Below are 115343 nucleotides of genomic sequence, written 5' to 3' on the forward strand. Positions count from 1 at the left end.
CTTGCTGGTGTTGAGCCAGGACGGGCGCGTATTGCGCAGGCTGACGGCCGACGCCAGCTCGATCGAACAGGAATTTTTAGTGGAAGTGCGCGGCGAGCTGCGCCCGTATGGCATGGCGCGTCTGGCGCACGGTCTGGTATATCAGCAGCGCAGCCTGCCGTCGTGCAAGGTAAGCTGGCAGAACGAAGAGCGGCTGCGCTTTGCGATCAAGCATGTGCAGCCAGGCCAACTGCGCTACATGTGCGGCGAGGTGGGGCTGGACGTGGTGAGCATCCGCCGGCTGCGCGTGGGCCGCGTGTCGCTGGGCAAGCTGGCCATCGGCCAGTGGCGTTATCTGCCGTCGGGCGAACGTTTCTAAGAGACGTATTGGTCAGTGCGCATAAGGTGTCTGCACGCAGCGCACTTGACCACGGTGGCCGCATCGACACAGCGATGCGTTTCGGCAAACGCGGATTGCTGTAAGGCAACCAAGCGTCTTTGCTGCGGCCTCCGCGATGTCGACATCTGAAATCATGAGGCGTGTACCAAGCACGCGCCGACTCACGTCGGCCGACGCCCGATCGGCCGCATCGCACGGAGCGATGCGCACCGCGCAATGACGTCGCAGACGGACGCCCGATTCGCTTACTTCTTGTTGCGCCTTTTCTTGGCGCGGGTCACCAGCCAGAACACGACGGCGATGATCCCAATGACCAAGATGGCGAATGCCGGTGTCAGAAACGCGTTGTCGCCCATGAAAATCTCCTGAAAGTCATTGCAGCGAAGCGCTGCACTGGCGTTAGCCTAGCGAGCGGTCTGCGTGATCGCGTGAAATGCGCATGCTTGCTTGCTTGCAAGCACGCATCAATGCAAGCACGCATGCATCGACGCATGCGTATCTATCTCGAAGGCCGGGAGCACTGTCGTGCGGCTCGGAATGCATTGCTGCAGCGGAGGCGCTTGCTCTGCGGCGTTTGGTGCAACTAGCACGGAGGCCACGCGCGCAGTCAGAGCCATCGCAGGTCAACCAACTTCAGACAGACGTGTCAGCAACTGCGCTATTGCGACCAGCAGCCAGCGACATTTGAACCGTGCGACGCAGGCGCGAGCAGGGTGCGTACTGCGCCAATGAGATCGGCCAGCAGACGAGATCGATTGGATCAGTCAGCAGACCAGCGATGGTTGCCACGTGTGTCGACTGCAGCAATGATGCGTTCGCATCGCTGGACGCGCTTCGCGACATCCAGTGGAGTGTACGTCTCCATTAGCAGACGCAACTGTTGGCACACGGAAACGACGCGCGCAGGCAAACAGATGAAAAGCCGACGGAGCGCGCTCATTGCGTCGCAACGGTCTGACGAACGCGTTGGCCGATGCAAGACAGCACTGCGCCACGGCAGGTCTGCATCAATCATGTCCGGCAGGGGCGTGCTCAGCACCTCGCGAGTTGAGCGGCCCAACAGGCCTCGCGTCCGGTGGTTGCAGTTTAAATGAGACGCGCATCACGTAAATCGGGGGCGCGCCCACAGGCTGTCGGGGTGTTCCCGACAACCATGCTGGTGCGACTGCGCTCGCAGCGGAGCGCAGTCGCCGGAGGTCACTGAAAGGCGGGCGTGCAGCGGAAGCCGGCGCAATCGATCTGCACCGTGCTGCCACTCTGGCAGGTCGCAGTGAAGCGGGTGGGGCCAGCCGCCTGCACCGGGCCGCAGTTCAAACCGCTGCTGATGCTTTGGGCGCGTGCCATGGACGATTCGCTCGACATCGCCGGGCCTGCAGGCGTCGTCGAAGCCGCAGCGACGCCGGGCGATGCCGCAACGCGGGCAGGCGCGACGGTGGGGGCATCGCTTGCCAGCGGCGTTGTCACCGCTTCGTTGTGCGTGCGGCCGCTTGCCGCCACCACACCGCCTTGCGCGGTCTCGCCTTGCAGTGGCTGCCCACGTTCCTCGCGACGGCGGTCGAAGCTCAGCGTCTGCCCGAACACCAGCTGGATCCAGCTCGGGTAGGTGTAGCCGGTGCCCTTGTTGTGGTCGACGATGGCGCCGATTGCGCCGCCGATCAGGATGTTGCCCCAGATGCCCATGTTGGCACGCGAGATGGAGCGGCCCGCCGCATCGCGCTGACCGGGCAGCACGCAGGTGACCTCCAGATCGTGCGCGGACCGGCGCACCTGTGCGGTCTGGCCGGACTTCAGGGTGACGCGCCCCTTGTCGTTGCCGATGGCGCAGTCGGCGCCGGTGACGGTTTGGCCGTCGGCGGTCTTGGTATCGACGCGTATCGGCTGGGTCGCGTCGTTCATCACCGTTGCGCAACCACTCAACGCAGCCATGGCAATGGCTGCGGTTACTAGCTGTTTCATGTTGTCCCCTGGCGTAAAGCACAGCGGCACCAGGCGGGCATTGCACCGCGGCCTTGGCACAGCTATGTCGTGATCAATCCCCGTTGCCGCCGCATCGCGCGACGGCTGGCATTTCATACCGGGATTGTGGGCCGCCGTCCAGCTGCGGCCGTCTGCGTTACACGCTTGGGGTGGCGAGTACGCGGCGTTTCGCCATCACGCTGCGGATCGCGGTGAGCAGTTGTTCGGGGGTGTAGGGCTTTTCCAGGAAGGCCACGCCGTCAGGCAGGATCTCTTCCACGTACTCCACCGCCAGACCGGAGGTCAGCAGCACGGGCAGGTTGTATGGCGCATACGCGGTCTTCAACGCAAGATCCACGCCGGTCAGGCCGCCGGGGAAATGGATATCGGAAAACAACACATCGACGCGCGGGTCGCTGTCGATCAGGGTCAGGGCTTCTTCGACCGATCCGGCGCTGCGGCAGGTAAAGCCGTAACTTTCCAGGACAAGGCAGCTGAGTTGTCGGGTGCCGTCGCCGTCTTCAACGACGAATACAACTGGCCGTTCCTTGTTCTGTGACATGAGCACGTCTCGTAAGGCAAGCCACATTTTCAGCGATGCGGCAGTGAACCCCCCGTCAACGCAGACGGAGCCGTATGGTTACCAGCCGAACGGGCCCGGGCCATAACCGCCGGGTGCGTAGCGTGGGCCGAACACCGGGCCTTCGCCGCGGCCGACGCTGATGCTGACGCCGATCTGATGCGCCTTGCCGTCGTCGTCGTAATAGGTCTTGCAGGAATTCAAATTGACCGCCTGCCAGTTGCTGTTGCCGCCGCGGTTGGAATAGCCCATACCGGTCTCGACCGCACCATGCAGCTTGCCCTGGCATTGCTCGGCGCGTTCGGCCGCGATCGATGCGGCGCTGGGGCGTGCCAGCGCCGGGCGGGGGCCGCTCTTGTCGCCGTAAAACGTGCCGGGCGGGTCGGTGCTGTACTCCGGGTCGGAGCGGTATTGGAGAGGTGCCTGGGGGACGCTCAGGTCCAGCGAGCGGGCGGTGGCCGGTTCGGCGCTGACATCGCCGGTCTGGGCGAGCGCGCCACCGGCGGCAAATAGAGTGGCCAGGAGAAGCAGGCTGCGTTTCATCGGTTCGACTCTATAGGAATGACTGGCAGCGCGTGCCAGCTCGCCTTGTGAAACTAGCAACGGCTGATTGAATGCGCGCTGTCGATTCGGCCGATTGTTGTGTCGCGACAGGCATGGCGCTGACACACGCTGTTGCATCAGCCTTGCTCGCGCACGATCTCGATCAGCTGCGCACCATAGCGGGCCAGTTTGCCGCCACCGATGCCGCCAACCCGGGATAACGCATCGATGCTGGTGGGCCGTTGCTCGGCGATATTGCGCAGCGTGCTGTCGTGGAAGATCACGAAGGCCGGCACGTTCTGTTCCTTGGCCAGTTCCGCGCGCAAACCGCGCAGCGCGTTGAACAACACCAGATCCTGCGGCTGCACCGGCAGGCCGGTGCGCTGCGCGCCGCGATCCCGTCCGGCGGCCGGGTTCTCGCGGCGCATCATCACCTGACGCTCGCCCTTGAGCACCTGGCGGCTGGCGTCGGTCAGGCGCAGGCCGCCGTGGCCCTCGCTGTCGACTTCCAGCAGGCTGGCCGCCACCAGCTGGCGGAACACGCCGCGCCAGGTGCGCTCGTCCAGGTCGCGGCCGATGCCGTAGGTGCTCAGTTGATCGTGACCAAGCTGTTTGATGCGCTCGTTCTCGCTGCCGCGCAGGATGTCGAGCAGGTGACCGACACCGAAGCGCTGCCCGCTGCGGTACACGCAGCTCAGCGCTTTCTGCGAGGCCACCGTGGCATCCCACGCCGCTGCCGGGGTCAGGCAGTTGTCGCAGTTGCCACAGGGTTTGGGATAGGTCTCGCCGAAGCCTGCCAGCAGTACCTGACGGCGGCACTGCATGGATTCGCAGTAGCCGAGCAGGTGATCGAGCTTGGCGCGTTCCAGGCGCTTGCGCTCTTCGGCCGCCTCGCCCTGTTCGATCATCTGCTTGAGCAGCACCACATCGCCCAGGCCGTAGCAGAGCCAGGCTTCGGCCGGGTCGCCATCGCGGCCGGCGCGGCCGGTTTCCTGGTAGTAGCCCTCCAGCGATTTGGGCAGGTCCACATGCGCCACGAAGCGCACGTCCGGCTTGTCGATCCCCATGCCAAAGGCAATCGTGGCGGTCATGATGATGCCGTCCTCACGCAGGAAGCGGCGCTGATTCTGCGCACGCACTTCGGCGGGCAGGCCAGCGTGATAGGGCAGGGCGTTGAAGCCTTGCGCGCACAGCTGCTGGGCGGTTTCTTCGACCTTGCGCCGCGACATTGCATAGACGATGCCGGCCGAGCCGCGATGGCGGGTGAGGAACTCCTGCAGCTGTTTGCGCGCGTTGTCCTTCTGCACCACGGTGTAGCGGATGTTGGGGCGGTCAAAGGAGCTGACGAAGTGGCGTGCGTCCACCAGATCCAGACGCTCGGCGATCTCGCGCTGGGTGGGCGGGTCGGCGGTGGCGGTCAAGGCCATGCGCGGGATGTGCGGCCAGCGCTCGTGCAGCACGGTGAGCTGGCGATATTCGGGGCGGAAGTCGTGGCCCCATTGCGACACGCAATGCGCTTCGTCGATGGCGAACAGCGCGATGCGGCTGCGTTCCAGCAACGACAGGAAGCGCTGGGTCAACAGGCGCTCCGGTGCGACGTAGAGCAGATCCAGATCGCCTGACAGCAGGGCGCGTTCGACCCGTTGCGCGTTTTCCGCATCCAGCGTGGAGTTGAGGAATTCGGCGCGCACGCCCAGCTGGCGCAGGGCTTCGACCTGGTCCTGCATCAGCGCGATCAATGGCGACACCACGATGCCGATGCCGTCGCGCAACAGCGCTGGCACCTGATAGCACAGCGACTTGCCGCCGCCGGTGGGCATCAGTACCAGGGCGTCGTTGCCGGCAGCGACGTGTTCGACAATGGCTTGTTGCGGGCCGCGGAAGTCGTCGTAACCGAAGACGCGGCTGAGCAGTTCGTGGGCGGGGGAAGACATCCGCTTAGGATACCGTGCGGGTCAAGCCCTGGTCGGTGTCATGCCGGCAGTGTTGCGTACTGGCTGGTCGGGGAACGCCGCGAGGTGAGGGCGGTTGATCAGCGGTGTGTGAGGTCTTGTGAGGTTGAGCTGGATGAAGCTTCGCACCGTACCCTCACCCCAACCCCTCTCCCGGAGGGAGAGGGGCTCAACAACTGACAGCACACAGAGCCCCTTGAGTCAGGGGGCTCGCCGAAGGCGCGGGGTGTGGCAGGCAGTGAGCAGGCGCCCAAGGTTTCGGCGCGGCGAAACCTTGGGCAAACCCGCAGGGGCGAAGCCCAAGGGGTTACTGCAGCAGCGAGCGCAGCATCCAGGCGTACTTTTCGTGGGTCTGCAGACGCTGGGTCAGCAGGTCCACGGTCGGGTCGTCGCCGGCGTCGTCGGCGGTGCCCAGCACCTTGCGCGCGGTGCGGCAGAGCGCTTCGTTGCCGCTGACCAGCTGGCGCACCATCTCCCGCCAGTCGGCGCTGTCGCTCAGGCCCGGCTCTTCCGGAATCGAGGTCAATGCGACGAACTCGCTGTAGGAGCCCGGTGCGTTATAGCCCAGGGCGCGGATGCGCTCGGCCACTTCGTCCAGCGCGGCCCACTGCTCGGTGTATTGGGTTTCGAACATGGTGTGCAGCGAGTTGAACATCGACCCGGTGACGTTCCAATGGAAGTTGTGGGTCTTCAGATACAACGTGAAGGCGTCAGCCATGTAGCGGGCCAGGCCGTCGGAGATCTTCTTGCGATCGCCGTCCTTGATCCCGATATCGATATGCGGCGCCGACGCGGCAGCGACCGGCAGGGCATCGTTGATCACGACGGGCTTGTTGGCGTTCTTTTTCTTGGACATGGGATGGCCCTTCTGAGGAAGTGGATGTCTGATGGAACAGATATGGCGTCACAATAGACAGGCTAAAGGATCAAACGTCATTCAATCTTTCACATTTTTCCATCAATGAGCGCTATCGACACCGACCTTGCCACGCTGCTGCGTGAGCGTCGCCACGCCGTGGATGGCGCAATGAGCCGAGACCGGGGCCGCCTGCTTGGCCTATGGTCGCGCTGGCAGGGCAAGCCCGGCAACCCGCAGCTGCGCGACGCGTTCGAGCAGGCGTTGGCGGCGTCGCTGACGCAGCGGCAGGCGCGTGCCGAGCAACAGCCGGCAATCACGCTCGACACGCAACTGCCGATCGCACGCGAAGCCGAGCACATCATCGGGTTGATCCGCGACCATCAGGTGGTGGTCATCGCTGGCGAAACCGGCTCCGGCAAGACCACCCAGTTGCCCAAGCTGTGTCTGGCCGCCGGGCGCGGTGCCGCAGGCATGATCGGTTGCACCCAGCCGCGCCGGATCGCCGCGCGTGCGGTGGCCGCGCGGGTGGCCGACGAGCTGAAGACGCCGTTGGGCACCGTGGTGGGCTTCCAGGTGCGCTTCACCGACCGGGTGAGCGAGCAGTCGCGCATCAAGTTCATGACCGACGGCATCCTGCTGGCGGAGATCGCCAGCGACCGCTGGTTGTCGGCCTACGACACCATCATCGTGGATGAGGCGCACGAGCGCAGCCTCAACATCGACTTCCTGCTCGGCTATCTCAAGCAGCTGCTGAAAAAACGCCCTGATCTCAAGTTGATCGTGACTTCGGCCACCATCGATACCGAGCGCTTTGCGCAGCATTTCGACAATGCGCCGGTGATCAATGTGGAAGGGCGGACCTTTCCGGTCGAAGTGCGCTATCGCCCGCTCGAAGGCGAAAGCGGCGGCGACGATGCGCAGGATGCCGGCCGCGACGGCGAGCGCAGCGTCAACGATGCGATCGTGGCGGCAATCGACGAGATCACCCGCATCGATCCACGTGGCGATGTGCTGATGTTCCTGCCGGGCGAGCGCGAGATTCGCGATGCGCATCATTCGCTGGAACGGCGCAAATACCGCGAGACCGAAGTGGTGCCGCTGTATGCGCGGCTGTCGGCGGCCGACCAGGACCGCGTGTTCAATCCAGGCCCGCGCCGGCGTCTGGTGCTGGCCACCAACGTGGCCGAAACCTCATTGACGGTGCCACGCATCCGCTATGTGGTGGACCCGGGCTTTGCGCGCGTCAAGCGCTACAGCCCGCGGCAGAAGCTGGACCGCCTGCATATCGAGCCGATCTCGCAGGCCAGCGCCAATCAGCGCATGGGCCGTTGCGGGCGGATCGCCGAAGGGATTTGTTACCGGCTGTATGCCGAAGCGGACTTCGCCGCGCGGCCGGCGTTTACCGATCCGGAAATCCGGCGCGCGTCGTTGTCGGGCGTGATCCTACGCATGTTGCAACTCGGGCTGGGGCGGATCGAAGACTTCCCGTTTCTGGAAGCGCCCGACGAGCGCGCGGTGGCCGATGGGTGGCAGCAGCTGCTGGAGCTGGGGGCGATCGACGCCGAGCGCCGTCTGACCGCCATCGGTCGGCAGATGGCGCGCCTGCCGGTGGACGTCAAGCTGGCGCGCATGCTGGTGGCCGCGCAGCAGCACGGCTGCCTGCGCGAGATGATCATCATCGCCGCGTTCCTGGGCATCCAGGACCCGCGCGAACGCCCGCCGGAAGCGCGCGAGGCGGCCGACAATGCGCATGCATTGTTTGCCGATGCGCGCTCGGAATTCGTCGGCATCCTGCGCCTGTGGGACGCGTACCGGCAGGTGCACGAAGACCTCACCCAGTCCAAGTTGCGCGATTGGTGCAACCGGCATTTTCTGGGCTTTTTGCGCATGCGCGAGTGGCGCGAGCTGCATCGGCAGTTGCGCCTGTTGTGCGAAGAACTCGGCTGGAGCGAAGAGCCGGCCAACGTGATGCTGGCGCCGCTGCTGGCGGGCGCCAGTGCGCCTGCGCGCGAGGATGGTCACAATGCCAACCGGCCGACGCGCGGGCAGCTGCATCGCGCCGCGCGTCTTGCGCGCGAAGGCAAACCCGATCCGACTGCGCCACCGACGCAATCCGCTGCGGCGGCATCGAACAAACAGGCCGAGGCCGCTGAAGGCTCGGCGCGTGCCAGCGAGCGCGAACGCGCTGCCGCGTACCAATCGCTGCACCGCGCGCTGCTGGCGGGCCTGCCCACGCAGATCGGCCATCGCACCGAAAAGGGCGACTTCCTGGCGGCGCGGCAACGCCGGTTCGTGCCGTTCCCGGGTTCGGCATTGGCGCGCAAGCCACCGCCGTGGATTCTTGCGGCGACCTTGCTGGACACGCAAAAAGTGTGGGGCATGACCAACGCCGCGATCGAGCCGGATTGGGCCATCGCCGAGTTGCCGCACCTGCTGGCACGCAAGCATTTCGACCCGCATTGGTCGCGCGCCCAAGGGCAGGTGGTGGCCTCGGAGCAGATCAGCCTGTTCGGGCTGGTGCTGGCGCCGAAGAAGCCGGTGCATTTCGGCAAGATCGACCCGGCTGCCGCGCACGATCTGTTCGTGCGGCAAGCCCTGGTGACCGGCGAAATCAATACGCGCGCGGCGTTTGTGGCCGACAACCTCAAGGTGCTGGAACAGGCGCGCGAGGAAGAGGCAAAGCTGCGCCGGGCCGGTATCGTGGCCGACGAAGGCTGGCAGGCGCGCTGGTACCTGGACCGCATTCCGGCCGAGCTGCATTCGGCCAGCGGCCTGGATGCATGGTGGAAAACCTTGCCGCCAGACAAGCGCCGCGGCCTGCACTGGACCTTGAACGATCTGCTGCCCGGCGAAGGCAGCGAAGCCGATCGCTTTCCGAAGTATTTCCCGCTGGGCGATGCGCGGCTGCCGTTGCAGTACCGCTTCGAGCCGGGTGCGATCGATGACGGCGTCACCCTGGACGTGCCGCTGCACCTGCTCAATGCGCTGGACCCGGCGCGCCTGTCATGGCTGGCGCCTGGCTTTGTCGCCGACAAGGCATCGGCGCTGATCCGCAGCCTGCCCAAGGTGCAGCGGCGCAATTTTGTGCCGGCGCCGGATTTCGGGCGTGCGTTCTGCGAGGCCTACAGCCTGCCGTCGGCCGACGATATCCGTGGCGAGCTGGCGCGCTTTCTGTCCAAGGCCACCGGTGTGCAGGTCGCCGCGCTGGATTTCGATGAAGAATCGCTGGACACGCATCTGCTGATGAACCTGCGTCTGCGCGACGACGACGGCAAGGTGCTGGCCGAATCGCGCGATCTGGACGGGCTGCGTGCGCGCTTCGGCGAACGCGCCGGGCAGGCGTTTGCTGCGCGTGCCGGGCGCGCGTTGGCTGCGGAAGGGCTGCGCGATTTCCCCGCCACGCCGATTCCCGAACAGGTCGCCGGCGAGGCTGGCGTGCCGGCGTACCCGGCCCTGGTGGATCAGGGCGACGATGCTGCCTTACGCATCTTTGCTGACCGCAACGACGCCGCGCAGGCGCATCCACGCGGCGTGCGTCGCCTGCTGGAAATCGCGTTGGCCGACAAGATCAAACACGCGCGCAAACAGTTGCCGGTCTCGCCCAAAACCGGTCTGCTGTATGCAGCGATCGAATCGCAAGAGCGGCTGCGTGGCGATCTGGTCGATGCCGCGCTCAATGCGGTGCTGGCCGACGGGCTGGGCGCGATCCGCGACCCGGGTGCGTTTGCGCAACGTCGCGACGATGCGACCAAGCGTCTGTTCGGCGAAGCGATGGAGCGGCTCAAATTAGCCGAGAGCATCCTGGGCGCCGTGGCCGAGCTCAAACCGTTGCTGGAAGCGCCACTGATGGGCTGGGCACGCGGCAATCTGGACGATATGGAGCAGCAGTTGCGCGCGCTGGTGCATGCCGGCTTCCTGCGCGACACACCTGCCGAGGCGCTGGCCAATTATCCGCGCTATCTCAAGGCGATGATCCTGCGGACCGAGCGTGCCAAGCGCGACCCGGCGCGCGATCAGTCGCGCATGCTCGAGCTCAAGCCGTTCGTGGATGCGTTGGGCGATGCGGCTGCGCGTGGCTTGCAGCAGCGTGCCGACTGGCAGGCGCTGCGCTGGGATCTGGAAGAGTTGCGGGTGTCGGTGTTCGCGCAGGAGCTCGGTGCCAGGTCCGGCGTGTCGGCAAAGAAATTGTCGCAGCGGGTGGCGGCGTTGCGCTGATGAGTTGTCGGCGGATTGCGTGCGGTTGCTTGCAGCTCGCTGTAGCGTGAGCCGTTCGCGCTTACCTGGCGAGTGATGGGCCAGGTGTTTGGCCGCCGCAATGGCATGTCGGTCGCTTGCCGTGCCGTGCGCGACGTGACGTGACGTATAGATCATGTTGCGTGGACGAGCCATGCGTGGCGTCCGCCACGTATGGCCAAGCGGTATTGGTCGATGCAGGCTTCCAACGCACCCCGCGCGTGCGGCCACATGGCAGTGGCCGCACCCACGAAGACGCCAGCGTCAGAACGTCGCAGCCTCAGAACTTCACGTGCAGGCTCGCCATATAGCGCCGCCCGCTTTTGTAGCGGCCGGCCAGATGATCCTTGTCACCGAGATACTGCAGATATTCTTCATCCAGCAGGTTCTGCCCATCGATCTGCAGCGACCAGTTCGGGCTGAATGCATAGCCGATGCTGGCGCCGAGTTCGGCGTAGTCGTCCACGCTGGCCGGTGCCGCACCGGCCACATAGCCGCCGGCGAGATAGCTATCGCGCCAGTTGTAGGTCAGTCGCGCGTTGAGCGGGCCTTTCTCAAAGTACGGGCTGAAGGCCACGCTGTTGCGTGACTGATACGGCAGCGCATCGCCGGTGTTGTTTTCGCCGTTGGCGTAGGTGTAGTTGGCGGTCAGGCCAAAGCCGCTGTCGCCGAAGGGTTGCTGGAACGAGAGATTGAAGCCCTTGACCTTGCCGTCGCCGGCATTGCGCGGCCGCTGCACGCTGTAGTCGCAGTAGCCGTCGGCGGTACAGCCGTTGCTGCCGAGCAATTGCGCCCAACTCTGCGGTGCGCTATCGCGCAGCGCGTTGTACTGATGCTCCACGCTGGCGCTGGTGTCGATGTAGTTGTCGATCTTTTTGTAGAACACCGACCACGCCACCACCGATTGCTGTGCGAAGTAATACTCTGCCGAGAGATTGAAATTCCACGATTCGTACGGTGACAACTCGGCGTTGCCGCCGCTGCCGGTCAGCGTGGTGTCGTTGAGGAAGGTGTTGTTGACCATCTGGTTGTAGGGCGCCCAGGCGATCACCTTGGCCGCGGCAAAGCGGAACACCCAGTCCTCGCTGGCGTCGTAGGACACGGTCAGCGACGGCAGCAGAAAGTCCTCTTTGCGGGTACGCGTCTGCCACAGGCTGTCGGCGTTGGCCAACGACGGTGTGCCGCTGTAGACAAAGCCGCTGCCTTCGGTCTTGGAGTCCACATAGCGCACGCCCAGATTGCCGCGCAGACCGCCGCCGGAGAAATTCAACTGCGCGTAGGCCGCGTTATTGGTCTGCTCCAGCGCCCAGCTGTTGTTGAGATAACTGGCCGGATCCGGCGCGTTGTAATCGACCGGGCTGTTGCGGATCCAGTTCAGCACATTGTTGCGCCCGGCCTGCACGTGCTGGCCGTGGTCGGGATAGAAATCCTGCAGGTCGGTCAGACCGATCGTGCCAACATCGGCCAATGTGCCAGGGGTCACTCCGCCGTAGACGTTGAGCTCGAAACGTTCCTCGTGTTTTCCGTGACGTACACCCAGCAGTAACTGGTTGAACATGCCATCGAACTGCACATCCAGATCCAGTTGGCCGTAGGTGTCCTTGCTCTCGGTGGAGAAGATGCCGTTGTTGCCGAACCAGCCGCCGGCCGAGCCCCAATTGACTGGGTCGCGTGCGCGCGCAGGGTCGTCGAACTGGATGCCGCGGCGCGTGTCCCAACGGAAGCCGCCGTTGTAGAACGGCTCGATGAAGTATTGCGACAGATCCTTGTTTTCGGATTTGCTCTGTCCCACCTGTCCCTTCACACCCCAGCCATCGCCGCGGAACGCGCCGCGCAGATCCAGGCCTTTGGTGGTGACTTCCGACTCGCGCACGTTGTTGTCGTAGATCACCGTGCCGCCAAGCGGATCGGCATTGGCGCTGGAATGGCCGCTGGTCACCACGCCGTTGCGCACATCGCCGAGCTGGTCCACCGCGGCCACCGTGCCGGCATTCCAGGTCAAAAAGCTGTACATCGACTGGTTGTAGTTGTCGAACTTCTCGTTGATGTACACGCCGCTCAGATTGAATTCCAACGCATCGCTGGGTTTGAGTTGCAGGTTGACCACTGCGCTGTCGCGCTCGCGGTCTTGCTGAAACCAGGCGGCATTGATCGAGTTGGGCACATCTGCATCGGTCGGAACCGTGCCTGCGGCGTTGGCGAAGGTGCTGGCAGGCGCATAGCCGAATACTTCCATGCCGCGGCGGTCCACGCGTTCTTCGTAGTGCTGCGCGGACACGGCAATGCCGAAGGTGTCTGCGGGATTTTTCCAGCTATAGAGCAGGGCCGCATTGGGATTGCCCTTGCTGGCCTGGTCGCTGTAGCTGTAGCCGATGGAGCCGGCGATCTCGTTGGCTTTCAGATCCAGCGGTTGGCGCGTGTGCATCAGCACCGTGCCGCCGAGGCTGCCTTCGGTCAGTCGCGCTTCGGAAGACTTGAGGATCTCCACGCGGCCCAGGATCTGCGGCGACAGCAAGGTGTAGTCGAATCCGCGGCTGGGCTGTTCGCCGTACAACCAGATCGCCTGCGCCACCGGGTGGCCATCCAGGAACGACAGATTCAAGCTGGGGTCGGTGCCGTCGATGCTGACGCGCTCGCCTTGGCCGAAGCGTCGGTCCAGGGTGACGCCGGGAATCTGCGATAGCGCTTCGGCCACATTGGTGCTGGGAAACTTGCCGATGTCCTCGGCAGTGATCGCTTCGGAAATGCCGGTGTTGTTACGTTTGGTATCCAGCGATTTTTCCAGGCTGGCACGGATGCCGACCACCTGAACGGCGTCCAGCTCGGTGGCTTGCTGGCCAGGGCTGTCCTGGGCTTGCGCGGTGACCGCCAACGACAACGCAATCGCACTGCACAGCAGGGTGGTGCTGTATTTCATGATGTCTCTCCTCATCACGCACAGGGATGGATGGCGGGCCGTGGCTCGCCGGATGCGGGGGCTGAAAGTAGCTAGCAAAACTACTGTGCTCACCGCCAGGCGGGCGCGGCCGGTGCTCGGAATCGGCATGTACCCCTCGTACACTCCGGTTCTGAGCGCGCCGTCCACACCCACCTGACGACTGCTCGCTACGTTTTGTTAGCCACTTTTAGTAACCGCACGTTCGGGGGAACGCGCGGTGAAACGCTTACGACACGTCAGCGTGGTGTTGCAGATACCAATTGGCCGCACCGAGCACGCCCAGCTGCCCGTGCTCGACCAGCTTGACCGGGATGCGTTCGAGCACCGCGCGCATGTTGCCCTTGTCCAGAAAACGCGCGCCGAACGTACTGGATGCCAGAAAGTGTCCGATGGTCGGCAGGATGCCGCCGGCCAGATAGATGCCGCCGGCAGCGCCGTAGGCCAGCGCCATGTCACCGACGGCGTGGCCGAGCAGGGCGCAGAACACGTGCAGGGTTTCGCGCGCCATTGCGTCGTCTTCATGCAATGCCGCATGCGTGATTGCCGCAGGCTGCTGATGACGTTGCGGCGAACCGTGCAGCGCACACACCGCGGCATACAGCCGCAACAGTCCAGGGCCGGACAACACGTGCTCGAGCGGCAGATAGTGTTGGTCGCGCAGCAGGATGCGCAGCAACTGCTGTTCGTGCGCGTGCGTGCTGGCCAGCGCGACCTGGCCTGCTTCGGTCGCCAGCACGATGGGGCGCGGCTTGGCATCGATCCACACCGCAGCGCCTAACCCGGTACCGGGGCCGACCACCAGGATCGGCCCGGCGCTGCGTGCATGCCGCGGCGTGGGGCCGCTCAGTTGCAGCACCGCACGCGCTTCCATCTGCGGCGCTGCATAGGCGACCGCTTCGAAGTCGTTGACCAGATGCACGTTGCGCAGGTCCAACGCGGCGCGCAGGCGGTTGGGCGAGATGCTCCATGGCAGGTTGTTGCTGATGAAGCTGCCGTCGTCCAGCGCAACGCCAGCGCTGGCGATCACGACCGTCTCGACACGGCTCACCTGCGGCAGGAAGTCGGCCAGGATGGCGTCAAGGCTGGCGTAGTCGCCGCAGCGATAGGTGCGGTAATGGGCAAGCGCAATCGCTGCGCCCTCTGCCTGCAGCACGTGGCCAAGACGCACATGCGTGCCGCCGACATCGGCCGCGATAAAGCCGGTGGCCGCAGGAGCAGCAGGCGTGGCAGAAGCGTGAGCAGAACGCGAAGTCGCAGCCACATGCAGTCCTTAGTCCGTCTGATCAGCCGATGCCATCAGCGCGTAGCGGCTTGTTTAGAAGTTGGTGACAACGATGTCAATGGTCCAGTCGGGTTGGATCGATCTTGTTGGCAGGCTCAAGTGCAAAAACCGCCCTATGGACCGGTTCTATGCGGACTTCATTGCGCAAAGTGGACAAGACGATGCAGTCGGTACGTTTGCAGTTGGCGCGGTGCCGGTGTGCAAGCGTGCTCAGCTCGTGCGCATGCACACGGTGCCAGTGACGTGCGAGTCCACCGACCATCTGTCTTTATTTGGGAGCGCTACGCGACATCGCGACCTACTGTCTCGTGAAGCCGAAGCCATTGGCAGGCCCAGCGTCACGCAGCGTCACTGCCTTTTGCGGATCGAGGTTGGCTATGCAAGATGCCGAACGGCGAGCCGCGCGATGCGTTGCCCGCGCTCCCTGCAACAGCAATCACCGTTCAACCCGCAGCAGCGCGACTCGCAATGCCGGGCAACGTGCTGCACGCGGCATTGTCGGTGGGCGGTGCTGTAGAGGGATATTGCTGCTTGCCAAGCACGTAGGTCTGGCTGGTGGCGACGAATCCATCCGCATAGGTGGCTTCGACGAAATAAGCGCTCCAACCGGCATCTGGAATCTGCACCGGCACCGAGACGGTGTTGCCGCGTGCAAGCGCAATCGGGGTGGTGTGGTAGCGGATGCCGCAGGCATAGCGGAAGTCGCGCGCCTGCGGATTGGTGGCCGCCCATAGCCGCACTTGCGTCGGTCGTTCCGACGAGCGGAAGCGAATGTGCGGTGCGTCGCCTGCGCGCAACGTGTCGCTCACATTGGGGAGCGAGCGCTGCTGCTGCAGCCGCACAATAAACGGCACCAAGCTATCGACGATCGATGTGCGGATGCCGTTGTGCGCGCTGTTGGGCACCATGCGCAAGGCCTTGCTGCCAGGCAGCGCGTCATAGAAAAACTGCGTGTTGTCTGGCAGAAAAAAATCATCGCCGCTGGCGTTGACGATGTACTTGGGCACCCTCAAGCGCTTGCGGTAGGGCGTGTGCAGATAACTCAGCGGGTCCTGCAGTTGCACCAGTTGCGCGAACGCCGGGGTCTGCAATTGCGCGGTAATTCCCTGTTTGGCATACGCGTTGAATGCAATCGGCCAGTTGCCACCGTATGCCCGATACATGTGGTCCAGCACGGCCGGCATGTTGAGGATGTCGATCACGAACGGCACCACAGCGTCCACGCGTGGGTCGGCGATGGTGGCGTGCCAGCTGGCCCAGCCGCGCTTGGACGCGCCAGCAAGAATGAAGCGATGGATCTGCAGCGGCGCCAACTCGCGCTCGGCCAGAGTCATGGTGCGCGCGATCGCCGCGGCCATCGGTACATGCAGCGGCATGGTCTTGCGCTGCTGCGGCGATTGCAGAAACAGCGACCAACTGTAGGCGACGCTGTCGTCCTCGCGGCGCGGGGCGGCATCGCCCTGATACTGCAGTGCCTGATTGGGGATGTCGCTCAGCGCGATGACCACGGTGCGGCTGCGTTGCGCCAGCGCCGCCAGCGCTTCCGGCGGCAACTCGCTGGCCGGCTGTACCGCACTGCCTGCGACCGGATGACGCGTGCCATTGGTGGAGATCAATAACGCGCGCGTCGGCAGCGCATCGTCGGGCACATACATCGCCACGTCATGCTGCCAGGTGGCCGGGGTGACGAGCCCTTCAGGCGACCATGTCTGCGAGGTCAACAGGTACTCGCGCCGCTCGACACCGGCGATGCGGCTGGTGGCCCCTCGCGTGTAGACCAGCGGCTGCTGTTCTACTGCATCGCGATAGCAGATCAGAGCTTGATCAAACCCGACCTGGGGCGCGGTGGCGCAGCGTTCGGTAGCAGTGGACGCCAGTGCTGGCCCTGCGATCAAGGCCAGCAATGCAATCCCGCAGCGTGTCATCAGGCGCATCGGCATTCTCCGTCAGCGGCGCTGGGAGCCAGCGCGATCAAGGGCCCGGCCCGCGCCAGATGCGCAGATCAAGCCTGTTGTCGGTGGCCAGTCTGGCACGTAGGACGCATCCATCCTTTGCAGTGCCCACACCAGATGCCGGCGAAAACGAAGTCAAGCTTGTCGGCGAACAGAGGCCGCTGCATTGACTCGTTAACTTTCCGCAGAAGCGCGCTTGCATGCGATTGGGCAGTGCCGGCCGGTCTCCATCGCACATCCGCACGCGCCGGCGAGGGGGCTGCGTTTCTCTGCTTCTGCAGCAGCTTTGCGCCGTCCGCACTGCTTATACGGGCTAACACTTGGAGGGGGCTAAAAAAAGCAGCGAGCGGTCGTCAGGGATGCATTGACGGCGTACTCAGCACCGAAGCGTACGACTGGCCCATGCCGCACCGAGCACCGGCTACGCCCGCCTGACGGCAGGCGCAGTCGTTTTGTTGGCCGCGCTTACTTGATCCGCCGCACCTTGGCCGGGGTGTTGTACCCCTCGATCTGCAGATACCACACGCCGACCAGGCCGGGCTTGATCTTGACCTTGGGAGCCTCCTTGCGCACGCCGGAGAGGCTGGCCACATCGGTCTGTTCCCATTCCTGACCATTGGCCAGCGTATAGACGCGGCCTTTGGAGAAGCCCTTGAACTCGCCGACGATGTTGCTCTCGATCGGCTCCTTGCTGCCGAAGTCGAAGAAACCACGGTTCTTGACGATGATTTCCTGGCGGCCGGCTTCCTTGGCCTGTTCGACCACGACGGCGGCTTCCTTGGCGACCTTGCCCTGCAGCCAGTCGTTGAGCGCGGCCAGTTCGCTGGCATCGAGCTTGTCCAGGCCAGCAGCCTTGAACTGTTCGGCGCTCATCTGCGACTGCAGATCGCCGTGGACTGCGCGCTGCGCGAGGGCCGGGGTGGCGGTCAATGCAAGAGACAGGCAGACCAGCAGGGGAATGCGGCGCACGAGCGACATGGAAGCCATCCGACAGGGAAGAGGTGGCTAGTGTAGACGCTGTGCCGTGCCAGCCGACGCCGGTCAGTCCACGCGGTCGGCAGTGGCCGATGACGCCTGCGCGGAGCGGGCGGGGCGGCGATAGATGAATTCCGGCGGCGACGCAGCCGCCTCGGTGTCGGCAATCGCGCGCACCTGCGCATGGTCGGGCGAGCGTTCGCAGACCGGGTCCAGCGTGGCGGCATCGCCGCTGAGCGCCAGCGCCTGGCAGCGGCAACCGCCCCAATCGATCTCGCGTTTGGGACACTCCTGGCAGACCTCGGGCATCCAGGCGGTGCCGCGAAACCGCACGAACGCCTCGCCGTTGTTCCAGATATCGGCCAGCGAGCGCTCGCGCAGGTTGTCGAAGCGCATGCCGTCGATGGTTTCGGCCGCGTGGCAGGGCAGTACGTCGCCGCGCGGAGAAATATTGACGAAGCGCTGGCCCCAGCCCCCCATGCAGGGCTTTGGCAGGCGCGCGTAATAGTCGGGGGTGACGAAGTCGATCGCCAGACGGTCGCCGAGCTCGCGCCGCGCGGTTTCCACCGCGGTAATGGTCGCCATCAGTTGCTCGCGGCTGGGCATCAGCGCAGCACGATTGCGCAGGCCCCAGCCGTAGTACTGGGTGTGCGCCACTTCGATGCGCTCGGCCTGCCATTCCAGTGCCAGCGCAATCATGCCGGGCACGCGCTCTGCGTTGTGCCGGTGCAGCACCGCGTTGATCGTTAATGGCAGGCCGCGTGCGCGTACGGCGGCGGCGAAATCGCGCTTCTTCGACAGGCTATTGCGATACCCGGCGATGCGGTCGGCGCCGGCCGGGTCGACGTCTTGCACGCTCAGCTGCACATGCTCCAGTCCGGCGGCTTGCAGTTGGTCCAGCATCGGTTCGCCGCCGGCCACGCCGGAGGTGATCAGGTTGCTGTACAGCCCGAGCTCACGCGCATGCGCCACCAGCTCTGGCAGATCCTTGCGCAACATTGGTTCGCCGCCGGAAAAATGCGCCTGCAGCACCCCCATCTCGGCGGCCTGCTGCAGCAGCGAGCGCCAGCCGGCGGTATCCATTTCCTCGCGCAGCGCCGCCAATGCAATCGGGTTGGAGCAATACGGGCATGCCAGCGGGCAGCGATGGGTCAGCTCCAGCAGGACCGACAGCGGTGGCGGTGCAGTGTTCATAGCCGCAACAGACGTTTCTGGTGCAGGGTGGTGGTGAGTTCGATCACATCCACTTCGATCTCGGCGGCGTCGGCATCGAACTCTGCCGCCAATTCCTGCGCAATTTGCGCCAGCGAACGCGCGCCATCGAAGCGCTGCGCCACCACCTGGGCGATCTCGTCGAGTTCGACCACGCGTTCGGGCGCAAGCAGCACCCACTGGTCGCGTGTGCGGTCGTGCTGCAGACGCACGCCTGCGCGCAGTGCCGGCTGACTCTCGCGGGTAATGTCGCTCACGCAGCGGCCCGGCGGGCGTCGCGGTCGGGCACGAACGCGTCCGGCCACACGATGCCCGGCGTGACATAGGCCACGTGCAAGGCATCCAGCTGCGCCCACAACACCGAACATTTGAAATGCAGCGCGGCCTTGACCAGCTGCTGTTTTTCGACCGTATCGGCGTGCTGCTTGACGTAATCGAGCGCGAAATCCGAATCGCGCGGCGCCTCGGTCAGGCGATGCTCGAAGTACGCCAGCGCCTCGGACGAGACGAAGTCGTAGTGCTTGAGCATGCCGGCCACGCGCTGGCCGATAATGTTGGGCGCGAACAGTTCGGTGAGCGAGGAGGCAATCGCCTCGAGCAGGCTTTTTTCGCGGACGAAGTGCAAATACGCCTGCACCGCAAACCGCGTGCCGGGCAGCAAGGCGCGCCCGGATTCGACCAGGCCGCGATCCAGGCCCAGCGCGTCGGTCAGGTGCAGCCAACGTGCGATGCCGCCATCGGTGGCGCTATTGCCGTCGTGGTCGAGGATGCGCTGGCGCCAGATTCGCCGCAGCGCCGGGTCTTCCATGCGCGCCAGGATCGCCGCATCTTTCAGCGGAATGCAGCGCTGGTATTCGAAGCGATTCAGCGCCCAGGCCTGCACCTGGCCGCGATCGAGCTTGCCGTCGTGCAGCAGCGCATGAAATGGGTGCTGGTCGTGATACAGGCGTGCGCCGATCGCGCGCAGATCTGCTTCCAGTTGTTCGGGAGTGAGCAGGGCGGTCACAGCGTGATCTCCAGGCCGTCGTGGGCAACGTCCCAGCCGCTGGCACGCGCACTGGCGTACTCCGGCGAGTGGATGTCGAGCACGGGATTGGTGGTGTTGAGATGGATGAAAATCTTGCGCGCTACATTTAACGGGGCGAACGCAGCGATGGTGCCGTCGGCGCCATCGATACTCATGTGGCCCATGCGCTGGCCGGTCTTTTGGCTGATGCCGAGTTGCACCATCTCGTCGTCTCGCCACAGTGTTCCGTCGAAAAAGACCAATTCGGTTCCTCGCAGGCGCGCGCGCAGTGCATCGGTCATCGCCGCGCAGCCGGGAATGTAGTGCACGCGGTGCTGGCCATCGTCGATGGTGAGCCCGAGGGTTTCTTCGTTGGAGCCGGCCAGATCGCCGCCGCTGCGCGATTCCATGAACAGCGGCACCTTGCCTGGCACCGAGAATGGCGTCAGCTGCAGGCCGAGCAGCGACACCGGCGTGTCCAGCGCAAATGGCTGGCGCGTCACGTAGTTTGGATTCACCGCGTCGAAGATGGGGTTTTGCGCCAGCAGGTCCAGCACGCGACTGCTGGCATGCAGCGAGAAGGCCTGGCTTTCGCGCATCGACAACAATCCGGCGATATGGTCGATCTCGCCACTGGTCAGCAGCACCGCTTCGATCGGCGAATGGCGCAGCCCGTGCTGCGGCCATAACGCGGGTGTGGCGAGAATCTGCTGACGGAGATCGGGGGACGCATTGATCAGAACCCAGCGCTCGCCATCGGCACTGACCGCGATGCTGGCTTGGGTACGACGTTGGGCACCGTCTGCTTGTTGCCAGGCCCGCTGACTTGCGGGTGTATGGCAATTCCACTGCGGGTGCCCACCGCCGGCCGCCGATCCCAAAACGATGATGCGCATGGAAACTGTTACCTACTCTGCCGGCAGTTGCCGGTCATGCATCAAAAGGAAGGGCGGCTGGTGCGATTGAGACGTGCCGGATCAAAACTCGCCAGAGACGTAGCAGTTGATTTCGGCGCCACAGTTGACTTCACGAACGACAGGCTTCTTCCAGGTCTTCATCGGCTACCTCGCAGTGGGTGGAAAAACGCCGTCGCGGCGCAATGCGGCGATGACGTGAGCCGAGCATAGGCAGGCGGTTTATTCCAATTGTAAAGAGCTTGTAAAAAGCCGGCATTGCGTCGCAATTGGCACGCCGCGCGAACGCGTATCCATCGCTGAGCGGTTGCGAATCAAGACCTTGGCGGGTGAACCGACCATAAGCGCAAACATGCTGCCGGCCGGCATTTGCGCCGAAATTGCGCGTTGTAGAGAAGGTGACGCGCACGTTACCGTAGCTGTCAGACCCCAGTGATCGCCGGCCGCCGTGTCCACCGTTGTGACCAGTTCCTCATTCGAACGCCTGCATGCCTTGCTGCAGCGCCCGGCCGTTGCGTCGATCGCACCGGCATTACGCGATGCATTGGCGCAGGCCTGGCAGGATGCGCCGCCCGCGCAGTCCGATAGCGTGCCGTGGGCGCTGCTGGCCGACACGCTGGACGTGCTGGCTTCGCTGGCAGCCGACGAGGCCACAGTGATTGCGGCCTTGCTGTTCGATCTGCCGGCATTACGCGGTGCGGTGGCTGGCTTGCCCTGGCAACCGGCGGAGCGGCGCGTGGCAGTGGAAGGATTGCTGGATGGCCTGGATGCGGCCGATCAGGTCTGGGCGCTGCATGCCGGACGCGAGGCCGGGCGCAACAGCGAGGGCTTGCGGCGCCTGCTGTTGTCCATCATCCACGACCTGCGCGTGGTGCCAATCCTGCTGGCGCGGCAGCTGACGCGCATGCGCGTGGGCGACCGCCTCAGCGAGGAGCAGCGCCGCGCGCTGGCCCAGCTCACCCGCGACATCCATGCGCCGCTGGCCAACCGGCTGGGTATCTGGCAGGTGAAGTGGGAGCTGGAAGACCTGGCCTTCCGGCACCTGGAACCTGATACCTATCGCCGCATCGCGCGCGAAGTGGACGAAACCCGGGTGGCGCGCGAGCGTTACATCGAGGCGGTCAAGCGCACCTTGTCGAGCGCATTGGCGGGGCAGGGCCTGCGCGCAGAGGTGAGCGGGCGGCCGAAGCACATCTACAGCATCTGGCGGAAGATGCAGAAAAAGCGGCTGTCGTTCGACCAGCTCTACGACGTGCGCGCGGTGCGCGTCATGGTCGACGACGTGGCGGCCTGCTACGCGGCGTTGGGCGCGGTGCATTCGCTGTGGGCGCCTGTGCCCAGCGAGTTCGACGATTACATCGCCCGGCCCAAGGCCAACGACTACCGCTCGCTGCATACCGCGGTGGTCGGGCCGGAAGGGCGCACGATCGAGATCCAGATCCGCACCCACGAGATGCATGCCCAGGCCGAGCTCGGCGTGGCCGCGCACTGGAAGTACAAGGAAGGCGGCAAGGGCGCCGAAAAAGCCTTCGACCGCAAGATCCTGTGGATGCGCCAGTTGCTGGAACAGGTGCAGGAAGGCGAGCACGGCGAGTTGGCCGGCGCGCTGGATGCCGAGCTGATCGAAGACCGCGTGTATGCGCTGACGCCCAAGGGCGAGGTCATCGATCTGCCGCAAGGCGCCACCCCGCTGGATTTTGCGTACCACGTGCACACCATGGTGGGGCACCGCTGCCGTGGCGCGCGGGTCAACGACCGCATCGTGCCGCTGACCTATCGGCTGCGCAGCGGCGACCGCGTGGAGATCATGACCGCCAAGGAAGCCGACCCGCGTCGCGACTGGCTGCTGGCGTCCAACGGCTTTCTGGCCAGCGGGCGTTCGCGCGACAAGGTGCGCGCCTGGTTCCACAAGCTCGACCGCGCGCGCAATGTGCAGGCGGGCAAGGAGTTGCTCGATCGCGAGCTCAAGCGTCTGGGTCTGCAGCATGCCGATCTGAGCGTGGCGACGCGCAAGTTCCATGCTGAAAACGTCGACGATCTGTACATTCAGGTGGCGCTGGGCGATACCGGGCCGAACCAGGTCAGCCGTGCGCTGCTGGAAGCCGAGCGCGCCGCCTCGCAACCTGCGGTGCCGGCGCCACCGCGACCGACTGCGCGCCGCGACGGCCTGGGGAAATCCAAATTCACCGTGCAGGGCGTGGGGAATCTGCTGGTGCAACTGGCGCGGTGCTGCCAACCGGTGGCCGGCGAACCGATTGCCGGGTATCTCACCCGCGGCCGCGGCATCACCGTGCACCGCACCGACTGCGCGGCACTGGCACGCCTGGCGGCCGCCCATCCGCAACGCGTGTTGCCGGTGGAGTGGGGCAAGGCCGGCAGCGGGTATGAAGTGGATGTGCAGGTGCGCGCGGTGGACCGCCGCTGGCTGCTCAAGGACATCACCAACCTGATCGCGCAGGAAGATGCCCACGTGCTGGAAATCAACAGCGACAACGTGCGCGACACCGGCAGGGCGCAGTTGCGGTTGCGGCTCAAGGTGAGCGACTACGACCAGCTGTCCGCGCTGCTTGGCAAACTGGATGCCTTGCCCGGCGTGAACGAGGTGCGGCGACTGGGCTGAGCGCGATCAAGCGGCGTTGCGTGTTTGTGGTGAATGCTGCTGGTGGTTGGGGTGGCGCAGATCATCTTGGGATGGCGCAGATCACCGGCTGACTCTCGGTGTGCTGCGCTTCGGGAGTTGCTTGCGCGGTCGCTGTGCTGCGGCACCCACGTGTCGGCCACCCCAGACGTCGTGCAACTGCCACGACGATGCATCGATGCACCAGAGCGGTCTGGACAGCGCACCCGCAGCGCTTGCCTTGACCAATTCCGAATCCGCCAATCCCGCCCCTACACCGTCTTCGCAACACGGCCAGCTACCATACGCACGTGAACGCGCCCCCGTCAGGTCGCGCCAAGGATGGACGCTACCGTATGTTCCCGCTGCCGCGCTGGGTCAGGTCGCCGCGCCTCTGGGCGCCGTTGCGCAGCCGTGCACTGTGGCGCGTAGTGCTGGCGCTGGCCGCCTGTTTGCTGTTAAGCGTCATCGCGCTGCGCAAGCCGCTGGGCGATGTGCTGTGGCCGGATACACGGATCCAGCAACTGCTGCAACGTGGCGATGTTGCGCTGTCGCGCGGCAAGCTCAGTGCCGCCGACGGCAGCGGTGCGCGCGAGCTGTTCACCGCGGCGCTTGCATTGGACAACGATCGTAGCGAGGCTCGGGTCGGGTTGGCCCGGACCGGCGTGGCTGCCGTGGTGCAGGCGCGCGCTGCCATCGCGGCCGGCGATGCGGACGCCGCGCAGCGCACGCTGGCATTGGCAACTGCACTGGAGGTGCCGCAGGCACAGGTGGCGCCGGTTGCGCTGCGGCTGCGTCAACTGCAGGCGCGCCGCGCCGGGCTGGATGCCTTGCTGGCGCAGGCCGTTGCCGCTCAGCAGCAAGGTCGCCTGGATGGCACGCCCGACAGCGCGCTGCCGCTGTATCAGCGCATTTTGACCCTGGCGCCCGACCGCACCGACGCACTGGAAGGGCGCGAAGATGCCTTGACTGATCTCTTGGCGCAGGCGCGTCACGCGCTGGCGCGCGACGCACTCGGCGAGGCAGCGCGCCTGCTGGCAGCGGCCAAACGTTACGACGCCGGGCATGCCGACGTGCCGTCGACCGAAGGGCACTATCACCGTGTGCTGGATCAGCGCCGGCAACGTGCCGAGGCATTGCTGCGACGTGGTCGCTTGGCCCCCGCTGCACGCGATTTCAACGCCGTGCTGGCGGCCGAGCCGGCCGATGTCGGCGCGCAGCGCGGGCTGGAACGGGTGGCCAGCGAATACGCCGCGCAAGCAGGCAGGCAGGCCGCGGACTTTCAGTTCGACGCGGCGATGCAGTCGTTGCAACAGGCGCAGTCGCTGGTGCCGGTCGCCGCATCCATCGCCCAGGCCGAGCAGGCCATCGCCCGCGCCCGCGACGCCCAGCGCAGCCCGGAAACCGGGCTGTCGCGCGGCATGCGCGAGCGCCGTTTGCGGCTGCTGTTGCAACGCGTCGCCGATGCCGAAGCGCGGCAGCAATGGATGACGCCGCCCGGCGCCAGTGCATACGACGCGGTGCGCGCGGCGCAAGCGCTGGCACCGCGCGATCCACGCGTGCTGCAGGCCGCCGCACGCGTGGTGCCGGCCAGCCAGCGCTGTTTCGAAGACGAGCTGCGCAACAACCGGCTGCGTGCCGCGCGCGGCTGCCTGGATGCCTGGCAGGCGCTGACGCCGAATGGCGATGCGTTGCCCGGCGCGCGTCGACGCTTGGCCCAGCGCTGGGTCGCAGTCGGCAGCGAGCGCCTGGGCCAGGAGGATGCGGCGTTCGCGCGCCGGGCCCAGGACGAAGCGCAGCAACTGGATCCTGGTTTGCCGGAGCTGGCCGAATTCACGCGCCGGGTCAGGGCGGTGGCAGAGCAGCGCTGAGGCGTGCGCTGTTTTTGTCGGCGTTTGGCCTGTACATGCCGGTAGTGGATGGTGATCAGACCGGAGACATCCAGTAGCGCTTCGACGTCATCTTCGCTGCAGGCACTGACCGACCAGCTTGGGCGCATCAGGCAATTGCTCAGGGAGAGATAACCATGGCGGCTGGCTGCACCCTCAGCACTGCCCCTGTCGCGCAGAAGATGACCTCAGAGCGGCTAGCAAGACGTAGTGCGCAGTCATCAAGTGGGTATGGACGGCGCGCTCAGAACCGGAGCGTGTGCGCGGTACATGAGTATTTCGAGTACCGGACGCGCCCGCCTGGCGCAGCAAAGTAGTTTTGTTAGTTGCTCGCAGTCCGTACCGGTTGTTGCTCCCTTCCCCCATCGGGAGAAGGTGCCCGAAGAGCGGATGAGGGGACGAGCGAAGCGTCGCGATGCATGTGCGCGTTCGTCGTCGCGGTGAGCAAACTCTGCGAAGTCTCGCGTCCTGCGCGCCAAGACATCGATGCAGCCCGCAATGATCTGCGTGGCACGACGACAACTGCCCGATCCGCAACGCACCCGTAAGTCACCAGGGGCGCCACCTTAGTCCGCGATAAACAGCTCGCGGACCGTCGCGCGCGCTGCGTCCAGCGAGAAGTGCTCGGCTACGTTGCGCAGCCCGTTGTCGGCCAGCTTCTGCCATAGCGCTGCATCCTGATACAGCCGCACGATGGCGCTGGCAAAGGCATCGGCTTCGTCGGCCACGCAGACATCGTCGCCATCGCGCAGATGCATGCCTTCCACCGCGCAGGTGGTGCCGACCACCGGTTGACCATGCGCCATGCTCAGATTGATCTTGCCTTTGACGCCGGCGCCGAAGCGCAGCGGGGCGACCGCAATGCGGGCGCTGTCCATGAACGGCACCAAATCCGGCACATGGCCATGCAGTCGCACACCGGGGCATTCGTCTGCAAGCAGCTTCAGCGCCGCCGGCAGATCCGCACCGATGCAATGAAACTCCACGTCGGGCAGTTGCGCGCGCACCTGCGGAAAGATCGCGCTGATGAACCACTGCACCGCATCCACATTGGGCGGATGGCGGAAGCCGCCCACGAACACCAGGTCGCGGCGTTGCACAAAGCTGTGCCCGCTGCCGGCGACCTCGTGCAGGTTGGAGAGCAGGGCAGTGCGGATCTGCGGCGCATCCGCGCGCAATTGCGCCTGTTCGGCGGCAGACACCAGCAGGGTGACGTCGGTGGCCGCCATGATTTCCAGTTCGCGTACGCGGGTGCGTTCGGCGCTGCGCAGCAGATTGGCATCGCCGGCAAGCTCGGCGCCGCGGCGTTCGCGCAGGTAATGCAGGTCGACGGTGTCGAACAAGGTGCGTGCCTGCGGCGCGTACTGTTTCAACAATGGCAGGCAGGCGTGGGCAACGTGGTGCCGCACCAGCAGCACCACCGCAAAGCGCGGGCCGTGCGCGCGCAACCAACTGCCGATGCCGTCCAGGAACGGCGCATACCAGACCTCCACGCCCAGTTGCTGCAGCGCCTGGGTGTGGCGTCCGGCATGTTCGCGCCGGGTCGGCACGAACACCACATGGGCGCCTTCTTCGCGCAATAGCCGGATCAGATTGAACTGCCGCAACGAGCCGGAATCGCGATCCGGGTGCGGCACGCCTTCGTCCAGGATCAGCACCTGGCGTTGCCCGCGATGCAGTTGCGCCGGACCGGGCACCGTGCCGACCGGCAACTGCGTCGCCAGCGCCTGCTGCCACTTCTCCGCGAAAACGGCTTGATTGCGCACCTGATAGGCCTTTACTCCGGTGCGCGTGTCGGTGCCGTTGCTGGTGCCTTCGTCATGCACCACCACACTGGCCGGCTGCACCAGAACCTGATGCCCGGCGGCGCGCACTGCAAAGGCCAGGTCGGTATCTTCGTAATAGGCCGGCATGTAGCGGCGATCCAGCCCGCCCAAGGTCTGCAGCAACAGCGCCCGTGGCAGCGCGATCGCCGCGCCCGAGCAGTAGTCCATCGCGCGCACATAGGCATAGCGCGGGTCGTCGGCCGACTCGAAGCGGCCGTAGCTCCAGGCGCTGCCGTCGCCGAAGACCACACCGCCGGACTCCTGCAGGCGCCCGTCCGGATACACCAATTGCGCGCCGACCAGGCCGGCGTTCGGGTGCGCGGTGAAGGTGCCGATCAGTCGATCCAGCCAGCCGGGCTGCGGGATGGTGTCGTTGTTGAGTAGCACCACGTATTCGCCACGCGCCAGCGCGATCCCGTCGTTGCAGGCAGCAATGAAGCCGCCGTTGCTGGCGCGCAGGTGGTAGTGCAGGCCGGCAATCTGCGGCAGCTGCACGCTGGTGGCATCGCTGCTGCCGTCGTCCACCACGACGATCTCCACCTCCAGCGTTGGTGGATGCGCAGCCAGCGCACGCAGACAGGCCAGCGTATGGGCGATGTGGTTGTAGACCGGGATCACCACCGTCACGCGCGGCGCGGCGCTGTGCGGTACTGCGAATGCAGCAAATGGCGCGGCATCGGGCAGCCATAGCGGTGTGCCGAGCGCCACCGGCGGTGCCTGCGTGTGTACGCGAATGCGCTGCCAGGTGGCCCGCCACCCGCGTGTGCGCATGCTGGCCACGCTGCGGTGGATCAGGCCGAGCACGCGATTGAACAGATAGCGCGCATCGGCCAGGGACATCGACATTGCGTTGAAACTCCAGCGGAGAGACGGGTGAATGGAGTCAGCAGGGAGTGCGATGGCGCAGCCGGCAGACAACCGCCGCCAGTGTACCGATGAGCACAGGCCGCGCCGAGCACAGGCTGCAGCGGCGGCGCGGTGAGCACGGCGGTTTGTTAGCCGCGCTTAAGTCGGCGGGGCCAGCGGGCCGCAACCATGACAGCGCTGCGCTAGACTCGCCCGACTCTACATTCTCGCATCCCTGTGCCCCGACGCTACGACCACGACGATTCCGACGACTTTCAGGACGACTCCAACGCGCAAGGCCCCCGCTGGCAACGCAGACTGATTGTCTGGGGATTTGCCGCGATCGCGCTGGCGCTCGGTTTCCTGATTCCTTACACGGTGTATCTGAACAAGCAGGTCACGCAACGCTTCGGCGAGCTGCGTTGGCAGATCCCGACCCGTGTGTACGGGCGCCCGTTGGTGCTGGTGCCCGGCAAAGCGTTGGATGCGGCCACGCTGAAGACCGAGCTCGATGCGGCGTCCTACCGCGACGACGGTCAGGCCAAGCTGGCCGGCACCTATCAGCAGGATGGCAGCCGCTTCACCATCGCCAGCCGCGGCTATAACGATGTGGACGGGCGCGTGCCTGCCCGACGTATCGAGGTCAGCCTGGCTGGCGGCCGCGTGGCGAGCCTACGCGATGCTGCTGACCGCAAGACGCTCAAGAGCGCGCGCCTGGATCCGGCGCGTATCGCCACGCTCTACGGCCAGAAGCAGGAAGAGCGCCGACTGGTGCGCATGGAAGAAGTGCCGGAACTGCTGGTGACCGGCTTGCAGGCCGTAGAAGACCGCGATTTCAATAGCCACCACGGCATCGATCTGAGCGGCATGGTGCGTGCGGCGTGGATCATGGTGCGTTCCGGCGGCCAGGTCCGTCAGGGCGCCAGCACCTTGACCCAGCAGCTGGCGCGCAGCGGGCTACTCGGCATCGGCAAGGAACAGACGGTCACGCGCAAATTCAACGAAATTCTGTACGCGGTGATCATGGAGGCGCGTTACGACAAGCGCACCATCCTGGAGGCCTACCTCAACCAGGTCTATCTGGGTCAGCGCGGCGGGCAGGCCATCCACGGCGTGTCATCGGGTGCGGAGCTGTGGTTCGGTCGCGAGCTCAATTCGATGACCACCGAGCAGATCGCACTGCTGATCGGGTTGGTCAAGGGGCCGTCGTATTACGACCCGCGGCGCAATCCGGAGCGTGCGCTGGATCGACGCAACTTTGTGCTGGGCAAGCTGCACGAGAACCAGCTGATCGACGATGCCGAATACAAGCGCGCGCTGGCTGCGCCGCTGGGCGTGCCTACCGAGCCGGGTCTGGTCGCGGCCAACCGTTTCCCGGCCTATGTGGATCTGGTGCGCCGGCAGCTGGCCCACGATTACCCCGAAGGCGTGCTGCAAGGCGCCGGCATGAGCGTGCTCACCGGCATGTCGCCGTCCGCGCAGGCCTATGCCGAAGGCGCGGTGACCGGCACCATCAAGCGGCTGGACAACAAAAAGCGCCCGCCGCTGCAGGCGGGCCTGGTGATGACCGACGTGCACAACGGCGATGTGCTGGCAGTAGTCGGCAGCCGCGATGTGGCCAAGCCGGGCTTCAATCGCGCAGTCGAAGCGCAGCGGCAGGTGGGCTCATTGCTCAAGCCGTTCGTCTATCTGCTGGCGCTGGCCTCGCCGGATCGCTGGGCGTTGTCCAGCTGGGTCGACGATTCACCGGTGACGGTGCAGCTCAGTCGCGGCAAGACCTGGTCGCCGGGCAATTCCGACAACCGCAGCCACGGCACGGTGCGCCTGATCGATGCGCTGGCGCATTCCTACAACCAGGCCACGGTGCGGGTGGGCATGCAGGTCGGCGCCGACCGCGTGGCGCAATTGATCCAGGTGCTGGCCGGCATCAAGGCCGACCCGAACCCATCGCTGATCCTGGGCGCCACCGATCAGAGCCCGTACGGCATGGCGCAGCTGTACCAGTTCCTGGCCGCCGGTGGCGAGATCCAGCCACTGCATGCGGTGCGTGGCGTGCTCGACCCGCAGGGCAAGTTGCTCAAGCGCTACGACAAGACCCCGGCGCCGGCGCAGGAAGGCGATTCGGTGGCGGCCAACCTGATCAGCGTCGCTCTGCAGCAGGTGGTCAGTGGCGGTACTGCGCGGCAGTTGCTGGGCGATGGCCTCGGGCGCCTGTCGCCGGCCGGCAAGACCGGCACTTCCAACGACGGCCGCGACAGCTGGTATGCCGGCTACACCGGCGACCATTTGGCGGTGATCTGGATGGGTAACGATCAGAACGAGCAGACCGGCCTGTACGGCGCGACCGGCGCGATGCGGGTGTGGTCGAGCATCTTCGCGCGCCTGCCCAGCGCACCGTTGAAGGTCAGTGGCAAGGGCCTGGACTGGCAGTCGGTAGACGCGGCCGGCACCGGCGTCACCGATGCTGGCTGCCCGGGCGCACGCCAGTTCCCGTTCGTGGTCGGCTTCACGCCGGCCTATGCGCCGTGTGCCGGTAATGCACCCTCCATCGAAGACGTGCCGGACGATGGATCCGCACCCGCCGAGCAATCCAGCGGTGGCGGCTGGCGGCGTTTCTTCGGATTGGAAAAGAAGCCGGAAGAACCCGCACCGGCGCCTGCGTCGGCGCCCCCTGCACATTGAGTGGAGTGACCCCATGATCCGATTGCACCGCCTTGTTGTCCTGATCGGCGTGCTCGCCGCAGTCACTGCCTGCGTCAGTGCGCCGCCCGCGCTGCCGCCGACCCCGGTGGACCCGACCACGCCCACACAACGGCTGTTGCTGATCGAGCGCGAAGCCGGCGTGGACGACACCGAGTTGTCGGTGCAGCCGCTGCGCGACCCGCAGGTGGACGATCTGCGTGAGAGCGCCAAGGCCAAGCGCCAGGCCGGCGACCTGCCCGGCGCTGCGGCGGCGCTGGATCAGGCGCTGGGGCTGGTGTCCGGCGACCCGGCGATCCTGCAGGAGCGTGCTGAAGTGGCCGTGCTGCAGGCCGATTGGCCGGCAGCCGAACGCTTTGCCAACCAGGCGGTGGAGCTTGGCTCCAAGACCGGCCCGCTGTGCCGTCGCCATTGGGCCACCATCGAACAATCGCGGCTGGCGCGCGGCGAAAAGGAGAATGCTGCATCGGCCAAGTCGCAGATCGCCGGCTGCACCGTGCCGGGCGTGAAGCGGTACTGAGTGCGGGTGGCACCGGTTGCGCTGCCAGCAGCGCGACCGGTTTGGCTGGCTGCGTCATGCGCGGTTGAGCGAGTAGCGTGCCTCTCATAGGTCACTCGATAACAGCACCCGCCGCCTCGTTCGCAGCAGGTCTGGTGTTCGAGTGCTATGCGTTCGTGGTTGCGTGCCTTTGGCCGCTTCTGGGTGATGTGTGACCACGCGCGTGTCACGGGCAATCTGCCTTGTTGTCTGCAAGTCGCGGATGCATGCCAACCAAGCCGCTGGGTGACGACGTTTACATCGCCGATCGGGATGCAATCTGTGTCCGGATGGAGCAGGGCATCTGTAGCGACAAGAACGCAACAGCGCATTTGGCCGCACGGATGACGCAGCGAATAGCGCGCGCCAACTGCATCGAAGGTGCTTGATCCTCGCTGGCAATCGGCATCAGCCGCGCATGGCACAACGCAGCCGTAGAATCGACGCATCCCCCTCTCACGTCTGCCGCAGTCGCCTTACCGCGATGAAGTGTTTACCGACTGCTGCAGACCCGATCCAGGCAGCATCACCGCGCACGCGCTAGGCTGTCGTGCTTCTTCTTCCGCATCCGTCGGTCTCATGTCCCAACTTGCCACTGCCAGCATCGACGCGCTCAGCGAGGGCGGGGCGCTTGCGCGTCAGCTCGATGCGTTTGCGCCGCGCGATGCGCAGTTGCGCCTGACCGGCGCCATCGCCGAGGCATTCGAACAGCGCGACGTGCTGCTGGCCGAGGCCGGCACCGGCACCGGCAAGACCTATGCGTATCTGGTGCCGGCATTGCTGTCCGGGCTCAAGACCATCGTCTCGACCGGCACCCGTGCGCTGCAGGATCAGCTATTCCATCGCGATCTGCCGCGCGTGCGCGCCGCGTTGGGCATCGGGTTGCGCAGTGCGCTGTTGAAAGGCCGCGCCAATTACCTGTGCAAATACCGCACCCAGCAGGCGCGTGGCGAGCCGCGCTTTGCCACGCCCGAGCAAGTGTCGCAATTCCAGCGCATCGTGGCCTGGAGCGGACGCACCCAGTACGGCGACATGGCCGAGATGGAAGCCTTGCCGGACGATTCGCCGCTGCTGCCGATGGTGACCTCCACCGTCGACAACTGCCTCGGCACCGAGTGCCCGTTCTACAGCGAGTGCTTCGTGGTGCAGGCGCGCCAGCGTGCGCAGGCCGCCGATCTGGTGGTGGTCAATCACCATCTGCTGCTGGCCGATCTGGCGCTCAAGCAGGAAGGCTTCGGCGAGATCCTGCCGGGCGCGCAGGCCTTTGTCATCGACGAAGCGCACCAGCTGCCGGAGCTGGCGGCCAATTTCTTCGGCGAAAGTTTCGGCATGCGGCCGTGGCAGGAGCTGGCGCGCGATTGCATGGTCGAAGCGCGTCTGGTCGCCGGTGCGCAGGCCAGTCTGCAAGAGCCGATCCTCGCCCTGGACGAGGCCTTGCGCGGCCTGCGCGCCGGCATGGAAGGCCTGCCGCCGCGCGGTACGCAATGGCGTGCACTGGCCAAACCGCAGGTGCGCGAAGGGTTCGATGCGGTGCTGTCGGCATTGGCGCGTTTGGGCGAATCGCTGCTGCCGTTGCGCGAGGCCTCACCGGGATTCGATGGCTGCACCGCACGTGCGCAGGAAGCGCTGAACCGCTTGTCGCGCTGGCTGGGCGAAGACGTGCCGGTGGCGGATTTTGCCCAGGATCTGCCGGAACAGGCCGTCGACAACGATGTGCTCTGGTATGAGCTCAGTCCGCGTGGATTCCGCTGCCAGCGCACGCCGCTGGACGTGTCCGGGCCGCTGCGCGAGCACCGCGAAAAATCGCAGGCAGCCTGGGTGTTCACCTCGGCCACCCTGGCGGTGGGCGGCGAGTTCGACCACATCGCGCTGCGATTGGGCTTGAGCGACCCGGTGACCTTGCTGCAGCCCAGTCCCTTCGACTGGGAACGTCAGGCGTTGTGCTACCTGCCACCGAATCTGCCCGATCCGGCCGCGCGCGGTTTCGGTACCGCCTTGATCGCCGCGTTGACCCCGGTGCTGGACGCCTCCAACGGCCGCGCGTTCTTGTTGTTCGCCTCGCACCGCGCGCTGCGCGAAGCGGCCGAAGCATTGCGTGGTGCGCCGTGGCCGTTGTTCGTACAGGGCGAAGCGCCGCGCGCCACGCTGCTGCAGCGCTTTCGCGATTCCGGCAACGGCGTGCTGCTGGGGTCGGCCAGTTTCCGCGAGGGCGTAGACGTGGTCGGCGATGCATTGAGCGTGGTGGTGATCGACAAACTGCCGTTTGCCGCGCCCGACGACCCCGTGTTCGAAGCGCGCCTGGATGCGATTCGCCGCGAGGGCGGCAACCCGTTTCGCGACGAGCAATTGCCGCAGGCGGTCATCGCGCTCAAGCAGGGTGTTGGGCGGCTGATTCGCAGTGAGACCGACCGCGGTGTGCTGGTGCTGTGCGACCCGCGATTGGTGAACAAGAGCTACGGACGCACTTTCATGAAGTCGCTGCCTCCGTTTGCACGCACGCGCGAGATTGCCGATGTGCGGGCGTTTTTTGGCGTCTCCGCGCCGCTGGGCGACAATGGCGTGCCGACGTTGCCGTTCGGCGACGGCTGATCTTTCTCCTTACTTCCTGCTGCGGTCCTGCCATGAACGTTCTCGCATTCGAAACCTCTACCGAAGCCTGTTCCGTCGCGCTGTCCGTAGACGGGCGCGTCATCGAGCGTTTCGAACTGGCGCCACGTCGCCATGCGGAACTGGCGTTGCCGTGGGCCGAGCAGTTGCTGGCCGAAGCCGGCATCACGCGGCGTCAGCTCGATGCGATTGTGGTCAGTCGTGGGCCTGGTGCGTTTACCGGCGTGCGCCTGGGCATCGGCATCGCGCAGGGCATTGCATTGGGTCTGGATCGACCGGTGCTTGCGGTCTCCACGCTGCAGGTACTGGCGCTGCGTGCGCCTGCCGATGCCACGCATGTGCTGGCCTGCATCGATGCGCGCATGGGCGAGGTGTATGCCGGCGTCTTCGCGCGTCATGGCAATGGGTTTTTGGAGCTGGCGCCGGAAGTGGTTTGCACGCCCGATACGCTGGTCGTGCCCGAAACACTGCACCGCTTCGCCGGAGTGGGCACCGGGTTCGCTGCCGCCGATGGTCTGCTGCAGCGGCGTTTCGCAACGCAGTTGAGCAGCGTCGATGCCAGCGCCTTGCCGCACGCCGCCGACCTGCTCACGCTGGCGGTACCGGCGTTGCAGCGCGGCGAAGGCGTGGCGCCGGAACGCGTGGAACCGGCCTATCTGCGCGATAACGTCGCACTGACGCTGGTCGAGCAACAGGCCGCACGTGCAGCGAAGGCAGCCGCAGCGTCAGCCGCGCCATGACACGCGGCGATCTCGAGCGCGCGCGGTTTCGCGGCTGTCTGCTGGGTCTGGCGGTCGGCGATGCGCTTGGCACCACGCTGGAATTTTGCGCGCCCGGCAGCTTTACCCCGATCGACGACATGCGCGGCGGTGGCCCGTTCGCGCTGCGTGCCGGGCAATGGACCGATGACACCTCGATGGCCCTATGCCTGGCGCACAGCCTGCTGTATCGGCAAGGATTCGATGCCGCCGATCAGATGAATCGCTACTGCAACTGGTACCAGCACGGTTACCTCAGCAGCACCGGCACCTGTTTCGATATTGGCGGCACCGTGCGGCAGGCGCTGGAGCGGTATCTGGATGGCGGCCCGGCCTTCAGCGGCAGCGAGGATCCGCGCACGGCCGGTAACGGCGCGTTGATGCGGCTGGCGCCGGTGCCGATGTATTACGCGCATCGCCCCGACGAATTGGGCGCGCGTGCCGCCGACAGCTCGCGCACCACGCATGCCGCCGCCGAAGCGCTGGATGCCTGCCGATTGTTCGCGTTGCAGCTGCGTGCTGCGCTGCTCGGTGGCGATCGTAAGACAGTGCTGCAGACGCAGTGCGACACCCTGGTGACGCCGGCAGTGCGCGCATTGGCCGCGCGCGACCACGCGTCCGTGCCCGCGGCGCAGATCCGTGGCACCGGCTATGTGGTCGATTCGCTGTCGGCCGCGCTCTGGTGCTTCGCCACCACCGAGACGTTCGCCGATGCGGTGCTACGCGCAGCCAATCTGGGCGACGATGCCGACACCACCGCTGCGATCTGCGGCCAGCTGGCCGGCGCGTTCTACGGCGTCGACGGCATTCCGGCGGCCTGGCGCGAGCGGGTACAGGATGCTGCCGAGATTGTGGCATTGGCCGACCAGTTGCATGCCGCGGCGCAGGTGGCCTGACTTACGCGGGCGACCCCTTGGCTGAACACGCTTGCGGCCGCAGCCGGCTGCGATCGTTGTCAATGCTCCGCTCCATCAACGCGGGCAAGGCGAGCGCGCCGGCCTGCAGGTCGCACCCGCCTGGAGATACGCTGCACCAGCCCAAGGGTAAAATCCGCGTCTTGCCCGAACCGCAACACCTCGCATGGCCCGCGCAGATCGGTCGCGCCCCACCGCACTTTCAGCGGTCGTCGTGCAGCTCGCCGCCGGGCAGGAACAACCAGGTGCGCGTGACTTCCAGAATGTCCACGTCGTCCTTGGTCCTGGGCAGGGGTGGGAAGGGTTGGGCCAGCTGCACCACGCGCAGCGCGGCATCGTCCAGCGCCGGCACGCCGCTGGAGATCAGGACGCGGCTGCTTTCCACGCTGCCGTCGCGGCGTACGCCCACGCTGATGACCACCTTGCCGCCCAGTCGGCGCCGACGCGCCTCGTCCGGATAATTCAGATTGCCCACGCGCTCGGCGCGATCCACCCAGGCGCGTAGATAATTGGCGTAAGCGTATTCGCGGGTGCTGGCTGACACGAACTTGCGGTTCGGGCGCTTGGCGTATTGCTCCGAGCGCAGATGCACTTCCGCCGCAAGTCGGGCCATTTCCGCATCGCGCTGCACGCGTTGCGCATCGGCCGGGGTGAGCGGGTCGGTCTGCGGATTGGGTTGTGGCGTCGGCACCGTCTGCTCGCCGCGACGGCTGCTCACCACGCGGGTCTGGGTCGGCTCCGGGGCCTGCACGCTGGTCGCGCGCTGCGCCTGTGGGGCAAGCCCGGTGCGGTCCTGCGGCACCACGCCAGGCTGGCTGTCGCGCGGGCGCTGGGCGGTGTCGTGGTTGCCGCCGCCCTGCTGGTTGGCCTGGGCCAGGAAGTCGGCCTGCTTGGGCGTCAACGGCGTGCTGGTCTGGCTGAAGATCACATCCAGCGTCGGTACCAGTGGCGCGTCTTCGCTGATCGTAAAACCCACGCCCAGGATCAGCGCGGCGTGCAGCAACAGCGAGATCACCAGCATCGCACTCAGGCGCTGGCGCTCATCCATCGCAGCAGGCTGCGCCGCGGCCGTGCTCATTGCGCGGCGCCGGCCTCGATCGCGTCGAACAGCAGCCCGGCGATGTTCAGGCCGAACTGCGCGTCCAACTCGCGCACGCAGGTGGGGCTGGTGACGTTGACCTCGGTCAGGTAATCGCCGATCACGTCCAGGCCGACAAAGCGCATGCCGCGTCGACGCATTTCCGGGCCGACCTGCGCGGCGATCCAGCGGTCGCGCTCGGACAACGGCCGGCCTTCGCCACGCCCACCGGCGGCCAGATTGCCGCGGAATTCATCGCCCTGCGGAATCCGCGCCAGGCAGTAGTCCACCGGCTCGCCATCCACCAGCAGGATGCGCTTGTCGCCGGCGGTGATGTCGGGGATGAAACGCTGCGCCAGGGTCAGCTTGCGGTTGCCGTCGGTCAGCGTCTCCAGGATCACATTGAGATTGGGGTCGCCGGTGCCGCTGCGGAAGATCGAACGCCCGCCCATGCCGTCCAGCGGCTTGAGCACCGCCTGTCCATGCTCCAGCACGAAGGCTTTCAGCGCCGCCGCATCGCGGCTGACCAGGGTCGGCGGGCAGCACTGCGGAAACAGCAGCGCCGCCAGCTTCTCGTTGTAGTCGCGCAGGCCCTGCGGGTCGTTGACGATCTGCGCGCCGGCGCGCTGCGCTACGCTCAACACCTGGGTGTCGTAGACGAACTCGGCATCCACCGGCGGATCCTTGCGCATCAGCACCACCTGGCCGGGGCCGAATGCCAGTTCGGCGAACTCGCCCAGGGTGAACCAGCCGGCCTTGTCGTCACGCACGCTCAGTGGCGCGACCTGCGCCACCGCGCGGCCCTCGCGCAGGCTGAGCCCGCCCGGGCGCACATAATGCAGGCGATGACCACGGCGCTGGGCTTCCAGCAGCATGGCGAAGGTGGTGTCTTTGGCGATCTTGATGGAGGCGATGGGATCCATCACCACAACGACGTCGAGCAACATGGGGCTAAACCTTTCGAACAAGCTGCCGATGGTAACTTCAAGCGGTGGGCGATGGCGTGTCTGGCGGGTCGCAAATGCGCGACTTGCCGGTCCGGACGCACCCAGACGCGGTCGGAACGTCCGCCTGGCGGGGGCCCGGCAATGCGCCCTTGACAGTCAATGCGGGTCTTGGGATATACATGCAGTTTCGTAGCGACGTCGGAAGGGATGAAGCGTTGCGCGTCCGGGGATATTTGCATGAGTGAAAACATTGCTGCGGGTGGGGAACTCGCAGGACTGAAGGTGATGGTGATCGATGATTCGAAGACCATTCGCCGCACCGCCGAAACGCTGCTGAAGCGGGAAGGTTGTGAAGTAGTGACAGCGACGGATGGTTTCGAGGCACTGGCCAAAATTGCGGACCAGCAACCTCAGATCATTTTCGTCGACATCATGATGCCGCGCCTGGATGGGTACCAGACGTGTGCGTTGATCAAGGGCAACCAGCTCTTCAAATCGACGCCGGTGATCATGTTGTCTTCCAAGGATGGCCTGTTCGACAAGGCACGCGGCCGCATCGTCGGCTCCGAGCAATATCTGACCAAGCCATTCACCCGTGAAGAACTACTGAGCGCGATCCGCACGTACGTCCACGCCTGACCAGGGGGAAAGGCAACATGGCTCGAATTATATTGATCGAGGACTCGCCCACCGATCGGGCAGTCTTCAGTCAATGGCTGGAAAAAGCTGGCCATACGGTTGTCGCCACCGACAACGCCGAAGCGGGACTTGAGCTGATTCGCAGCCAGGCGCCCGATTTGGTGTTGATGGATGTGGTGCTGCCCGGCATGAGCGGCTTCCAGGCAACGCGTGCACTTGCACGCGACCAGGCCACCAAGGACATCCCCGTGCTGCTGGTCAGCACCAAGGGCATGGAAACCGACAAGGCCTGGGGTTTGCGACAAGGTGCCAGCGACTACATCGTCAAGCCGCCGCGCGAAGACGATCTGATCGCACGCATCAAACAACTGGTGCGTTGATGCGTTCTCCATTCGATATTCTTGAAGACTACGAGCGTCGTAGTCTTGCGCATGCCACGCCGCTGCCGGAACGCCAGTTCTCGGTCGATATCTGGCGTGGTGTCGGCTACCGGGTCGGTACCCGGCGACTGGTGTCGGATTTCCGCGAAGTGGCGGAAATCGTGCCGATGCCGCCGGTGACGCCGGTGCCCGGCGGGCAGCCCTGGTTGCTGGGCGTGGGCAACCTGCGCGGCAATCTGTTTCCGGTGATCGATCTGAAGCAGTTCCTGGAGGGCCGTCGCACGGTGCTGCAGGAAGGCCAGCGTGTGCTGATCATGCGTCAGAGCGGCGGCGACGTCGCGCTGACCATCGATGAGCTGTACGGGCAACGCAGCTTCGAACAGTCACAGGCGGTCGAGCCCGGCGAGTTGGCCCAGGGCCGCTACGCGCACTTTATCGACCGTGCCTTCCGCAACGAGACGCAGGACTGGGGTGTGTTCTCCCTGGCGTTGCTGTCGCGCACTCCTGAATTCCGGCAGGCCGCGGCCTAAGCCGCGACCCCGCCACGTCATACAGATCGAGGTCGAACCATGAGTACCGCCCCGGACGCCCGCAAGACCAACAAGCTCGGCAGCGTCAGCACCAGCTTCTGGCTTGGCTTGCTGGTGTTGTCGATGATCGTGTTTGGCGCCAATACCGGCGTCGCGACCTGGCAAGGCAGTCGTCTTGCCGGTGCCGGCACCGGCGCGGCCGACTTGCAGGTGCTCTCGCAGCAGCTGGCAAACCAGGGCCGCGAAGCGGTGTCCGGCGATGCCAAGGCGTTTGCGGCCTTCAAGGAAACCAAGGGCCGCATCGACAGCACGGTGAGCGAACTGGATGGCCGTTACGGCCAGGAAGGCTCGGTGGCCAGTTCGATGGCGCAGCTCAAGGCGACCTGGGTGCCGCTCAGCAAGAACGCCGACCAGGTCATCGCCAGCGAACCGGCGGTGCTCGGTCTGGCCGGCAACGCCGAACGCTTTTCCGGCAACGTGCCGCAGCTGCAGGCGCAGTTGAATGAAGTGGTGCGCGCGATGACGGTCAGCGGCGCACCCGCATCGCAGATCTACAACACGCTGCAGCAGGTCGTGGTTGCCGGCACCATGGCGCGTCGGGTGACCGAAATGCGCGCCGGTGGCGCCAATGCCGCCGCCTCGGGCGACGCGCTGGCACGCGACTCGGTGGTGTTCACGCAGATGCTGGAAGGCCTGCGCGCAGGTAACGAAGAAATGGGCATCGCCGCGGTGCGCAACCCGGCCGCGTTGTCGGCGCTGGAGCAGTCGCAGGCGCAGTGGACGACGATGAAGAAGGACATCGACGCCATCCTCGCCAGCTCGCGCAACCTGTTCGCCGCGCAGTCGTCGGCCGCCGCGCTGACCGCCGGTTCGAGCAAGATGCTGGACGACAGCAAGAAACTATTCGATGCGTTTTCCGCCTTCGGTTCGGTGCGCGATACGCGCCTGTTTCCGAACTTCTGGCTGGGTGTGGTCTCGGGCCTGATCGCGTTGCTGGCCATCGTCGGTTTCGTGTGGAGCTCGGTGCGCGTACGGACCCGCGAGCAGGACGTGCGCTACCAGGCACAGGTGGAATTCAACAGCCGCAACCAGCAGGCGATTATGCGGTTGCTGGACGAAATCAGCTCGCTCGGTGAAGGCGATCTGACCGTCAAGGCCTCGGTGACCGAAGACATGACCGGCGCCATCGCAGACGCCATCAACTACGCCGTGGACGAACTGCGTCACCTGGTGACCACCATCAACGACACCTCGGCCAAGGTGGCTGTGTCGACCCAGGAAACCCAGGCCACTGCGATGCAGCTGGCCGAAGCCGCCGGCCAGCAGGCCAACCAGATCACCACCGCGTCCGAGCGCATCAGCGAAATCGCTGCCAGCATCGAACAGGTGTCGCGCAACTCCACCGAGTCGGCCGAAGTGGCGCAGCGCTCGGTGGTCATCGCCGCCGAAGGTGCTGGCGTGGTGCGCGAAACGATTCAGGGCATGGACCAGATTCGCGACCAGATCCAGGAAACCTCCAAGCGCATCAAGCGCCTGGGCGAATCGACCCAGGAAATCGGCTCGATCGTGGAACTGATCAACGACATTTCCGAACAGACCAACATCCTGGCGCTCAACGCCGCGGTGCAGGCGGCCTCGGCAGGCGAGGCCGGTCGCGGTTTCGCCGTGGTGGCCGACGAAGTGCAACGCCTGGCCGAACGCACCTCCGGTGCGACGCGCCGGATCGAAGGCCTGGTGCAGACCATTCAGGCCGATACCAACGAGGCGGTCAGCTCGATGGAGCAGACCACCTCCGAAGTGGTGTCCGGTGCACGCCTGGCCGAAGACGCCGGTACCGCGCTGACCGAAATCGAGCGCGTGTCCAACGCACTGAACAACCTCATCAAGAACATCTCCATCGCCGCACACCAGCAGTCGGCGGCGGCGACCGATATCACACAGACCATGGGCGTGATCCGTCAGATCACCAGCCAGACATCGCAGGGTGCGGAACAGACGGCCGACTCGATCGGCAACCTGGCTCAGCTCGCTGCCGATCTGCGCCGTTCGGTCGCCGACTTCAAACTGCCGGCGTGACCACGACGCGGAACGGGAAAGGATCAGCAGATGGCGCGTAGTCGCATTACGTCGATGCAGGAAGTGACCGGTGACCGCGCAAGCGGTGAGCCGGCCGTTGTCAGGGGGCTGCAATGAGTGCGCTTCGCGATGCGATGAGCCACGCCGCACTGGGCTGGGTCAAGCCGGAGCTGGACGAAACGTTGCGCCAGGCGCGCAACGAGATCGAATACTTCGCCGAAGAACCGTCCGATACCAGTCGGATGCGGCTGTGCGCCGGTTACCTGCACCAGGTGCAGGGCACCTTGCGCATGGTCGAGCTGTACGCGCCGGCGATGGTGGCCGAGGAGCTCGAGCTGCTCGCCCAGGCCGTGCAGGCCGGCGAAGTGGCCGACCGCGACGAAGCCTGCGCCATGCTGATGCGTGGCACCGTGCTGCTGCCCGATTATCTGGAGCGTCTGCAGAACGGTCACCGCGATATTCCCATCGTGCTGCTGCCGCTGCTCAATGAAATCCGCGCCACCCGTGGCCAGCCGGGTCTCAACGAGAGCGTGCTGTTCGCATTCGACCCGCAGGCCGGTGTTGCCACCGAAGCCGAGCTGGATCACGCGCGCGGCAGCCTGTCTGGCCGCAACCGCGAACTGCTCGACACTGTCGGCAGTGCGGTCAAGGAAGAATTGCTGCGCGTGAAAGACGCGCTGGACCTGCACCTGCGCACCGGCGGCGACATCGCCGAGTTGCAGACCCAGGTCAAGGACCTCGGCAGCGTTGCCGACACCCTGGGCATGATGGGTCTGGGCGTGGCACGCAACGTCGTCGTGCAACAGCGCGATGCGCTGGCGCGCGTGGTCGATGGCCAAGTGCAGATGGACGAAGGCGTGCTGCTGGATATCGCCGGCGCGCTGTTGTACGTGGATGCGTCGCTGGACGATCAGGTCGCCAGTCTTGGTGCCGACATCGGCGACGGCAATGAGGCCGGCAACAGCGCCACCTCGGCGGAAGTGCGCCGCACCGTGGATGTGCTGGCGCAGGAAGCGATCGCCAATTTCGGTGCGGCGCGCGAGCATTTCGTCGCCTTCATCGAAACCAATTGGGATCACGCGCGTCTGACCGATGTGCCGCATTTGCTCGGCGAAGTCGGTGGTGCCTTGCGCATCCTCGAACTGCCGCAGGCCGCCGATTATCTGGAAGGTGTGCGTCGCTACGTCGATCTGGAGTTGATCGGTAAGCAGCGCGTGCCCAGCGGCCGCCAGCTGGATACGCTGGCCGACGCGATGGCCAGCCTGGAGTACTACCTGGAAGCCCTGCGCGAGCGCCGTCCCGGCCGCGAAGAGATTCTGGACATCACCCGCAACAGCCTGGAAACGCTGCGGTATTGGCCGCTGCCGTCGGGCCAGCCGTCCGAATTGCCGGTCGGTGCCGACCAGCCGGGCAACGTCGCCGAGTCGCAGCCGGTCGCTGCGTCGCTTACCCAGCACGCCGGCACGCCGGAAGCGGCGGCCAACGATGCGGCGCCTGTCGCGTCGCTGGAATGGGCCAACGAAACCGTGGTCGAAACGCCGTTCGCGGCCAGCGTGGTGCACGACACCGGCGCTGCGGCCACCGATACGGTGTTCTCGTTCGACCCGGTGGCCGCGGAAGAAACCCTCTCCGGGCAGGCGCACGTGCCGTTTACGGTTGCGCCGCTGGATCTGTCCGACGACGGTGCGCACGCGCCGGGTGATTGGCAGCTGCAAACTACCGAGCAGGCCACACCGATCGCCACGTCCGCGTTCGACCCGGTGTCGGCCGAGCAGGACAGCCACGCGCCGAGCGAGGCCGCACAGGTCAGCTACACCGTGGATCTGAGCGCGCTGGAACAGGAGCAGGCCGTTGCGCCTGCGGTGGTCGAGACGACGCCGCTGCACATCGAGCAGATCGATCTGCCGGGCGATGCGGACCAGGTCGACGCGCCGCTGGACTTCATTGCAGAGAACGAAGCGCGCCGCGCGCAGATCAGCATCGACGATGCGTTCTCGCCGCCGCCGGCTCCGCCGCAGGAACTGGACGATCCGTTCGTCGAGTCCGCGCCGGATGACGCACAGGATGCGCCGACCGACGCCACTGCCGAGCAGACCGCTGCGCGTGTGCAGCAGGCGACCGTCAGCGAGTTCGAACTGGACGATGCATCGTCTGCCTTCCTGGCGCAGCTCGACGCGGCCGCCGCGCAATTCGACGTGGAGCGTCCGCAGGATGCATCGGCACGCAGCGACGCAGCGTCCGACGCCACGCCGGTGCAGGCTGCGAGCGAACCGGCTCCGGCCGTTGCTGCCGATGCCGATGCCGATGCCGATGCCGGCATTTTCGGCGGCTTTGGCGACAGCGATATCGACGACGATATCCGCGATGTCTTCCTCGAAGAATTCGACGAAGAGCTGGTCAACCTTGGGCAATTGCTGCCGGTCTGGCGCGCTGCGCCGAATAGCCCGGAACATCTGCGCCCGATCCGCCGCGTCTTCCACACCTTGAAGGGTAGTGGGCGTCTGGTGGGTGCCAATGTGCTCGGCGAGTTCAGTTGGAAGGTTGAAAGCATGCTCAACCGCGTGCTCGACAACTCGCGCCCGGCCAGCCCGGCGGTCGTGGCGATGGTCGAGCTGGCCTACGAGGTGCTGCCGCAATTCAATGCAGCGCTGCGCGACCAGGGCCGCATCAGTGCCGATCTGCCGGAAATCCAGGCAATCGCCGAGCGGGTTGCCGCTGGTGAAGAGATCTATTACGTGCCAGCCCCGGTCACGCCGTTGGCTGCCGAGACTGCTGCGATTCCTGCGATTCCTGCGGTTGCCGGTGCGTTTGTCGCCAGCGGCGGGACCCCCGCATCGGTGGACAGCGTGCTGCGCGAGATCCTCGAAGCCGAAGTCGCCACCCATCTGGAAACGGTCAACGCCTGGTTGCAGGCCACCCAGGCCGAGCCGCAACTGGCAACCGAAGAATTGTTGCGCGCCGTGCACACCATGAGTGGCGCGTTCGCGATGACCGATGTGCCGGAAATCACCTTGGTGACCTCGCCGGCCGAAAGTTATGTCAAGCGTCTGCTGGGGGCGTCGCAAACGCCATCGCAGGACGGGGTCGATGCGATCACGGCCATGGCCGCAGCGATCGCCACCACGGTCACCGCATTGCGCGCCGATGCGCCGTTGATTCCATCGTTTGCGCCCCTGACCGAGCGCTTGCGCGCGTTGGTGGATACGCTGCCTGAAGCGCAGTGGCCGCCGCAGGCGTTCCTGGACGAGCTGGACGATCTCGACGCTGCCAGCGATGAAGTTGCCGCCAGCGAAGCGGTCGAACTCACCGGCGTGGAAGATCTGTCGCAGTATCTGGACTCCAGCGCACTGCCGGCCGATACCGCCGCACCGACGCATCCGTCCGACCAGCCGCAAGACGCCGACGCACACGCCGAGGCACCGATTGCGATGGACGAGCTGGCCGAGGCCGAGGCAAACGAATCGCTGCAAGCACCTGCAGCGACCGACGCACACGTCGCAGCGCTGGAGCAGGACACCGCAGATGCCGCGTCCGATGCCGCGTCCAGCGATGGCGCCGCAGCGGTAACGCACACAGAGCAGTCCGAACAGCTGCATGGCGATGCCGCGCAGCACGACGAAGCGGCCTTGCAGGCCGCCGAGACGCACGACACCTCCGATGAGCCGGCGGTCGAAGCCGACGCCTGGGATGCCACCGAACTGCAGCACGCCGAGGCAGCGGAAAAGGCGTTGCAGCCTGCAGACCATGCCGAAGCTGCAGCGACCGAAGCGGACGTCGCTTCCGATGCAACGCCTTCTGCTGCGTCCGACGTGGCAGAACACGGCACGCACGCAGACGATGCCGTTGCGGTAGACGAGCTGGCCGAGGCAGAAGCCACTCTGGGCGAATCGCAGACGCTAGCGCCAGCGGCCGATACCGACACGGTTGCAGACGAAGCGACTGTCGAAACCATCGACGCATTGGAAGCAGTGCACGCCGATGCGCCGGTCGCCGACGAAGCGCCTGCGGCAATCGCCGAGGACTGGACCCCGGAAACCGCGGCGCTGGATAGCGTCTCGACCGATCAGGAGGGTCAGTCCGCCGATCAGGGCCACCTCGACCACGTTGCTGCGTCGTCCGAGCATGACGCCGGTGCGCAGGATCAGCACGCCGAGCACGTCGCAGACCAGGCCGCAGAGCACGCCGAGTCGCTGCAGGCGTACGACGCCGATGCACAGGTCAGCGAACAGGAACAGCACGCCGCGCAAACGGACGAGCACGCAGGGTCGCAAGACCATGCGGGCGCCGAGCAGCTTGCGCATTCCGAAGCGCTGACGGCGTACGACGCACCGTCGCAGTCGGACGCGCAGGGCGAATCGAGCGAGCAGCTGGATGCGATCGAACAGGCGCAGCCGGACCAGCTGTCGCACGACGATGCATTGACAGCCGAGACTGCCGACGAAGCCGCGCAGGCGGACGTCGAGCATTTGGACGCAGCGCACGCAGAGGCCGAGCACGCCGACGCGCAGCAGGCCGAAACGGCGCACGCCGATGAGGCAGTGTCGGAGCAGACCATTGAGTCGGTGCAGGCGTTCGAAATGGCGCATGCGGCCGATCAGGTCGAGGAGTCGGGTGATCCGCAGTCCGAGATTGCGCCCGAGTTGCATGACCAGATCGCGCATGACCAGATCGCGACGGCCGACGCCGATGCGCAGCATGACGACGCGACCGCAACGCGCGATCAGCTCGAACACCCGGAGCATGCAGAACACGTCGACGCCGACGAGCCTGCAGGCCAGAGCGCACCCGACACCGAGCACGCAGACGCCGAGCACGGAGCCGCCGAGCATGAAACCACCGCAGCCGCGGCCTTCAGTGCACCGGTGGAAGACGCCGCGCCGGTCGAGACGGCCACCAACGAGGTGGGCGCCGCGTTCGATATCGGCCCGCTCAACTTCGACCGGCTCGATGGCGAGCTGATCGACATCTTTGTCGAAGAAGGCCGCGACCTGCTGGACCATTGCGATGGTCTGATCGCCCGCATGCGCGAAGTGCCGGAAGACCGCGAGGTCCTCAACGGACTGCAGCGCGATCTGCACACGCTCAAGGGCGGCGCGCGCATGGCCGGCATCAACGCCATCGGCGACCTCGGTCATGCGATCGAATCGCTGCTCGAAGCGGTGGCGGCCAACCGTACCGACATCGATCGCGACGACGTGCGTCTGTTCGAACGTGGCTTCGACCGGTTGCATCAGTTGTTGACCCGCACCGGCATGCACCGCGCGGTGTCGATGCCGACCGACCTGGTGGAAGCATTCGAAACCCGCACCCGTGGCCGCGATGCCGCCCCGCCCAGCGACGCCGATGTCCGCGCGATCGCCAAGGCGTCGGTGGAGCAGGCACCGTTGTCGGCGCCGATCCCGGTCGAAGGCCAGGTCGAAGAAGAGCTGATGCCGCGTGCACAGCAGGAACAGGTGCGCGTGCGTGCCGACCTGCTGGACCGCCTGGTCAACCACGCCGGCGAAGTGGCGATCTATCGGTCGCGCCTGGAACAGCAGTTGGGTGCATTCCGTGGCGCCATGGGCGAACTGGATCGCACCAACGCCCGTCTGCGCGACCAGTTGCGGCGCCTGGATCTGGAAACCGAAGCGCAGATCGTGGCGCGTTATCAGCGCGAACAGGACCAGGGCGATCGCACTTTCGATCCGCTGGAACTGGACCGCTTCTCCACCTTGCAGCAGCTCAGCCGCGCGCTGAACGAATCGGCGGCCGACTTGGGCGGTCTGCAAGGTGTACTGGAAGACCTCTCGCGTCAGTACGACGGCTTGCTGCAACAGCAGTCGCGCGTCAGCTCCGAGCTGCAGGACGGCCTGATGCGTGCGCGCATGGTGCCGTTCGATGGCCTGGTGCCGCGTCTGCGCCGTGTGGTGCGCCAGGCGGCCAGCGAGACCGGCAAGCAAGTGCATCTGCTGCTGGAAGGCACCCAGGGCGAACTGGACCGTAACGTGCTCGACCGCATGGTCGCGCCGTTGGAACACATGCTGCGCAACTCGGTTGCGCACGGGCTGGAAACGCCGGAACAGCGGCGCGACGCAGGCAAGCCGGAAGAAGGCAATATCGCGATCCGGCTGCGCCGCGAAGGCTCGGAAATCGTGCTGGAAGTGGCCGACGACGGCGCCGGGCTGGACCGCGAGGCGATCCGTCGCCGTGGCGAGCAGCGCGGCCTGATCGAACCGGGCCAGGAGCTCAGCGAGGCCGAACTCGATGGTCTGATCTTCGCCTCCGGTTTCAGCACCTCCGAACAGGTCAGTCAGTTGTCCGGCCGTGGTGTGGGCATGGACGTGGTGCGCAACGAAGTGCGTCAGCTCGGCGGCTCGGTGGACATCCACTCGGTACGTGGGCAGGGAGTCACCTTTACGCTGCGCCTGCCGCAGACGTTGGCGGTCACCCAGGCGGTGTTCGTGCGCATCGGCGAGACGACGTTCGCGGTGCCGGTGGGCTCGGTCAGCGGTATCGGCCGCATCTCGCGCATCCGTTACGAGTCGGGTGAGGGCGGTTACCACTACGCCGGCGAGGAGTATGTGCTGCACGATCTGGGCTCGCTGGTCGGCCAGCCCGTTGCACGTGCCGATGGTCAGGCGCAGGTGCCGTTGCTGCTGGTGCGTGCGGGTGATCTGCGCGCGGCAGTGGCGATCGATCAGGTGCTGGGCAACCGCGAAATCGTGGTCAAGCCGGTGGGCCTGCAGATCGCGTCGGTGCCGGGTATCTACGGCGCCACCATCACCGGCGATGGCCGCGTGGTAGTGATCCTGGACGTGGCGCCGCTGGTACGTCGTTACCTCAGCCAGCCGGCGCGTCCGACGCTGGAAACCCCGGCCGAGGCGCAGCGCCAGGTGCCGTTGGTGATGGTGGTCGACGACTCGCTGACCATGCGCAAGGTCACCAGCCGCGTGCTGGAACGCCACAACCTGGATGTCACCACCGCCCGCGACGGCGTCGAGGCACTGGAGCTGCTCGAAGAGCGCGTTCCCGACCTGATGCTGCTGGATATCGAAATGCCGCGCATGGACGGCTACGAGCTGGCCACCGCGATGCGTGCCGACCCACGCTTCAAGGCGGTGCCGATCGTGATGATCACCTCGCGCAGTGGCGAGAAGCATCGCCAGCGCGCCTTCGAGATCGGCGTGCAGCGCTACCTGGGCAAGCCTTACCAAGAGTTGGATCTGATGCGCAACGTGTATGACCTGCTGGGGATCGCTCGTGTCCGAGACTAATGGCGCAATGGGAACTCCGGTCGCCCTGCTGGGCCGGCCGGGTGAGGCGCGCGAGCGTCTGCGCGAAGCACTCGGCCTGGCCGGGGCGCAGGTCGTGCTGGAAGACGAACCGTCGGCGGTAGACGTGCAGATGCTGCGCGATGCCGAGCCGGTGGCGGTGCTGGTCTCGCTGGAACCGTCGATCGAAGACGCGCTGGAAGCGTTGGAGCCGGCCTTCAACATGCCTGGCGTGACGGTAATCTTCGACGAAGCCGAACTCACGGTGCGCCGCGAGGGCTGGGAAGCGCAGCGTTGGGTACGCCATCTGGCCGCCAAGCTGCACGGCCATGCCGATGTGTTGCCGCCGGGCACCGAAAGCGAACCCTCGCTGCAACCCGAGCCGGGTCTGACGCTCGCCCCGCGCCAGCATTCGGACCTGCAACTCGATCAACATCTGGAAGCGGCCGCGCACGCCTTCGAAAGCATGCCGGGCGATGCCATGTTTACGCGCGCTGTCGATCACGCGCAGACGCCTGCCGCTGCCGACAAGCCGAGTACGACGCTGGGCGATTCCAGTACCTGGGGTCTGGTCGACGAGGTTGCCGTGGTGGTGCGCCCGCGTACCGAAGTGGACGTGGCAGCGCTGTCGACCGGCGGTTTGTCGCTGGTGGATCTGGAACACAGCGGCGAAGTGACCGGTGCGGTGCTGGTGATGGCAGGCATCGGTGGGCCGGATGCGATCCGCCGGCTGCTGGCGGCGCTGCCGCCTAACTTCCCGCGTGCGGTACTGGTGCGCATGACCCTCGATGGCGGCCAGTACGGCAACCTGGTGCGGCAGATGGGGCGCGTCTCCGCGTTGCCGGTCGAGCTGGGTGAGCCAGGACAGGTGGTCGCGCCGGGCAAGGTCTACGTGTTGTCCGACGAAATTGGCCTGCAGCAGCACGCAGGTGCACTGGCCTTCGTGGCGCATAGCGATCCTGCTGCGCTGATCGCGGCGCTGCCGGCCACCGACAGTGCAGTGCTGATGCTCAGCGGCGCCAACGAGACGCTGGTGGATGCATCGCTGGCTTTGGCCGAGCAGGGTGGCTGGTTGGCCGGTCAGTCCGCCGACGGTTGCTACGACCCGGCCGCTGCGGCGCGCCTGGCACGACAAGGCATTTTGACCGGCGATCCCGCGCAGTTGGCGCAGGCGTTGGCACAGCGTTGGCCGGCGTAAGCCGGGCGCTCCCTCTCAGATTCGGAATGGTGCGATGAGCTACGCCAACAATGACGAAATCCGCGGCGTCCTGATTCAGGCCGGCACCGAGCGGGTGCTGCTGCCGAACGCCACGGTGGCCGAGGTGATGTCGCGCGTGGCAGTCGAAGCGCTGCCGGACATGCCGCGCTGGGTGGTTGGGCGCATCGACTGGTACGGCTGGAAAGTGCCGCTGCTGTCGTTCGCACGCCTCAGCGGCTTGGGCGACGAACCTACGGCCGTCAATAACAAGGTGATCGTGCTGAAGGCGCTGGGCGGCAATCCCGTGCTGCCGTACTTCGCATTGCTCACTGCCTCGTTCCCGCAACTGATCTCGGTGCCGCGTGACGGCTTGCTGGCCGACGCCTCGGAAGACGCGCTGCCGGACGGCGTGCACATGCGTGTGCTGCTCGGTGAGCAGAGCGCGCTGCTGCCGAATCTGGACGCCATCGAGTCGCAGGTGGCGCAGGCGCTTGCCTCGGCTGCCGCCGCCTAGAGCAGCTGGCACAGCGACACCGCAGCCGTCGGACCGGCGTGTGCGGTGCTCTCCTTCGGCAGGGCGTGCGCGCAGAGTGCAGTCCCTGTGTGATCTCCAGATCCAAGCGGGACATGCACGCAGCGTGTGGATCGCCGCGCTTGAAACGACTGGTATCCAGGCGATGCGTCTGCGGTCACGTGCATGCGTGAGCCCGGCGGGTGGACGGTTCGGCGTCAGCGTTGTGGCTTTCGCATCGCGCTGCGCAGCTGGCGCTGATCGATACGATGCGCGATATCGCGATTGTAGAGTGACGTCATGAGCCTGCCCGCTTTCAAGCCCGTGTGCCATGCGGACGGTGTGGTGTTGTCCGATCTGGCCAACGCCGACCACGCCGCAGTGGCCGACTATCACGCGCGCAACCGCGGCCATCTGATCGAGGCGATGCCGCTGCGGCCGCCTGCGTTCTACACCGTCGAAGGCTGGCGCCGATTGTGCATCGCCTACCGCGCGTCGGTGCCCGGTGAGCGCGAACTGCAACTGGTGCTGTGTTCCGGGCCAGACGTGATCGGCACGGTGGGCTTCACCCAGATTCAGCGCGGGGCGTTTCAGGGCTGTCATCTCGGCTACGGGCTGGATGCGTCCCATCAGGGGCGCGGTTTGATGCAGTGGGCCGCCACGCAGGGCATCGCATTCGTGTTCGGGCCGCTCGGGTTGCATCGGATCATGGCGCAATACGTGCCGGACAATGTGCGCAGCGCGCAGGTGCTGGCGCGGCTGGGCTTCCAGATCGAAGGCCGCGCGCGACGCTATCTGCAGTTGAACGGCGTCTGGCGCGATCATGTGCTGACCAGCCTACTGCGCGAAGACGTGGAGTTCGGCGCGGAGTGAGGTGCGCCGCGTTCTGCTGGCGATAGCGGATGCTTGCGATAGCGATAGCGATAGCGCGGCATCGACCGGCGCGACCGGTGGTCGTAGTCGACATGGACCACGGCGACACTCCGATTCCTGTGCTCCGTCCACAGCCGCCTGACGTCTGTTCGCTACGTTTTGTTGGCTGCACTCACTTCGGTTGCGTTGGGCTCACCGTTTCGACGCGCACGCGGTCGGTTGGCAGGCGTGGGTCGCGGGCGATGTCCAGTTGCGCCGGTACATTGCGCTTGCTGTATGCCTTGCGCAGTTGATCGAGCCACTGTCGGAACGCGTTCGCCTCGGGATCTGCCGTCCAGATGTGCAGCTGCACCGGCCCACGTTGTCCGGCAGGCAGCGCGTGGTCGAGCCACGTATCCGGCGAGGTCGTCAACGCAAGCAAGTGCACCGGCTCGGAAGATCTTGCGGCATCGTCTGCGGTGCTGGCTTGCGGAGCAGCCACTGTCGATACCGGCCCGGGAGCCTGCGCTGCGGTGTGTTCTTGCACGCGTTGTTGCGTAGCAGCGTCTTTCTGCAACGGCGCGCGTTTGATCAAGGCGCGCGACAGCTGCGTATCCTGAGGCGCCCGGGAGACCACTGCAGCGGCTGGCGTGGAGTGCGCAGAGTTCCCCGCGTCCAATTGCCCGAATGGCTGCATGTCGTTTGCCGGTGTCGCAGCGGCAAACGCAGGCGCAGCTGCCGGCTTCGGTTTGCTGCGTACGCGTGCCTGCGCGGCAATGGCGGTATCCGGCACAGCGGCGTTGCGATTTGCGGACGGAGACGGCATCTCGGCGACTGATGCGCTGACGGACGGCGCAACCGGTGCAGGTAGCGCCGGCAGCGCGAGGTCGGCGGCAGGGGCTGCTGCGATTGGCGCGGGTTCGGAAGGTGCTGCGGCCGGCGCCGGGGGAGTCGGAACGACAACCAACGACTCCACAGGTTGCGCGGGCGCGGGCATCGGCGGTGGCGCAAACGCTGGCGGCGGGGCATAAGCGGGTTGATGCATGCGTTCTTCGACCGTGCTATCAAAATCTGCTGACGCTGACGCTGACGCTGACGCTGACGTTGATGCGGGCGCGGGCGCGGGCTCTGGCTGCGGGATCTGAGGCAGCGGTGCCTGATTGTCCGGGGCCGATCTTGTCAGCTTTTCTGCCGCCTGGGCTTGATCGGCTGGCATAGCCGCAGCCGGCGCAGCCTGCATCGATGGTGTCGGCGGCGCAGTTGCTTGCCATTGCAGGCCGACGCCGACTGCCAAGGTGACCGAGGCCGCCAGCGCCAATGCTGGCATCCAGCGCTGGCGGCGCGCGCGACGCGTAGGAGGATGCGCACGCGTCGCATCGTTTGCTTGCGCTTTATCGCCGGTCTGCGCTTCATGCGAGGTGATCGGTGGCGTCGCTGCTACCGGCACCGGAGCCGGCGACGTATCACCTGGTGCAACGCTGGAGGACGAGCGACTCGCCGTCTGCGTCGCCTCCACTGGCGCAGTGCCATCACCCACAGGCGCATCGTCGCTATCGTTCTCCCGCAACGCAGGCGCGGCGGCATGCGTGGCTGTGGATGCAACGGGCAGCTGCTGCTGCAACCACGCACGCGTGCTGTCGTGTACCGGCGCACCCAGTGCCTGCGCCGCGTCGTCGCCGTCTGCCAGTCGTGCGTGGATGGCCGCGCGCTGTGCGGCCTGCGCTTGCTCCGCCTGCACGGCAGCGGCAGCGAAGATGGCACCCATCGTCGCCGGTGGTTCGAACTGCAAGGTGTCTGCTGCGTCTGCCGATGTTGTCTGCGCCGATCCAGGCCCAGCGGTATTGCGCGTGCTGTCGGCCTGCGCAGCGGCCTGCGCAAACCACGCTTGCATGCGGTCGGGCGGCGCGTAGGCCGGCAATGCACGTAGCAACGCGGCCAGGCCATCTTCGCCAGCAATAAAACGCTCGAATAGCGTGCTCATTGCGCGGCGTCCAGGCTCAGGCGCAATTTGGCAAACGCATAACGCAGCCGGCTCTTGACGGTCTCGAAGCCTTCGCCGACCACCTGTGCGATGTCTTCGATGGCCAAACCTGAGAAGAACCGCAGCACGACCACTTCGCGTTGTGCATCGGGCAAGGCCATCACCGCGCTGCGCACACGATGTTGCTGCTGGCCCAGCATTGCCAGCTGCTCGGTGGACAGGTCGTCGTCGGGCAGGTGCAGATGGCTGTCGTCCAACGGCACCGAGGTGGCGACGTAAGCACTACGACGCGTGTCGATCCACGCATTGCGCGCGATCTGGAATAGAAAACTGCTGAAGGCCGCTTGCCCGGGGCGGTAGTCGCTGCAGCGGGTCATCAGCTTGAGCCAGGTCTTCTGTGCCAGGTCTTCGGCCTCGCCGACATTGCCCTCGCACTGCCACGCCAGGAAATTGAACAAGGCGCGGTTATGCCGCTTGAACAGCTCAGTGGCCGGCTGTTCGACAAAGCCATTGGCGACGAGGAGCATGAGCTCCTCGTCGGGAAGATGCGCAAGATCGGCAGGATGCATGCGCGCAGTATAGGCAACCGCTGCGCGCATCAGTCGGTGGTGGCGACCGGCCGGCTGCTCAGCGTTTCGGCCTGCTGCACCATGCGCAGGAAGTCGGCGCGATAGCCGAAGCGGTCCTTGCCGATGCTGCCTGTTGCCAAGGCGCGCAGCTGCGGATAATCCCAGCCGTGCAATTGGTTGCCGCCGCGCAGGCGTTGGCCGAAACCAGCGACCGCTGCCGCAAACCGGAACGCGTCGCTGGAGGCATTCAGTGCAACCTGCTGGTCGCTGCGGATGACGGTGTCCAGCAGGCGGCTGCGGTGCGCGTCCGGCAATTTATAGCGCAGCTTGAGATGGGCAAGCTCGTTGCCGTTGTCTGCGGCTTGGCGTTTGGCTTTAGTGGCATAACGTAGCGGGTCGACCGAGGCTTCACCGCGTGCGGGGGTGATTTCATACAGCGCGGTGACGCTGTGGCCTGCGCCGATGTCGCCGGCGTCGACCTGGTCGTTGTTGAAATCTTCGCGGCGCAGTGCGCGGTTTTCGTAGCCGATCAGGCGGTATTCCTGCACGGTGGCCGAGTTGAACTCGACCTGGATCTTGACGTCGCGCGCGATGGTTTCCAACGTTGCGCCCAGTTCGTGGGTCAACACCTTGCGCGCTTCCAGCGGCGAATCGATGTAGGCGTAGGCACCGTCGCCGGCGTCGGCCAATTGCTCCATCAAGGTGTCGTTGTAGTTGCCGGTGCCAAAGCCGAGCGTGGACAACGCCACACCGGAACGGCGCTTTTCGGCCACCATGCCCTTGAGCGTATCGAAGTCGGTGACGCCCACATTGAAGTCGCCATCGGTGGCCAGCAGGATGCGGTTGATGCCGCCACGCAGATAGCTCTGCTGCGCTGCCTTGTAGGCCAGCTCGATGCCGCTGGCGCCGGCAGTGCCGCCGCCCGATTGCAGGCTGTCGATGGCTTCGACGATGCGTGCTTGCTGATTACCTGACGTGGGCGGCAACACCACGGCGGTGTTGCCGGCGTAGGTCACCAAGGTGATGCGGTCCTGCGCGCGCAGTTGACGTGTCAGCAGCTTGAGCGAGGACTGCAACAGCGGCAGCTTGTCGGGCGCATCCATCGAGCCGGAGACGTCGACCAGGAACACCAGGTTGGCTGCCGGCATGGCAGACGCGGCGACATCGCGGCCGGTAATGCCGATGCGCAACAGCACGCTGTTCTTGTTCCAGGGCGTGGGCGCCAGTTCGGTACGCACGGCAAACGGTTGGCCGTCGCGGGGTGCGGGGTCGTCGTAGCGGAAGTAGTTGATCATCTCTTCCACACGCACTGCATCGACCGGCGGCAGGCTGCCACTGGTGAGATAGCGCCGCACATTGCTGTAGCTGCCGGTGTCGACATCGATGCTGAAGGTAGACACCGGATTGTCTGCGGCCTGCACGACCGGGTTGTCGCTGAGGGTCTGGTAGGTTTCGCGATTCTCGGCCGGTGTTATCGACGCAATGGGTGGTGCGGGCATGGACCGATCCGGCAGTGCGTGCTTGGCCATCAGCGTGGCCGCAGGTGCTTGCCGCGCAAGTGCGCCATTGGCACTCTGCGGCGCTGCGGGTGCTGGCGGGCTGGGCGCATAGACCATATCAGCCTGGCTTGGTTGTATCGGTGCGGGCCTTGCGTGCACGGGTGGGGGGGGCAGTGCGGGCGTGTACACAGGCGTGTACGCGATCTCGGCGGTGCTGGGTGGCGATGCCATTGCATCGGGAAGGGGCGATGCGGGCGGGTCGCCAACGACGGGTGCGGTGGGCTCGTGCGAGCAGGCGCTCAGCAACAGGGCGAGCGCGAGAAGGCTGTGACGTGGCATGGGAATCCTTTGCGTGGCGATGACGAAGTGGGTAACAACCAGACAGCCCGAGGTCGCCGTGCACTGCGCCTCTGTAGGTAAAACGGGCCAGCGCGGGAAATGGGGTTAACTGGAAAAAGATTTTTTTGTGATGGGTTTGCGATTGGTTTGGCGATGGCTGGTGCTGCTTCGTGGCTGCGGCCTGCGGACGTCTGGTCCGCCCACCGAAATCCCTTTCCTGTGGGCAGAAGTTCGTACCTCTGCGTGATTGCCGGGAGGTGAGGAGGTGAGGAGGTCAGGAGGTCTGCTGGGAGGCTGGGGTTTCTACCAGCCGGACGTCGGCGTACCGCACCAGATAGGACGCGCAACAACTGCACGCCAGCCAGAGAGAAGAGCAGCTAACAGAACGACTTCGCTCACCACCAGGCGGCCACGACCGGTGCCCGGTTCGGCTGCCACTCGTTCACTCCGGCTCTGAGCACGCCATCCACGCCTACCTGACGACCACTCGCTACTTTTGGCTCGCCGCGCTAAGCCAGGCGCGGTTGTGCATGGATCCGCACCGGTTGCGCACGGCAATGCGGTTTATCCGCAGCCAGCGCTGTCGCATGATGGGAGGCTGCGGCGCAGTGCGCGGCATCTGTTTCCGTCATGGAGTTCGCCTGGATGATTCAACGTCGTCATTTCCTCAAGAGCGCCACGCTGGGCGCCATTGCTTCCGGCCTGGCCGGGTGGGGCGCGCGTGCGCAGGCCGCAGCGAAATCCACCGCAGCAGCACGCCCTGCGGCCTTGCCGGCGGGCGCGGCGCGAGTGATCTCAACCTGGGATTTCGGCGTGGCCGCCAATCAGGCCGCGTGGCAAATCCTGAGTGCCGGCGGTATCGCGCTGGATGCAGTGGAAGCGGGCGTGCGCGTGCCAGAAGCGGACCCGACCAATCCCACCGTTGGCCTGGGCGGGTATCCGGATCGCGACGGTCGAGTGACGCTGGATGCCTGCATCATAGATCACCTGGGCAATTGCGGCGCGGTGGCATCGCTGGAAGATGTGGTGCATGCCATTTCGGTGGCGCGCGCGGTGATGGAAAAAACCCCGCACGTGATGCTGGTCGGCGATGGCGCGCGGCAGTTCGCGTTGGAACAGGGCTTTCCTAAGACCAAGCTGCTCACTCCAAGTTCGGAAGCGGCGTGGAAGCAGTGGTTGAAGACATCCAAGTATTCGCCCGAAGCCAATGTGGAAAACCGTGCGTGGCGCGACGCCAAATTGCCCGGCGGTAAAGATAATCACGACACCATCGGCATGTTGGCGCTGGATGCGCACGGCAATCTGTCCGGTGCCTGCACCACCAGCGGCATGGCGTGGAAGATGCACGGCCGGGTTGGCGACAGCCCGATCATCGGTGCCGGCTTGTACGTGGATAACGAGGTGGGCGGCGCGACCTCCACTGGCGTGGGCGAAGAAGTGATTCGTAACGTGGGCAGTTTTGCAGTGGTGGAAATGATGCGCCAAGGCAAGTCGCCGGCCGATGCCTGCCGCGAGGTGGTGATGCGGTTGATCCACCGCAAGCCGGAACTGACGCGCACGTTGCAGGTCGGGTTTTTGGCGATGAACAAGCGTGGCGAAGTGGGCGCGTTTGCGATCCAGAAAGGCTTTAGTTACGCGGTATGCGATGCGACGCGGCAAGACCTTCTGGTGCCCGGCGAAAGCCACTACACCCAGGAGCCTGCGGCATGAGCGCAGCTGACAAGTCGGTGGCGATGGGGCTTGAAGTGGCCGCCGACTCGGTGGGCTCGGCGCTGGCCGCGCAGCAGGGCGGTGCGATGCGTGTGGAACTCTGTGGCGGGCTGGATGGCGGTGGCTTGACGCCCTCGTTCGGCACGCTGGCGGTGGTGCGGGAGCGGTTGCAGATTCCGTTGTATGTCTTGATTCGCCCGCGCGTGGGCGACTTCGTGTTCGATGCCGCCGAGGTCGAAGCGATGCAGCGCGATGTGGAGCAGTGCGTGCGGTTGGGTTGCGATGGCGTGGTGCTGGGCGCGCTGGATCGGCACGGGCAGGTCGATATGGCCACGATGCGTGTGTTGATCGAAGCGGCCGGAGCGCTGGGCGTGACCTTCCATCGTGCGATCGATGTGAGTGCCGATCCGGCACGCGCACTGGAAGACGCGATAGCGCTGGGCTGCGCGCGCGTGCTGACCTCGGGCGCGCGGGCGAGTGCGTTGGAGGGCATCGACACCATCGCTGCGCTGGTGGCGCAGGCCGCCGGGCGCATCGGCATCATGCCCGGAGCCGGCGTGTCCGAGCACACCATTGCCGCCTTGCGTGCGCGGACTGGCGCGCATGAATTTCATGCCTCCTTGCGCGGGCCGGTGGCCGCACAGGTGCATGCGCCGCATGCCTACATCAGCGACCTGGGTGGCGATTACCAACGCACGGATGTGGAGCGTGTGCGGCGTCTCGTGGCGTTGCTGCGCGGGTGAGTTGCGCGTGCGTTGTGCGCAGCTGATGTGCTTTATCGATGACAATATCTCACGCTGCGGGTTGGGCAGCAGCGCCGCGAGCGCGGAAGGGGGCGTAGATTGTTTTGCCTTCTTTCTTGGGAACATTGGTGCGGAACAGACCATCAAGAGCAATGCCGATGTCTCTCTTTTCCGCTGGGAGAAGGGGGGGAGAGGTGATGAGGTTACGAGGCGATCGGCCGGTATCAGATCGCAGCGCGCTGCCTGCGTTAACCCCATTATCTTTTTGAGGCCGGCAGCGCTTGCATGCACTCGCCCAACGTTGCAACGCGCGTGTTCACCAGGCAACGCCAAGCTACGCCGTACCCTCATCCGCCCCTGCGGAACACCTTCTCCCGAGGGGAGAAGGGATCAGAACTCCGCTGCCCTCGGTAGAGCTTCTCTCCGCTCGGGACAGAGGTTGGGGTGGGGGTAGTCACGTTCGCGGTTTACCTGCCGCGACGCGCATTCAACGTATTTGAAGTGACATTGAGAACACAGCAGACAGCGCGCAACACCACGGCAGTGCTTATCGATAGCGACTCCGACGCAGCCGCATCCACCGCGCTTGTTGCGTGTTATTCGCCGCCACCAAGCCGCGTCGGATCGACCACCACATGCTTGATGCGCTGACGCTTCCAGGTGTAGCTGATGTGCACCAGCCCGTCGCGGGTCTGGATCACCGCCGGATACGAAAATTCGTCTTTTGCGCTGTCTTCCAGCGTCAACACGCGCTGCCAGCGCATGCCATCGTCGGACACCGCCACGGCCAGGGTACCGCGCCCGTCCCACCAGTCCTTGCCGGCAATACCGGGGTTATAGACCAGGAGCGAGCGACCATCGCGCAGCGTCGCCGCATCGGTGCCGGAGTTGGGGTTTTCCACATCGAGCAACTGCATCGGCTGCCAATGCAGGCCGCCATCGTGCGAAAAGGTGCTGAAGAGTTTGTTCTGCTGGCTGCGGCCCAGCGCCTGCAAGCGGCCATCGCTGTGCAGCAACAGACTGGGCTGGATCGCACCGATCATGCTGGGGTCGTTGAGTGGCATGCCGCGCTGCCAGTGCTCACCGTCGTCGTCGCTCCATTCGAGATGCGCGCGCCAACCGCGATCTTCGCTGCTGCTTGGTGCCAGGATGCGCCCGCTCGGCAGTTGCACGGGTTTGTTCTTGATCGGCCCAAGGATGCCGTTAGGCAACGGCTGCGGCGCAGACCAATGCGTTCCATCGTCGGCTGAGGTCATGCGCAGCCCCCACCATTGCCGCGGGTTGGGGCCGAGCTTGTAAAACAGCTGCACCGGACCGGTGGTCGATTGAAACAGCACCGGGTTCCAGGCCGGCACGGTCGCGCCCTGCTTGCCGGCACGCGTGCCATCGGCGATGCGACGCGGTGGCTGCCAGTGCTGTGCGTCGCGCTGGGTCAGCCAGATGCCGACGTCGGCCGCGCCTTCGTGCGCGCCGCCGAACCAGGCAGCCAGCAGGCGGCCATCGCGGGTCTCCAATAACGTGGAGGCATGCGCCTGCGGGGTAGGTGCCGGGTCGGCAATGAACTCGCTAAGCAAGATCGGCGAAGGCGGCGAGGCGGGCGCCTGTGCCCCGGCAATAAAGGCGGCAAGGCTGGCAATCAGGCCAATCAGCAGGCGTGGCGAAGCCATCGTGGTCCAGTCCTGTGCGAATTTTAAAAATACCTATTTATTATCTCTTAAATACCATGTGCTCTGGTCATCGCAGGCGGCCCTGGTCGCCGACCACTGCGACGACCCGCGATGTCGTCGCGCCCGCTCTGCCCGTTGCGCTGGCTGGCCGCCCTTGGCCTCAGCGCGCTGACCCTATCTTCGGCCACTGCGCAACACTTTGCCGAGGTGACTGCGACGTGCATTGCGAAGCTGCGTTGCTAGGGTTCAGACGCAGGGCTGCACGCCGCTATCGGGAGGGCATGGTGTGTTGTGTCTTGCGGCCTGGTCTGTGGAGCGCGATGCGGTCGACAGCCGCCGAGCTTGGCTGCCGGGGCACGTAACGCCGTGCGTCCGTTCACTCAGGAGCGCAGCATGGCTTTTCCAACCGCAGTCAACAGTCAGACCACCGATGCCGTCACCCAGTCCAACGTCAAGGTCATCGGCGAGGCGCCTGCCATGGCAATGGGCACGATCTACCAGAGCATGGCCCAAGCGGCCGGCATCCTGTTCCAGAACGCGGTAGCGACGCAGCAGCAACAGAACACGCTGGCGCAGTCCGCGACCAACCAGGGCGTGATGCAGATTTACGGTGTGGATACCACGGCGTTAGCCGGTGCCACCGAGACGATTGCGCAGGCAGGCGTGTCCGATACCTGAGCAGCCTGCCGACGGTGCTCAACGCGTTTGAATAACGCTGCGGGCTGGGCGTTGGCAAGCGTGCACCGCTGTCGGCAGCGGCGCACGCGTCGGGCCGTGCTTAGGCGGCGTTCTCGTCGCGCACCTGTGGCGGCAACAGTGTCTGCGGCTTCTTGGCCGACTGGGTCTGGCACAGGAACGTCATCATGTGCGCCGCTTCGGTGCTGCCCATGGGCTTGCTATGGACCTGCTCTGCAAACGCGTGCTGGGTGTGCTCCGGGGCAACGGAGGTGGAATCTTGGGCAACAACGGTGGACGACGACATGCAACGCTCCTGGAACCTGCAATCAGGCCGTCTACGTAGCAACCAAAGCGCCCCGTAACGGTGTCAGCCGGTGATCTTGCCTGGAATATGGTCCGCCCGATACCAGGACGGCAACGGGCGGTACAGGTGCACCGGACTTCCAGATAACGGCGCGCAAGGCGCGGTCTGAAGGGGCGGCAGTTGAGGCGCCTTGCACGGAGTTGGTGGGCGGTGGGTTTGGCGGTGGCGCAGGGGATGGTGAGCAACGTGTCTATGGCGTAACGCTGTAGGCCGGACGATGGATTTGCGTGGGTATGTGCAGGGCACAGGTTGCGCGTGCCGCGTGCCATCATGCTGCAGATGGATGCGGTCAGCGCGTCGCTGCAGGCTGGCCTGCAGTGCGTGCGGCTTGCCCCGTACCCTCACCCCAACGCCTTCTCCCGAGGGGAGAGGGGCTTTGATTTCCCTTCTCCCCTCAAGAGAAGGTGCCCCGCAGGGGCGGATGAGGGTGCGGCGTAACTTCGTCTGGTTGTCGAACAAACGCTTTGTGGAACGGCACGCTTGCCCGCGAACGCTGGTGGGTTTAAAGCGCTGATGGGTTTGACGCGTGCAGCGCCCCTCCATCTGATACATGCGGCCCGCCCCGTACCCTCACCCCAACCCCTCTCCGGCAGGAGAGGGGTTTTGAGTGTTGCAGTTGCTTGCCACCTTCTGGATCTGCGCGAAGGTGACGTCATCAGTGCTTCGGCTTGATCCACACCTGCTGTTTCAGGCCGCGCACGCTGGGGTTGGCGGTGCTGTCCAGGTCGAACACCACCACACTGTTATCGCCCTTGCGCTGGAACGGGGCGGGGAAATACAGCGCGGTCTGCGGGCCGATGGACCAATGCCGGCCGAGATTTACGCCGTTGGCCCAGGCGATGCCCTTGCCGAAGCCGTGCATGTCCAGATAGGTGTCGGTGGGCGTGCCGATGCGCAGGCTGCCGCGGTGGAACGCCGGGCCGTCGACGTGATTTCGGGTCCAGCCACGGAGGCTGTCGGGCGAGCGCATCGGCAGCGGGAAGGCCTGCCAGCCGGTGAGTTGTTGGTTGTCCAGCAGCACCGGGTCGACCAGGCCGGCGCGGCCATCTGCCATGCGCGTGCCGTAGTTGATGCGGCCGCTGTTTTCGACCAAAACGTCCAGCGTGTGTTCGCCCGCCGGGATGTCCACGTCGGTGGAGACCTGCTGCAGCCGACGTTCGACACTGCCTACCGGCTTCTGATCGATATATACCCGTGCCACGTCGCGTACCTCGCCCAGATACAGCGGACCTTTGCGCGGGCCGGTGATGGTGGTGCGGTAGAGGATATAGCCGTAATCCTGGCCGAAATGTTCCATCGGCTGCGGGGTGTCGATGGCGATTGGTGCGGGCAGGTTGTCCCACAGCGACGCAGATTCGCGCAGTTGGGTGTCCGGTAGTGCGGCCATGGCGATCGGTGCCGGCAACGCTGGCGGTTGCACGCCGGTGACGCGTGCGATGGCATCGCGCATCAATGCGAACTTGGGCGTGGGCTGGCCGGCTTCGTCGAGGATGGCGTCGTAGTCGTAGCTGGTGGTCTGCGACGCGTAATGGTCGCTGGGATTGCCCTGGAAATTGGCGCCATTCATGAAGCCGAAACTGGTGCCGCCGATGAACATGTAGAGGTTGGCCGAGTGGCCCTGGCGCAGGATCCACTCCAGTTCTTCGGTCTGTTGTTTGGCATTGGTGCTGGCGTGCGGCGTGCCCCAATGGTCGAACCAGCCGGCCCAGTATTCGCCCACCATGCGCGGTTGCTCGGGACGAAACTTGATCAGTTTGTCGAACGCGCTCTTGGCTTCGCCTGGCGCAAAATTCACCACCGCCAAGGTGTCCGGCAGGGTGCCGTTGGCGAGCATGTCGGCACCGTCGGAGGTGAACAGTAGCGCCTTGTCGAAGCCGGCCTTGACGAACATGGCGCGGTTGTCTGCCATGTAGGCGTGGTCGTCGTCGTAGGAGCCGTACTCGTTTTCTACCTGCACGGCGATGATGGGGCCGCCGTTGTGGTTGAGCAGCGGTTGCACCTGTTTTGCCACTGCATCCAGGTACGCCTGGCTGGCGCCGAGAAAGCGCGGGTCGCGGCTACGCACGCGGATGTTGTCCTTGCCAAACAACCACGCGGGATAACCGCCGGCTTCCCATTCGGCGCAGACGTAAGGGCCGGGGCGCAGGATGACGTTGAGGCCTTGCGCCCCGGCTTCGCGGACGAAGGCCGCCACGTCGTTATTGCCGGCAAAATTGAACTGGCCTTGTTGCGGTTCGACCAGGTTCCAGAACACGTAGGTCTCCACCGTGTTCAAGCCGAGCGCGCGCGCCTTTTGCAGACGGTCCTTCCAGTACGCGCGTGGAATGCGCTGAAAATGGATGGCGCCGGAGAGGATCTGATACGGCTTGCCGTCGCGCACGAACTGCGTGCCCTGCGTGCCGACGCTGGGCCAGCGCTCGGTGTCGGCGGCAATGGCGGTGACGGGAAGCGCGAACGCGAGGGCCAGGACGAGGGGGCTGAGGGTGGTGCGCAACATGGGCGATTCTCGGCGGTGACGCATGACTGGTGACAAGCGTGGTGAATGGGGTGTTGGGTGGGGCGGGCTGTGGGTGGGGCCCCTCATCCGCCCTTCGGGCACCTTCTCCCGCTTGCGGGAGAAGGGAAAGGCAAGACTCCCGCTTGCGGGAGAAGGGAAAGGCAAGACTCCCGCTTGCGGGAGAAGGGAAGAGCGAGCCTCCCGCTTGCGAAAGGAGGTGCGAGCGAGCCTACCGCTTGCGGGAGACGAGGACTGCAATCCGCTCGTTTACGCCAGGAATGAAGCGCGTGCCTTTAGCTTGTATGGCAGGGATCGGTCGACTTCCCTATGGGATGAGTTGCTTGGGGCGTGCGCCGTTATGCGAACGACGGCGGCAAATCCTCCTTGTTCGCACCGAAGGCTGGATTGGGCTTGGCACCCATGGTGAATTCCAGCGTGCCGCCCGCAGCCAGATCGGCGTGGCGCAGCCAAGCGCGATTGATCGGCTTGCCATTCCAGCTCAGCGATTGCACATAGACGTTCTGCGCGCTGGTGTTGTTGGCCACGATGCGCAGCGTGCGGCCCTTGCCCACATCCAGTTCTGCGCGTTTGAACAACGGGCTACCGACAATGTAGTTGCCGCTGACCGGGTCCACCGCATACAAGCCCAGCGCGCTGAGCACGAACCACGCGCTCATCTGCCCACAATCTTCATTGCCGGACAGGCCATTGCGCGCGTCGTGGTATTGCTCGCGCAGCAAGCGGCGCACCATCGCCTGGGTTTTATACGGTTGGCCTGCATAGGCGAACAGATAGGCCACGTGGTGGCTGGGCTCGTTGCCGTGCGCGTACTGGCCGACCAGGCCGTCGATATCCGGCGGCGCATCGGCCGGCAGTTCGGAGCTGGTGGAAAACAGTTCGTCCAATTTGGCGACGAAGCCATCGCGGCCACCGTACAGCTCCATGTAACCGTACAAGTCATGCTGATTGAGGAAGGTGGCCTGCCAGGCGTTGGATTCGGTGAAATCGCGCCACTTGGCGATGTGGCCCATGCCGCGCGGGTCGAACGGTTTGGCCCAGCTGCCGTCTTCCAGGCGCGCCTGCACAAAGCCGCTGTCGCGATTGAACACGTTGCGGTAGTTGCGCGAGCGTTTGCGCAACGCGCGTGCATCGTCCACCGCGCCGGCGGCCTGTGCCAAGTGCGCGCAGGCCCAGTCGTCATAGGCGTATTCGAGGGTGCGGCTGACCGCTTCGTCCACTTTGTCGGCGGGGATGTAGCCCAGCGTGCGGTAGTACGCCAGGCCGTGGGTGGTGTCGTCCATCGCGCGCTTGCGGTAGGCCGGCCACGCGGCGGCGTAGTCGATGCCGGTAAAGCCCTTGGCGTGCGCTTCGGCCAGCACCACGGCAGAGTGGTAGCCGATCATGCAGCCGGTTTCCACGCCTTGCAGCGGCCAGATGCCGACGCCGTCCGGGCATTCGTTGGCGCCGCGCACCAGGCATTGCACCAGGTCGGGCACGCGCTCGGGTTGCACCAGGGTGAGCAGCGGATGCGCGGCGCGGTAGGTGTCCCACAACGAGTAAGTGCTGTAGTTGTTGTAGCCCTTGGGCGCGGTGTGGATCTGCAGGTCCATGCCGCGGTACCGGTTGTCCACATCGCTGAAGAGCGTGGGTGCGAGCAGGCTGTGATACAGGCCGGTGTAGAAGATGCGGCGTTGCGCATCGTCATCGCTGTCGATGCGCACGCGGCCCAGTTCCTTTTCCCAGGTCGCCACGGCTTGCGCATGCACGCGTGCGAAGTCGAAGTCCGGTAGCTCAGCATCGAGATTGGCCAGCGCGTTGTCGGCGCTGACGCCAGAGATGCCGACCTTGATCAGCAGCGGGGCATCGGAGGCATCCGGGAAGTGCAGCGCGGCCTTGAGATGGGTGCCATCGAGGCTACGGGTGTCGGCTGCCAGCGGCTGGTCTTCGTTGTACAGCTGCACGCGTGCGAACGGCCGCGACAGCCGCATGGCGAAGTAGATGTAGCGCCCTTTGGCCCACTGGTAGACGCGGCGCCCACCGGTGAGGGTTTGCGCGTCGACCACGCGCAGCTGTGCATCGCTGACGCGGGTGGGAATGCCTGGTTTGTCCTGCATGCCGTGGCACAGGTCGAGCAGCACGTGCGCCGGCTTGCCCTTGGGAAAGTGGTAACGGTGCAGGCCTGCACGTGCGGTGGCGGTGAGCTCGGCATGCACGCCGCTGTCCTTGAGCCGCACGCGGTAATAGCCGGGCGAGGCGGCTTCGTCGCTGTGATCGAAGCGCGAGCGGTAACCGGTCTGCGGCGCGTCGAGTGTGCCAGGCACTAGCTTGACCTCGCCGGTGGCGGGCACCAGCAGAAAATCCAGCATGTCGCCGATACCGGTGCCGGACAGATGCGTGTGCGAAAAACCCATGATCGAGCCATCGGATTCGTGATAGCCCGAGCACGAATCCCACACCGCGTTGTAGGTGTCCGGGCTCAGCTGCACCATGCCGAACGGTAGCGTGGCGCCGGGAAAGGTATGGCCATGACCACCGGTGCCGATGAATACATCGACATGGCGGGTGAGCTCGGCACGCGTGCGCGCATCGGCGGGCAGCGCGTAGTTGCCGGCCCGTGCGCGGGCTGCGCCGGGCAGGCCCACGCTGCCGAACAATGCTGCAGCAATGGCGCCTTGGAGAAAACCGCGTCGTGTTGCCATGGGGTGTTGTCTCTGAATGTGCGGGCCGATGCCGGGGCACCCTCATCCGCCCTTCGGGCACCTTCTCCCGCAGGCGGGAGAAGGAAGGAATCCAGCGCTTTGGATAGCAATCAAGCGCTTCGAGTAGCAATCAGGTGCTTCGGATAGCAATCAGGTGCTTCGGATAGCAATCAAGCGCTGCGCGGTGTTCAGGCGCTGCGCAGCAGTTGGGGTTTGCGTTGATGCAAATCGATGATCAGCTCGCCGAACAAAGTGTTGGCCCAGGCGAACCAGTCGCGGGTGAACGTGCTCGGGGTGTCCTTGTCGAACGCTTCGTGCATGAAGCCGGTGCCGGCGTGGGTGGTCTTGAGCCACTGCAGGCACTGGCGCAATTGCGCGTCGTCGTCGCTGACCAGCGCGTATTGCACTATGGACATCGGCCAGATGGTGCCCATGCCGCTGTGCGGGCTGCCCACGCCTTCGGCCGCGGTGCCGCGCGAAAAATACGGGTTGCGTTCGCTCCAGGCCAGCTGGCGCGTGCGCAGGAATACCGGGTCGCGTCGATCGCAGCAGCCCAGGTACGCCAGGCTGAGCAGGCCGGGGGCGTTGGCGTCGTCGATAAACAGCTGATTGCCGAAGCCGTCCACTTCGAAGGCCCAATAGGCTTGTCCATCGGTATCGCGCAATTGCCCGAACTGGCGGGTTGCGGTTTCCACTTCATCGGCCAGTGCGGTGCACTCGGCGGCGAAGGCGGTGTCGCGATGCAATGCGGTGCTCATCGTCGCCAACTGCCGCAGCGAGGCCACCGCAAACAGGTTGGCCGGCACGAACAACGGAAACACGCAGGCATCGTCGGACGGGCGGAACATCGAGTGGATCATGCCGTTGGGTTTGGTCGGCTGGCCGTAGCCTTCCAAGACCAGGGTTTCGGTGGCTAGCGGGGAGGGGCGCTGAAACACGTACGGGCCGCGATTGTCCTTGCGCTGTTGTTCGCGGAAGGTCTTGACCACTACGTGCATCGCCTCGCGCCAGTCGTCGTCGAACAGAGCGGTGTCGCCGGTGGCGCGCCAGTATTCGTGCGCGATGCGGATGGGGTAGCACAGCGAATCGATTTCCCACTTGCGCTCGCCCACGCCGGGCTTCATTTCGGTGATGTCGTTGAGCGACCACTTCAGGCGCTGGGTCTGGCCATCGGGCAGGAAGGCGTTGGCATACGGGTCGAGCCGGATGCACGCGGCCTGGCGTTGGATCAGGCCATGGAACATGCGCCGTAACGCGGGGTCGCGCTTGGCCAGCGGCACGTATGGATGCACCTGCGCGGACGAATCGCGCAGCCACATCGCATGGATGTCGCCGGTGATGACGAAGGTGTCGGGCTTGCCGTTGCGGGTGCCGGTTTCCACCGTGGTGTCGAGCGTGTTGGGGTAGCAGTTCTCGAACAGCCAGGCCAGTTCCGGGTCAGCGATCTGCGCCTTGATCTGCACGATCTGCTGCTCGACCGCCTTGCTGACGAAGCGGCGCTGCGCCTTGGGCGGGCGCTTGCTGACGAAGGCGCCGCCGGCAGTGGAAGCGCCGGCGGCAGGCGCGGCCGCGAACGCGGGCAGGGCGCTGGCCAGCAGGCCGGCACCGGCGCTGGCGCCCAGTAGCTGAAGGATGTCGCGGCGGGTATGCATGACCTCAAGACTCCATGGATTCGACCTGCGATCCGCATGACGGTGCTCCCTGCGCTGGCGGCTGCGAGACGGCAGCCTGGGCGATGAGACCTATGCATGACCAATTCCCGATGACCATACAACGTGTGCGTCGAAACTGCATAGTGCGCTCGCACAAATTTTTGGGCGCGCGCGCCGCCGGATGCCTGCCAGGCCGTGGCGGCGCGGCCTGGCTGGAACACCTGCGGATAGCGGCGTGGTGCCTGCCACGCCGCTATCCGCAGGATGGCTCCATCACCCGGCCGCATGCCCGCTCCAGTGCGCCGGGCCGGTGTAGTGGCCGTCGTCGTCGTGGTCGTGCCCGAACAAAGCATCCAGCGTCGGCGTGGTGCCGGCCAGGCCGATATCCGCAGGCCGGCTCCATCACCCGGCCGCATGCCCGCGCCAGTGCGCCGGGCCGGCGCAGTGGCCGTCGTCGTGGTCGTGCCCGAACAAGGCGTCCAGCGTTGGCGTGGTGCCGGCCACGCCGACATCCGCAGGCCGGCTCCATCACTCAGCCGCATGCCCGCGCCAGTGCGCCGGGCCGGCGCAGTGGCCGTCGTCGTGGTCGTGCCCAGACAAGGCGTCCAGCGTCGGCGTGGTGCCGGCCACGTCGAGATCCGCAGGCCGGCTCCATCACCCGGGCGCATGCCCGCGCCAGTGCGCCGGGCCGGCGCACTGGCCGTCGTCGTGGTCGTGCCCGAACAAGGCGTCCAGCAGGCGCTGCGATGGGCCCCACTCGCCGATCGCCGGATGGATCAGCATGGCCTTGCAGGCATCGCGATGGCTGCCGCTGAGCGCGGCGTCGATCGCGGCGTGTTCGTAGGCCTTGAACGCACGCACCAAGCCATGCACCGCGTCAGGCAGGGGCGCGGCGGGAATCGGCACGATGCGGTCGCGGTCGATGTCTGCGGCGATTTCCACCACGTCGTCGTCGGCCAGCTCGGCCATTGCGCCGCGGTTGCGCACGTTGACCACGTGCCGGCCCGGGCGTGCGCCGGTCAATGCGCTCATCACGTCCACCGCGATGCGGTGATAGCCGGTGCTGGCGCGGAACGGGTCCGGCTGCGGCGCCAGATCCGGTGCGAACGCCGAGCCGGCTTCGGCCTCCAGCTTCATGTACGAGCCGGAGCGCTGCGCCAGGTAGGCCGCATAAGTCTGCACCGCGCCGGCGTTGTCGCCAGCCTCCAGGCGGCTGCGCAGGTCGGCGATCAGGCTGCGGTTGAGCCGCTCGATCTCGCCACCGCGGCTGGCCCCGCTGGCGCGCTGGTTGTCCAGGGCGCGGCGGCGTTCGTAGAAAAAATACAGGTACTCGGTGGGGATCAACCGCAACGCGCGCAGCATTTCGACATCGAACAGCGGCGCCAGATACAGCTGGCGCAGGATGGCGTCGTCGTCGAGGATGCGATCCATGATGTCCTGCCCGCGCAAACGCACCGCGCGGATCCAGCCCAGGTGATTGAGGCCGACGTAGTCGCACTCCACATCGGCGGCCGGCTCGCCCAGCGCGCGCGCGATGTTGTGGAACAGCTCCACCGGCGTATCGCAGATGCCGACCACGCGCGCGCGGGTGTGCGCGGTGATGGCCTGGGTGACCAGCCCGGCCGGGTTGGTGAAGCTGACCAGCCATGCGTCCGGACTCAGCCGCTCGATCATGCGTGCCTGCTCGATCGCCACCGGAACCGTGCGCAGCGCCTTGGCCACGCCGCCGGGTCCGGTGGTTTCCTGGCCGGAATAACCGTGGTCGATGATGGTTTTTTCATCGGAGGCGCGCTGGGCGATGCCGCCGATGCGGATGCTGTTGAGCACGAAGTGCGCGCCTTCGATGGCCGCTTCCAACGACGTTGCGGCATGCACCTGCAGCGTGCCGCCGGACTCGGCCACGATGGCGCGGCCCATCGCCACCATCAAGGCCAGCCGCTCCTGGTCGGGGTCGTACAGCACGATCTCGCGGGCGCCGAGTGCTTCGGCGGCTTCGTTGACGCCGTACACCACCAATGGTGTGCGCACGCCGCCGCCGCCGATCAAGGTCAGCTTGCGATTGTCGACAGAACTGCTCATGGAACGTCCTCAGTGGGGGAGAAAAGGGGAGAGAGGGAAACCAGACCGTCCAGTGCGCCCAGCGCGCTGCAACACGCCGCGCCGCAGCGGCAGCCCTGTTGGGCGGCGGCGTCCAGCGACAGCCCGTGCAGGCGCGCGGCGATGAAGCCGGCATCGAAGGCATCGCCGGCGCCGGTGCTGTCGCGCAGATGCACCTGGGGCGCGGCAATCAGACGCGCACCGTCGGCATCGACCACCATCGCGCCGGCAGCGCCGTGCTTGATCACCGTCTGATGCAGGCCTTGCGCCTGTGCCCAGGCACTGCAGGCGTCGGCGCCGTCGCCGCAGCCCATCAATGCGGCTTCCTTCTGGTTGGGCAGGAACCAGGTCACTGCGCGACAGGTGGCGCGGTTGTCTGGATCGGCGAGCCATTGCGGGCTGAAGCCGACATCCAGCGAGGTGCTGCAGCCGGCGCGCGCCAGCTGCGGCAATAACGTGCGCGCCACTGCGGCCGGCAACGGCAGCGCGAAATGCACATGCGTGGCCGCGCACAGGGCGGCGATGGTGTCTTCGCGCAGCAGCAACGCGGGGAGCTCCGCATTGGCGCCGGCATAGGTGAAGAACGAACGGTCGTCCTGCAGCGACACGCTGGTGGTCACGCCGGTACCGCTGGGCGAGTCGATCAGCCCGTCGGCCGCAACGCCAAAGTCGCCCAGGCGCTGCACGAACAGTGCGCGATCGTGCGCGCCGATCGCACCGATCACACGCACGCTGCAACCCAGTTGCGCCAGTGCGCAGGCGGTGATGACGGTGCCGCCGCCGAGTTCGCGCCGGTAGTGCTGCGCGAACGCTTCTTCGCCCGGTGCCGGCCAGCGTGCGAAGCCGCTGAAGATATGGTCGAGATACACCTCGCCGACCACCGCGATCTGCGCAGTGCTCATTGCAGCTGGAACGGCCATGCGCGCTCCCTCCGTGCCTGGATCAGATACACCGCGCTACCCACGCACAGCGCCAACACTGCCGCGAGCAGGCGCCGTCCCGGGCTGGTGGCCAGCAGGTAGAGCCAGCCCACGACGCTGATCAGCAGCGGCCAGGGATACAGCGGCATCGCAAACGCACGCCTGCGACGCTTGCGCCGCAGCAGCACCACCGCCAGGCATTGCGCCAGAAACTGGAACAGGATCTGGATGATCATCAAGGTGGCGATCAAATCCTCCAGCGAGAGCAGGCAGGCCAGGGTCGAGGTTGCGCCGACGAACAGCAGCGACACCGTAGGAAATCCACCACGCGGATGCAGCCGCGCGAACACCGCGAAGAACTGCCCGGCCGCAGCGGCCGCATACGGCACCCGCGAATAGCCCAGCAGCACCACCAGCGCCGAGCCCCATGCCGCCAGCGCGATCAGTGCCACCGCCACTGTGGCGCCGGTGGGGCCGTAGATGGTCTGCATGAAGTCGGCCATCACCGCCTTCGACTGCGCGGCCTGTTGCCACGGCAGCACGCCGAGCAGGGTGATGTTGAGGCCCAGGTACAGCAGCGCCACGATCGGGATCGAGAGCAGCACCGCGCGCGGAATCGTGCGCCGCGGCCTGCGGATTTCGCCGCCGAGCATGCACACGTTGTTGTAGCCGCCGTAGTCGTAGACCGCGATCAGCGCCACCGCGCCGAAGCCTAACCAGAACCCATGCGGCGACGCAGGACGTGCGTGCAGAAACTCTGCCGCGATGCCGGCATCGAAATGCAGCACACCGCTGCCGATGATCCACACGCAGGCGCCGATCACCACCGCGCTGACCAGCAGCGACAGCACCTGCACCGAGCGCACCTTGCGATACAGCAGCAGCGTGTTGAACGCGCACAGCGTCATCGCGATCGCGGTGAGCTGAGCATGGCCCAGCCCCGGCATCAGGAAGGCCAGGTACTGCGCGCAGCCCACCGCCGCCGAGCCCACCGACAGCGGTGCGGTCAACAGCGTCTGCCACAGATACAGAAAGCCGAACAGCCGCCCCCAGTGTTCGCGCCCATAGGCCTCGCGCAGATAGTGATACGGCCCGCCGGAGCGCGGAATCGCTGCGCCCAGTTCGGCCCACACCAGTCCATCGCACAGGCACAGCAGCGCACCGGCGACCCAGCCCAGCAACACCGCCGGCCCGGCCAGCGCAGACAACGCCAGCGGAATGGTGATGAACGGGCCGATGCCGATCATGTTGAGCAGGTTGGCTGACAGCGCGCTCCACACGCCGAGCGTGCGCGGCGGTGCAGCGACGGGCGCGGCTGAAAGTGGCGCGATGGGGGCGGTCAACATGCGCAGCGCTCTGGGTGTGCGAGTGCCGCGACAGGGTTCGCGTTGTGTGCCGAGGTCAGCCCATCGGCGCAGTGAATGGCGGTGGGTTCCAGTTGGTGTAGATCCAGCACCAGCACTGCATTGTTGCCCGGCTGCAGCCACGCGCCAGGGCAGAACAGACACTGCTGCGGGCCGATGTTCCAGTAACGCCCGAGCAGGCGGCCGTTGATCCACAGATAGCCTTTGCGCCACTGACCCATGTCCAGGTAGATGTCGCCGACCGTCTCCAACGCGATGTCGGCAGCGAAGAACAGGCCGGGCCGCGTGGGTGCTGCGTGCAGCGGGCGGAGCGTCGGCGCGTGGTCGCCGTCCAGCGGCAGGCCCTGCACCTGCCAGTCGCGCAGCTCCTTGCCATCCAGCTGCACCGGGCCGAGCAAGCCTTTTGCATCGCCCAAGGCCGGGCCGAAATTGATATGCCCGAAGCTGTCGACCAAGACCTCCAAGGTGCGCTCGGTAGCGGTGGACGGCGGCAATGCCAGCTGCGGGTCGCTGTGCAGGCGTGCGTGCTGCATGCGCGACACATGCCCAAGTTCGGCACCGTCCAGATGCACCACCGCGTAGTCGTGCACTTGCCCCAGGTGCAGTTGCGCGCCGGCCGCGATGCGACGCCGGTACACCACCAATCCAAGGTTCTGCTTGAGCAGGGTCTGGTTGTCGGTGGGCCGCTCGGTGTGTACAGGGTCGACACGCAAGTTGTCCCAGAGCGCGGCCACCGTGCGGGCAATGACTGATGCAAAACGCGCGCGCGGCGGTGCAGCCGGTATCGGCGGCAACGATGTGCCGAGATACGTTGCGATGATCCCGCGCAGCGCCATGTAAGCGGGTGTGGCACGTCCACCTTCGTCGATGGGAGCGCTGTAGTCGTAGCTGGTCAGCGCCGGCTGGAATTGCGAGCCGTCGTCTTCTGCATTGGCACCGGCGCTCAGGCCGAAGTTGCTGCCGCCGTGCACTACGTACAGATTGAACGAGTCGTCGGCGGCCATCAGTTGCCGCAGCATCGGCGCGTAATCGCGCCGCGCAACGTCGTCGTCGCCCCAATGCGTCAACCAGCCCGGATAGCCTTCGGCCACCCAGACCGGCGCGTCGCCTGCGAACTGCGTGGCGGCCTGCAGGTCTGCCATGTCCGCACCATCCAGGCCCAGTGCCGCACCAGGCAGATAGGCCTTGCGGCGACGCAGATCCTTCAGACCCTCGGCCAGGGAGAATGGGCCGGCGATGCCGTGCGCGCGCCAGAGCGCGGCCAAGGCCTGCAGATAGCCCACATCGGTGCCGTGCATGTTGTATTCGTTTTCGATCTGCAGCATCAGCACCGGGCCACCCGCGCTGGCCATCAGTGGTGCGATCCGTGGCGCCACTGCGTCGATGTAGCGCTGCACCGCAGCCATGTAGCGCGCGTCGGTGGCATCGCGCAGGCGCATGTCCGGCTCGCGCAGCAGATACGGCGGCAGCCCGCCCAGCGTCCACTCGGCGCAGACGTATGGGCCGGGCCGTAGATACACCCACATCCCTTCCTGCTGGCATAGGCGGATGAAGGCGGCGAAATCGCGCTCGCCGGTGTCCAGATCGAACTGCCCCGGTTCGCGTTCCAGCGCGTTCCACATCAGGTACAACGCGATGGTGTTCAACCCCATTGCCTTGGCCATGCGGATGCGGTGCAGCCAATCGGCGCGCGCGATGCGCAGCGGATGCATTTCGCCGCTGCGCAGCTGCCATGGCTGCCCGTCCAGAGTGAACTGGCCATGGTCGAACCCGAACGCATGCGGCTGGCCATCCGGTAGCGGCGCCGGTAGCGCGGTGCGCGCCGGCGATCGTAGCGCCGGTGTGGCCGCCAAGCCCAACGGGGCGAACAGGCCGAACGTGCACAAGGTCCTGCGCTTCATCGTCTCTCCAGCCGAAAGGGAAGGCGTCGCCACGCCGCCACCGGCGACACGGCGTCATGCACCGCTGCGCTAGAACGCGTACTTCACCGTCAACAGCGCCGTGCTGCCGGCATCGACGATGTCGGAGATCGCCAGATTCCTGCGGCCCACATGCGCCCAGTAGCTGTATTCCTTGGTCAGGTTGGAGATCGACATGTCCATGCTCACGCCGTTGTCGAAGCGGTAGCCGGTGTGCAGATCCACGCGCCGGGTCGGGCGTGCCCACAGGTCGTTCCACGGCGCGCCTTCATGCAGGAAGTCGTAGCCCAGCAGGTACGAGCTGCTGAAGTGATAGCTCAGGTTCAACGAAAAACCGCTGTGTTCGTAGAACAGTTCCAGGTTGGCCATCGCCGACGGCGCCGATTGCATGTGTTCGTTGTCAAAGCCGTCCAGCCCGAGGTCGGCGCGCGCATGTTGGCGGGTGGCATTGGCACTGATGCCCAGGCCGTCGAACGGTGCCGGCAGGTCCTGGAACTTTTGCCGCGCACTGAGTTCCACTCCGTAGATTTTGCCGTCGCCGCCATTGGTGGGCATGTGGTACAGCACCGTGCCGCTGCCGGTGGTGCTGCCGTTGGCCTGGGCCGAGCCGGCGTCGTAGATGTAGTTGCGCAGCTGCTTGTAGAAGCCGGCCAGCGAAAAGAACCCACCGCGTTCGGTAGACCATTCGCCGGAGAGGTCCAGGTTGGTCGATTCGATCGGCTTCAGATCCGGATTCCCTTGGGTGATGGTGGTGACGCCATTGGAGATGTCGATCTGGCTGCCGCCGCCCAATTGCACGAACGCCGGGCGCGTGTAGCTGGTCCAGAGCGACGCACGGTACGCGGTGCGCAGATTCGGCCGCCAGGTCAGGAACACGCTGGGCAGCGGTTCGTTGTAGGAGGTGCTGTTGTGGTCGAAGTAACCGACGATCTGGTTACCGTCCGCATCCACCGGGCTCACCCAGAACGTGTTGTCGATGCCGGTGTGTTCGAAGCGCACGCCCGGCACGATATCCAGGTTGCCCACAGTGAAGGTGGCGGTGGCGTAGGCGGCGCTGACCGCCTCGGTGCCGCGCATGGTGTTGCAGTTGAAGTTGTTGACGTAGAACGCGCTGCCGCAGGTGTCCAGGTCATCGTCGGTCAGATGCTGGGCGATCACGCCGGCCACCGCCGCTTCGCTCACGCGCGGTGTGTTCCAGGCGTATTTACCGGGAAAGATCGACCCATAGGTGCCGGTGAAGATGCCCAGATCGCCCAGCGTGGTGGTGCCGTCCACGCCGCCGGTGTACCAGTCGCGATTGGTGTAGCGGCGGCTGCTCTTGCTGTACTTCACCCCGAACTGCACCGACCGCAGCGCGCCATCTTCAAAGTCGTAGCGGGTATCGAAACGCGCGCCGCCTTTCTTCTGGCCGGAGTAGATCTTGGTCTGCTCGCCATAGCTGCTGGCAAACAACGAGGGGATATTGTTGACCTGCGCCAGCAGTGCGGGCGTGAGCTGCGGGTACGGGAACGCACCGCCGCCGTAGCGCACGAACGTGTTGCCGGAATAGGCGTAGTTGTCCTGAGTGAACTTGTCTTGCCGCCCGTCGATTTCGACATGGTCGGGGCGGTCGTTGTCACCGAAGCTGTAGAACAGGTTGGGCATGAAGGTCCAGCCGCCTGCGGTTTTTTTTGCGCCGATCTGGAAGGTCGCCAGGTCGGCGATTTCCGGATTGGTTTCGTACCAGAAGCGCGCCGCGATGCGGCCGATGTCGGGCGTGAAACCTCCCGGCGTGCCGCTCGGTACGTAGCGCACATCCTGCGGTAGCAACTGCACGAAGGTGGTGCCTTGCTCGGTCTTGGCGTAGGCGTAAGTCATGCGCGCGTACAGCGACAGGCTGTCGTCCACATGCCAGTCGAACGAGGCATTGCCGCCGTAACGGCGCTCCCATCCAGCGGCGATACCGACATTCATGCCGGTGCTGGTGAGGTTGTGTTGCGGATCGAAGCCGGCCGCGTTGCCGCCGCTGGCATCGGTGTTCAAGTACTCCCACGAGCCATCGTTGAGCGCGCTGGTGGCGGCGGCCACTTCGCTGTTGGTGGTGGTGCGGTAGTCGTAGTACGCGCTGGCATACACGCCGAACTGCTGCGCGTCGCCGAACTTGTGCTGGAACTCGCCGCCAAAGCCGCCGCCCAATCCATCGCCGCCGTAATCGCGCGCACGGCTTTCCACCCGCCCGCTACCGGTAACGCTGCCGCTGCTCACGTCCTTGAAGTCGTAGGCGGTGGGGGTGCGGAAATCCAGCGTGCCGCCGATCGCATCGCCGTCCATGTCGGCGGTGGAGGTCTTGTTGGCCACGATGGTCTGCAGGCCGGTGGGCGGCAACAAACTCAGTTGCACGCTGCGGCTATACGGCATGCCTTGCGCCACGGTGACGCCGTCGATCATGTTGACGTTGTATTCGGACGGCAACCCACGCACCGAGGCGAACATGCCTTCGCCGCGTGCGGCGCCATCGATGCCGCCGAAGTATCCCGAGCCGGTACTGGTGATGTTGATGCCGGCGATCAGGCCCAGCGCTTCGGCCACGTTGTGCACAGCGGTGCGCTGCAGATCGTTGGCCGACAGCACATCGACGGTATTGGCCGCATTGATCTTCAGATCGCTGGCGTCGTAGCGGTTGCTCACCACGCTGATCGCCTTCAATTGCTTGACCTCGTCCAGGGCGATGGTTACCGCAGCGGTGCCGCTGTCGCCGACCTGTACGCTGGTTTCGGCCGCGCTGAAACCGGGGTAGTCCAGATTCAGTGCGTACTGCCCGGCCGGTACGTCGTGGATGACAAAGTGCCCGCCCGCATCGGCCACCGCGCTGTACGCGGTGCCGGCGATGCGTACCTTCGCATTGGCAGCCGGTTTGCCGCTGCTGCGTTCCTTGAGGGTTCCCTCCACCGTGCCCGCCAACGCAGTTGCGGCAGAGGCCATGCCGGTCACGGCCAGGATCGCTACGATCAATTGCTTACGGGTCAAACGCTCATGCTTGTGCACATGCCACCTCGCCAGATGCTGGGCAGCGTTACCAGGGGGTAACGGCCTTGCGATGCCTTGTGTCAGGGCAGACGATCTGCACGGCGATACACGCGCACGGCAATAAACGCCACGCGCGATGCGTGTGCGAAAGACCGAACGGGAAGTGCGCCGGAGCGTCTGCCAGCTAGAACAGCGTTGCAGGCGTCAGTAGCGTGGCGGCGAGTAGCCGGCGATGCATTTGGAACGCGAGCGCATGGCGCTCAATTTGTAGTGCTTGGTCATGCGCGCTGCACCCTCGGGGCAGCGATCACGGCAACACGGATACGCGGGTGGATACGACGCTGCTGCATACAATCCTCTCCCAGTGTGCGTGCCGCGTGGAAACGCTGTTGCCGTCGATGAGTCGTACCGATCGCCGATGGCGTGGACTGCCGACCGCAGCCAGTGATAGACCTCATGCTTGAGTCTGTCAAGCAGGTGTGAAGTATGTGCGGACATCATCGTGTTGCTTGCCGATTGCGCACCAATTCGGCTGCGCACAGCAGCGATATGGCGGTCGTGGGATGCAGCGCAACACGCGTGCACGACGCAACCGGCGATCGGGTTAGCTGCCGCCGGTTGCGTGTCAGACGCGCAGTGATTACTTCGGCAACGGCGAGCGTCCTGAAATCGACAATGCCGCCGCCTCACCCGCGGCGCCGGTCCCCGGCTGGCCACCGCCGACAAATACGCGGTAATCGCCGGCTTCCATCGCGCGCTGACCGCTGCGGTCCACATCGCTCAGTGCACGCGCATCCAGCGTAAAGGTGAGTTCGCGTTGTTCGCCGGGCGCGAGGTGGACGCGTTGAAAACCGACCAGGCTGCGCAGCGGTGATTGCGGGCGGTCCGGATACTGCAGATACACCTGCGCCACTTCATCGCCGGCGCGGCTGCCGGTATTGCGCACCGTGGTGTTTACCTGCAGCGTGCTGCCGGCTTGCAGCGTGCTGGTGGACAGGCGCGGTGCGTCGTAGGCAAAACTCGTATAGCTCAGCCCATAGCCGAACGGAAACAGCGGCTCGCCCTTGAAGTAGCGGTAGGTGCGGCCCTTCATGTCGTAGCTGACGTACGGCGGCAGGTCCTTGGTGGAGCGGTAGAACGTCACCGGCAGGCGCCCGCCGGGGTTGTCGTCGCCGGCGAGTGCGCGCGCGATGGCGGTGCCGCCGGACTGGCCGGGATACCATGCCGCCACGATGGCGTCGGCGTTGGCCTTGGCCCAGTTCAGCGCCACCGCACTGCCGCTCATCAACACCACCACCAGCGGTTTGCCGGAGGCTTTGGCGCGTTCCAGCAAGGCTTGCTGTGAGGCGGGCAGGGCGATGTCGTTGCGATCGCCACCGTCGAAGCCGGGCACGTCGATGCGTAGTTCCTCGCCTTCCACATCCGGCGACAGGCCGACGAAAGCCACAACCGCATCGGACTGCGCCACCGCCTGTTCGGCCTCGGCCAGTTGCGCGGCGGCCGGTGCCAGCCACTCCAGGCGCAGGCCCTGGTCCTGGCCGCGATGCTCCATTTCCAGACGGATCTTGCGCGGGCGGGTGTCGTCGAAATGCAGCACGGTTTCCACACTGCGGCCATCGGCGTTGTGCATGCCGGCCGGCACGTGCTTGTCTTCGGCGTTGCCGGCCACCACCAGCTTGTCGTCGATGTAGAGCCGCACCGGGTCATGCCCGGCGCAATCGAAGCAGCGCGCCACACGCACCGCCAATGTGTAATCGCCGGTGCCCGGCGGCAACAGCTCACCGCTCCAGCGCACCGCGTAGCGATCGGCCGGCACGCCCTTGGCCGGGCTGACCTGATCCCAGTTGAAGCTGATGGTGCGGTCCTGCCGCACCACGCGCGGGCTACCGTCCAGATCGACATTGTCGAAATATTCGCCGCGCAATCCCGGCTTGCCGTCGCTGCGCAATGCGGTTTCCGGAATCATGCCCGGCACACCGGCGGCCAGCGGCGCGCCTTGCGCGTAGCGCACCTGTTGCGCACCGAAGTGATGGCGCAGGCCGAGCAGCGGGGTGATCGGTGCGGAGGAAGTGCCCTGATAGTTGGCTTCCAGTGCGGCCAGCGCATCGGCATTGGGGCCGATCACCGCCAGCCGCGTGCCGGCTTTCAACGGTAGGGTATTGGCGTTGTTCTTCAGCAGCACGATCGATTCGGCAGCGGCTTGCAAGGCCAGTGCGCGGTTTGCGGTGTTGTCGATGTCCTTGGCGCCCAGGCGCGCATACGGGTCCTTGCGCGGTGCCTCAAGTTCGCCCAGCCGATAGCGCGCGGCAAACAGGCGCACCAGCGATTGATCCAGCAGCGCTTCGTCGACTTCGCCACGTTCGATCGCGGTGCCCAGTGCGCGATACGCATGCCCGCAATTGAGGTCGTGGCCGGCCTTGAGCGATGCAGCCGACGAGCCGGCATTGTCCGGACGGAAGTAGTGGAACTGGGTCATGTCGTCCACCGCATCGCAGTCGGACACCACAAAACCCTTGAAGCCCCAATCGCCACGCACGCGGCCATTGAGCAACCAGTCGGCCGCGCAGGCCGGTGTGCCATGAAGGGAGTTGTACGCGCACATCACCGACCAGGCCTGTCCATCGACCAGTGCGGCGCGGAAGGCGGGGGTATAGGTCGCTTCGACATCACGCGGCGACACGTCCACATCGAAACCATGCCGGCCCGGTTCCGGGCCGCTGTGCACGGCGATGTGCTTGGGCGTGGCGATGGTGCGCGGATGGTTCAGATCATCGCCCTGCAGGCCGCGAATGAAGCCCACTGCCAGCTGCCCGGTGAGGAAGGGATCCTCGCCGTAGGTTTCCATGCCACGGCCCCAGCGTGGGTCGCGGAAGATATTGATGTTGGGCGACCAGATGGTCAGCCCCGCGTAACGGGGGTGGTCCTTGCCGGGGCCCCCGGCCAGATTGAACTTGGCGCGCGCCTCGGTGGACACCACGGTGCCCACCTGCTGCATCAGCGCAGTGTTCCAACTGGCGGCCAGGCCGATCGCCTGCGGAAATACCGTGGCATAGCCATTGCGCGCGATGCCGTGCAGGCCTTCGCTCCACCATTCGTAGGCGGGGATGCCCAGGCGCGGAATGGCCGGCGCATCGTTCATGGCCTGCGCCACTTTTTCGTCGCGGCTCATCTGCGCCACCAGCGCAGCGGCGCGTTGTTCGGGGCTGCTGCTGCGGTCGGCGGTAGCGGCGTGCGCGATGCACGGCAGCCCAAGGCTCAGGCCCAGCGCAATGGCAAGGCGCGATACAAACACGGATGACATCAATGCACTCCTGCGCAGTGGCGCTGCCGCCATGCGTCTTTTGTTTTTGTTATTGAGGCGGGGGCAATAAGGGGGATTACGTTCTTACGGACAGCGTTGCCCTCATCCGCCCCTGCGGGGCACCTTCTCCCGCAGGCGGGAGAAGGAGATGCTCTCGGTGTTCGGGTGGCAAGGTGCTCGGGCGCCAAGGTGCTCGGGTGCCAATGGGAAACGCGATCCACTTGTTCTGTTGATCGTCCTGCACTTGATCGCCCTGCAATCGCCGGACGTTCCTTCTCCCGCCCTGCGGGAGAAGGTGCCCGCAGGGCGGATGAGGGCCGCATCACTTCGCTTCGGCCGGCTCCGGCGGCGCGCCGGCCAGCGTGCTGGCCAGGTCGCGCACCTGCAGCGCGGCCTGCACCTGCGCCAGCGGCAGCTTGCTGGACACGTGCACCGTCAGCGGCTCGCCCGGCAACAGGTCGAAGGCGTTGTCGGCCACGTTCACTTCCAGATCGCCGAACGACAACCACACCTCGCGCGCCAGCGTGTCGCTGCGCAAGGTCAGCGCGTAGCCATCGCCATCGGCGCGCCATTGGCTGTCGATCTTGGCGGTGGGCAACGCCAGCTGCTTGGCCGGCGCGAAGAACACCACTTCGCGCGACAACAGCTTCTCGCCATCGAACAACTCGAACACCGCATAGCTGCGCTTCGGGTCGGCCTTGCCCAGCAATTGCGCATCGCTGAAGTTGCCCACCTGCAGGCTGCTCAGCGGTTTGACGCTGGCCTTTTGCTCGCGCTTGCTCAGCACCTTGCCATCCATGCTCATCACCCGCATGCGCCAACGCGCATCAAGCGGCGTGGTGCGGTCCGACACCAGCGACACCTGGGTCTGGCCCTTGTCGTTACGCAGCGCGGCGATCATCTCCGGCGCATAGAAGCGGCGCGCGTGGTATTGCAGCGCCTTCCAGCGGCCGTAGTAATCCACGCTGGACCACGACGCACCCGGCCACACATCGTTGAGCTGCCAATACAGCGAGCCCATCGATTGCGGACGCGAGGCGCGCAGATGCGAGGCAGCCAGGTTGATGCCTTCAGCCTGCATCAACTGGCTCAGATACACGAAGCTTTCGAAGTCCTTGGGCTCGCCGAACTCGCGGCGGATGTACAGCATCAGCCGCTTGTTGCCATTGCCCTTGTCGAACTTCTGATGCGCGCGCATCACCGGCGATTCCGGGTCCATGTCGGCGGCATCGGCAAACACACGCACGGTGCGCATGTCCGGGAACGACTGCAGCCCGTATTCGGACATGAAACGCGGGGTGACGTTGAGGTATTCGGTCACCGGCAGGGCCGGGCCGCCCCACACTTTCCAATAATGCATGTCGCCATCGTTGGCCTGGTCGGCACCGCCGTCGAAATCGGTGCCCGGCGAGGTGGCCCAATACGGCACATCGCTATCGTAGGTGGCCACCACTTCGCGGAACACGGTGCCGAACAGCGTGGTCATGCCGCGTTCGATGCGGGTGCGTTCTTCCGGGTCCACCGACTGCTTGAACTTGACCCGATCGCCCCAGTTTTCCCAACCGGTCTGCACTTCGTTGTTGCCGCACCACAACACGATGCTGGGGTGATCGCGCAGGCGCTTGACCTGTTCGATCGCCTCCTGCCGCGTGTTCTCGCGGAACTCCACGTCGTACGGCGGCACCGCGCCACCGAACATGAAGTCCTGCCAGATCATGATGCCCAGCTCGTCGGCCACCTCGTAGAAGTGATCGTCCTGGTAATGCCCGCCACCCCACATGCGCAGCATGTTCATGTTGGCATCGCGCGCATCCTGCAAGGTGCTGCGCATGCGCTCCTGGCTGACGCGCGAGGGGAACGCATCCAGCGGGATCAGGTTGGCGCCCTTGGCGAAGATCGGGATACCGTTGATCACGATCTCCATGCTCTTGCCCCACTTGTCCTTTTCGCGGCGCAACTCCACCGAACGCAGGCCGGTGACGCGCTTGATCTGCTGGCTGTCGCCATCGGCATCGCGCACGGTGGCCACGAAGGTGTAGCGATCCTGTGCGCCGTAGCCGGCCGGGAACCAACGCTTGGGCTTGGCAATCCGCACCGCCAGATCGATGCGGTTCTGGCCCGGGTCGATCACCGCGTCTTGGGTGAACTGGCCGACTTTTTGTCCATCCGGACCCAGTACATCCAGCGTCACCTGCACCGGGCCGCTGCGGCCGGCCTGCAGTTCCAGTTGCGCCTGCAATTGCGCGCTGTCAGCGTCCACGCGCTGCTGGTCGATATGCAAGCCGTCCACGCGCACGGCATCCCATGCTTCCACGCGCACGTCTTTCCAGATGCCGGCATTGACCATGCGCGGGCCCCAGTCCCAGCCGTAGCTATACGGTGCCTTGCGCACGTAGGTGGAACTGTGGCGTCCATCCGGCTCGTCGCCGAACGCCGAATCGTAGGCGCCCGGCAGCGCATACGGCTGCTTGGCCAGCCACGGCTGGATCTTCTTGATCGGCGAGAAGAAGGTAATTTCCAGCACGTTGTCGCCGCGCTTGAGCAGCGATTTGGCGTCCACGCGCCATTGCCGGAACATGTTGTCGGCGCTGAGCAGCTTCTTGCCGTTGAGGGTGACCTCGGCCAGCGTGTCCAGACCATCGAACACCAGCTCCACATGCGCGCGCTTGAGCGTGGCCGCATCCACGTTGAAGCGGGTCTGGTATTGCCAATCGCTTAAGCCCGCCCACTGGATCTTGCCCTCGTTGTCGCGCAGGAACGGGTCTGGCACCACCTTGGCGGCGATCAGATCGGTCTGCACCACGCCCGGCACCTGCGCCGGCATCCAGCTGGCCGCCTTGGGATAGGTCTTGGCCTGTTCCTGCCCCGGTACCAGGCGCACCTGCCAGCCGCTGTCCAGGGTCACTGCCGTGGGCGGTGCCGCCCAGGCCTGCGAGAGTGCAAAGGTCAGGGCAAGCCCGAGCCGGGCGGGGGTGAGCAGGGACAGTGCGGGGGCAGTGCGGTGCGACAGGGGCATGGGTGAGTCTCCTTGGATGGATCAGCGCGTGGCGGCGGGGGGCGCCTGCGCGGTGGTTTCAATCAGTTGGACGGCGCCGATGGCATACAACGGGCCGCGAATCGGCGCAGTGAAGCGCAGGCACAGATCGTGGGTGCCGGTGCGTGCAGGCAGCGGCGTTTCCAGGGTGAACTGTTCGCCCAGGGTGTCGCTCTTGGGCAGTTGCACGCTGGCGATCAGTTCGCCGTCGCAACCCTGGCGCACTTCCAGCTCGCCGCCGCGGGTCTTGGCCGGGTACTGCACCACCTTGGATTGCTCGTGCGCCAGGCCGAAGTTGTTGGGCAGGCGCGCGGCCTCGATGCGGATCGCGCCAATGCCATCCAGGCGTGCCTGCGGATACAGCCGGCAGGCATGAAACAGATCGACGTTGTAAACCGGTGTATCGGCGCCGGTCATCTCCGGCAGCAACGGCAGGCGCAGGCCGAGCGCGCCGGTCTCCACGCAATCGCGCAGGCCTTGCGTGTCCATGCGCAACAGCGATGCACGGTCGAAGGTGCGGCTGCGCGTGGCGGCCAGCGGCGCGCCGTCGGCGGTGAAGGCGGTGGCCTTGACCGTGGTCGGCAGGTTGATCGTAAACGGTGCCTCATAGCGCGGCGATGCAGGGCTGGGGTCGCTGCCGTCCACGGTGTAGTGCAGTGCGCCTGCGCCAGTCTGCGTGCTCAACGCTACCTTGGCCGGGCTGCCGGCGAGAACCGGGTTGGGCCCGTTTTCCAGGGCGATATCAGCAGCAAACGCACCGTCGCTGTAGGCGATGTCCAGTGCCTTGTAGCGCTGCAATTGCGCCGGCAACCGCGCCAGAAAGTTTTTCCACTCGCGTGCGCTCGGCGGCGACCAGGTCATCTCCGCTACCGCCGACAGACGCGGGAACAGCGCGTGATCCACATGCCAGCGCGAGGGGATGTATTCGGACCACAACGCGCCTTGTGCGCCCAGCACATGCCTGGCCTGCTCGGCGGTGAGGTCGCTCGGGACCGGATCGAACGCGTACACCTTCGACAATGGCAACACCGTCAGACGGCCATTGGGCTCGTCGCTACGCGTGGTCTGCAGGTTATCCAGATACAGCCAGTTGCCCGGTGCCAGCACCACATCGTGTCCCTGTCTGGCGGCGGTGACCGCACCTTCGACGCCACGCCACGACATCACCGACGCACTGGCCGGAACGCCGCCTTCCAGAATCTCGTCCCAGCCGATCATGCGCCGGCCGTGCTTGGTGAGGTAGGTCGCAAGCTGTTCGTTGAACCAGCCTTGCATGGCATGGGCATCCTTGACGCCCAGCTTGCGCATCTGTGCGCGGACGGCCGGCGAGGCTTCCCATTGATCCTTGACCGCCTCATCGCCACCGATGTGGATGTAGCTGGACGGGAACAGCGTCAGCACCTCGTCCAGCACATTGGTGATGAAACTCAGGCTGCGTTCGCTGGTGTTGAACAGATACGGGTTGACGCCCCAGTTCACGCCCACCTGGGTGCGCACGCCGGGGACGCCCACCTCTTCCGGGTAGGCGGCAACCGCCGCCTGTGCATGGCCGGGCATGTCCAGCTCGGGCAACACGGTGATGTGCAGGCGCGCCGCATACGCGACGATTTCGCTGATCTGCTCTTGCGTATAAAAGCCACCGGAGCGCTCCGGTGTGCCGTGTCTGCCGGCACCCGGCGGCGTGCGCCAAGCACCGACCTCGGTGAGTTTGGGGTAACGCTTGATTTCGATGCGCCAGCCCTGGTCATCGGTGAGATGCCAATGCAGCACATTGAGCTTGTGCACCGCCATCGCATCGAGCACATGCTTGACGGTATCCACGTCGTGGAAGTGGCGGGCCACGTCCAGATGTTGACCACGCCAGCCAAAGCGCGGCCAGTCGCGGATACTGACGCCGGGCACCGCCACCGCGCCCTTGCGCGCATCCGGGGTCATCAATTGCCAGGCGCTGATTGCGCCATAAAACAGGCCGGCGCCATCGCGCGCGGTAATGCGGATACCGGTGGCGTCCACATCCAGGCGATAGCCTTCTTTCTGCGTCACCGCTGCCTGCGCATTGCGTTCCAGGCGGATGCTGGCCGGCGAGGGCGTGGCTTCTGCCCGCACTTCCAGTGCAAGCCCACGTGTGCGCTTGAGCAGGCCGGCAAGATACTCGGCGCTGCGACGCGCATCGGCGTCGCCTGCCACGATCGAGATCACCGTGCTGGTGCCAACGCTGAAACTGCTGGCGTTGCGCTTGGCCTCCACCGGTGCGGGAATCAGCGGCAGCGCCGCAGTTGCGGTAGGTGACGCCGCCGTCGCGCCTGCGCTGACCGCTGCCGGTGACGTGCCTGCATCGCGTTTGCCGCAACCGATGAGCGCCAGTGCGGCCAACGACAGTGCAAGCAACCGCGACGGCAACTGCATCGATAACGGCTTCTTGCCTAACGGCATGTCCAACAACAGCGCCCTCGACAACAACATGCGTGGCATACGGCTGGTGTTGGACATCATGCAATCACATCCCGAAGTAGCGGAGAGCGTGTCGCTGCGCGGTTGCATGCGCGCAGCCAAGTGGAACAACACCATATCGCATCGACACCATCGCTCGGTCATGCCGACGATGGCGATGCGCGGCAGCCACGCACAGTAGCAAAGCCGCAGCGACTCACACAGGCACTGGCGCACGCTTCATCGGCGTGCGCCAGGCATGTAACAGGGATCAGCGCTGCGCGGTCGGCAGCTCGTCCCACACCTTCGGGTCTTCGGCGCCCAGCACCCAGCAGCTGAAACCTTCCAGACCGTATTGCTTGGCCATCTCGTAGCGTGCCTTGAAGCTACGCGCGTCCGGACGGAACACCCACTCGCGCATGTCGTCGCGGTAGAAGTAAAACCAGGATTCCTGTTCGACCGGATCCCACTGCACGGTAGCGTTCTGTTCGATCGCCAGCGGAAAGGATTCGTCGGCATCGATGTAGGTTGCTGAAATATTCGACGCCTCGGTGCCGTCTTCCTTCACCGGGTTGCCGGTGAACCAGCGGTAGCCATAGGTGGCGATGCCCAGCGAGAGCTTTTCTTTCGGCACCTGGGTGATTGCGTAATCCAGATGCTTCTTCATCCACACCATGCCATCGACCGGGCCGGGCGTGGTCCAGCGGGTGTGCTGGTCGTAGGTCATGATGCTGACCAGATCCGCCGCCTGGCCCAGCGCCTTCAGGTCATACGCACCGCGCCAGTATTCCCACATCCACTTGGAAAACTGGCCGCCTTCGGCATGGCCCGGTGCATTGGGCACCACCGCCACCGACATCTTGAAACCGGCCTTGTGCAGCGCATCGGCGGTCTGCTTCACCATCAAGGTGTAGGCGTCGCGATCGGTCCAGGCGATGTTCTCGAAATCGAACTGGAAGCCGTAGTACTTGTGCTGTTTGCCGTGGATCAACAGCGATTCGATCATGCGCTTCTTGGCCGCTTCGTCGTGCATCAGCTTGTGGAAGCCGTCGCGGCCGGTGGTCATCGACAGGATCGGCATCACCCGCAGCTTCTTCTGCTTGGCGATGTCGTACAGGTACATATTGGGCGTGCCGTTGACCAGGCCGTTTTGATCCACGCCATACCAGGTCGGCACCACCACATCGATCTTGTCGACGTTGGCAATGAACGAGTTGGTCGATTTCTGCGTGTTCATCAGATAGAACAACGCCGTGGGATTCTTGGCCAGGGCCGGGACGCAGGCAAATGCCAGCGCAAGCAACATCCAGGTCAATCGTTTGCTCATGGAGGACAACATCCGTCAGGGAGTAGGGGTAGAAAGGTCGATGCGGAACACATAGGCGCTCTCGCCAACCGGCTTTGCGGGGAGGCGCAGATGCAGGCCATCGGCGCGTTGTTCGAACGGGATCTTCTTGCCGTTGGCCAGCAAAGTGACCCCGCGCACGCCATCGGTGGCGTTGAGCGAGCGGATCACCGTCTCGCCATCGGTCGGCCAACCCAACTCGATCGCATACAGCGCGCCATCGCGGGTGGTGAAGCGGAAATCGTCGGACGTATACGGCTTGGTCTTGACGTCCTGGAAGGTGCCGCCCACCACTTCGGTCGGGCCTTCGCCATACACGCGCCACGGCTTGCTGTCGTAGATCGCGCCGCCGTTGGTCTTGAGCCACTTGCCGATCGCCAGCAGGATGCCGCGCTCGGTGTCGGGGATCGAGCCATCGGCACGCGGGCCGATGTTGAGCATCAGGTTGCCGTTCTTGGCCACCACATCGGCCAACATGTGGATGATGAAAGTGGGCGATTTGTAGGTGTCATTTTCGATGTAACCCCACGAGGCATTGCTGACCGAGGTATCGGTCTGCCAATGCGTGGGATGGATGCCGGTGAGCTGGCCGCGTTCGATATCCAGCGTGCCGGCGCCTTCGGGGAAGGCGCCCAGTTTGTAATTCACCACCACGCCGCGATCGGCCTCGGTACGCGCCGCGCCCTGGTTGTAGTAATACGCCAGCATCGTTGGCAGGCTGCGCCGGAAGGTTGGGTGGGCAATCCACCAATCGAAATAGATCAGGTCCGGTTGATAGGTATCGATCAACTCGGTGGTGCGCGCCAGCCAGTCGTCCAGCCAGGCCTGCGACACCGGCGTCCAGTCGTTGGCGACATCGCCGTCGTCCTTGCCCGGCAGGCGCACTTGCGCCGGGCCGTACAGCGCTGCATAGCGCGGGTCGTTGACGTCGGAATCGAACTTGCGCCCGCCGTCGAAGAACCAGTTGTGTTCAGCGCGGTGCGACGACAAACCGAAGTGCAGGCCCTGTGCGCGGATTGCGGTGGACAGCTCACCCAGCAGGTCGCGCTTGGGCCCCATCTTCATTGCGGTCCAGTCCGACAACTTGGAGTCGTACAGCGCGAAGCCGTCGTGGTGTTCGGCCACCGGCACCACGTAGCGCGCGCCGGATTGCCGGAACAGCTTGGCCCAGCCAGTGGGGTCGAACTTGGGCGCGGTGAACTTGGGGATCAGATCCTTGTAGCCGCTGGTCGCTTGCGGGCCGTAGGTCGCCACGTGATGGGCGAATTCCTTGGAGCCTTGCAGATACATGTTGCGCGAATACCACTCGCTACCAAACGCCGGCACCGAGAACACGCCCCAATGGATGAAGATGCCGAACTTGGCATTGTCGTACCACGCAGGCGATTGGTACGCCTTCAGCGCAGCCCAGTCGGGGCGGAACGGACCCTTGCGCGCGCCGGCTTCGGCTTCGCGTACCAGACGCTCGCGTTCGGGCGCGTACTTGGCGGTGGCATCGAGCCACTGTTGGTCGATGACCTCGGGGCTGAGCGTGGTGGCGGTGGCTGCAGTGGGCGATTGCGCGCTGAGCGTGGCAGCAGGTAACGCCAGCAGCAGACCGAGCGCGAGCATTCGCGTTCTGGGTGCAGCTCCGGCGTGGCGGCGGGATGGAGCCGCATGGATGCGGCTATCGGTCGTCATGGGAACTGCTCCTCTAAGCGAAACGTGTCGGTCGCATGCAGCCGGCACGTGGATGGCAAAAGCGGGCCTGGCCATGCTCCCTCAACCGCGAAGGGGCGTGGCCAGTACCACTCCTTGGTACAACATCGACCTGTGCGCTGCATGCAACGCACAGGTCAAAAAAAAGCGCGCCACCGTGGAGGGTCGGTGGCGCGCCGGTGCTACATCAGAACTTGAAGTTGAGCTGGGCCTGATAGCCGCGGCCGTTCTTGTAGAACGCCGTGGGGGTCGACCGGGTGTTGCTGAAAAGCCGATAGGTGGAATCCAGCAGATTGGTCGCGCCGAAGGTGATGCCCATGTAATCGGTGATCTGATACGAGGCGGTCAAATCCAGCTGCTTGTAGCTGTCTGCGAAATCCTGCGAGGACAGGCGGCCGATCTGGGTGAAGTACTTCGAACGGTAGCTGTAGTTCACACGCACCATCCAGTCGCCGTGCTCCCAATACGGGATGATGTTGTAGGTATCGCGCGACAGGTAGGGCAGGTTCAAGCCGGAGCTGGAATCGGATTCGGCAAAGGTGTAGTTCGCCTGCAGACCGAAGCCCAGACCCAGCGACTGCTGGTAGTTCACCGATGCGCCCTTGACCTTGGCATCGGACACGTTGACCGGCGTGGTCACCTGGTAGATGCCCGAGACCGCCGGCGGTGCCGGATTCAGCTGCTGGCTGACCGTGGTGTTGACGATGTAGGAGCTGATGTCGCGATAGAACACTTCACCGGACAACATGCTGGACGGAGCGAAATACCACTCGGCGGCCAGATCGTAGTTGGTGGACTCGTACGGCTTCAGATCCGGGTTGCCACCGTTGGCGGTCAGGTTACCGTTGCCGCTGTTGATGGTGAACGAGCCGGCCAGATCGGCGTAACGCGGACGTGCGATGACCTTGGCTGCAGAGAAGCGCAGCACGGTGTCGTCGTTGATGTCGTAGGCGATATTGAAGCTCGGCAGCGCCTTGCGATAGTCGTTGGTTTCGGCGACACGGTTGAAGGTGTTGCCGCCGTCCTGGCTCTGCCAGTACTCGGACTTGTCGGTGGTGTCGACCAGACGCACGCCGACGTTGCCGCGCCACTTGCCGGTTTCATAGTTCAACTGCGTGTAGAAATTCTGAGTGATTTCCTTCACGTCGAACGAGGAGCCGAAGTCGGTGCGGTACGGACCCTGCGGTTGCGACAGCAGATAGTTGCGCACCGAATTCAGGCTGGCGGTCGGCCAGGTGGTCAGGTCGCCGCTGGCGCCCAGGCCGTCGTACAGACCGGTCGGGGTGGTGCCCGGATTGAACTGGGTCAGCGAAATCGCATCGGTGGTGTTGATGCGGTTGCCGCGCGCTTCCACACCGTTGTTGTGGTTGATGTACTTGTAGCCGAACAGCAGCTTGGTGAACGGGCCCAGTTCCAGGTCGCGTGCGGCATCCCACTGGAAGTACTTCTCTTCGTCCTTGCTCTTCTGATAGAAGATGCCGCCCGCCTGCATGGCGCTGGAATCCTGCGAACCCGGAGCGAGGCCTGCCGGCGAACCGGGCAACGTCCAGTTGGCCGCACCGCCGTTGTCGTAATTCACTGCGGTGTTCTTACCGTCGAAGGCGTAGTTGTAGCCGCCATCGGCCATCAGGAACTTCATCAGGTATTCGGGGTTCTTGCCGCCGGTCGCTTCGGTGTTGCCGACCTGGGTGGTGAACACCCACTTTTCACCGGACCAGTCGTGACGCAGGTTCAGGCTCTTGGTGGTGACGGTGCTTTCGCGGTAGTTCGCATCCAGCTGTGCGTACGGCTGCCCCGCGGCACCATCGCCGAAGGTCGCCGAGCTGACCACGCCATTTTGCACATTGGCGCTGGTGACCTTCTGCAGGTCGTTATTGCAGGCCGGGCACACGTAACGCGATTCGCTGAAGTTGTTGTACTTGCCCTTGATGTACAGGCCGGTCAGGTTGAATTCGTTCTGCTCGTTCGGCTTCCACTGCAATGCGCCCTGCACGCCGCTACGTTCGCGGGTCTGCTGGAAGAAGGCGCTGTTGATGCCGGCCGGCACACGTGCGGTGGCGACATCGCTGCCGTCGCCGGTGATGGTCGCGCTGGCAGGAATGTTGGCACCGGTGGTGTAGCCGAAGTACTCGATACCGGCACGTGCCAGGTCCTGCTTGTCGTGCGTGGCGGAGATCAGCGCGCCGAAGGTTTCGTCGTCGTTCTTCCAGCTCCACAGCGCCGAACCGCGCGGATTGCCTTCTTCGGAACGGTCGTTGTAGTTGTAGCCGACCGAGCCGCGAATGGTGTTCTTGGGCAGGTCCAGCGGCTTGCGGGTGTGCACGATCACGGTGCCGCCGATCGAGCCTTCATCGATGCGCGCTTCAGGGGTCTTGTAGACCTCCATCAGACCGATGATTTCCGGCGACAGCAGGGTGTAGTTGAATGTACGGCCGCTGGTGTCGGTGGGGTTGCCGCCCCAGTCGCCCGAGGCGATGGTCTGGCCGTTGAGCAGCACGCGGTTCAACGCCGGGTCGGTGCCGTTAATGCTGACCTTTTCGCCTTCGCCGAACTGGCGGTCGACGCTGATGCCCGGCAGGTGCGACAGCGATTCGGCCGCATTGATGTCCGGGAACTTGCCGATATCTTCGGCGCTGATCGCATCGACGATGGAGTTGGCCGAGCGCTTGACCGCCTGGCTCTTCTCCAGCGACGCGCGGTAGCCGGTGACGGTGATGGTGTCCAGCTCGGTGGTGGCCGACGGCGTGGCGCCAGCCGGGGCTTGTTGTTCTTGTCCGGCAGCCATTGCAGAGCCGGAGCAGTACAGAGCGGCGGTGATACAGAGTGCTAACGTCGTGGTGCGGCTGTGCATGGCTAAACCTCATTGGTTAGTGCTGTGAGTACGCATGGCCCGTAGTGGGCACAACGCGCTCGGCGTGGCCGGCAAAACAACACGCCCTGACCGATCGCGGTGATCGCACTCCGTGCTCCGCAATGGCAGCAGGTGGCGTCGATGCGCGTGGTAGAGGAGGTGTCCCCCGTGTGGTGAAGCGGTGGAGCGAATGCGACATCGGCGAGTCGAACGTCGGATGACGCGCCACTCACGAATCTGGCGTGGCAGGCGAGGGAAGCGCCGTTCTTCAGTACCGAACAGTTGCTGGCCCCTCCTGCCAGAACCCCGATTTGGATCGAGTCTCGCGTAGCGTTGACAGCGTTGTCAACACATCGTCACAGATCTCTGAAGCGCTTGCGATTGCGCTGCAATGCAGCATTTTTTGCGACGTGATCGTCGAAGTTGCTGAGAGCGTGCGCACATGCGGGATTCCGTCACCAACCCGCAATTGGCGGCTTCTATGGCTGGACGGTGTTTCACTGGCACATGCGCGGTTTTTATGCAGAAATCTCCGTGATGCATGCGGATTTTTCGTGGATGATGGGCGGTGCGGGAGAATGCCCTGATCGTCGCCGCCACGGTTGCGTTACAGGGCGATTACTGACAACGTTGTCTACCCGCTGCCGTTCGTCGGACAACGGGACATGACGCCAGCCCGCTGCCACTTATCAGGAGAATGCGTGAGCGCAAGCAGCCCAATGGAAGCGGTGGCCTTTCCGCGCCCCGACACCTTCGTTGCCGCAGACGTGGGAGGGACGCATGTGCGCCTGGCGCTGGTCTGCGCAAGCACCGATATGCGCAAGCCGGTCACCGTGCTGGAGTATCGCAAGTACCGCTGCGCCGATTATCCGGGCCTGGCCGAGATCATGTCCGCGTTCTTTGCCGAGATGGGATGCGCGCCAGTGCGGCGCGGCGTGATCGCCAGTGCCGGTTATGCGCTGGAAGACGGTAGCGTGATCACCGCGAACCTGCCGTGGGTGCTGGCGCCGGAACAGATTCGCCGCCAGCTCGGCATGCAGGCGCTGCATCTGGTCAACGATTTCGAAGCGGTCGCCTACGCGGCCAATTACATGACCGGCAATCAGGTCATGCAGCTGTCCGGCCCCGCTCAGGGCGCGCCCGGCCCGGCGCTGGTGCTCGGTCCAGGAACCGGGCTGGGTGCGGCGGTGTGGATTCCCAACGGCGCCCACCCGATGGTGCTGCCGACCGAAGCCGGCCACGCCGCGCTTGCCGCCGCCAGCGATCTGGAAGTGGCCTTGCTGCAGGAACTGCGTCGCACGCGCACGCATGTGGGCACCGAAACCTTGTTGTCCGGTCCTGGCCTGTTGAACCTCTACACCGCATTGGCCGCGCTGCGTGGCGAGCCTGCCGTGCATCAAGGCCCGGCCGATGTCACCGCCGCCGCATTGGCCGGTAACGACGTGCTCGCGCGCGATGCGTTGCAGGCGTTCTGCGGGTTCATGGGTAGCGTGGTCGGCGACATGATGCTGCTTTACGGCATCCGCAGCGGTGTCTATCTGGCCGGAGGATTCCTGCCGCAGATTGCCGAGTTCATTGCCGCCAGCGACTTCACCGCCCGCTTGCTCGACAAGGGCACGCTGCGTCCTGCCCTGGAGCAGGTGCCGGTCAGCATCGTCGAACACGGCCAGCTCGGCGTCATCGGCGCGGCCAGCTGGTTTTTGCAGCACGGCCGCTGACGCACGGCACACCGTAGGGGCGCACTTGGGCGCGATAGGGCGTTACCGGTGACGCTTCTCGCGCCCGGGTGCGCTCCTACACATTTGTCGGGCTTCGTGCGTCTTTGCAGTAATTCCAACTGTGCTGTATCGGGCCTATCGGCAATCGCATCGCAGCATTCCGTAGGAGCGCACCTGGGCGCGAAAGGGCGCTACCGATAACGCCATCGCGCCCGGGTGCGCTCCTACGTGGGTTGCCCGCCACCGTGCGGGGTCGCCAATCGTCCGGTCACACGAGGCGCGACACTACCCGCACTCCGCGTCAGCAACCGCGATGTCCTACACGTCCTCGAACCTACAGGTCCCCGAACCGCGCCTGCAATGCCGCGATGGCGGCCAGGCCGGCGGTCTCGGTGCGCAGGATGCGCGGGCCTAATTGCAGGCCGGTGAAACCGGCAGCGGCGAGCGTGGCGCGGTCGCGTGGCGACCAGCCGCCTTCCGGCCCGATTGCCACGATGAGCCCCTGCTCGACATCGGCACTCAGGGTGGACAGGCGATGCTCGCCCTGCGGGTCCAGGGTCAGCCGTCGCGCCTGCGGGTCGCTGGCCTGCGCGGCCTCTTGCAAGCCCTGCGGCGCGGCGACGGTCGGCACGCGTGCGCGGCCGGATTGTTCGCAGGCCGACACCACCACGCTGCGCCAATGCGCGACGCGTTTTTCCATGCGCGCTGCATCGAGCTTGACCTCGGTGCGCTCGGCGTTGACCGGCACGATGGCGGCCACGCCCAACTCGGTGGCTTTCTGCAGGATCAGGTCCATTTTTTCGCCGCGCGCGATGCCCTGGAGCAGCGTGATGCGTAAAGGCGATTCGTTGGACAGCGCTTCCGCACGCTCGACCAGCGCACGCGCTTCGCGCTTGCCAGCCACGGTGATGCGCGCGTGGTAGTCGCTGCCATCGCCGTTGAACAGGATGCAGGCATCGCCCTCGCGCAAGCGCAACACGCGCAGCAGATGATTGGCGGACTCTTCGGGCAGGGTCACTTCCTGGTCGCACTGCAGCGGCAACGCAACATGGGACCGGGTCAGGCGCATGCGACGGCCTCGTCGATGGCGTAACGGGTGGTCGCGGCAAGCAAGGCCAGTTGCGCCTCATCCACACAATACGGCGGCATCCAGTACAGCACGTCGCCCAGCGGGCGCAGCACCACGCCGCGTTCCAGCGCCGCGCGATACGCCTTCAATCCAACCCGTGCTGCGGCGGGGAATGGGGTGCGTTTGTCGCCGCCCTTAGTCAACTCGAAGGCCACGATCATGCCGGCCTGGCGCACGTCCGCCACCGCGCTGTGCTCGCCGATCTGCGCAGCGAGGGCGCTCATGCGCGCGGCGGTGTGCTGGTTACGCGCAATCACGTCGTCGTCCGCGAAGATCTGCAACGTCGCCAATGCCGCCGCGCACGCCAGTGGGTTGCCGGTATAGCTGTGCGAATGCAGAAACGCGCGTTCGCGCGAATCGTCCAGAAACGCGTCGTACAACTGCTGCGTGGCCAGCACCGCCGACAGCGGCAGGAAGCCGCCAGTCAGTCCCTTGGACAAGCACAGCAGATCGGGCATCACGCCGGCCTGTTCGCAGGCGAACAGGGTGCCGGTGCGTCCGAAGCCGGTGGCGATCTCGTCGGCGATCAGGAATACGCCATGCGCATCGCACAATGCGCGCGCACGGCGCAAATACGCCGGGTGATACATGCGCATGCCGCCGGCGCATTGCACACGTGGCTCCAGAATCAGCGCGCAGATTTCGCCGGGCGACTGTTCGAACAGTGCCTGCAGTGCATCGGCCGCCTGCAGTGCATAGTCTTCCGCGCTTTGGCCCGGCTCGGCCAGGTAGGCGTCGGGCGACGGTGCAAACAGCGATTGCAACAACAGCGGTGCATACACGCGCCGATACAACGGGATGTCGCCGACCGACAGTGCGCCGATGGTTTCGCCGTGATACCCGTTTTCCAATGCGATGAAACGCGTGCGGCGATGCTCGCCACGGTTGTGGAAATAATGGAAGGCCATCTTCAAGGCCACTTCGACGCCGGCCGAGCCGTTGTCGGCATAGAACACCTTGGACAGCGGTGGGCGGTCGGGCTGGCGCGGCGCAATCGCTAGCAGGCGCTCGGCCAGCTGCACTGCCGGCGCGTGGGTGAAGCCGGCCAGCATCACTTGCTCCAGGGTGCCGGCCTGCTGCGCGATGGCCGCGCCGATACGCGGCTCGGCATGGCCGAACAGGTTGGTCCACCAGCTGCTGACCGCGTCCAGGTAGCGGCGGCCATCATGACCGATCAGCCACGCACCCTGGCCACCGGCGATGGGGACCAGCGGAAGCGTGTGCGGATGCTCGCGCATCTGCGTGCACGGGTGCCACAGCACCGCAAGATCGCGTTGCCGCCAATGTTCGGCAGCTTCGGAGGCTGCAGGGTCTGCTAGGATTTCGGGCTCATGAACATGTCGATGCATCTGCCTATTCTATCGGTCCGCTCCGCGGCTGCGTGCCACGCATGAGCCCGCGTCTGCCGACCATCCACAAGATCACCGATCTTGGCGACGGGCCGTTCCGTCGCCAGCAACTGGATCTGGAGTTTTCCAACGGGCAGCGCCGCCTCTACGAACGGCAACTCAGCCAGGGCCACGGTGCCGTGGTCGTGGTGCCGATGCTCGACGCGACCACCGTGTTGCTGGTGCGCGAGTACGCCGCCGGCGTGCACCGCTACGAGCTGGGTCTGGTCAAGGGGCGCATCGATGCCGGCGAGACGCCGGAGCAGGCGGCCGACCGCGAGCTCAAGGAAGAAGCCGGCTACGGCGCGCGCCAGGTTCAGGTGCTGCGCGCGATGACGCTCGCTCCTACTTATATGAGTCACCAATCCTGGTTGGTGCTGGCGCGCGACCTCTACCCCGAGCGCCTGGTCGGCGATGAGCCGGAAGAGATGGAAGTGGTGCCCTGGCCGATCGCTCGTCTGGACGAATTGATGCTGCGCGACGATTTCTCCGAAGGCCGCTCGCTGGCCGCCCTGTTCATTGCGCGCGAGTGGCTGGAGCGCAACCCATGATCCGTATCCCGATGGAGCTGCGCGAAACCGTGATCGCTATTGCCCGCGAAGCGGGTGAGGCCATCATGCAGGTGTACGCGCAGGACTTCGCGGTCGAGATCAAGGACGATGCCAGTCCGTTGACCCAGGCCGACCTTGCCGCCAATCGCGTCATCGTCGACGGTCTGCGCCGGGTCACGCCCGATGTGCCGGTGCTGTCGGAAGAATCCGCGCACGTGGCTTGGGAAGAGCGGCAGTACTGGACCAGCTACTGGCTGGTCGATCCGCTGGATGGCACCCGCGAGTTCGTCAAGCGCAACGGCGAGTTCAGCGTCAACATCGCCCTCATCCACATGGGCGCGCCGGTGTTGGGCGTGGTGCAGGCACCGGTCGATGGCCGGGTCTGGTACGCCGCACGCGGCGAGAACGCGTTCCGCCGCGACGGCGACCGCGACGAGATGCTGCACACCCGCACACCGGCCGCCACACCCTTGCGGGTCGCTGCCAGCCGCTCGCATCGCGACGCGCGCACTGCGGCCGCGCTGGAGCGCATGGGGGAGATCGACGTGGTGGCGCAAGGCTCGTCGTTGAAGTTCTGCCGCATCGCCGAAGGCGACCTGGATGTCTATCCGCGCTTCGGCCCCACCTCCGAATGGGACACCGCGGCCGGCCAATGCGTGTTGCACGCCGCCGGCGGTGTGCTGCTGGCCGGCGGTTCCGGCAAGCCGTTCCGCTACAACCGCCGCGACACCTTGCTCAATGGCGACTTCATCGCGCTGGGCGATCCCAATCTGCCTTGGCGCGATTGGCTGGCCTGAGCATGCCCGCCTGCCGTGCGCATGTCGCACGCCAGGCAACGCGGATGCGCAAGGTCCTGATTGGCTGACCGGTACACTGCGGCGGCATCGCGCGTCGGAGTTGCTGCCACGCGCAATGCCGCACTGCGTCAGCGCTCTCGCCGCGGATGCGCCTTCCAACATCGCTCCAGGAACACACCATGCTCCAGACTCCGCCCACCGGCGATATCCACGGCCTGCTGCAGTTGATGGCGCGCCTGCGCGACCGTGAGCACGGTTGCCCCTGGGATGTGGAGCAGAGCTTCGCCACCATCGCGCCGTACACCATCGAAGAAGCCTACGAGGTCGCCGACGCGATCGATCGCAACGACCTGCCCGGGCTGCGCGACGAGTTGGGCGACCTGCTGCTGCAGGTGGTCTTCCATGCGCAGATGGCGTCCGAACAGGGCGCGTTCGACTTTGCCGATGTGGTCGCCACACTCAGCGACAAGCTGGTGCGCCGGCACCCGCATGTGTTCGCGGCGCAAACGGCGGACGATGCGCAGGCGGTGAGCGCCAACTGGGACCAGATCAAACGCGAAGAACGCCGCGCCGCGGGACACCAGGACGACTCTGCACTGGCCGGCATCGCGCGCGGGCTGCCCGAGTGGCAGCGGTCCACCAAGTTGCAGTCGCGCGCGGCGCGGGTGGGCTTCGACTGGCCTGGCCCAGCGCCGGTGCTGGAAAAATTGCAGGAAGAAATCGAGGAGCTGCGGGTGGAATTCGCCCGCGGCCCGGTGGCCGACAATCAGGCGCGCCTCGAAGACGAACTGGGCGATGTGCTGTTTGTCTGCGCCAATCTCGCGCGACACGCCAAGGTCGATGTAGGCGCCGCGCTCCGGCATGCCAATCTGAAATTCGAACGGCGCTTCCGTGCGATGGAAGCGCAGGCGCACGCGCAGGGCACCACCCTGGATGGGTTGTCGCTGGACGCGCAGGAAGCGCTGTGGCAACAGGTCAAGCGCGACGAATCCGCCGCCGCGGTGCCGGATGCCGGCGCCGTGCCCGGCGCATGAGCGCCGCGCTGACCACACTGTTGCTGTTCGTCGCCACCGCCGTGGCCGAACTGGTCGGCTGCTACCTTCCTTATCTATGGCTACGCAAAGGCGGCAGCGTGTGGCTGCTGCTGCCCAGCGCGCTGAGCCTTGCGATCTTCGTGTGGCTGTTGAGTCTGCATCCGACTGCCAGCGGACGCGTGTATGCCGCCTATGGCGGGGTCTATATCGCCAGTGCCTTGCTGTGGTTGTGGTGGGTGGACCGCATCACTCCGACGCGATGGGATCTGCTCGGCGCCGCCTGCTGTCTGCTCGGCATGGCCGTCATCATGTTCGCGCCGCGCAACGTCTGAGCCTGGCGGTCGTGTGATCCGCGTGCGCCGAGGCGCTTGCTGCCCGACGCGGCAATGGTCGCGAGCGCATTCCTGCACCGCATCCCCAAGCCGGCGACGGGTAGCGCGGGTGCATACTGCTGCAAGGATTGACTCGTCATATGCAAGGGGATGCACATGTTTCCGACTTCGTTTTTGGCCATGGCCGTTCTGGTTGCTGGCGTCATCGTGTTGTTCAAGACCGTGCGCATGGTGCCGCAGGGATTTCAGTGGACGGTGGAGCGCTTTGGCCGCTACACACACACCCTGAGTCCGGGTCTGCACTTTCTGGTGCCGGTGGTCTACGGCGTGGGCCGCAAGATCAACATGATGGAACAGGTGCTGGACGTGCCCAGCCAGGACGTCATCACCAAGGACAACGCGGTGGTACGCGTGGACGGTGTGGTGTTCTTCCAGGTGCTGGATGCCGCCAAGGCCGCCTATGAAGTCTCAAATCTGGAGATCGCCAGCATCGCGCTGGTGCAAACCAATATCCGTACCGTGATCGGTTCGATGGATCTGGACGAATCGCTGAGCCAGCGCGAAACCATCAATGCGCAGTTGCTGAGCGTGGTGGACCAGGCCACCAACCCATGGGGCATCAAGGTCACGCGAATCGAAATTCGCGACATCCAGCCGCCACGCGATCTGATCGACTCGATGGCGCGGCAGATGAAGGCCGAGCGCGAAAAGCGCGCGCAGATTCTGGAAGCCGAAGGCTCGCGTCAATCGGAGATCCTGCGCGCCGAGGGCGAGAAGCAGGCGGCCGTGCTCGAAGCCGAAGGCCGCAAGGAAGCCGCCTTCCGCGACGCCGAGGCGCGCGAGCGTCTGGCCGAGGCCGAAGCCCGCGCCACCCAGGTGGTGTCCGATGCGATCGCCAACGGCAGCGTGCAGGCAATCAATTATTTCGTCGCACAAAAGTATGTGGAGGCGTTCAAGGCACTGGCCACCGCGCCCAACCAGAAGTTCGTGCTGATGCCGATGGAATCCAGCGGCATCATCGGCTCGCTTGCCGGCATCGCTGAACTGGCCAAGGAAGCGATGGGCAAGCCCGACGCGCCAGCCGTACGCATGCCGCCGATGCCGCCGCGCGCGGGAGGCTGAGTCATGCGCTGGGACGTTGTGATCTGGGCGGTGCTGGCGCTGCTGTTGATCGCCGCAGAGACGCTGGTGCCCGGCGCGTTTCTGCTGTGGATGGGGATTGCCGCCGCCGCCGTCTGCGTGCTCGTGTTGGCGCTGCCGGGCATGTCGCTGCTGGTGCAGATTGTGGCGTTCGTTGTGCTCAGCTTTGTGTCGGTGCAGGTCTATCGCACCTGGTTCCGCGGCAAGGGGCGGCAGAGCGATCGCCCCTTGCTCAACAAACGTGCCGAGCAGTTGATTGGCCGTCGTGTGCTGCTCGATCAAGCCATCCACGATGGCCGCGGTCGCGCCAAGGTCGACGATGCGTTCTGGGTGGTCAGTGGTCCGGATCTGCCCGCCGGCGCGCCGGTGCGCATCGTCGGCGTCGATGGCATGACCTTGCAGGTGCAAGCCACCAGCTGATCGCCGAGCACGGCGAGCAGCCCGGCCGCACATTGCTGCAGTGCGGCGTGCTTGTGCCCAATTGCACGGTTGGGCCGGTGCTGCGTCTGCGCAGTGACGCGGTTACCCGCAAGCACGGCCAGGCAGCGATAATGGGCATCTTTTCCTTGGACCGGCGCCCATGACCCAGAAGACCATCCTCAACGACACCCATCGCGCGCTCGGCGCCAAGATGGTCGACTTCGGCGGTTGGGACATGCCGATCCACTATGGCTCGCAGCTGGACGAACACCATCAGGTGCGTCGCGACGCCGGCATGTTCGACGTCAGTCACATGACTGTGGTCGATCTGCGCGGCGCACGCGTGCGCGAGTTCCTGCGCTACCTGCTCGCCAACTCGGTGGACAAGCTCAAGGTGTCCGGCAAGGCGCTGTACACCTGCATGCTCAATCCGCAGGGCGGGGTGATCGACGACCTCATCGTCTATTTCATGACCGAAGATTTTTTCCGTCTGGTGGTCAACGCCGCTACCCGCGAAAAGGATCTGCAGTGGATCGGCGAACAGGCCGCACGCTTCGAGGTACGCGTGGAAGAGCGCGGCGACTTCGCGATGATCGCCGTGCAGGGCCCCAACGCACGCGCCAAGGTCATCGAACTGGTCGATCCGGTCGACGCCACGGCAGCGAGCAAGCTCGGCCGTTTCGCCGCACTGCAGACGCGCTCGCGCGATGGCATCGACCTCTTTGTCGCGCGCACCGGTTACACCGGCGAAGACGGTTTCGAAATCGTGTTGCCGCAGGACGCGGCGGTCGCGTTCTGGAATGCGTTGCTCGCGCAGGGCGTCAAGCCGGCCGGTCTGGGTGCGCGCGATACCTTGCGTCTGGAAGCGGGCATGAATCTCTATGGGCAGGACATGGACGACGCGGTCACTCCTTATGAGGCTGCGTTGGCGTGGACGATCACCCTGGACGAAGGCCGCGACTTCATCGGTCGCGCCGTGCTCGAAACGCAAAAGGCACAGGGCGCGCCGCGTCAACTGATCGGCGTGGTGATGGATGAGAAGGGCGTGCTGCGCCACGGCCAGAGCGTGTTCACCGTCAGCGGCGAAGGCGAGATCCTGTCCGGCACCTTCTCACCGACGCTCGGCAAGGCGATCGCATTCGCACGCGTGCCGGCCGGCAGCATCGACGACCTGCGCGTGGACATTCGCGGCAAGCAGGTCCCGTTGCGCGCGGTGAAGTTTCCGTTCGTGCGCGACGGTCAGGCGCAGCCCGGCGTTCTTGGTGACTGAGTCGCATGACGCCGGTCGCCGTCGGCCGGCCTCCTGTCACCGCATGCAACCCAGCCATACCGACATGCGTGCACCTGTCTTGTCGCGCGGTCTAAACTAACCACCTGTCCCCAACCCCAGTTTCCCCGGAGCACACCCATGAGCGAGATTCCTGGCGACCTCAAGTTCCTCAAATCCCACGAGTGGGCCCGTGTCGAAAGCAGCGGCCGCGTGACCGTCGGTATTTCCGACCACGCGCAGGGCTTGCTGGGCGACCTGGTCTACGTCGAGCTGCCGAGCGTCGGCGACACCGTGCAGGTCGGCAACGGCGCAGCGGTGGTCGAGTCGGTCAAGGCCGCATCCGATGTCTACAGCCCGGTCAGCGGCACCGTGGTCGAGGTCAACGGCGCGCTGAGCGACAAGCCGGAAACCATCAACGAAGACGCCTATGGCGAGGGCTGGATCTTCGTTGTCGAACTCGACGACAAGGAGCAGCTCAACGATCTACTGTCGCCCGACGACTACGCCGAGCTGCTCGAAGACGACGACCACTGAGTCCGTCTTCCCTGCTGCGCACCGATGGCCGCTCTCAGAGCGGCCATTTTTTTTGGCGCGCCGCCGCCTGCGGTGTGCGTTCGAGATCGAGATCGAGGGGCGGTTGGGCAGCCACCTGCACTGTGCTGACACTCGCAGGCTGGAAAGGCGGTTGGCGATGCGCGTGGAGGCATCCATGCGCGACCTGTCGCCGCACAACCGCCTGCATACCGGTGCGTCGGATTTCTGACGTGAGTCGCTCGTGAGGGTCTGGGGTGTGCTCGGTGAAAAAAATTCGACACTCGCAACATGCATCGATGACCGATCGACGTTGCGCAACACGCTGTCGGCGATGCGCAAGTGCACCTGCATGGCGATCGAACGGCGCAATAAGTTTGCGCATTTCTGCTCGTACGACGTCGGAAGCGGAGTTGTCGGATAAAAAATTTTCAGCTGGCGGACAGGCGGCAAGCGATGCCGCAACGCGCAGCGCATCGTCGCAGCGTTACCGCGCCCTGCATCGTGCGGATTTAGAGCGCTTGAAGAAAACAGCGGAAAAGAAGTGCTTTTTCGCTAACGCTGTTGCGTGGGCGCGCGCTTCCAACCCATCCAGCTTGCCGCGCGCGGTGCGTTTGCCGGACGTCGATGGCGAACATGGCGATGGTCGACTGAAAAAAAAATGCAAAAGAGTGTTGACAGTAAAAAAAAGCGTGATTAGGTTTCGCCCAGCAGACATTGCTGCGAAAGAGAGTGAGCAGAATCGACATCGAGCCGACACGCTTGTTCAAGACGTCCACCGAAGCACACTCAATGGTGGAGTCGGGTCCGCTTCTCTCCAAAAAAGCAGTTGTCGTTTCGACTACGCACCCGTGTCGCCGTTCGATGCGGGTGTTTCTGTATCCGTCCCGTCGCGCATTACCTGCGGACGGTACCCGACGACGGCATGCCGACGCGGGGTTTGGTTCAACTGGGCGTTTCACCTCCATAGTTCACTGACGAGGAGCCAATTACATGGCCACTAAAAAAGCTGCGAAAAAGAAACCCACCGCCAAAAAGGCAGTGAAGAAGACCGCCGCCAAGAAGGCGACCAAGAAGGTCGCTAAGAAGGCAACTGCCAAGAAAGCAGTGAAGAAGACTGCTGCCAAGAAGGCCGTCAAAAAGACTGCCAAGAAGGCAACCGCCAAGAAAGCAGTGAAGAAGACTGCCAAGAAGGCAACCAAAAAGACTGCCGCCAAGAAGGCAGTGAAGAAGACCGCAAAGAAGGCGACCAAGAAGACTGCCGCCAAAAAGGCCGTCAAGAAGGCCGCCAAGAAAGCAGTGAAGAAAACTGCCAAAAAGGCAGTCGCGAAGAAGGCGACCAAGAAGTCCGCCACCAAGAAGGCTGCTACCAAGAAGCCTGCTGTGAAGAAGGTCGCCAAGAAGAAGCCGGCCACTCGCAAGAAGAAGGCCGCTCCGGTCGCGCTGCCCGCAACTCCGGCACCGCTGATCTGATCTGCAACACCCGATCGCCGTAAACATCGAGCTCTCTCCCCGACGCCCAGCGGGGAGGGAGCTTTTTTATTGCGCGGCTTCGTGACCACGTCCGATGCAGCGCGGCGAATGTCGACTGCCATCGAGGCGACACGGTTCGCGAGTTGGCACGGTCTGGAGCTGTAGCCAACCGCCAACCGCCAACCGCCAACCGCCAACGCCAACGCCAACGCCGAGAGCTTCTCAAAAAGAGAGTGCTGCGCGACGCATTGACGCGTCCGATGCATCAGCCAAAGCTGCACTTGCGTTGAGGCGGCGATGCTTCCAACCCGTATCGATATCGGCATCGGTATCGGCGTTCCCGAGGGATTGTTCGGCCACCACTTGTCCAGTCCGATTCCCTGGGCCATTGGTCAGCTGGATGCAATGACAGTTCGCCGCCGTCGCACTGCCCGACGCCCGTCTCCCGACCACGCGACAGCCAGATGATTTAGAGCAGCTAACAACACGACTGTGCTCACCGCCAGGCGGGCGCGGCCGGTGCTCGGTGCCGCATGGACCACACGTCCACTTCGGTTCTGAGTACGCCGTCCACACACCCACCCAACGACTGTTCGCGACGTGTTGTTAGCGCTCTTGGTCCGATACGTTGTGGTGCAGGGTGTCGTGGATCCAGCAATGACGCGTGCAGCAGCCTGACGGCGCCTGCGAGCCGGCGTCTTCGCACGAAGAAGGCGTGATCAAGGCGCCTGCACCTCTCGCGTCGATCCGCTGCCCAGCAACCGCATCCACTCTCTACATGCAAAGACGACGTGCAGCGACGACGAACCAAGCCCAGCAGTGCGCCGCAGATGCAGTATCGCGTTGCAGCGGTGGTCTCATGCACGCCGAGCACGCCGAGCACGCCGAGCACGGCAAGCACGGCAAGCACGGCAAGCACGCCCCATGCACGCCAAGCACGCTGCCCGGCACACGCCTGGCGCCAGGGCGTTCAAGCCACCCGCAGACTCCAGCGATCAGAAACAACACAGGCGGCCAAGGCCGCCTGTGTTTCAGCATGCACCGCTACGGTGCCGGCGCTTCGCCTTAGCGCGGCGATGCCACCGACTTGCCCGACGACGCGCCCTTGCCAGCCGGGTCGGCCTTCTCTGCCAGCATGTTCTCGCTGCCGAAGTCGCCGTCCACATCGATGTCCAGCCACCGCTTGGTCGGCAAACCGAGGGCGCGGTCCAGAATGGTCGGCAGCATGCCGGAGGGCAGGCCGCTTTCGCCATTCCACATGATGGCGATGCCGACGTCGCGCTCGGGCAGCAACGCGACCAGGCCGCGGTAGCCCTGCACCGCACCGGCATGGAAGACCACCTGGTGGCCCGCATAGTCGAACACGCGCCAGCCCAGCGCGTAGCTGGCCGCGTCCACGCGCTCATGGCGCCAGCCCGAACGCATTTCGCCCGGCGTGGAAATCAGTGGCGCGTGCAATGTCGCCAGCAGCGGCGCAGGCAACACGTCGGTGCGATGGCCGGTATGTGCGAGCAGCCATTGCGCCATGTCGCTGGCGCTGGCATTGACGCCGGCAGCAGGAGCAAGACGGTAGTAAGTGGGCTTGGGCGTGAGCGACACCCAGCCGTTGCGGCTGCGCACGTGCGGGCGTGCCCAATGCGGACTGGCCTGGATGCCGGCCAGACCCATGCTGGCATCGTTCATGCCGAGCGGCTTGAAGATGCGGCGCTCCACCGATTGCTCGTAAAAACTGCCGGAGGCGGCGAAGACCACATCGCCGACCAGGCTGAAGGCCACGTTCTGATACGCATAGCAATCGCCTGGCGCGCACCGCAGCGGCGCGGCGGCCAGCTTGTGGCTCAGCGAGTAATAGTCGACGTTGGATTCGATGTCGCGATCGTAGGCATTGCGGGTCAGGCCGACGCGATGACTGAGCACCTCGGCGACGGTGAGCTGCCGGGTGGCGACGTTGTCGCTCAGCTGGAAGCCGGGCACGTAGTCGACCACCTTGCTGTCCCAACGCAACACGCCATCGTTGACCAGCAGGCCAGCCATGGTGCCGGCGAAGGCCTTGGACAGCGACGCCAGGCGGAACACGGTATGCGCATCGACCGGTTGCGGGTGATTGACGTCGGTGACGCCATAGCCGCGCGCGCTGAGCACCTTGCCGCCCTGCACGATGGCCATCGCCATGCCGGGCACGCGGTTGCCGTAGGTCAACTGATCGGCCATCGATTCGAATGCCGCCACGTCGAAGCCGGCGGCCGGCGCCAACACGCTGCTGGCCGGCAACGAGGTGCGATACGGAAGCGGGGCGGTGGGCGACTGCGCGACGGTCGCCGGCTGCAGCGCGTAAGCGGTGGGCGCGGGCGTCTGTGCCGTGGAAGAGAGGGCCAGAGGCAATAACGCCCCGAGCAGCCCGATGGCCAACGGACGGAACCGTCGGCGCCTGCGCATTACTGTCATGGTTGTCCCGCCTGTTCCACTGCTTGGAGCGATTCTAGCCCCGCGCTTCGCAATAGCACAAACTGCCGGAAGATGAATGGGCATCATATTGATCCTATTGACGATTTTGGTTCAGAAATCGGGCTGCTCAGGGCCGTGGCGACGCCACGCAAGGTGCATGCGAAGCGGGTTGCAAGTGCCGTGCCGGGGCAGCCCACGTGCGCGTCGCAGCGTCCTGCCTCCGCCGCTGGTGGTGCTGCGCCGCATCGGCTAACTTGCGCGCTACTTCGTCAGGTGCCGCCGCCGCCATGTTCTTGTTGTCGGGCTCGTTCGCACGGGCGATGTTGACGCCATGACCCGTCCCTCTTCCCCGCGCTCGGCGGCTGGCCGCCTGGGCGCTGCGCTGCGCAGTTCGCCACCGCTGGCGTGGTCGTTCCTGTATTTCTTCTGCCTGCTCAGCGGTTACTACGTGCTGCGTCCGGTGCGCGAGGCGATGGGTGCATCGTCGGATGTGGCCGCGTTGTTTCCGGCCGGCATGATCGGCTTCTTTGCCGCGCACGGCATGCCGCTCAAGGACTTCACCTTGCAGGTGCTGTTTACCTGCACCTTCCTGATCATGCTGCTACTGCAGCCGGTGTACGGCGCGGTGGTCAGCCGCTATCCGCGGCGCGTGTTCCTGCCGCTGGTCTACGGGTTCTTCATTGCGACCCTGCTGCTGTTCTACGTGCTGTTCGACAGCGGCGTGCCAGGGCGCGGGATGGCGTTCTTTTTGTGGCTGACGGTGTTCAACCTGTTTGCCGTGGCGGTGTTCTGGAGCTTCATGGCCGATGTCTTCAGCAATGCCGAAGCGCGCAACTACTACGGCTATATCGGCGCGGCCGGCACCCTGGGCGCGTTTCTCGGGCCGATCCTCACTCGCACCTTGGTCGAGCGCATCGGCATTGCGCACCTGATGCTGGTGTCGGCCGGGTTCCTGACGGTCTGCGTGGTGTGTGTGCTGCGTCTGCGCCTGTGGGCGGTGGCGCGCGAGCAGGAGCGTCAACTGGACTCCGGCGAGGTGCCGATGGGCGGCGACGTGCTGGGCGGCCTCAAGCTGATCGTGCGCGAGCCGTTGCTGCGCTGGCTGGCGTTGATGACGTTATTCGGCGTGGGCGTGGGCACCTTGCTCTACAACGAGCAGGCGGCGCTGGTACGGCGGCTCTATACCGATGCGGCGGCCAGCACCGCGTACTACGCCAGTATCGACCTGGCGGTCAACGCGCTCGCACTGGTGCTGCAATTGCTGGTGACGCGCGCGCTGTTGTCGCGCTTCGGCATCGCACCGGCGCTGCTGATTCCGGGGGTGGCCATCACCTTGGGGTACGCGCTGCTGGCAGCCTCGCCATTGCCGCTGATGATCGCCATCGTGCAGGTGATCACGCGCTCCAGTGAGTTTGCACTGGCCAAGCCGGCGCGCGAAACCTTATACACGCGAGTCAGCCGTGAATGGCGCTACAAGGCCGGTGCGGCGATCGACACGGTGGTCTATCGCGGCGGCGACTTGAGCTTTGTGTGGATCCACAAGCTGGTATCGGGCTTGGGGTCCACCGCGGTGTTCGGGGTTGGTCTATTGGCGGCGGTGGGCATGACACTAGGCACGTTCGGCCTGCTGCGCGAAGCACGCAAGTTGCCTGCAGAGCGCGATGGTGTGGCGGACGGGCGCGCAGCGGAGTCGCAGGGCTGACACGCGTCACGTGCTTTCAGCTGTGTTGTCGCTACGCAGGGCGGCCTTGCCGGAACATCCATGGAGCGATGGCGCGCGCATAGTCGGGCGGCCAGGTAATGACGCGTGGTAGCGCTTGTACGGGGCGTCTATCCCGCACAAGCGCGCACTCCGCAGCCAGCGGATGACAATCAGCATGCGACATCGATCATCACGCGTGGGCCAGTGCTGCGCTGGTGACGTCATCTCGTTCAAGTCACGATCTCTGTGCGTGTTGCCAGACAGCCGGAGCGGCATCGCGGCTATGCTTGCCGCCACGTCCACACGACTTTCTTGCCATGTCCCTGTTCGCGATCATCGCCGGCATCCTTGTCGGCCTGCTGCATGTCTACATCCTGGTGCTGGAGATGGCGCTGTGGACGCACCCATTGGGCTTGAAGACCTTCCGCAACACATTGGAGAAGGCACAGGCCACACGCGTGCTGGCAGCCAACCAGGGCCTCTACAACGGCTTTCTCGCCGCAGGTCTGCTCTGGGGCGCGCTGGCGGCGCGGGTCGATGTGCTGAGCTTCTTCCTGGGCTGTGTGGTGGTTGCGGGGTGCTACGGTGCCTACAGCGTCAACCGCCGCATTTTCTTCGTGCAGGCGGTGCCCGCGTTGATCGCGCTCGGGTTGGTGTGGCTACCGCACTGAGGCGTCTGTTGGCAGGGTATTTGCCTCTCGTCAGCAGGCTTGCCCGCGATGCGGCATCACCGGTCACGCCGCTTCGTGGGCAAGCCCACGCCTGCAAGACAGCCACCTGAGACTGACAGGTAGGCCGCCCATGGCTGCTCACATCTGCTCACAGCGTAGCCGGGTGATGGGCGGCCCCCGCAAACAACGACGGCGGGCTAAAAGCCCGCCGTCGTCGCTGAGAACCTTGGCACGAACCTTACGCGGCTTCGCGCGGCTGCTGTGCCTGCGGCTTGTCGTAGAAGCTCGCCGCACGCAACTCGTGCGGATCGAAGTCGTCCACGGTGATGGTGTCCATCATGATCTCGCGCAGCTCTTCCAGTAGCTTGCGCTCGTCCATGGTGAGCACGCCCTCGGCCACCGCTTCGTCAAGCTGTGCACTGAAGTCGAGGGATTCGATGCCCTTGGTCTTGAGCGCCTTCAGGAACTTGCGTTCCACCGGCTCGGCCATCACCGCCTTGGCAAGATAGCTGGAGATGCGGCCACCCGGGTTGTTGGCGCACGGGGTCAGAAACACGCCCTGGGCCAGGCGATCGCGCGCTTCGTTCGGGGCCATCAGAATCGATGCCACACGGTGTCCCAGGCGGTCGCCCGGCGCTTCGGCACGACGGCCCAGCGGGAAGATCAACACCCACATCAGCCAACCCACCGGGCGGATCGGGAAGTTACGCAGTGCTGCCGATAGCGAGGTCTCGATCTTGTGCACGCTGTCGTGGAAGGCCCAGGCCAGCAGCGGCTGGTCGGCCGCCGGCGCGCCTTCGTCGTGATACCGCTTGAGCATCGCGCTGGTCATGTAGATATGGCTCAGCACATCGCCCAGCCGACCCGACAACGACTCCTTGAACTTCAACTTGCCGCCCAGCATCAGCATCGACACGTCGGCCATCAGGGCCAGGTTGGCCGAGTAGCGATCCAGCTTGCGGAAAAAGCGACGGGTGTATGCATCACCCGGCGCTGCGCCGATACGCGCACCGGTCAGACCGAACCAGAACGAACGCACCGCATTGGAAATGCCGAAGCGGATGTGCCCGAACAGGCTCTGGTCGAACTCTTCCAGACCACGGCGCGTATCCGGATCCTGCGCCGCCTTCATTTCCTTCATCACCCACGGATGGCACAGGATCGCGCCCTGGCCGAAGATCAGCAGACTGCGGGTCATGATGTTGGCGCCTTCCACGGTCACGCCGATCGGCGCAGCCTGCCAGGCGCGGCCGGCGAAGTTGCGCGGCCCCAAAATGATGCCCTTGCCGCCGATCACATCCATCATGTCGCTGACCACTTCGCGGCCCATGGTGGTGCAGTGGTACTTGGCGATCGCCGACGGCACCGACGGCACGTCGCCACGGTCAACCGCTGCGGCAGTGGCCTGCGCCAGCGCGCTGATCGCATAGGCCTTGCCGCCGATCCGCGCGAGCGCTTCTTCCACGCCTTCGAAGCGGCCGATCGACAGACCGAACTGCTTGCGAATGCGCGCATACGCACCGGTCACCACCGCGGCGTACTTGCCGCCACCGCTGGCGGTGGAGGGCAGGGTGATCGAGCGACCCACTGCCAGGCACTCGTTGAGCATGTTCCAGCCCTTGCCCACCATCTCCACGCCGCCGATCAGCTGGCTGAGCGGAATGAACACTTCGGTGCCACGGATCGGGCCGTTCTGGAAGGTGGAATTCAGCGGGAAATGACGGCGGCCGATTTCCACTCCCGGGGTCTCGCGCGGCAACAGCGCCAGGGTGATGCCGATGTCCTTCTTGTCGCCGATCAGGCCGTCCGGATCATAGGCGCGGAACGCCAGGCCGATCAGCGAAGCGACCGGTGCCAAGGTGATGTAACGCTTGTCGAAGGTGAGCTTGACGCCGAGCACGTTGGCGCCATTCCACTCGCCCTTGCAGACGATGCCGTAGTCCGGGATCGAGGTGGCATCCGAGCCGGCAAACGGGCCGGTCAGGCCGAAACACGGCACTTCTGCACCGACGGCCAGACGCGGCAGGTAATAGTCTTTCTGTTCCGGGGTGCCGTAATGCAGCAGCAGCTCACCCGGCCCGAGCGAGTTCGGCACACCGACGGTGGAGCTGACCACGCTGGAGATCGACGACAGCTTCTGGATCACCTTGTGGTGCGCCAGCGCGCTGAAACCCAGCCCACCGTATTGCTTGGGAATGATCATGCCGAAGAACTTGTTCTTCTTGATGTAGTCCCACAGCTCCGGCGGCAGATCGGCGTGGACGTGGGTAATTTCCCAGTCGTTGACCATCTTGCACAGCTCTTCCACCGGGCCATCCAGGAACGCCTGCTCTTCGGCGGTCAACTGCGGCTTGGGATAGTTGAGCAGCTTCTGCCAATCCGGGTCGCCGGTGAACAGCTCGCCCTCGAAACCGACCGAGCCGGTCTCCAACGCGATGCGCTCGGTTTGCGACAGCGGCGGCAATACCTTGCGGAAAAAGCCCATCAACGGCGTCGTCAGCAGCGGCTTGCGCAGGAACGGCAACAGCACCGGAGCGGACACCAGCACCACCAGTGCGGCGGCGACGATGGTGGCGGTGAGATTGGCACCCAGCAGCCAGCACGCCACCAGCACGCAGGCGCTGATCGCAACCCAGGTGGCAAGGCGCATGCGGTGATAGGCAGCGATACCCGCCGCCAGGATGACGAGGAGGAACGGTGCAACGATGCTCATGGTCTTGCTCCAGTGACATGCTCGGTGATGTTGGACGCTGCAATGGTGCCAACCGAGGGCAGTGCGTCCAGATAATGCAACACGGTGGCGGTAAAGGTGGTGTTGTCGTCGCCTGCCAGCATGTGCGTGGCGTCGGCCAGCTGCACGTGCTGCGCATGTGGGGCGATCGACAAGAATTCGGTGATGTTGTCCGGCGTGACCAGATCGCTGCGCCCGCCGCTGATCAATAGCATCGGGCAACGCACCTGCGCTGCGGCTTCCACCAAGGCGTGCTGCTGCAGCTGCGCATCCTGCCCGGCTAGTTCGTCGACCAGGCGCGGGTCCCAGTGCCAATGCCAACGGCCATCTGCGCGTTGACGCAGCAATGCCTGTAACTGATGCGCAGTCTTGCGCGGGCGATGCGGCAGATACGCGGCAATTGCATCGGCCGCCGCATCCAGCGAGGCGAATCCATCCGGATGCGCGGTCATGAAGCGCAGGATGCGCTCCACGCCCGTGGTGTCCCACCGCGGCGTGATGTCGACCAGCACGATCGCGCGGAACAACCCCGGCCAGCGCGCCTCGGCAAGCAGCCCGAACAGGCCGCCCATCGAGGCAGCGACCAGCACCGGCGGTTCTGGCTGCTCGCCGGCCAACACAATCAGGTCATCGGTGAATTGGGTGGGCGAGTAGGGCAGATCGGCCTCGTTGAAGCCCGAGTCGCCATGCCCGCGTGCGTCGTACGACAGCGCGCAGTAACCGGCCTGCGCCAGCAAGGTTGCCGTCGCCTCCCAGGCATGCCGCGTCTGCCCAAACCCATGCGCCAGCAGCACCGTGGGTGCGTGCTGCGCACCCCGTATCGACACGGCCAGCTCCACGTCGCCAGCGCTAACGCGCGACATGGCCGCAGTGGGGGCAAGCGTAGAGGGAGACGTAACCATACCTAATGGTATGGATGCAGAGCACCTGCTGTCAATACTCCCTCGTATGGAGTGTTAAGCCCTTGAATCATGGCAGTTGTCTGTCATTTTTGTGATGCATACTGCAACTGACCCAGGCGTATGGTTAAATCGCGCCATGAACGACATCACCGAATCCAGCCCCACCACGCCCCGTACCAGTTCCGGTCGCGGTAATCGCCTCAGCGCGGACGATTGGGCGCAGGCCGCGCTGGACCTGATCGCCGAACAAGGCGTGAGTGCCGTCGCTGTCGAGCCATTGGCGCGTCGTCTCGGCGTCACCAAGGGCAGCTTCTACTGGCATTTCCCCTCGCGCGACGCCCTGTTGCAGGCCGCCCTGGAGCGCTGGGAAATCTTCGAGCAGAAGGAAGTCTTCGGCAGTCTGGAAGACGTTCCCGATCCCAGCGCCCGTCTGCGCGCGCTGTTTCAGCTGGTCGCCCACGAAGTCAAACCGCACGTCATCTACAGCGAACTGCTCAAGGCACTCGACCACCCGGCCGTGCGACCGGTCATCGATCGCGTCTCGCAACGCCGCCTCGACTACCTGATCGCCTCGTTCCGCCAGGCCGGCCTCAGCCGCACCGACGCCCAGCATCGCGCCCGCCTCGCCTACGCTGCTTACGTCGGCTTCCTGCAGTTATCGCTGCAACTGCAGCAACCCAAACAGGCCCGCGAAGAATTCGAATCCTACGTCGAGCATGTGATTCAGACATTGATTCCTGGGTAGAGCCGTGCCGAGCTATCGCCAAAGGCATCAAAGCGATAGTCACTCAGCAAAAGCCAATAAAAAAAGCCGCGATTCTTCCGAATCGCGGCTTTTTGTTTACGGTTTTACGTTTTACCCGAACTGCCTATCAGAACTTCTGGGTGTAGCGCATGTAATAGAAACGACCCGGAATTTCGTACTGCGAGTCGAAGCTATTGGCAAACGCGGTCGCAGCTTGCGGCGGATCGCGATCGAAAGCGTTGTTCACGCCAACGGTCACGCGCGCATTCCACGGAGCCTTCCAGTAAGCGGCCAGATCGGTGTAGGTCACGCTCGGAACATGGTTACGCGGGGCAGCGCCGGCGCTGGTCCTGCGATTCGGATCCGAGCACAGCAGTGCCACGTTGGCCGGGGTCGCGACATTGGCGCCGGTGCAGTTTTCAACCTGCGAGCTGTAGTAACGCATCGAGGCCGAGCCGCCGATATCGCCCAGTTCCCAGTTCAGCATCAGGTTGGAGCGGATACGCCAGTTGTTGTCACGTGCCGAACCGCCACGGTACAGGCCAACGCGGGTTTCCGGATCCTGCAGCGGCTTCTCGACCACAAACTTGCTCATGTAGGTCGAGTCCCACACCACATTGAAGCTGCCCCAAGCGGTGTCCGGCAGGCGGTAGCCCACCGTCAGGTCGTAGCCTTCGGCTTCGATCTTGGCGATGTTGTTCGGCACTGCCAGCAGGTTGGAGACTTCGCCGGTCGGCTCGCGCTGAATCAGCGAGCAGGCATTGGCGATACCGCCCACGTAGCAGGTGTCCAGGGTTTCCTGCACGGTCTGCACGTCGATGGCATCTTCGATCTCGATGTTCCACCAGTCGAGCGAGACATCCAGGCCGGTGACCCAACCCGGGCTGTAGACGAAGCCCAAGGTCTTGGACGTGGACGTTTCAGGCTGCAGGTTCGGGTTGCCGCCGGTGGCGGTACGCACCTGCGGGTTGGCCTGAGCGTAAGCCGGCACGGAGCCGCACGAGCCCGGACGCGTTCCATTGACGGAACCGTCGCTGAAGGAGCCTGCGCACGGATCGCGTACGTCTTCGAAGGTGTCGCTCACGCCCTGGAACAGTTCGTTGATCGACGGGGCGCGGAAGCCCTGCGACCAGTTACCACGAATCATCAGGTCGGTGATCGGCTTCCAGCGGAAACCGAACTTGCTGTTGGTGGTATCGCCGAAGTTGCTGTAATCCGAATAGCGCGTCGCCAAGCTGAAGTCGAGCAACTGGGCGCCCGGCAGGTCGGCCAGCAGCGGCACGGCGAGTTCGAGGTAGGCTTCGTCCAGCTTGTAGCCGCCGTTGGTGGCGGTACGCGCATTGCCGGTGGTGTCGCCAGAGTTGATCAGTGCGTCCGGATCATCAAAGCCCGACTCTTCGCGGTGTTCAGCGCCCAAGGAGAAGGCAAACGCGCCTCCCTGCAGATCGAACAGTTCGCCGCCGATGTTGCCGAAGTAAGTCTTCTGCTCATATCCGTACAGGTCATGTGCATTGAAACCGGTGTAGCTCAGCATTTCCGGGGTCAACGAACCCGGCCCGCTCAGCATGTTCATCGGGACGCAGCCGTCGATGGTGTTGGCAGCGGTGCCGCAACGTGCGACGCCACCTGCGTCAACGAACGACGGGCCAAGTGCATTGCGCAGCGCGGAGATGTTGAACAGGCCAGTGGTGCGATCGGTCTGGTCGTTCTTGCCGTAGAACATACCGGCTTCCCAGCTGAAGAAGCGCTGACCAACTTCGAAGTCACCTTCGAATGCGCCGCTGAAACCGAACGTCTTGACGTTCTGGGAGAAAATGCGGCCGCCGGTCTCTTCAGCACGGTACTGGATGTAATCGATATTACGGCCAGTATTGTTATAGATATTGTTGGCAGAGATGACGATGTCTGCACCATTGGTGCCAGGTGCGGAGCGACCCAGCACGATCGGCATCGGCGCCAGGACCTGGCTCGACTCACGCTCGTTGTAGGTCACCGTGGTCTTGAAGCGCACGTTGTCGGTGATCGACAGGCCAGCGTCGGCAAACACCGACTTACGCTCCTGCGGGGTCACCAAGTAGTTGGCCGGTGCGAAGTTGTAGCTATCGGCAGCGGTGTAATTGCGCGAGGTCGTGCCACCGTTGTTGGTGATCGAGAACCCCGGCGTTCCATTGAAACGCGTTGCGCCGAATGTAGCCGCGCCGGTGGTGGGGTCGGTGCCAGTCCGTCCAAAGATGCCGAAACGCCCACCCGGAATCGTGGTGCTGTTGCCGGTGCCGGGAACGGCGCCGGAGACCGCTACTGCGGAAATCTCACGATCGCCCGCCCACACTTGCTCTTCCTTGACGTAGCCAACACCCAACGTGGCGTGCCAACGATCGCCGGTCGAGCCGATGGTGAAGTCGTAGGACTCGCGGCTGCCGTCGCCCTTGTCGTACTGGCCGAAATACGCATTCGCTTCGGCGCCATCGAAGTTCTGGCGCAGAATGATGTTGACCACGCCGGAGATAGCGTCGGAGCCGTAGATCGTGGAGGCGCCGTCCTTCAGGACTTCGATGCGCTCGACGGCAGCAGTCGGAATCGTGTTGAGGTCGACTGCGCCGCCCAGGCCTGTACCGCCGACCCAACGACGACCATTGACCAGCACCAGGGTGCGGTTGGAACCGAGGTTACGCAGGTTGACGCGCGTTTCGCCGTTGCCGCCATTGTTGACGTTGCTGTTAAGCGCCGAACCACCAGAGCTGATGTTCTGGATCACGTCGCCGATCGAGGTCAGACCCTGCGATTCGATCTGCTGACGGCTCATGCTGAAGACCGGCTGCGACGTTTCGACGTCAGCGCGCTTGATGCGCGAGCCGGTTACTTCGATCTTGTCAAGGTTGGTGGTGCTGGCTTCCTGAGCGATGGCGGTACCAGTACCGCCCACACCCACGACAAGCGCGAGGACAACTGCATCGCGCAGCTTGTTGGACTTGCAATTCATTAGCTCTCTCTCCAAGTGATCTTGGGTACTGCCAAGGGTTGTTTGCCTGTCGGGGGTTCCGAAGTAGCGGATCCAAAACGTCAG

Annotated in this window: 75 protein-coding genes, 4 other RNA genes and 1 pseudogene (1 of these 80 running past the window's edge); 37 read left to right on the plus strand and 43 right to left on the minus strand. The window is 65.1% G+C overall.

The features are described 5' to 3' along the window. Positions 1-358, plus strand: partial view of an rRNA pseudouridine synthase gene (locus ABQZ00_RS03910; protein WP_323537537.1) — the 3' portion only. It extends 353 nt beyond the left edge of the window; only the last 358 of its 711 coding nucleotides appear in the window; the start codon falls outside the window, past its left edge; the stop codon is at positions 356-358. Positions 359-1576: 1218 nt separating this feature from the next. On the opposite strand, the gene ABQZ00_RS03915 is transcribed toward ABQZ00_RS03910, so the two are convergent. The 5 genes from ABQZ00_RS03915 to ABQZ00_RS03935 form a co-directional block, all read right to left on the minus strand. Further along, entirely contained in the window at positions 1577-2335 is a 759-nt protein-coding gene (locus ABQZ00_RS03915) for a hypothetical protein (protein WP_238691821.1), read from the minus strand. Positions 2336-2492: 157 nt separating this feature from the next. Continuing rightward, the gene (locus ABQZ00_RS03920; protein ID WP_323537536.1) at positions 2493-2897 is read right to left on the minus strand and encodes a response regulator; all 405 of its coding nucleotides are present in this window, start codon (positions 2895-2897) and stop codon (positions 2493-2495) included. Positions 2898-2975: 78 nt separating this feature from the next. After that, a complete protein-coding gene (locus tag ABQZ00_RS03925) occupies positions 2976-3458 on the minus strand; it encodes a hypothetical protein (protein WP_055849139.1) in 483 nt (160 codons plus the stop codon). 137 nt (positions 3459-3595) lie between these two features. Beyond that, on the minus strand, positions 3596-5392 hold the full coding sequence (gene recQ / locus ABQZ00_RS03930; RefSeq protein WP_055849142.1) for a DNA helicase RecQ: 1797 nt from the start codon (positions 5390-5392) through the stop codon (positions 3596-3598). A gap of 325 nt (positions 5393-5717) precedes the next feature. Next, positions 5718-6266 (minus strand): Dps family protein, encoded by a 549-nt coding sequence (locus ABQZ00_RS03935; protein WP_055849144.1) that lies wholly within the window; start codon positions 6264-6266, stop codon positions 5718-5720. Between the two features lie 105 nt (positions 6267-6371). Between ABQZ00_RS03935 and hrpA the strand changes: the two genes are divergently transcribed. Next, positions 6372-10484, plus strand: a complete 4113-nt coding sequence (hrpA, locus tag ABQZ00_RS03940; protein WP_323537535.1) for an ATP-dependent RNA helicase HrpA — start codon at positions 6372-6374, stop codon at positions 10482-10484. A gap of 298 nt (positions 10485-10782) precedes the next feature. On the opposite strand, the gene ABQZ00_RS03945 is transcribed toward hrpA, so the two are convergent. Continuing rightward, complete coding sequence (locus tag ABQZ00_RS03945) at positions 10783-13419, minus strand: TonB-dependent receptor (protein ID WP_323537534.1); 2637 nt, start codon at positions 13417-13419, stop codon at positions 10783-10785. A gap of 127 nt (positions 13420-13546) precedes the next feature. Between ABQZ00_RS03945 and ABQZ00_RS03950 the strand changes: the two genes are divergently transcribed. Beyond that, a non-coding RNA gene (locus ABQZ00_RS03950) (sX9 sRNA) lies at positions 13547-13623 on the plus strand. 43 nt (positions 13624-13666) lie between these two features. Here the strand turns inward: ABQZ00_RS03950 and ABQZ00_RS03955 are convergent. The 8 genes from ABQZ00_RS03955 to pqqA all read right to left on the minus strand — a co-directional run bounded on the left by ABQZ00_RS03955 (position 13667) and on the right by pqqA (position 20925). Continuing rightward, positions 13667-14701 carry a glucokinase family protein gene (locus ABQZ00_RS03955; RefSeq protein WP_323537533.1) on the minus strand — a complete coding sequence of 345 codons (1035 nt, stop codon included), beginning with the start codon at positions 14699-14701 and terminating at the stop codon, positions 13667-13669. A gap of 464 nt (positions 14702-15165) precedes the next feature. After that, positions 15166-16656: a PhoPQ-activated pathogenicity-related family protein gene (locus ABQZ00_RS03960; RefSeq protein ID WP_323537532.1), complete on the minus strand. Its 1491-nt coding sequence runs from the start codon at positions 16654-16656 to the stop codon at positions 15166-15168. A gap of 483 nt (positions 16657-17139) precedes the next feature. After that, on the minus strand, positions 17140-17652 hold the full coding sequence (locus ABQZ00_RS03965) for a hypothetical protein (RefSeq protein WP_055849156.1): 513 nt from the start codon (positions 17650-17652) through the stop codon (positions 17140-17142). Between the two features lie 63 nt (positions 17653-17715). Continuing rightward, positions 17716-18843 (minus strand): pyrroloquinoline quinone biosynthesis protein PqqE, encoded by a 1128-nt coding sequence (pqqE, locus tag ABQZ00_RS03970; protein ID WP_323537531.1) that lies wholly within the window; start codon positions 18841-18843, stop codon positions 17716-17718. Beyond that, positions 18840-19118 carry a pyrroloquinoline quinone biosynthesis peptide chaperone PqqD gene (pqqD, locus tag ABQZ00_RS03975; protein ID WP_115562643.1) on the minus strand — a complete coding sequence of 93 codons (279 nt, stop codon included), beginning with the start codon at positions 19116-19118 and terminating at the stop codon, positions 18840-18842. Before pqqD ends, pqqE begins: the two co-directional genes overlap by 4 nt. Next, entirely contained in the window at positions 19115-19867 is a 753-nt protein-coding gene (gene pqqC, locus ABQZ00_RS03980; RefSeq protein ID WP_323537530.1) for a pyrroloquinoline-quinone synthase PqqC, read from the minus strand. The genes pqqD and pqqC overlap by 4 nt, the downstream gene beginning before the upstream one ends. Next, a complete protein-coding gene (pqqB, locus tag ABQZ00_RS03985; RefSeq protein ID WP_323537529.1) occupies positions 19864-20763 on the minus strand; it encodes a pyrroloquinoline quinone biosynthesis protein PqqB in 900 nt (299 codons plus the stop codon). Before pqqB ends, pqqC begins: the two co-directional genes overlap by 4 nt. An 81-nt stretch (positions 20764-20844) precedes the next feature. Next, entirely contained in the window at positions 20845-20925 is an 81-nt protein-coding gene (pqqA, locus tag ABQZ00_RS03990) for a pyrroloquinoline quinone precursor peptide PqqA (RefSeq protein WP_002812057.1), read from the minus strand. A gap of 304 nt (positions 20926-21229) precedes the next feature. Here pqqA and ABQZ00_RS03995 point away from each other — a divergent pair, with 304 nt between their 5' ends. Beyond that, complete coding sequence (locus tag ABQZ00_RS03995) at positions 21230-23401, plus strand: RelA/SpoT family protein (RefSeq protein ID WP_323537528.1); 2172 nt, start codon at positions 21230-21232, stop codon at positions 23399-23401. Between the two features lie 353 nt (positions 23402-23754). Beyond that, a complete protein-coding gene (locus ABQZ00_RS04000; protein ID WP_323537527.1) occupies positions 23755-25269 on the plus strand; it encodes a hypothetical protein in 1515 nt (504 codons plus the stop codon). A gap of 213 nt (positions 25270-25482) precedes the next feature. On the opposite strand, the gene ABQZ00_RS04005 is transcribed toward ABQZ00_RS04000, so the two are convergent. Next, positions 25483-25559: non-coding RNA, sX9 sRNA (locus ABQZ00_RS04005), on the minus strand. Positions 25560-25853: 294 nt separating this feature from the next. Continuing rightward, the gene (locus ABQZ00_RS04010) at positions 25854-27959 is read right to left on the minus strand and encodes a glycosyltransferase (protein WP_323537526.1); all 2106 of its coding nucleotides are present in this window, start codon (positions 27957-27959) and stop codon (positions 25854-25856) included. Between the two features lie 237 nt (positions 27960-28196). Between ABQZ00_RS04010 and mrcB the strand changes: the two genes are divergently transcribed. The 5 genes from mrcB to ABQZ00_RS04035 all read left to right on the plus strand — a co-directional run bounded on the left by mrcB (position 28197) and on the right by ABQZ00_RS04035 (position 35458). Further along, entirely contained in the window at positions 28197-30641 is a 2445-nt protein-coding gene (mrcB, locus tag ABQZ00_RS04015) for a penicillin-binding protein 1B (protein WP_323537525.1), read from the plus strand. A 13-nt stretch (positions 30642-30654) separates the two neighbouring features. Beyond that, a complete protein-coding gene (locus ABQZ00_RS04020) occupies positions 30655-31179 on the plus strand; it encodes a tetratricopeptide repeat protein (RefSeq protein WP_115562638.1) in 525 nt (174 codons plus the stop codon). A 597-nt stretch (positions 31180-31776) separates the two neighbouring features. Next, complete coding sequence (gene yoaA / locus ABQZ00_RS04025; protein ID WP_323537524.1) at positions 31777-33786, plus strand: DNA repair helicase YoaA; 2010 nt, start codon at positions 31777-31779, stop codon at positions 33784-33786. Positions 33787-33818: 32 nt separating this feature from the next. Beyond that, positions 33819-34544, plus strand: a complete 726-nt coding sequence (tsaB, locus tag ABQZ00_RS04030) for a tRNA (adenosine(37)-N6)-threonylcarbamoyltransferase complex dimerization subunit type 1 TsaB (RefSeq protein WP_323537523.1) — start codon at positions 33819-33821, stop codon at positions 34542-34544. Then, positions 34541-35458 (plus strand): ADP-ribosylglycohydrolase family protein, encoded by a 918-nt coding sequence (locus ABQZ00_RS04035; RefSeq protein ID WP_323537522.1) that lies wholly within the window; start codon positions 34541-34543, stop codon positions 35456-35458. Before tsaB ends, ABQZ00_RS04035 begins: the two co-directional genes overlap by 4 nt. Before the next feature lie 220 nt (positions 35459-35678). Here ABQZ00_RS04035 and ABQZ00_RS04040 read toward each other — a convergent pair whose 3' ends face one another. Together ABQZ00_RS04040 and gshB are read right to left on the minus strand one after the other, a co-directional pair. Next, a complete protein-coding gene (locus ABQZ00_RS04040) occupies positions 35679-36554 on the minus strand; it encodes an energy transducer TonB family protein (RefSeq protein ID WP_323537521.1) in 876 nt (291 codons plus the stop codon). After that, positions 36551-37501 carry a glutathione synthase gene (gshB, locus tag ABQZ00_RS04045; RefSeq protein WP_323537520.1) on the minus strand — a complete coding sequence of 317 codons (951 nt, stop codon included), beginning with the start codon at positions 37499-37501 and terminating at the stop codon, positions 36551-36553. The genes ABQZ00_RS04040 and gshB overlap by 4 nt, the downstream gene beginning before the upstream one ends. Positions 37502-37738: 237 nt before the next feature. Between gshB and pilG the strand changes: the two genes are divergently transcribed. The 9 genes from pilG (at position 37739) to ABQZ00_RS04090 (ending at position 51126) form a co-directional block, all read left to right on the plus strand. After that, positions 37739-38140, plus strand: a complete 402-nt coding sequence (gene pilG, locus ABQZ00_RS04050; protein ID WP_005913706.1) for a twitching motility response regulator PilG — start codon at positions 37739-37741, stop codon at positions 38138-38140. A gap of 17 nt (positions 38141-38157) precedes the next feature. After that, entirely contained in the window at positions 38158-38520 is a 363-nt protein-coding gene (locus tag ABQZ00_RS04055; protein WP_006450735.1) for a response regulator, read from the plus strand. Then, positions 38520-39050 carry a chemotaxis protein CheW gene (locus ABQZ00_RS04060; protein ID WP_046962985.1) on the plus strand — a complete coding sequence of 177 codons (531 nt, stop codon included), beginning with the start codon at positions 38520-38522 and terminating at the stop codon, positions 39048-39050. The genes ABQZ00_RS04055 and ABQZ00_RS04060 overlap by 1 nt, the downstream gene beginning before the upstream one ends. 39 nt (positions 39051-39089) lie before the next feature. Further along, positions 39090-41126 carry a methyl-accepting chemotaxis protein gene (locus ABQZ00_RS04065; RefSeq protein WP_055849207.1) on the plus strand — a complete coding sequence of 679 codons (2037 nt, stop codon included), beginning with the start codon at positions 39090-39092 and terminating at the stop codon, positions 41124-41126. Positions 41127-41239: 113 nt separating this feature from the next. Beyond that, the gene (locus ABQZ00_RS04070) at positions 41240-48379 is read left to right on the plus strand and encodes an Hpt domain-containing protein (protein WP_323537519.1); all 7140 of its coding nucleotides are present in this window, start codon (positions 41240-41242) and stop codon (positions 48377-48379) included. A gap of 7 nt (positions 48380-48386) precedes the next feature. Continuing rightward, complete coding sequence (locus ABQZ00_RS04075; RefSeq protein WP_115528645.1) at positions 48387-49574, plus strand: chemotaxis protein CheB; 1188 nt, start codon at positions 48387-48389, stop codon at positions 49572-49574. Between the two features lie 34 nt (positions 49575-49608). Further along, positions 49609-50088, plus strand: a complete 480-nt coding sequence (locus tag ABQZ00_RS04080) for a chemotaxis protein CheW (protein ID WP_055849215.1) — start codon at positions 49609-49611, stop codon at positions 50086-50088. Between the two features lie 297 nt (positions 50089-50385). After that, entirely contained in the window at positions 50386-50958 is a 573-nt protein-coding gene (locus ABQZ00_RS04085; protein WP_323537518.1) for a GNAT family N-acetyltransferase, read from the plus strand. A 92-nt stretch (positions 50959-51050) separates the two neighbouring features. Next, positions 51051-51126: non-coding RNA, sX9 sRNA (locus ABQZ00_RS04090), on the plus strand. 4 nt (positions 51127-51130) lie between these two features. Here the strand turns inward: ABQZ00_RS04090 and ABQZ00_RS04095 are convergent. The 3 genes from ABQZ00_RS04095 to ABQZ00_RS04105 are packed head-to-tail and all read right to left on the minus strand — an operon-like array spanning position 51131 to position 55016. Continuing rightward, on the minus strand, positions 51131-52918 hold the full coding sequence (locus ABQZ00_RS04095; protein ID WP_323537517.1) for a RodZ family helix-turn-helix domain-containing protein: 1788 nt from the start codon (positions 52916-52918) through the stop codon (positions 51131-51133). Beyond that, complete coding sequence (locus ABQZ00_RS04100) at positions 52915-53487, minus strand: sigma-70 family RNA polymerase sigma factor (protein ID WP_115514604.1); 573 nt, start codon at positions 53485-53487, stop codon at positions 52915-52917. Before ABQZ00_RS04100 ends, ABQZ00_RS04095 begins: the two co-directional genes overlap by 4 nt. A 29-nt stretch (positions 53488-53516) precedes the next feature. Next, complete coding sequence (locus tag ABQZ00_RS04105; protein WP_503064265.1) at positions 53517-55016, minus strand: vWA domain-containing protein; 1500 nt, start codon at positions 55014-55016, stop codon at positions 53517-53519. Between the two features lie 954 nt (positions 55017-55970). Between ABQZ00_RS04105 and ABQZ00_RS04110 the strand changes: the two genes are divergently transcribed. Together ABQZ00_RS04110 and ABQZ00_RS04115 are read left to right on the plus strand one after the other, a co-directional pair. Beyond that, a complete protein-coding gene (locus ABQZ00_RS04110) occupies positions 55971-57035 on the plus strand; it encodes a glycosylasparaginase (RefSeq protein ID WP_323537515.1) in 1065 nt (354 codons plus the stop codon). Positions 57036-57058: 23 nt separating this feature from the next. Next, the gene (locus ABQZ00_RS04115; RefSeq protein ID WP_115555084.1) at positions 57059-57778 is read left to right on the plus strand and encodes a copper homeostasis protein CutC; all 720 of its coding nucleotides are present in this window, start codon (positions 57059-57061) and stop codon (positions 57776-57778) included. A 596-nt stretch (positions 57779-58374) separates the two neighbouring features. On the opposite strand, the gene ABQZ00_RS04120 is transcribed toward ABQZ00_RS04115, so the two are convergent. Beyond that, positions 58375-59445: a sialidase family protein gene (locus tag ABQZ00_RS04120; protein ID WP_323537514.1), complete on the minus strand. Its 1071-nt coding sequence runs from the start codon at positions 59443-59445 to the stop codon at positions 58375-58377. 393 nt (positions 59446-59838) lie between these two features. Between ABQZ00_RS04120 and ABQZ00_RS04125 the strand changes: the two are divergent. Then, positions 59839-60158: pseudogene (locus tag ABQZ00_RS04125) on the plus strand (RebB family R body protein). A gap of 65 nt (positions 60159-60223) precedes the next feature. Here ABQZ00_RS04125 and ABQZ00_RS04130 read toward each other — a convergent pair. From ABQZ00_RS04130 to ABQZ00_RS04200, 15 genes are all read right to left on the minus strand, one after another. Then, a complete protein-coding gene (locus tag ABQZ00_RS04130; protein WP_115528640.1) occupies positions 60224-60427 on the minus strand; it encodes a hypothetical protein in 204 nt (67 codons plus the stop codon). A gap of 715 nt (positions 60428-61142) precedes the next feature. Further along, positions 61143-62984, minus strand: coding sequence for a glycoside hydrolase family 35 protein (locus ABQZ00_RS04135; RefSeq protein ID WP_323537513.1), 1842 nt, complete (start codon positions 62982-62984; stop codon positions 61143-61145). 356 nt (positions 62985-63340) lie between these two features. Continuing rightward, a complete protein-coding gene (locus ABQZ00_RS04140; RefSeq protein WP_323537512.1) occupies positions 63341-65683 on the minus strand; it encodes a GH92 family glycosyl hydrolase in 2343 nt (780 codons plus the stop codon). Between the two features lie 188 nt (positions 65684-65871). Then, entirely contained in the window at positions 65872-67335 is a 1464-nt protein-coding gene (locus ABQZ00_RS04145) for a glycoside hydrolase family 125 protein (RefSeq protein ID WP_323537511.1), read from the minus strand. A gap of 654 nt (positions 67336-67989) precedes the next feature. Next, positions 67990-69414, minus strand: a complete 1425-nt coding sequence (locus ABQZ00_RS04150) for a 6-phospho-beta-glucosidase (RefSeq protein WP_323537510.1) — start codon at positions 69412-69414, stop codon at positions 67990-67992. Then, a complete protein-coding gene (locus ABQZ00_RS04155) occupies positions 69411-70352 on the minus strand; it encodes a carbohydrate kinase family protein (RefSeq protein WP_323537509.1) in 942 nt (313 codons plus the stop codon). The genes ABQZ00_RS04150 and ABQZ00_RS04155 overlap by 4 nt, the downstream gene beginning before the upstream one ends. After that, positions 70331-71698 carry an APC family permease gene (locus ABQZ00_RS04160; protein WP_323537508.1) on the minus strand — a complete coding sequence of 456 codons (1368 nt, stop codon included), beginning with the start codon at positions 71696-71698 and terminating at the stop codon, positions 70331-70333. Before ABQZ00_RS04160 ends, ABQZ00_RS04155 begins: the two co-directional genes overlap by 22 nt. Beyond that, a complete protein-coding gene (locus ABQZ00_RS04165; RefSeq protein ID WP_323537507.1) occupies positions 71692-73617 on the minus strand; it encodes a beta-galactosidase in 1926 nt (641 codons plus the stop codon). The genes ABQZ00_RS04160 and ABQZ00_RS04165 overlap by 7 nt, the downstream gene beginning before the upstream one ends. A gap of 69 nt (positions 73618-73686) precedes the next feature. Next, positions 73687-76596, minus strand: coding sequence for a TonB-dependent receptor (locus ABQZ00_RS04170; protein ID WP_323537902.1), 2910 nt, complete (start codon positions 76594-76596; stop codon positions 73687-73689). Between the two features lie 685 nt (positions 76597-77281). Continuing rightward, positions 77282-79942 carry a glycoside hydrolase family 3 protein gene (locus ABQZ00_RS04175; protein ID WP_323537506.1) on the minus strand — a complete coding sequence of 887 codons (2661 nt, stop codon included), beginning with the start codon at positions 79940-79942 and terminating at the stop codon, positions 77282-77284. Positions 79943-80264: 322 nt separating this feature from the next. Further along, positions 80265-82958, minus strand: coding sequence for a beta-mannosidase (locus tag ABQZ00_RS04180; protein WP_323537505.1), 2694 nt, complete (start codon positions 82956-82958; stop codon positions 80265-80267). Between the two features lie 21 nt (positions 82959-82979). Then, complete coding sequence (locus ABQZ00_RS04185) at positions 82980-85409, minus strand: family 20 glycosylhydrolase (protein ID WP_503064266.1); 2430 nt, start codon at positions 85407-85409, stop codon at positions 82980-82982. A 268-nt stretch (positions 85410-85677) separates the two neighbouring features. After that, complete coding sequence (locus tag ABQZ00_RS04190) at positions 85678-86745, minus strand: glycosyl hydrolase family 18 protein (RefSeq protein WP_161963124.1); 1068 nt, start codon at positions 86743-86745, stop codon at positions 85678-85680. Between the two features lie 3 nt (positions 86746-86748). Then, positions 86749-88431, minus strand: a complete 1683-nt coding sequence (locus tag ABQZ00_RS04195) for an alpha-L-fucosidase (RefSeq protein ID WP_323537503.1) — start codon at positions 88429-88431, stop codon at positions 86749-86751. Between the two features lie 205 nt (positions 88432-88636). Then, complete coding sequence (locus tag ABQZ00_RS04200; RefSeq protein WP_323537502.1) at positions 88637-91300, minus strand: TonB-dependent receptor; 2664 nt, start codon at positions 91298-91300, stop codon at positions 88637-88639. Between the two features lie 719 nt (positions 91301-92019). On the opposite strand from ABQZ00_RS04200, the gene ABQZ00_RS04205 reads away from it, so the two are divergent. Further along, positions 92020-93018, plus strand: coding sequence for a glucokinase family protein (locus ABQZ00_RS04205; protein WP_323537901.1), 999 nt, complete (start codon positions 92020-92022; stop codon positions 93016-93018). Between the two features lie 334 nt (positions 93019-93352). Here ABQZ00_RS04205 and ABQZ00_RS04210 read toward each other — a convergent pair whose 3' ends face one another. Together ABQZ00_RS04210 and bioA are read right to left on the minus strand one after the other, a co-directional pair. Beyond that, positions 93353-94087 carry a 16S rRNA (uracil(1498)-N(3))-methyltransferase gene (locus ABQZ00_RS04210; protein ID WP_323537501.1) on the minus strand — a complete coding sequence of 245 codons (735 nt, stop codon included), beginning with the start codon at positions 94085-94087 and terminating at the stop codon, positions 93353-93355. Further along, complete coding sequence (bioA, locus tag ABQZ00_RS04215) at positions 94078-95496, minus strand: adenosylmethionine--8-amino-7-oxononanoate transaminase (RefSeq protein ID WP_323537500.1); 1419 nt, start codon at positions 95494-95496, stop codon at positions 94078-94080. The genes ABQZ00_RS04210 and bioA overlap by 10 nt, the downstream gene beginning before the upstream one ends. 41 nt (positions 95497-95537) lie before the next feature. Between bioA and nudE the strand changes: the two genes are divergently transcribed. The 11 genes from nudE to ABQZ00_RS04270 all read left to right on the plus strand — a co-directional run bounded on the left by nudE (position 95538) and on the right by ABQZ00_RS04270 (position 103695). Then, on the plus strand, positions 95538-96086 hold the full coding sequence (gene nudE / locus ABQZ00_RS04220; protein ID WP_055849296.1) for an ADP compounds hydrolase NudE: 549 nt from the start codon (positions 95538-95540) through the stop codon (positions 96084-96086). After that, complete coding sequence (gene cysQ, locus ABQZ00_RS04225) at positions 96083-96883, plus strand: 3'(2'),5'-bisphosphate nucleotidase CysQ (protein WP_115513572.1); 801 nt, start codon at positions 96083-96085, stop codon at positions 96881-96883. Before nudE ends, cysQ begins: the two co-directional genes overlap by 4 nt. 179 nt (positions 96884-97062) lie before the next feature. Next, positions 97063-97917, plus strand: a complete 855-nt coding sequence (gene mazG / locus ABQZ00_RS04230) for a nucleoside triphosphate pyrophosphohydrolase (RefSeq protein ID WP_323537499.1) — start codon at positions 97063-97065, stop codon at positions 97915-97917. Beyond that, the gene (locus ABQZ00_RS04235) at positions 97914-98249 is read left to right on the plus strand and encodes a YnfA family protein (RefSeq protein ID WP_115554330.1); all 336 of its coding nucleotides are present in this window, start codon (positions 97914-97916) and stop codon (positions 98247-98249) included. Before mazG ends, ABQZ00_RS04235 begins: the two co-directional genes overlap by 4 nt. 156 nt (positions 98250-98405) lie before the next feature. Beyond that, a complete protein-coding gene (locus ABQZ00_RS04240) occupies positions 98406-99371 on the plus strand; it encodes an SPFH domain-containing protein (protein WP_055850368.1) in 966 nt (321 codons plus the stop codon). A gap of 3 nt (positions 99372-99374) precedes the next feature. Beyond that, entirely contained in the window at positions 99375-99809 is a 435-nt protein-coding gene (locus tag ABQZ00_RS04245; RefSeq protein WP_115528625.1) for an NfeD family protein, read from the plus strand. A gap of 160 nt (positions 99810-99969) precedes the next feature. Next, the gene (gene gcvT / locus ABQZ00_RS04250; protein WP_323537498.1) at positions 99970-101079 is read left to right on the plus strand and encodes a glycine cleavage system aminomethyltransferase GcvT; all 1110 of its coding nucleotides are present in this window, start codon (positions 99970-99972) and stop codon (positions 101077-101079) included. Positions 101080-101217: 138 nt separating this feature from the next. Further along, positions 101218-101613 carry a glycine cleavage system protein GcvH gene (gene gcvH / locus ABQZ00_RS04255; protein ID WP_055849316.1) on the plus strand — a complete coding sequence of 132 codons (396 nt, stop codon included), beginning with the start codon at positions 101218-101220 and terminating at the stop codon, positions 101611-101613. 410 nt (positions 101614-102023) lie between these two features. Beyond that, entirely contained in the window at positions 102024-102614 is a 591-nt protein-coding gene (locus ABQZ00_RS04260) for a hypothetical protein (RefSeq protein WP_323537497.1), read from the plus strand. Continuing rightward, on the plus strand, positions 102604-103083 hold the full coding sequence (locus tag ABQZ00_RS04265; protein ID WP_323537496.1) for a hypothetical protein: 480 nt from the start codon (positions 102604-102606) through the stop codon (positions 103081-103083). Before ABQZ00_RS04260 ends, ABQZ00_RS04265 begins: the two co-directional genes overlap by 11 nt. Positions 103084-103616: 533 nt before the next feature. Then, positions 103617-103695: non-coding RNA, sX9 sRNA (locus tag ABQZ00_RS04270), on the plus strand. 453 nt (positions 103696-104148) lie between these two features. Here ABQZ00_RS04270 and ABQZ00_RS04275 read toward each other — a convergent pair. Next, entirely contained in the window at positions 104149-105528 is a 1380-nt protein-coding gene (locus ABQZ00_RS04275; RefSeq protein WP_115513566.1) for a serine hydrolase domain-containing protein, read from the minus strand. Positions 105529-105859: 331 nt separating this feature from the next. Between ABQZ00_RS04275 and ABQZ00_RS04280 the strand changes: the two genes are divergently transcribed. Further along, complete coding sequence (locus tag ABQZ00_RS04280) at positions 105860-107230, plus strand: NTP/NDP exchange transporter (RefSeq protein ID WP_323537495.1); 1371 nt, start codon at positions 105860-105862, stop codon at positions 107228-107230. A 317-nt stretch (positions 107231-107547) separates the two neighbouring features. Further along, a complete protein-coding gene (locus tag ABQZ00_RS04285; RefSeq protein WP_055849330.1) occupies positions 107548-107901 on the plus strand; it encodes a DUF1304 domain-containing protein in 354 nt (117 codons plus the stop codon). A 238-nt stretch (positions 107902-108139) separates the two neighbouring features. On the opposite strand, the gene ABQZ00_RS04290 is transcribed toward ABQZ00_RS04285, so the two are convergent. Further along, complete coding sequence (locus tag ABQZ00_RS04290; RefSeq protein ID WP_323537494.1) at positions 108140-110614, minus strand: acyl-CoA dehydrogenase; 2475 nt, start codon at positions 110612-110614, stop codon at positions 108140-108142. Beyond that, positions 110611-111534, minus strand: a complete 924-nt coding sequence (locus tag ABQZ00_RS04295) for an alpha/beta fold hydrolase (RefSeq protein ID WP_323537493.1) — start codon at positions 111532-111534, stop codon at positions 110611-110613. The genes ABQZ00_RS04290 and ABQZ00_RS04295 overlap by 4 nt, the downstream gene beginning before the upstream one ends. A gap of 136 nt (positions 111535-111670) precedes the next feature. On the opposite strand from ABQZ00_RS04295, the gene ABQZ00_RS04300 reads away from it, so the two are divergent. Continuing rightward, positions 111671-112279 (plus strand): TetR/AcrR family transcriptional regulator, encoded by a 609-nt coding sequence (locus ABQZ00_RS04300; RefSeq protein ID WP_323537492.1) that lies wholly within the window; start codon positions 111671-111673, stop codon positions 112277-112279. A gap of 127 nt (positions 112280-112406) precedes the next feature. Here the strand turns inward: ABQZ00_RS04300 and ABQZ00_RS04305 are convergent, their stop codons facing one another. After that, positions 112407-115259 carry a TonB-dependent receptor domain-containing protein gene (locus ABQZ00_RS04305; RefSeq protein WP_115513563.1) on the minus strand — a complete coding sequence of 951 codons (2853 nt, stop codon included), beginning with the start codon at positions 115257-115259 and terminating at the stop codon, positions 112407-112409. Between the last annotated feature and the right edge of the window lie 84 nt (positions 115260-115343).

The organism is Xanthomonas sp. WHRI 10204, from assembly GCF_040202875.1.
Classification (GTDB): domain Bacteria; phylum Pseudomonadota; class Gammaproteobacteria; order Xanthomonadales; family Xanthomonadaceae; genus Xanthomonas.

Bases quoted from the DNA above. Each gene is read 5' to 3' on its own strand.
- ABQZ00_RS04145 (WP_323537511.1), bottom strand. From the start codon at position 67,335: ATGCATACCCGCCGCGACATCCTTCAGCTACTGGGCGCCAGCGCCGGT.
- ABQZ00_RS04130 (WP_115528640.1), bottom strand. From the start codon at position 60,427: ATGTCGTCGTCCACCGTTGTTGCCCAAGATTCCACCTCCGTTGCCCCG.
- ABQZ00_RS04115 (WP_115555084.1), top strand. From the start codon at position 57,059: ATGGGGCTTGAAGTGGCCGCCGACTCGGTGGGCTCGGCGCTGGCCGCG.
- ABQZ00_RS04065 (WP_055849207.1), top strand. From the start codon at position 39,090: ATGAGTACCGCCCCGGACGCCCGCAAGACCAACAAGCTCGGCAGCGTC.
- gcvH (WP_055849316.1), top strand. From the start codon at position 101,218: ATGAGCGAGATTCCTGGCGACCTCAAGTTCCTCAAATCCCACGAGTGG.
- ABQZ00_RS04240 (WP_055850368.1), top strand. From the start codon at position 98,406: ATGTTTCCGACTTCGTTTTTGGCCATGGCCGTTCTGGTTGCTGGCGTC.
- ABQZ00_RS04170 (WP_323537902.1), bottom strand. From the start codon at position 76,596: ATGGCCTCTGCCGCAACTGCGTTGGCGGGCACGGTGGAGGGAACCCTC.
- ABQZ00_RS04305 (WP_115513563.1), bottom strand. From the start codon at position 115,259: ATGAATTGCAAGTCCAACAAGCTGCGCGATGCAGTTGTCCTCGCGCTT.
- ABQZ00_RS04000 (WP_323537527.1), top strand. From the start codon at position 23,755: ATGTTCCCGCTGCCGCGCTGGGTCAGGTCGCCGCGCCTCTGGGCGCCG.
- ABQZ00_RS04150 (WP_323537510.1), bottom strand. From the start codon at position 69,414: ATGAGCAGTTCTGTCGACAATCGCAAGCTGACCTTGATCGGCGGCGGC.
- ABQZ00_RS04100 (WP_115514604.1), bottom strand. From the start codon at position 53,487: ATGCATCCTGCCGATCTTGCGCATCTTCCCGACGAGGAGCTCATGCTC.
- gcvT (WP_323537498.1), top strand. From the start codon at position 99,970: ATGACCCAGAAGACCATCCTCAACGACACCCATCGCGCGCTCGGCGCC.
- ABQZ00_RS04180 (WP_323537505.1), bottom strand. From the start codon at position 82,958: ATGCCCCTGTCGCACCGCACTGCCCCCGCACTGTCCCTGCTCACCCCC.
- ABQZ00_RS04300 (WP_323537492.1), top strand. From the start codon at position 111,671: ATGAACGACATCACCGAATCCAGCCCCACCACGCCCCGTACCAGTTCC.
- ABQZ00_RS03965 (WP_055849156.1), bottom strand. From the start codon at position 17,652: ATGTCGCTCGTGCGCCGCATTCCCCTGCTGGTCTGCCTGTCTCTTGCA.
- nudE (WP_055849296.1), top strand. From the start codon at position 95,538: ATGAGCCCGCGTCTGCCGACCATCCACAAGATCACCGATCTTGGCGAC.
- ABQZ00_RS04290 (WP_323537494.1), bottom strand. From the start codon at position 110,614: ATGAGCATCGTTGCACCGTTCCTCCTCGTCATCCTGGCGGCGGGTATC.
- ABQZ00_RS03935 (WP_055849144.1), bottom strand. From the start codon at position 6,266: ATGTCCAAGAAAAAGAACGCCAACAAGCCCGTCGTGATCAACGATGCC.
- ABQZ00_RS04205 (WP_323537901.1), top strand. From the start codon at position 92,020: ATGGAAGCGGTGGCCTTTCCGCGCCCCGACACCTTCGTTGCCGCAGAC.
- yoaA (WP_323537524.1), top strand. From the start codon at position 31,777: ATGTCCCAACTTGCCACTGCCAGCATCGACGCGCTCAGCGAGGGCGGG.
- ABQZ00_RS03915 (WP_238691821.1), bottom strand. From the start codon at position 2,335: ATGAAACAGCTAGTAACCGCAGCCATTGCCATGGCTGCGTTGAGTGGT.
- ABQZ00_RS04055 (WP_006450735.1), top strand. From the start codon at position 38,158: ATGGCTCGAATTATATTGATCGAGGACTCGCCCACCGATCGGGCAGTC.
- ABQZ00_RS04075 (WP_115528645.1), top strand. From the start codon at position 48,387: ATGGGAACTCCGGTCGCCCTGCTGGGCCGGCCGGGTGAGGCGCGCGAG.
- ABQZ00_RS04160 (WP_323537508.1), bottom strand. From the start codon at position 71,698: ATGTTGACCGCCCCCATCGCGCCACTTTCAGCCGCGCCCGTCGCTGCA.
- ABQZ00_RS04175 (WP_323537506.1), bottom strand. From the start codon at position 79,942: ATGTCATCCGTGTTTGTATCGCGCCTTGCCATTGCGCTGGGCCTGAGC.
- tsaB (WP_323537523.1), top strand. From the start codon at position 33,819: ATGAACGTTCTCGCATTCGAAACCTCTACCGAAGCCTGTTCCGTCGCG.
- gshB (WP_323537520.1), bottom strand. From the start codon at position 37,501: ATGTTGCTCGACGTCGTTGTGGTGATGGATCCCATCGCCTCCATCAAG.
- ABQZ00_RS04165 (WP_323537507.1), bottom strand. From the start codon at position 73,617: ATGAAGCGCAGGACCTTGTGCACGTTCGGCCTGTTCGCCCCGTTGGGC.
- ABQZ00_RS04190 (WP_161963124.1), bottom strand. From the start codon at position 86,745: ATGTTGTCCTCCATGAGCAAACGATTGACCTGGATGTTGCTTGCGCTG.
- ABQZ00_RS04120 (WP_323537514.1), bottom strand. From the start codon at position 59,445: ATGGCTTCGCCACGCCTGCTGATTGGCCTGATTGCCAGCCTTGCCGCC.
- ABQZ00_RS04185 (WP_503064266.1), bottom strand. From the start codon at position 85,409: ATGCCGTTAGGCAAGAAGCCGTTATCGATGCAGTTGCCGTCGCGGTTG.
- ABQZ00_RS04275 (WP_115513566.1), bottom strand. From the start codon at position 105,528: ATGACAGTAATGCGCAGGCGCCGACGGTTCCGTCCGTTGGCCATCGGG.
- ABQZ00_RS04080 (WP_055849215.1), top strand. From the start codon at position 49,609: ATGAGCTACGCCAACAATGACGAAATCCGCGGCGTCCTGATTCAGGCC.
- ABQZ00_RS04060 (WP_046962985.1), top strand. From the start codon at position 38,520: ATGCGTTCTCCATTCGATATTCTTGAAGACTACGAGCGTCGTAGTCTT.
- ABQZ00_RS04010 (WP_323537526.1), bottom strand. From the start codon at position 27,959: ATGTCGATGTCCCTGGCCGATGCGCGCTATCTGTTCAATCGCGTGCTC.
- ABQZ00_RS04070 (WP_323537519.1), top strand. From the start codon at position 41,240: ATGAGTGCGCTTCGCGATGCGATGAGCCACGCCGCACTGGGCTGGGTC.
- ABQZ00_RS03945 (WP_323537534.1), bottom strand. From the start codon at position 13,419: ATGAAATACAGCACCACCCTGCTGTGCAGTGCGATTGCGTTGTCGTTG.
- ABQZ00_RS04110 (WP_323537515.1), top strand. From the start codon at position 55,971: ATGATTCAACGTCGTCATTTCCTCAAGAGCGCCACGCTGGGCGCCATT.
- ABQZ00_RS04280 (WP_323537495.1), top strand. From the start codon at position 105,860: ATGACCCGTCCCTCTTCCCCGCGCTCGGCGGCTGGCCGCCTGGGCGCT.
- ABQZ00_RS04155 (WP_323537509.1), bottom strand. From the start codon at position 70,352: ATGGCCGTTCCAGCTGCAATGAGCACTGCGCAGATCGCGGTGGTCGGC.
- ABQZ00_RS04285 (WP_055849330.1), top strand. From the start codon at position 107,548: ATGTCCCTGTTCGCGATCATCGCCGGCATCCTTGTCGGCCTGCTGCAT.
- ABQZ00_RS04200 (WP_323537502.1), bottom strand. From the start codon at position 91,300: ATGCACAGCCGCACCACGACGTTAGCACTCTGTATCACCGCCGCTCTG.
- cysQ (WP_115513572.1), top strand. From the start codon at position 96,083: ATGATCCGTATCCCGATGGAGCTGCGCGAAACCGTGATCGCTATTGCC.
- ABQZ00_RS04140 (WP_323537512.1), bottom strand. From the start codon at position 65,683: ATGGCAACACGACGCGGTTTTCTCCAAGGCGCCATTGCTGCAGCATTG.
- ABQZ00_RS04295 (WP_323537493.1), bottom strand. From the start codon at position 111,534: ATGGTTACGTCTCCCTCTACGCTTGCCCCCACTGCGGCCATGTCGCGC.
- pqqE (WP_323537531.1), bottom strand. From the start codon at position 18,843: ATGAACACTGCACCGCCACCGCTGTCGGTCCTGCTGGAGCTGACCCAT.
- ABQZ00_RS03960 (WP_323537532.1), bottom strand. From the start codon at position 16,656: ATGCGCCTGATGACACGCTGCGGGATTGCATTGCTGGCCTTGATCGCA.
- ABQZ00_RS04135 (WP_323537513.1), bottom strand. From the start codon at position 62,984: ATGTTGCGCACCACCCTCAGCCCCCTCGTCCTGGCCCTCGCGTTCGCG.
- ABQZ00_RS04235 (WP_115554330.1), top strand. From the start codon at position 97,914: ATGAGCGCCGCGCTGACCACACTGTTGCTGTTCGTCGCCACCGCCGTG.
- pqqA (WP_002812057.1), bottom strand. From the start codon at position 20,925: ATGAAGACCTGGAAGAAGCCTGTCGTTCGTGAAGTCAACTGTGGCGCC.
- mazG (WP_323537499.1), top strand. From the start codon at position 97,063: ATGCTCCAGACTCCGCCCACCGGCGATATCCACGGCCTGCTGCAGTTG.
- ABQZ00_RS04210 (WP_323537501.1), bottom strand. From the start codon at position 94,087: ATGCGCCTGACCCGGTCCCATGTTGCGTTGCCGCTGCAGTGCGACCAG.
- pilG (WP_005913706.1), top strand. From the start codon at position 37,739: ATGAGTGAAAACATTGCTGCGGGTGGGGAACTCGCAGGACTGAAGGTG.
- ABQZ00_RS04105 (WP_503064265.1), bottom strand. From the start codon at position 55,016: ATGGCCAAGCACGCACTGCCGGATCGGTCCATGCCCGCACCACCCATT.
- ABQZ00_RS03925 (WP_055849139.1), bottom strand. From the start codon at position 3,458: ATGAAACGCAGCCTGCTTCTCCTGGCCACTCTATTTGCCGCCGGTGGC.
- hrpA (WP_323537535.1), top strand. From the start codon at position 6,372: ATGAGCGCTATCGACACCGACCTTGCCACGCTGCTGCGTGAGCGTCGC.
- pqqB (WP_323537529.1), bottom strand. From the start codon at position 20,763: ATGCGCATCATCGTTTTGGGATCGGCGGCCGGCGGTGGGCACCCGCAG.
- bioA (WP_323537500.1), bottom strand. From the start codon at position 95,496: ATGCATCGACATGTTCATGAGCCCGAAATCCTAGCAGACCCTGCAGCC.
- ABQZ00_RS04095 (WP_323537517.1), bottom strand. From the start codon at position 52,918: ATGAGCACGCTATTCGAGCGTTTTATTGCTGGCGAAGATGGCCTGGCC.
- ABQZ00_RS04020 (WP_115562638.1), top strand. From the start codon at position 30,655: ATGATCCGATTGCACCGCCTTGTTGTCCTGATCGGCGTGCTCGCCGCA.
- ABQZ00_RS04085 (WP_323537518.1), top strand. From the start codon at position 50,386: ATGAGCCTGCCCGCTTTCAAGCCCGTGTGCCATGCGGACGGTGTGGTG.
- ABQZ00_RS04265 (WP_323537496.1), top strand. From the start codon at position 102,604: ATGGCCACTAAAAAAGCTGCGAAAAAGAAACCCACCGCCAAAAAGGCA.
- ABQZ00_RS04035 (WP_323537522.1), top strand. From the start codon at position 34,541: ATGACACGCGGCGATCTCGAGCGCGCGCGGTTTCGCGGCTGTCTGCTG.
- ABQZ00_RS04245 (WP_115528625.1), top strand. From the start codon at position 99,375: ATGCGCTGGGACGTTGTGATCTGGGCGGTGCTGGCGCTGCTGTTGATC.
- recQ (WP_055849142.1), bottom strand. From the start codon at position 5,392: ATGTCTTCCCCCGCCCACGAACTGCTCAGCCGCGTCTTCGGTTACGAC.
- ABQZ00_RS03920 (WP_323537536.1), bottom strand. From the start codon at position 2,897: ATGTCACAGAACAAGGAACGGCCAGTTGTATTCGTCGTTGAAGACGGC.
- ABQZ00_RS04040 (WP_323537521.1), bottom strand. From the start codon at position 36,554: ATGAGCACGGCCGCGGCGCAGCCTGCTGCGATGGATGAGCGCCAGCGC.
- ABQZ00_RS04195 (WP_323537503.1), bottom strand. From the start codon at position 88,431: ATGACGACCGATAGCCGCATCCATGCGGCTCCATCCCGCCGCCACGCC.